This window comes from Zunongwangia sp. HRR-M8 (genome assembly GCF_027594405.1).
Classification (GTDB): domain Bacteria; phylum Bacteroidota; class Bacteroidia; order Flavobacteriales; family Flavobacteriaceae; genus Zunongwangia.
Genome location: NZ_CP115161.1, coordinates 3,680,089 through 3,795,431, shown reverse-complemented (window position 1 = coordinate 3,795,431; position 115,343 = coordinate 3,680,089). Strand labels below are relative to the sequence as shown.

General features: G+C 36.0%; 99 protein-coding genes, 1 tRNA gene and 1 riboswitch (2 of these 101 only partly in view). Of the genes, 46 read left to right on the top strand and 54 right to left on the bottom strand.

Going from position 1 to position 115,343, the window contains the following annotated elements; genetic code table 11:
- Together PBT89_RS16530 and PBT89_RS16525 are read right to left on the bottom strand one after the other, a co-directional pair.
- Positions 1–705: the 5' portion of a LytR/AlgR family response regulator transcription factor gene (locus PBT89_RS16530; RefSeq protein ID WP_270062799.1), read on the bottom strand. The gene continues 12 nt to the left of window position 1, outside the view; the window shows 705 of its 717 coding nt (coding positions 1–705); its start codon is at positions 703–705; its stop codon lies off the left edge, out of view.
- The gene (locus tag PBT89_RS16525; protein WP_270062798.1) at positions 702–1,769 is read right to left on the bottom strand and encodes a sensor histidine kinase; all 1,068 of its coding nucleotides are present in this window, start codon (positions 1,767–1,769) and stop codon (positions 702–704) included. Before PBT89_RS16525 ends, PBT89_RS16530 begins: the two co-directional genes overlap by 4 nt.
- A gap of 232 nt (positions 1,770–2,001) precedes the next feature.
- On the opposite strand from PBT89_RS16525, the gene PBT89_RS16520 reads away from it, so the two are divergent.
- Positions 2,002–3,069 (top strand): serine hydrolase domain-containing protein, encoded by a 1,068-nt coding sequence (locus PBT89_RS16520; RefSeq protein ID WP_270062797.1) that lies wholly within the window; start codon positions 2,002–2,004, stop codon positions 3,067–3,069.
- A gap of 113 nt (positions 3,070–3,182) precedes the next feature.
- On the opposite strand, the gene PBT89_RS16515 is transcribed toward PBT89_RS16520, so the two are convergent.
- Positions 3,183–4,388 carry a site-specific integrase gene (locus PBT89_RS16515; RefSeq protein ID WP_270062796.1) on the bottom strand — a complete coding sequence of 402 codons (1,206 nt, stop codon included), beginning with the start codon at positions 4,386–4,388 and terminating at the stop codon, positions 3,183–3,185.
- A 606-nt stretch (positions 4,389–4,994) separates the two neighbouring features.
- Positions 4,995–5,423 carry a lipocalin family protein gene (locus PBT89_RS16510; protein WP_270062795.1) on the bottom strand — a complete coding sequence of 143 codons (429 nt, stop codon included), beginning with the start codon at positions 5,421–5,423 and terminating at the stop codon, positions 4,995–4,997.
- 440 nt (positions 5,424–5,863) lie between these two features.
- Between PBT89_RS16510 and PBT89_RS16505 the strand changes: the two genes are divergently transcribed.
- The 4 genes from PBT89_RS16505 to PBT89_RS16490 all read left to right on the top strand — a co-directional run bounded on the left by PBT89_RS16505 (position 5,864) and on the right by PBT89_RS16490 (position 11,850).
- Positions 5,864–6,085 carry a hypothetical protein gene (locus tag PBT89_RS16505; RefSeq protein WP_270062794.1) on the top strand — a complete coding sequence of 74 codons (222 nt, stop codon included), beginning with the start codon at positions 5,864–5,866 and terminating at the stop codon, positions 6,083–6,085.
- A gap of 7 nt (positions 6,086–6,092) precedes the next feature.
- On the top strand, positions 6,093–6,530 hold the full coding sequence (locus tag PBT89_RS16500) for a RagB/SusD family nutrient uptake outer membrane protein (RefSeq protein WP_270062793.1): 438 nt from the start codon (positions 6,093–6,095) through the stop codon (positions 6,528–6,530).
- Positions 6,531–7,286: 756 nt separating this feature from the next.
- Entirely contained in the window at positions 7,287–9,230 is a 1,944-nt protein-coding gene (locus PBT89_RS16495) for a glycoside hydrolase family 97 protein (RefSeq protein WP_270062792.1), read from the top strand.
- Between the two features lie 178 nt (positions 9,231–9,408).
- On the top strand, positions 9,409–11,850 hold the full coding sequence (locus tag PBT89_RS16490) for a glycoside hydrolase family 2 TIM barrel-domain containing protein (protein WP_270062791.1): 2,442 nt from the start codon (positions 9,409–9,411) through the stop codon (positions 11,848–11,850).
- A 125-nt stretch (positions 11,851–11,975) separates the two neighbouring features.
- On the opposite strand, the gene PBT89_RS16485 is transcribed toward PBT89_RS16490, so the two are convergent.
- Complete coding sequence (locus PBT89_RS16485) at positions 11,976–12,488, bottom strand: GNAT family N-acetyltransferase (protein WP_270062790.1); 513 nt, start codon at positions 12,486–12,488, stop codon at positions 11,976–11,978.
- Between the two features lie 238 nt (positions 12,489–12,726).
- Here PBT89_RS16485 and PBT89_RS16480 point away from each other — a divergent pair, with 238 nt between their 5' ends.
- Positions 12,727–13,755 carry a glycoside hydrolase family 43 protein gene (locus PBT89_RS16480; protein ID WP_270062789.1) on the top strand — a complete coding sequence of 343 codons (1,029 nt, stop codon included), beginning with the start codon at positions 12,727–12,729 and terminating at the stop codon, positions 13,753–13,755.
- A gap of 346 nt (positions 13,756–14,101) precedes the next feature.
- Here the strand turns inward: PBT89_RS16480 and PBT89_RS16475 are convergent, their stop codons facing one another.
- The 11 genes from PBT89_RS16475 to PBT89_RS16425 all read right to left on the bottom strand — a co-directional run bounded on the left by PBT89_RS16475 (position 14,102) and on the right by PBT89_RS16425 (position 36,264).
- Positions 14,102–14,776: an ABC transporter ATP-binding protein gene (locus tag PBT89_RS16475; RefSeq protein ID WP_270062788.1), complete on the bottom strand. Its 675-nt coding sequence runs from the start codon at positions 14,774–14,776 to the stop codon at positions 14,102–14,104.
- Positions 14,777–14,842: 66 nt separating this feature from the next.
- The gene (locus tag PBT89_RS16470; protein WP_270062787.1) at positions 14,843–17,257 is read right to left on the bottom strand and encodes an ABC transporter permease; all 2,415 of its coding nucleotides are present in this window, start codon (positions 17,255–17,257) and stop codon (positions 14,843–14,845) included.
- Between the two features lie 12 nt (positions 17,258–17,269).
- Complete coding sequence (locus PBT89_RS16465; protein ID WP_270062786.1) at positions 17,270–19,669, bottom strand: ABC transporter permease; 2,400 nt, start codon at positions 19,667–19,669, stop codon at positions 17,270–17,272.
- Positions 19,670–19,694: 25 nt separating this feature from the next.
- On the bottom strand, positions 19,695–22,166 hold the full coding sequence (locus tag PBT89_RS16460) for an ABC transporter permease (RefSeq protein WP_270062785.1): 2,472 nt from the start codon (positions 22,164–22,166) through the stop codon (positions 19,695–19,697).
- Between the two features lie 12 nt (positions 22,167–22,178).
- Positions 22,179–24,551 (bottom strand): FtsX-like permease family protein, encoded by a 2,373-nt coding sequence (locus PBT89_RS16455; protein ID WP_270062784.1) that lies wholly within the window; start codon positions 24,549–24,551, stop codon positions 22,179–22,181.
- Positions 24,552–24,563: 12 nt separating this feature from the next.
- On the bottom strand, positions 24,564–27,014 hold the full coding sequence (locus tag PBT89_RS16450) for an ABC transporter permease (RefSeq protein ID WP_270062783.1): 2,451 nt from the start codon (positions 27,012–27,014) through the stop codon (positions 24,564–24,566).
- Between the two features lie 13 nt (positions 27,015–27,027).
- Positions 27,028–29,442 carry an ABC transporter permease gene (locus tag PBT89_RS16445; RefSeq protein WP_270062782.1) on the bottom strand — a complete coding sequence of 805 codons (2,415 nt, stop codon included), beginning with the start codon at positions 29,440–29,442 and terminating at the stop codon, positions 27,028–27,030.
- A gap of 32 nt (positions 29,443–29,474) precedes the next feature.
- Positions 29,475–31,820, bottom strand: coding sequence for an ABC transporter permease (locus PBT89_RS16440; RefSeq protein WP_270062781.1), 2,346 nt, complete (start codon positions 31,818–31,820; stop codon positions 29,475–29,477).
- 11 nt (positions 31,821–31,831) lie between these two features.
- The gene (locus PBT89_RS16435) at positions 31,832–34,189 is read right to left on the bottom strand and encodes an ABC transporter permease (RefSeq protein ID WP_270062780.1); all 2,358 of its coding nucleotides are present in this window, start codon (positions 34,187–34,189) and stop codon (positions 31,832–31,834) included.
- Positions 34,190–34,264: 75 nt separating this feature from the next.
- Positions 34,265–34,954 (bottom strand): ABC transporter ATP-binding protein, encoded by a 690-nt coding sequence (locus PBT89_RS16430; protein ID WP_270062779.1) that lies wholly within the window; start codon positions 34,952–34,954, stop codon positions 34,265–34,267.
- Between the two features lie 56 nt (positions 34,955–35,010).
- Positions 35,011–36,264: an efflux RND transporter periplasmic adaptor subunit gene (locus PBT89_RS16425; RefSeq protein WP_270062778.1), complete on the bottom strand. Its 1,254-nt coding sequence runs from the start codon at positions 36,262–36,264 to the stop codon at positions 35,011–35,013.
- A 260-nt stretch (positions 36,265–36,524) separates the two neighbouring features.
- On the opposite strand from PBT89_RS16425, the gene PBT89_RS16420 reads away from it, so the two are divergent.
- From PBT89_RS16420 to PBT89_RS16410, 3 genes are all read left to right on the top strand, one after another.
- Positions 36,525–37,871, top strand: coding sequence for a sigma-54-dependent transcriptional regulator (locus tag PBT89_RS16420; RefSeq protein WP_270062777.1), 1,347 nt, complete (start codon positions 36,525–36,527; stop codon positions 37,869–37,871).
- Positions 37,861–39,213 carry a sensor histidine kinase gene (locus tag PBT89_RS16415; protein ID WP_270062776.1) on the top strand — a complete coding sequence of 451 codons (1,353 nt, stop codon included), beginning with the start codon at positions 37,861–37,863 and terminating at the stop codon, positions 39,211–39,213. The genes PBT89_RS16420 and PBT89_RS16415 overlap by 11 nt, the downstream gene beginning before the upstream one ends.
- A 182-nt stretch (positions 39,214–39,395) precedes the next feature.
- Complete coding sequence (locus tag PBT89_RS16410; RefSeq protein ID WP_270059838.1) at positions 39,396–39,647, top strand: hypothetical protein; 252 nt, start codon at positions 39,396–39,398, stop codon at positions 39,645–39,647.
- On the opposite strand, the gene PBT89_RS16405 is transcribed toward PBT89_RS16410, so the two are convergent.
- Complete coding sequence (locus tag PBT89_RS16405) at positions 39,631–40,218, bottom strand: riboflavin synthase (RefSeq protein ID WP_270062775.1); 588 nt, start codon at positions 40,216–40,218, stop codon at positions 39,631–39,633. The genes PBT89_RS16410 and PBT89_RS16405 overlap by 17 nt on opposite strands.
- 60 nt (positions 40,219–40,278) lie before the next feature.
- On the opposite strand from PBT89_RS16405, the gene pdxA reads away from it, so the two are divergent.
- From pdxA to PBT89_RS16355, 10 genes are all read left to right on the top strand, one after another.
- Positions 40,279–41,325 carry a 4-hydroxythreonine-4-phosphate dehydrogenase PdxA gene (pdxA, locus tag PBT89_RS16400; protein WP_270062774.1) on the top strand — a complete coding sequence of 349 codons (1,047 nt, stop codon included), beginning with the start codon at positions 40,279–40,281 and terminating at the stop codon, positions 41,323–41,325.
- Positions 41,326–41,420: 95 nt separating this feature from the next.
- Positions 41,421–41,954 (top strand): YceD family protein, encoded by a 534-nt coding sequence (locus tag PBT89_RS16395; protein ID WP_270062773.1) that lies wholly within the window; start codon positions 41,421–41,423, stop codon positions 41,952–41,954.
- Between the two features lie 13 nt (positions 41,955–41,967).
- Positions 41,968–42,165: a 50S ribosomal protein L32 gene (gene rpmF, locus PBT89_RS16390; RefSeq protein WP_270062772.1), complete on the top strand. Its 198-nt coding sequence runs from the start codon at positions 41,968–41,970 to the stop codon at positions 42,163–42,165.
- A 179-nt stretch (positions 42,166–42,344) separates the two neighbouring features.
- Positions 42,345–43,340 carry a beta-ketoacyl-ACP synthase III gene (locus PBT89_RS16385; protein WP_270059843.1) on the top strand — a complete coding sequence of 332 codons (996 nt, stop codon included), beginning with the start codon at positions 42,345–42,347 and terminating at the stop codon, positions 43,338–43,340.
- Positions 43,341–43,358: 18 nt separating this feature from the next.
- Positions 43,359–43,862, top strand: a complete 504-nt coding sequence (accB, locus tag PBT89_RS16380) for an acetyl-CoA carboxylase biotin carboxyl carrier protein (RefSeq protein ID WP_270059844.1) — start codon at positions 43,359–43,361, stop codon at positions 43,860–43,862.
- Between the two features lie 51 nt (positions 43,863–43,913).
- Positions 43,914–45,263: an acetyl-CoA carboxylase biotin carboxylase subunit gene (accC, locus tag PBT89_RS16375; RefSeq protein WP_270062771.1), complete on the top strand. Its 1,350-nt coding sequence runs from the start codon at positions 43,914–43,916 to the stop codon at positions 45,261–45,263.
- Between the two features lie 161 nt (positions 45,264–45,424).
- Positions 45,425–46,540: an NAD(P)/FAD-dependent oxidoreductase gene (locus PBT89_RS16370; RefSeq protein WP_270062770.1), complete on the top strand. Its 1,116-nt coding sequence runs from the start codon at positions 45,425–45,427 to the stop codon at positions 46,538–46,540.
- A complete protein-coding gene (gene mtgA / locus PBT89_RS16365; RefSeq protein WP_270062769.1) occupies positions 46,537–47,232 on the top strand; it encodes a monofunctional biosynthetic peptidoglycan transglycosylase in 696 nt (231 codons plus the stop codon). Before PBT89_RS16370 ends, mtgA begins: the two co-directional genes overlap by 4 nt.
- 9 nt (positions 47,233–47,241) lie before the next feature.
- Complete coding sequence (locus tag PBT89_RS16360) at positions 47,242–47,691, top strand: transcription elongation factor (protein WP_270062768.1); 450 nt, start codon at positions 47,242–47,244, stop codon at positions 47,689–47,691.
- Between the two features lie 41 nt (positions 47,692–47,732).
- A complete protein-coding gene (locus tag PBT89_RS16355) occupies positions 47,733–48,296 on the top strand; it encodes a porin family protein (RefSeq protein ID WP_270062767.1) in 564 nt (187 codons plus the stop codon).
- Here the strand turns inward: PBT89_RS16355 and PBT89_RS16350 are convergent.
- From PBT89_RS16350 to PBT89_RS16325, 6 genes are all read right to left on the bottom strand, one after another.
- Positions 48,293–49,267, bottom strand: a complete 975-nt coding sequence (locus tag PBT89_RS16350) for an ABC transporter ATP-binding protein (protein WP_270062766.1) — start codon at positions 49,265–49,267, stop codon at positions 48,293–48,295. The two genes, PBT89_RS16355 and PBT89_RS16350, sit on opposite strands and share 4 nt — an antisense overlap.
- Positions 49,268–49,521: 254 nt before the next feature.
- Positions 49,522–51,690 carry a prolyl oligopeptidase family serine peptidase gene (locus PBT89_RS16345; RefSeq protein ID WP_270062765.1) on the bottom strand — a complete coding sequence of 723 codons (2,169 nt, stop codon included), beginning with the start codon at positions 51,688–51,690 and terminating at the stop codon, positions 49,522–49,524.
- 97 nt (positions 51,691–51,787) lie between these two features.
- The gene (locus PBT89_RS16340) at positions 51,788–52,777 is read right to left on the bottom strand and encodes an aspartate-semialdehyde dehydrogenase (protein ID WP_270062764.1); all 990 of its coding nucleotides are present in this window, start codon (positions 52,775–52,777) and stop codon (positions 51,788–51,790) included.
- Positions 52,778–53,017: 240 nt separating this feature from the next.
- Positions 53,018–53,458, bottom strand: coding sequence for a large conductance mechanosensitive channel protein MscL (gene mscL, locus PBT89_RS16335; RefSeq protein ID WP_270062763.1), 441 nt, complete (start codon positions 53,456–53,458; stop codon positions 53,018–53,020).
- A gap of 55 nt (positions 53,459–53,513) precedes the next feature.
- Complete coding sequence (gene alr, locus PBT89_RS16330) at positions 53,514–54,620, bottom strand: alanine racemase (protein ID WP_270062762.1); 1,107 nt, start codon at positions 54,618–54,620, stop codon at positions 53,514–53,516.
- Positions 54,613–55,260 carry a thymidine kinase gene (locus PBT89_RS16325; RefSeq protein ID WP_270059855.1) on the bottom strand — a complete coding sequence of 216 codons (648 nt, stop codon included), beginning with the start codon at positions 55,258–55,260 and terminating at the stop codon, positions 54,613–54,615. The genes alr and PBT89_RS16325 overlap by 8 nt, the downstream gene beginning before the upstream one ends.
- A gap of 103 nt (positions 55,261–55,363) precedes the next feature.
- Here PBT89_RS16325 and PBT89_RS16320 point away from each other — a divergent pair, with 103 nt between their 5' ends.
- Genes PBT89_RS16320 through PBT89_RS16310 form a run of 3 tightly spaced genes read left to right on the top strand, consistent with a single transcriptional unit; the run spans position 55,364 to position 57,627 of the window.
- On the top strand, positions 55,364–56,383 hold the full coding sequence (locus PBT89_RS16320; protein WP_270062761.1) for a hypothetical protein: 1,020 nt from the start codon (positions 55,364–55,366) through the stop codon (positions 56,381–56,383).
- Positions 56,384–56,386: 3 nt separating this feature from the next.
- A complete protein-coding gene (gene rsmI, locus PBT89_RS16315; protein ID WP_270062760.1) occupies positions 56,387–57,058 on the top strand; it encodes a 16S rRNA (cytidine(1402)-2'-O)-methyltransferase in 672 nt (223 codons plus the stop codon).
- The gene (locus PBT89_RS16310) at positions 57,058–57,627 is read left to right on the top strand and encodes a uracil-DNA glycosylase family protein (protein ID WP_270062759.1); all 570 of its coding nucleotides are present in this window, start codon (positions 57,058–57,060) and stop codon (positions 57,625–57,627) included. Before rsmI ends, PBT89_RS16310 begins: the two co-directional genes overlap by 1 nt.
- A gap of 58 nt (positions 57,628–57,685) precedes the next feature.
- Here the strand turns inward: PBT89_RS16310 and PBT89_RS16305 are convergent, their stop codons facing one another.
- The 3 genes from PBT89_RS16305 to ade form a co-directional block, all read right to left on the bottom strand.
- Positions 57,686–58,087: an ankyrin repeat domain-containing protein gene (locus PBT89_RS16305; RefSeq protein WP_270062758.1), complete on the bottom strand. Its 402-nt coding sequence runs from the start codon at positions 58,085–58,087 to the stop codon at positions 57,686–57,688.
- Between the two features lie 217 nt (positions 58,088–58,304).
- Entirely contained in the window at positions 58,305–58,766 is a 462-nt protein-coding gene (locus PBT89_RS16300; RefSeq protein ID WP_270062757.1) for a hypothetical protein, read from the bottom strand.
- A 48-nt stretch (positions 58,767–58,814) separates the two neighbouring features.
- On the bottom strand, positions 58,815–60,437 hold the full coding sequence (gene ade, locus PBT89_RS16295; RefSeq protein ID WP_270062756.1) for an adenine deaminase: 1,623 nt from the start codon (positions 60,435–60,437) through the stop codon (positions 58,815–58,817).
- Between the two features lie 89 nt (positions 60,438–60,526).
- Here ade and PBT89_RS16290 point away from each other — a divergent pair, with 89 nt between their 5' ends.
- The 3 genes from PBT89_RS16290 to PBT89_RS16280 all read left to right on the top strand — a co-directional run bounded on the left by PBT89_RS16290 (position 60,527) and on the right by PBT89_RS16280 (position 63,631).
- On the top strand, positions 60,527–60,874 hold the full coding sequence (locus PBT89_RS16290; protein ID WP_270062755.1) for a HopJ type III effector protein: 348 nt from the start codon (positions 60,527–60,529) through the stop codon (positions 60,872–60,874).
- A 102-nt stretch (positions 60,875–60,976) separates the two neighbouring features.
- The gene (recJ, locus tag PBT89_RS16285; RefSeq protein ID WP_270062754.1) at positions 60,977–62,680 is read left to right on the top strand and encodes a single-stranded-DNA-specific exonuclease RecJ; all 1,704 of its coding nucleotides are present in this window, start codon (positions 60,977–60,979) and stop codon (positions 62,678–62,680) included.
- Positions 62,681–63,268: 588 nt separating this feature from the next.
- Complete coding sequence (locus PBT89_RS16280; RefSeq protein ID WP_270062753.1) at positions 63,269–63,631, top strand: hypothetical protein; 363 nt, start codon at positions 63,269–63,271, stop codon at positions 63,629–63,631.
- 277 nt (positions 63,632–63,908) lie between these two features.
- Here the strand turns inward: PBT89_RS16280 and PBT89_RS16275 are convergent, their stop codons facing one another.
- Positions 63,909–64,676, bottom strand: a complete 768-nt coding sequence (locus PBT89_RS16275; protein ID WP_270062752.1) for a UDP-2,3-diacylglucosamine diphosphatase — start codon at positions 64,674–64,676, stop codon at positions 63,909–63,911.
- Between the two features lie 168 nt (positions 64,677–64,844).
- Positions 64,845–65,294 (bottom strand): 6-pyruvoyl trahydropterin synthase family protein, encoded by a 450-nt coding sequence (locus tag PBT89_RS16270; protein ID WP_270062751.1) that lies wholly within the window; start codon positions 65,292–65,294, stop codon positions 64,845–64,847.
- A 185-nt stretch (positions 65,295–65,479) separates the two neighbouring features.
- A riboswitch (TPP riboswitch) is annotated at positions 65,480–65,575 on the top strand.
- Between the two features lie 97 nt (positions 65,576–65,672).
- Here PBT89_RS16270 and thiS point away from each other — a divergent pair.
- The 7 genes from thiS to PBT89_RS16235 all read left to right on the top strand — a co-directional run bounded on the left by thiS (position 65,673) and on the right by PBT89_RS16235 (position 72,721).
- On the top strand, positions 65,673–65,876 hold the full coding sequence (gene thiS / locus PBT89_RS16265) for a sulfur carrier protein ThiS (protein ID WP_270062750.1): 204 nt from the start codon (positions 65,673–65,675) through the stop codon (positions 65,874–65,876).
- Between the two features lie 52 nt (positions 65,877–65,928).
- Complete coding sequence (gene thiC, locus PBT89_RS16260; RefSeq protein WP_270062749.1) at positions 65,929–67,785, top strand: phosphomethylpyrimidine synthase ThiC; 1,857 nt, start codon at positions 65,929–65,931, stop codon at positions 67,783–67,785.
- Positions 67,786–67,997: 212 nt separating this feature from the next.
- Complete coding sequence (locus PBT89_RS16255) at positions 67,998–68,594, top strand: thiamine phosphate synthase (protein ID WP_270062748.1); 597 nt, start codon at positions 67,998–68,000, stop codon at positions 68,592–68,594.
- Complete coding sequence (locus tag PBT89_RS16250) at positions 68,575–69,237, top strand: thiamine phosphate synthase (protein ID WP_270062747.1); 663 nt, start codon at positions 68,575–68,577, stop codon at positions 69,235–69,237. Before PBT89_RS16255 ends, PBT89_RS16250 begins: the two co-directional genes overlap by 20 nt.
- A 290-nt stretch (positions 69,238–69,527) precedes the next feature.
- Complete coding sequence (locus PBT89_RS16245) at positions 69,528–70,298, top strand: thiazole synthase (RefSeq protein WP_270062746.1); 771 nt, start codon at positions 69,528–69,530, stop codon at positions 70,296–70,298.
- Positions 70,291–71,397 carry a 2-iminoacetate synthase ThiH gene (gene thiH / locus PBT89_RS16240; protein WP_270062745.1) on the top strand — a complete coding sequence of 369 codons (1,107 nt, stop codon included), beginning with the start codon at positions 70,291–70,293 and terminating at the stop codon, positions 71,395–71,397. The genes PBT89_RS16245 and thiH overlap by 8 nt, the downstream gene beginning before the upstream one ends.
- A gap of 685 nt (positions 71,398–72,082) precedes the next feature.
- Positions 72,083–72,721: a 2OG-Fe(II) oxygenase gene (locus PBT89_RS16235; RefSeq protein ID WP_270062744.1), complete on the top strand. Its 639-nt coding sequence runs from the start codon at positions 72,083–72,085 to the stop codon at positions 72,719–72,721.
- 128 nt (positions 72,722–72,849) lie between these two features.
- On the opposite strand, the gene PBT89_RS16230 is transcribed toward PBT89_RS16235, so the two are convergent.
- From PBT89_RS16230 to PBT89_RS16215, 4 genes are all read right to left on the bottom strand, one after another.
- Positions 72,850–72,978, bottom strand: coding sequence for a hypothetical protein (locus tag PBT89_RS16230; protein ID WP_270059874.1), 129 nt, complete (start codon positions 72,976–72,978; stop codon positions 72,850–72,852).
- Complete coding sequence (locus PBT89_RS16225; RefSeq protein WP_270062743.1) at positions 72,978–73,151, bottom strand: hypothetical protein; 174 nt, start codon at positions 73,149–73,151, stop codon at positions 72,978–72,980. The genes PBT89_RS16230 and PBT89_RS16225 overlap by 1 nt, the downstream gene beginning before the upstream one ends.
- A gap of 211 nt (positions 73,152–73,362) precedes the next feature.
- Positions 73,363–73,521: a hypothetical protein gene (locus tag PBT89_RS16220; RefSeq protein ID WP_270059876.1), complete on the bottom strand. Its 159-nt coding sequence runs from the start codon at positions 73,519–73,521 to the stop codon at positions 73,363–73,365.
- 3 nt (positions 73,522–73,524) lie between these two features.
- Complete coding sequence (locus PBT89_RS16215) at positions 73,525–74,292, bottom strand: enoyl-CoA hydratase/isomerase family protein (protein ID WP_270062742.1); 768 nt, start codon at positions 74,290–74,292, stop codon at positions 73,525–73,527.
- A gap of 126 nt (positions 74,293–74,418) precedes the next feature.
- Between PBT89_RS16215 and PBT89_RS16210 the strand changes: the two genes are divergently transcribed.
- The gene (locus tag PBT89_RS16210) at positions 74,419–75,633 is read left to right on the top strand and encodes a GAF domain-containing sensor histidine kinase (protein WP_270062741.1); all 1,215 of its coding nucleotides are present in this window, start codon (positions 74,419–74,421) and stop codon (positions 75,631–75,633) included.
- A 1-nt stretch (position 75,634) separates the two neighbouring features.
- On the opposite strand, the gene PBT89_RS16205 is transcribed toward PBT89_RS16210, so the two are convergent.
- Both PBT89_RS16205 and PBT89_RS16200 read right to left on the bottom strand, forming a co-directional pair.
- Positions 75,635–76,975 carry an MATE family efflux transporter gene (locus PBT89_RS16205; protein WP_270062740.1) on the bottom strand — a complete coding sequence of 447 codons (1,341 nt, stop codon included), beginning with the start codon at positions 76,973–76,975 and terminating at the stop codon, positions 75,635–75,637.
- 24 nt (positions 76,976–76,999) lie between these two features.
- Positions 77,000–77,503 (bottom strand): GNAT family N-acetyltransferase, encoded by a 504-nt coding sequence (locus PBT89_RS16200; protein ID WP_270062739.1) that lies wholly within the window; start codon positions 77,501–77,503, stop codon positions 77,000–77,002.
- 56 nt (positions 77,504–77,559) lie between these two features.
- Here PBT89_RS16200 and PBT89_RS16195 point away from each other — a divergent pair.
- Positions 77,560–77,633, top strand: a tRNA-Ala gene (locus tag PBT89_RS16195).
- Between the two features lie 26 nt (positions 77,634–77,659).
- On the opposite strand, the gene PBT89_RS16190 is transcribed toward PBT89_RS16195, so the two are convergent.
- The 6 genes from PBT89_RS16190 to PBT89_RS16165 form a co-directional block, all read right to left on the bottom strand.
- Complete coding sequence (locus tag PBT89_RS16190; protein WP_270062738.1) at positions 77,660–78,238, bottom strand: DUF4468 domain-containing protein; 579 nt, start codon at positions 78,236–78,238, stop codon at positions 77,660–77,662.
- Positions 78,239–78,343: 105 nt separating this feature from the next.
- Positions 78,344–79,237, bottom strand: a complete 894-nt coding sequence (locus PBT89_RS16185; RefSeq protein ID WP_270062737.1) for an alpha/beta hydrolase family protein — start codon at positions 79,235–79,237, stop codon at positions 78,344–78,346.
- A gap of 5 nt (positions 79,238–79,242) precedes the next feature.
- The gene (locus tag PBT89_RS16180) at positions 79,243–81,984 is read right to left on the bottom strand and encodes a PD-(D/E)XK nuclease family protein (RefSeq protein WP_270062736.1); all 2,742 of its coding nucleotides are present in this window, start codon (positions 81,982–81,984) and stop codon (positions 79,243–79,245) included.
- A 74-nt stretch (positions 81,985–82,058) separates the two neighbouring features.
- Complete coding sequence (locus PBT89_RS16175) at positions 82,059–83,453, bottom strand: OmpA family protein (protein ID WP_270062735.1); 1,395 nt, start codon at positions 83,451–83,453, stop codon at positions 82,059–82,061.
- 177 nt (positions 83,454–83,630) lie between these two features.
- Positions 83,631–84,827, bottom strand: a complete 1,197-nt coding sequence (kbl, locus tag PBT89_RS16170; RefSeq protein WP_270062734.1) for a glycine C-acetyltransferase — start codon at positions 84,825–84,827, stop codon at positions 83,631–83,633.
- Between the two features lie 35 nt (positions 84,828–84,862).
- Positions 84,863–87,985 (bottom strand): UvrD-helicase domain-containing protein, encoded by a 3,123-nt coding sequence (locus PBT89_RS16165; RefSeq protein ID WP_270062733.1) that lies wholly within the window; start codon positions 87,983–87,985, stop codon positions 84,863–84,865.
- A gap of 164 nt (positions 87,986–88,149) precedes the next feature.
- Here PBT89_RS16165 and PBT89_RS16160 point away from each other — a divergent pair, with 164 nt between their 5' ends.
- On the top strand, positions 88,150–88,758 hold the full coding sequence (locus PBT89_RS16160) for a superoxide dismutase (RefSeq protein WP_270059887.1): 609 nt from the start codon (positions 88,150–88,152) through the stop codon (positions 88,756–88,758).
- A 276-nt stretch (positions 88,759–89,034) separates the two neighbouring features.
- Here the strand turns inward: PBT89_RS16160 and PBT89_RS16155 are convergent, their stop codons facing one another.
- The 4 genes from PBT89_RS16155 to purN all read right to left on the bottom strand — a co-directional run bounded on the left by PBT89_RS16155 (position 89,035) and on the right by purN (position 93,080).
- Positions 89,035–90,933, bottom strand: a complete 1,899-nt coding sequence (locus PBT89_RS16155) for an amidophosphoribosyltransferase (protein WP_270062732.1) — start codon at positions 90,931–90,933, stop codon at positions 89,035–89,037.
- A gap of 81 nt (positions 90,934–91,014) precedes the next feature.
- Positions 91,015–91,932, bottom strand: coding sequence for a PfkB family carbohydrate kinase (locus tag PBT89_RS16150; RefSeq protein ID WP_270059889.1), 918 nt, complete (start codon positions 91,930–91,932; stop codon positions 91,015–91,017).
- Between the two features lie 83 nt (positions 91,933–92,015).
- The gene (gene rnhA, locus PBT89_RS16145; protein WP_270062731.1) at positions 92,016–92,477 is read right to left on the bottom strand and encodes a ribonuclease HI; all 462 of its coding nucleotides are present in this window, start codon (positions 92,475–92,477) and stop codon (positions 92,016–92,018) included.
- A 3-nt stretch (positions 92,478–92,480) separates the two neighbouring features.
- Positions 92,481–93,080 (bottom strand): phosphoribosylglycinamide formyltransferase, encoded by a 600-nt coding sequence (purN, locus tag PBT89_RS16140; RefSeq protein WP_270062730.1) that lies wholly within the window; start codon positions 93,078–93,080, stop codon positions 92,481–92,483.
- Positions 93,081–93,227: 147 nt separating this feature from the next.
- On the opposite strand from purN, the gene PBT89_RS16135 reads away from it, so the two are divergent.
- From PBT89_RS16135 to pyk, 5 genes are all read left to right on the top strand, one after another.
- A complete protein-coding gene (locus tag PBT89_RS16135) occupies positions 93,228–93,464 on the top strand; it encodes an acyl carrier protein (protein WP_013069791.1) in 237 nt (78 codons plus the stop codon).
- Positions 93,465–93,480: 16 nt separating this feature from the next.
- Positions 93,481–94,734: a beta-ketoacyl-ACP synthase II gene (fabF, locus tag PBT89_RS16130; protein WP_270059892.1), complete on the top strand. Its 1,254-nt coding sequence runs from the start codon at positions 93,481–93,483 to the stop codon at positions 94,732–94,734.
- A gap of 7 nt (positions 94,735–94,741) precedes the next feature.
- Positions 94,742–95,476, top strand: coding sequence for a ribonuclease III (gene rnc / locus PBT89_RS16125; protein WP_270062729.1), 735 nt, complete (start codon positions 94,742–94,744; stop codon positions 95,474–95,476).
- A 116-nt stretch (positions 95,477–95,592) separates the two neighbouring features.
- Positions 95,593–96,081 (top strand): IPExxxVDY family protein, encoded by a 489-nt coding sequence (locus PBT89_RS16120; protein ID WP_270062728.1) that lies wholly within the window; start codon positions 95,593–95,595, stop codon positions 96,079–96,081.
- Positions 96,081–97,511, top strand: coding sequence for a pyruvate kinase (pyk, locus tag PBT89_RS16115; protein ID WP_270062727.1), 1,431 nt, complete (start codon positions 96,081–96,083; stop codon positions 97,509–97,511). The genes PBT89_RS16120 and pyk overlap by 1 nt, the downstream gene beginning before the upstream one ends.
- A gap of 172 nt (positions 97,512–97,683) precedes the next feature.
- Here pyk and dinB read toward each other — a convergent pair whose 3' ends face one another.
- A complete protein-coding gene (gene dinB / locus PBT89_RS16110) occupies positions 97,684–98,769 on the bottom strand; it encodes a DNA polymerase IV (protein ID WP_270062726.1) in 1,086 nt (361 codons plus the stop codon).
- A gap of 94 nt (positions 98,770–98,863) precedes the next feature.
- Between dinB and PBT89_RS16105 the strand changes: the two genes are divergently transcribed.
- Positions 98,864–99,538, top strand: coding sequence for an NAD-dependent epimerase/dehydratase family protein (locus tag PBT89_RS16105; RefSeq protein ID WP_270062725.1), 675 nt, complete (start codon positions 98,864–98,866; stop codon positions 99,536–99,538).
- Positions 99,525–99,992, top strand: coding sequence for a CYTH domain-containing protein (locus PBT89_RS16100; RefSeq protein WP_270062724.1), 468 nt, complete (start codon positions 99,525–99,527; stop codon positions 99,990–99,992). Before PBT89_RS16105 ends, PBT89_RS16100 begins: the two co-directional genes overlap by 14 nt.
- A 124-nt stretch (positions 99,993–100,116) precedes the next feature.
- On the opposite strand, the gene trxA is transcribed toward PBT89_RS16100, so the two are convergent.
- From trxA to PBT89_RS16060, 8 genes are all read right to left on the bottom strand, one after another.
- The gene (trxA, locus tag PBT89_RS16095; protein WP_270062723.1) at positions 100,117–100,413 is read right to left on the bottom strand and encodes a thioredoxin; all 297 of its coding nucleotides are present in this window, start codon (positions 100,411–100,413) and stop codon (positions 100,117–100,119) included.
- Positions 100,414–100,484: 71 nt separating this feature from the next.
- Complete coding sequence (locus PBT89_RS16090) at positions 100,485–101,597, bottom strand: adenylate/guanylate cyclase domain-containing protein (protein ID WP_270062722.1); 1,113 nt, start codon at positions 101,595–101,597, stop codon at positions 100,485–100,487.
- 174 nt (positions 101,598–101,771) lie between these two features.
- Entirely contained in the window at positions 101,772–103,196 is a 1,425-nt protein-coding gene (locus tag PBT89_RS16085; protein WP_270062721.1) for an efflux transporter outer membrane subunit, read from the bottom strand.
- A 14-nt stretch (positions 103,197–103,210) separates the two neighbouring features.
- Entirely contained in the window at positions 103,211–106,354 is a 3,144-nt protein-coding gene (locus tag PBT89_RS16080) for an efflux RND transporter permease subunit (RefSeq protein ID WP_270062720.1), read from the bottom strand.
- 19 nt (positions 106,355–106,373) lie between these two features.
- Positions 106,374–107,507: an efflux RND transporter periplasmic adaptor subunit gene (locus PBT89_RS16075; protein WP_270062719.1), complete on the bottom strand. Its 1,134-nt coding sequence runs from the start codon at positions 107,505–107,507 to the stop codon at positions 106,374–106,376.
- Positions 107,508–107,534: 27 nt separating this feature from the next.
- The gene (locus tag PBT89_RS16070) at positions 107,535–108,014 is read right to left on the bottom strand and encodes a GbsR/MarR family transcriptional regulator (RefSeq protein ID WP_270062718.1); all 480 of its coding nucleotides are present in this window, start codon (positions 108,012–108,014) and stop codon (positions 107,535–107,537) included.
- A 75-nt stretch (positions 108,015–108,089) separates the two neighbouring features.
- Positions 108,090–108,914 carry a phospholipase A gene (locus tag PBT89_RS16065; protein ID WP_270062717.1) on the bottom strand — a complete coding sequence of 275 codons (825 nt, stop codon included), beginning with the start codon at positions 108,912–108,914 and terminating at the stop codon, positions 108,090–108,092.
- A 159-nt stretch (positions 108,915–109,073) separates the two neighbouring features.
- Positions 109,074–110,150: an isoaspartyl peptidase/L-asparaginase family protein gene (locus PBT89_RS16060; RefSeq protein ID WP_270062716.1), complete on the bottom strand. Its 1,077-nt coding sequence runs from the start codon at positions 110,148–110,150 to the stop codon at positions 109,074–109,076.
- A 283-nt stretch (positions 110,151–110,433) separates the two neighbouring features.
- On the opposite strand from PBT89_RS16060, the gene PBT89_RS16055 reads away from it, so the two are divergent.
- Positions 110,434–110,979, top strand: coding sequence for a 3-hydroxyanthranilate 3,4-dioxygenase (locus PBT89_RS16055; RefSeq protein ID WP_270062715.1), 546 nt, complete (start codon positions 110,434–110,436; stop codon positions 110,977–110,979).
- Between the two features lie 22 nt (positions 110,980–111,001).
- On the top strand, positions 111,002–112,555 hold the full coding sequence (gene amaB / locus PBT89_RS16050; protein ID WP_270062714.1) for an L-piperidine-6-carboxylate dehydrogenase: 1,554 nt from the start codon (positions 111,002–111,004) through the stop codon (positions 112,553–112,555).
- A gap of 66 nt (positions 112,556–112,621) precedes the next feature.
- On the opposite strand, the gene PBT89_RS16045 is transcribed toward amaB, so the two are convergent.
- Positions 112,622–113,410 carry a helix-turn-helix domain-containing protein gene (locus PBT89_RS16045; protein ID WP_270062713.1) on the bottom strand — a complete coding sequence of 263 codons (789 nt, stop codon included), beginning with the start codon at positions 113,408–113,410 and terminating at the stop codon, positions 112,622–112,624.
- A gap of 149 nt (positions 113,411–113,559) precedes the next feature.
- On the opposite strand from PBT89_RS16045, the gene PBT89_RS16040 reads away from it, so the two are divergent.
- Positions 113,560–114,846 carry a TolC family protein gene (locus tag PBT89_RS16040; protein WP_270062712.1) on the top strand — a complete coding sequence of 429 codons (1,287 nt, stop codon included), beginning with the start codon at positions 113,560–113,562 and terminating at the stop codon, positions 114,844–114,846.
- Positions 114,846–115,343, top strand: partial view of an HlyD family secretion protein gene (locus tag PBT89_RS16035; protein WP_270062711.1) — the start only. It continues 564 nt past the right edge of the window; 498 of the gene's 1,062 nt are visible here — the first part of the coding sequence; it begins with the start codon at positions 114,846–114,848; its stop codon lies beyond the right edge, outside the window. Before PBT89_RS16040 ends, PBT89_RS16035 begins: the two co-directional genes overlap by 1 nt.

Genomic DNA, 115,343 nt, shown 5'->3' with positions numbered 1-115,343 from the left:
TCTTTTAAGGTTATCTAAAAGTTTAACTACTTCACTTTTATAACTTACACCAACAGGTATTTCATAGTCCTCAATCACCAGGTTTTTTTTATTGAAAGATATGATGTGTTCTTTATTAATTATGAACGATTTGTGTATCCTGGAAAAAGAACCATTCTTGAGTCTTTTTTCGAATGCCCCAATTTGATATTTAACAGTGTACCTTGTTTTATGTGTTTGAATATTTATATAGTCTTTAAAGCTTTCAACGAATAAAATATCCTTGAGAAAGATTCTACTATTATGACTTCCTGATTTTACAATAATGTATTCCTCATCCAAGGGTTTCCTTTCCAAATCAGTTTGGTTTAAAGGTATACTGGAGAAACGATCTATTGCTTTAATAAATCTTTCGAAGGTAATAGGCTTTAGGAGATAGTCTAATACATCTAGTTCAAAGCTTTCAACCGCATACTCTCTATAGGCCGTCGTTAATATAATTTTTGGAGGATCTTTCAGGCTTCGTATAAAATCCAGTCCGTTTAATTCTGGTAAATTTATATCGAGAAACATCAGATCAATTGTTTCGTTTCTCAAATATTCAAACGCTTCCATACCTGTTCTGCAGGTTCCTTTAATTTTGAACGAATTGAATTTAGACAAATGGTTCTCTATAAGCTTTATTGCCAGAGGTTCATCATCTACAATTAAGCAATTAGTATTCATAAGATGGTATCTATAGTTAGTTTAACGCAATATCGGTCAGTCTTATCTTCAAATTTTATTTCGTGCCTTGACGGGTAACTTAGACCTAGTTGCTTTATCAAATTTCTGTTACCTAATTTTCCCGCGGATTCTTGAATGTCCCTCCCCTTTGAATTTGATATGGTGAAAAATAATTTCTTATCATCGGTTTTAAGCGCAATTTTTATAAAAGTGTTTTTGTTTCCGGTGGTACCGGAATGTTTAAAAGCATTTTCTACTAGGGAAAGTAAAAGTAACGGAGCGATTTGTAAATTATCTGCAATACTCTTTCTGAAATCCAAATCTATATATGGATGCCTTAATCGCTCTAGTTCTATATAGTTTTCAATTAAAGTAACCTCTTTTACCAGTGGGATTCGTTTTTTTTGGCCTTCATAAATAACATAGTCCAGCATTTTAGATAATCTTTCTATGGCATGGGGAGTCTGGTCGGATTTAAGCAATGCTAATGAATAAATGTTATTTAATGTATTGAACAGGAAATGAGGATTAAGTTGCATTTTAAGCATCTTAAGTTCACTTTCTATTTTGGCTTTCTCCATTAATAAAATCTTTTCTTTCTGATTTTTAAAATCCATAAAAAATTTAATAAGCAAGAAAGCAACTACCACCTGATAAATCCTGGATGTGTATTTGAATATTAAATGAGGCAAATCAGTAATTATCTCCATTACCGGTTCCTTGTTTAAAGGAGGAATTCTAACAATGGGTTCGACAAGGTGAACCATTGTAATTCTTAAAAGCACAGACAACGTATATGCACTCCATAAAATTAGAAGTATTCCCCAAACGAATTTTCTTTTTAGAATATATTTTGGGACCACAAAATATGCAATAAAGTATGCAGCTATCATTTGGAATGGAAGAAAAGTAAATGCGTATATTAGAAATCCCCAAAATTTATTCATTAAAAATTCATTTTCCGAGGGTATTTCTATCATAGGAATTAACCCGCTAAGAACCGTGCTGGAAAGAACGCATACCCAAAAAATGAAGTGTCTTTGAAATTGGGATATTTCTGTCAATAGCTGAATTATTTAGTTTAGCTCTAAAGTAAATATTTACCAAACAAAATCGGAGGTCTACGATGAATTCGTAATTATTACCTATGAATTATAGCAAGGGAACGACGAATGCTTTTGGGACCAAAAATTAAATTGTATAGGTTTTAGCAACCACTATTGAAAGGACTAAATAAATTTCATCAATTGTTTTGTGCATTTTTGCTAGGAAATAATTATAAAAACAACAGGAATAATGATACAAAGCCGATCCCGTCCTTGTTATTTAATACTTATACTAAGTATCTGTCTTAGTTTAAATTATCAAGGTTACGCACAAAGTGCAAAACTTACCACTGCCTTAGATTCTTTACTTACCAAGGAACATAAACAAGGTGACTTAAATGGTAGTGTTTTGGTAATTAAGGACGGAGCAACTTTTTTTGAAAAATCTTATGGTTACACTGATGGTACCAAAAATCGAGAATTGTCCGCTAACTATAGGTTTAATCTGGGGTCTATTTTTAAAGAATTTCCGGGAGTAGCCATAATGCAACTGCAGGAAAAAGGGAACCTTAAATTAAATGACCCAGTTTCCAAGTACCTAAAAAATTTACCAGAGTGGGCTAAGGAGGTCACTATTAAAAATTTACTTCAATATACCAGTGGGCTCCCGAATGCCCCGTGGGGAGAACTATTTAAAAATAACTCCCCGGTTGAGGAAAGTCATCTTCTTAAAGAGCTTAATTCAATAGAGAATCTGGAATTTGAACCGGGCACGAATTATCTCTATTCTACTTATAACCCTATCCTTCTTATAAAAATAGTGGAAGCAATTTCAGGGAAAAAGTTTTCGGAGTATGCTCAGAAGCATCTATTCTCACCGGCAACTATGATGCACACTGTTTTCAAACCTGAGTATCCATATAAAGATAGAACAGATATAGCTATTCCTTTTGATTCAGAGTTTCAGGAGGATCAATACCATATAGCCATTAACTTCGTCTTGCTTGTTAGTACACCACGGGATGTTTACAATTGGTTTAACAGCTTGGAAAATTACAAACTCATTAGTAAAAAATCTCTGAAGGTTCTTTCCGAGGAATATCCTGATCTTCCTAAAATAAATACACAATCCCCTCTTGGACATTTGAACTGGAATAGTGGGAATATAGCGGCTCATATTCACCACGGCAATACAAATAATTATGAATGTGTAGTTAAAAGTTTTCCAGAGCAAAAGCTTACGGTTGTGATTCTTACTAATCGAGAAGCAGGCGATATAGATGAGTTAGCTGAAAAAATCTTGAAAAAGATCTTATGAGAATATTGCTAAAAAAGAAAATGCATTTATCAATAAAACTATTTTAAATGAAAAAGAACCACTAAATAGCTTATGGAGGACCTTGTAATTTTATGGCCACTGATTTTTCTTTTTTACTGAAGCAATAATTCACTGGCTTCATCCAGTATGGCAGTATCGAGCTCTTTAAGATAAGCTTTGGTGGTTTTTACATCCTGGTGACCTAGGGATTCACTTATAATATCAGTGCCCGCACCCTTTTGTTTTAAGCAATTGGCGAAGCTATGTCTGGCAACATAACTCGTAAGGGGTTTATCAATACCGGCAAGACTTGCTAATTCCTTTAAATCCTTATTAAACTTACTTAGGGTTTTTCTTTTTCTGTCATTTAATTGAGTGGGGGTGAGGTTCTCTCTTAGGAGTATTGGAAAAACATAGGGTCTTCTTTCTCTGCGGTAATAGTCGAGTATTTCTTTTACCGGTGGCATAATCTTTATAATGAAATTTCCCTTGGTTTTTGCCCTTGTATAATGAATTCTGTCGCCGGAAACATTTTCCCACTTAAGTCTCATCATATCGGCGAAATTCATTCCCCGGGTATAAAAGCTAAAAATAAAATAATTTCTACTGTTGATTAAATAAGGCTTATCGCTCAAATCTAAATTTTGTAGGTTATGAACTTCTTCAATGTTAAGGGCTTTTTTAATTGCTTTACCTTTTAGTTTGGATATTTTATAGTGTTTGAAAGGATAAAGTTTTTGGTCTATGATGCCTCTCTTTATTGCCACGTTGAAAATAGCTCGTATAGCTCTCATTTTAACCCCAATACCTCCTCCGGTTCCGCCTTTATTGCGAAGGTGTACTTCATATTTATCTAAAAAGGTAGGGGTCACTTCGTAAAAATGTAAAGACTTTTGTTTCACGAACCTTTGTACCGAATTTTTAGTGTGGTGATAAATGGCTGCATTGCTCATTCTCCCTGCTTCTTTAAATTCATCAATTTGCTCTTGCCAAAATTGGAATATATTTGAAGCTTCAGGATTTGATTGTATCCTAAACTTTCTTTCAAAATCATTTAGGGTATAGAAATCCTGGTTCATTTCCAATTCACTTATGACTTCTAAAGCACGATCTTCAAATTTTCCTATTAATCGATTTGACTTAAGTTGCTGAGTAAATTTTTTATTAAACCTTCCTAACTTAGAATCCCATTCATTTAAATTAGCTTCGAATGGAGTTCCGAAAAATTTAGATTTACGATCTTTGGTTACCCTTAATAGAACTGGGTATTTTCCGTTTCTTAGTGAAGTTTTGCGGAGGATGGTTTTAATTGAAGCCATAGCTTTATCTTTTAAATTTCCATCGATTTTATGTACAACATATGTACAACAAATTGACAAATAAAGGTAATTTAAAGAAACCAAAATAAAAATTAATTTTCATAAAATATTGATAATCAGTTAAATGAAATCAAATGAAAATTACGAGTAAGCTATTTTCGACTTCTCATAATCAAGGGGTCCCTGGTTCGAGCCCAGGTGGGACCACCAGTAAAATAAAGCCTTACAGAGATGTAAGGCTTTTTTGTTTCTAGTTTTAAGCAACTTTTGGTCTAGTTGGTATAATGAATAAAAATTATACAATAGATTATATAATTAATGCTAAAAAATAATTATGAACATACTTAGGAGCTATAGGATTATAATGTCTTGATTTTTTAGGACCGAGTGGAAAGATGTTTGACCTGCGGTCAGTTTCAGAATCAAAAATATTTTAAGAATACATAAGTAGAATTAAGAATTCTTATGAGTAAGATTTATTTTATAGCTGAGATACTTAGGAATATTGGCAATTTTATGATAGCCTCATGAGCGCTTTCTAGAAATTTTAATCCAGTTTTGATAATATTCATGCTGATAATTCTAAAGCTATATTCGAATATTTAATTAGTTTATAGGTTTAAATTTTAACCTACATCCTTGATCGCAGTCGGAATAAGCAGGAGTGAAAATAATATTAACATCTTCGTAATCCAATTCTTCAACAATAGTAGATGAGGTGCTTGCTATTCCTACCATTCTGTTTGTAGTGCAATCAAAGCCTAAGTATATCTCATCATCTTGAATCGAATAACTTCCTATAGTGCACTGAGGAAACCGTGTAGAAATGAAAGTCCCATCTTCATTAAAAGTATAGCTATAGGTGTTCTCAGCAGGGGTCCATTGGTTATTATCGTTATAAATTTCCACTAACTTCCAAGATCCTACGATTCTATCTACTTCATACATTCCATAATCTTGCGTATCACAGCTTATCGAAGTGAATAAAGAGCAAGCCAGAAAAAACAATACAAGATTTAATTTAATTCTATTCATCGATTATACAAATTAGGTTACAATAAAAAATTATAATAGCATAAAATCCAAGTGAAACTATAGCTCAGCCTGTTATTTGCTGGAAATTTGAGTAGGAAGAATATAAAGCCTAAAATAAAATTTTATGATTTATATAACATAATTCGGGTATTGCAAATACAATTAAACATCTAAATTATAGATAGTTATATTTTTTTATTTTTGAAGATTTAACATTTAAAAGAGTTAGGTTTGAGATATTAAAAGGCAAATAAGATATATTTAGACCCAGAAATAAAATATTTCGAAAAAACATATATTTTCGGAATAGTCATGATCAAATAAAAAAGTATTCATTCTTTAAGCTATGTATTTTCGCACAAGGATAGATTAAGGATAGTATAATTATTGCGTGGAGATATAGAATTGCGCAGCAAATTGGGGGAGGAAATGATGATAATATGAGTTTTCTTCAATGGTTTACGATGCCTATAGAAATTCAGACTTATGGTGGATATACCGTTCCAACAAAACAGTATTACGACTCTTTTGAAGAAGGTGATAACAGAAGATCGGCAACCTTAATCGGGCCTGGAGATGAACATCCAGATCCAGATATCAATATATCAAATTACCCAAATATTCAGGCAAATTATAACGGATTGAACACTTGCGAACTGTAGAAAATCCATGGACTCAAGAAGGAGAAGTGGTTATTATGAAGTGAAGTACTGGAGAAATCCACTTATTTATTCTTTCCAAGGAAATATTTTTAGCGATCAAAATCTAATTTTGCTTCGCTACGGCCAGGTTTTGCTTAGTCTTGCTGAAGCTCATCATCGTGTAGGAAATATAGGTACGGCAGAAGATTACGTCGCACAAGTAAGAGAACGAGCAGGTTTAACGACATTGCCAGATGGTGATATGTTAGATGTCATATTAGAAGAATATAGACACGAATTAGGAGGAGAATTTTCTTTATGGTGGGTGCTAAGAAGATCTGGTGAGCATTTAAATTATATTTCCTATCATTTCGGAATTACAATTCCTTCAGGAAAAGATATTTTACCAATTCCTCAGGAGCAAATGGATGCTAACCCCAATTTAGTACAAAATCCTGACTACTAATTTTAGCTGGTTTTTAACTTTCATGAGTCTCTCCAATCGAGAGACTTTTTTGGTTTTAATTGCGAAAAAAGCTTTTCATTTTCAAGTTTAATCTGGTAAGCGGAAAAAATTATCACTATCCTTCAAATTTTCAGATAATTATATTCAAACAGGTCGTTATTCAAAGGAATTATAAATCCAAATAAAATTTAAATTTTTCGATGAAATCGAAAAAAATATAGACGAAATGACGTGTATAAGATTTTAATTATTTAAATTAGTACCACCAACTAAAACCTTTTAATGACCAATGCTATCTTTTTTACATAAAAATCGTTTTTTCATTATTCTTGTTTTAAGCACAACAGCGGTGTGGTTCACTCTCGATATGATTTATTACAATAATTTACCTTAACGCTATAATTTTTAGATTTTAGCTTAGTTTATTTTTATTCCTAAAATAGCTAATGATTCTTGGCTATTATTACAATGTAATTATCCTATTGTTTTGAGTGGTAGGACCGTTATCTAGCGTCAATTGATCCTCGTCTTCATTCAGAAAATGCCTTATATTTTAAGTAGTATTTTTCTTCTTCACAGTTCTCGAATTATAATTTTTAGGTGCACGTACTATTAAACATTCAGAATAATAGTATTTTTAAAATTCAGTTATTCGTTAAGGTTTTCGCTTTTAAACAAATTGCAATAGGAGCGAATAAAAAACAAATTTTAAATCAACATAAGCTTAAACGTTAGTTATAATCCGAAATTTAAAAAATGAAATTACTAAGAATTCAACCATTTCTTGCCTTACTATTTTTAGGTCATCTAGTTACCGCACAAATTGGTGAAATCAAAAGTCCAGATGGGCAAATCAGTTTAAAATTAAATGAAAACAACGGAAAAATATCTTATGATGTTCGTTACGCAAACGCTCCGTTTTTAGAAGATTCGCCCTTAGGTTTAAAAACATCATTGGGTGATTTTTCTTCCGATCTTAAATATATTTCTTCTGAAATTAATAGCATCGAAGATTCATACGAGCTAAAGAAGGCCAAAGTGAGCCATGTAGATTATAAGGCTAATGAACTAGTGGCAAAATTTGTAAATGAAAACGAGGATAGCCTTTTTGTATATTTTCGAGTTTCTAATCGTGATGTGGCATATTCGTATCAACTAAAATCAAAAGCGGGAAGAAGTAATGTCAAGATTCTTGAAGAAGCCTCTGGTTTTAATTTGCCAGATTATGCAACTAGCTATATTACGCCACAAGCCTTACCAATGACGGGGTGGAGTGAAACTAAACCTTCTTATGAAGAAGAATATACGCTAAGCGAGAAATTAGGTGAGCCATCAAAGTATGGTGTTGGTTATACCTTTCCTGCATTATTCAAATTAGGTGAAAAAGGCTGGATTTTAATTTCTGAAACCGGTGTAGACAGTAGTTATCCCGGTAGTCGATTAAGTGAATCTACAGATGACGGTTTATTCAGTATCAAATTTCCGCAGGAAGGAGAAAATAATAGCATTGGCGATACTTTTGCGGCTATGGCAATGCCCGCTAAAACCCCTTGGAGAACAATCACGCTTGGGAAAACGTTAAAACCAATAGTTGAATCTACGGTAGCTTTCGATTTAGTAAAACAAAAATACGAACCTAGTATCGATTACAAAATGGGGCGTGCTACCTGGAGTTGGATCGTTTGGCAGGATAACAGTATTAATTACGAAGACCAGATTAAATATATCGATCTCGCCGCATCTTTAAATTTTGAATATGTACTGATCGATAACTGGTGGGATAATAATATTGGTTACGAACGAATGGAAGAGCTGGTGAAATATGCACAATCTAAAAATGTAGATGTTTTGCTTTGGTATAATTCTAACGGATATTGGAACGAAGCGCCACAAACTCCACAGGATAAAATGAATACTAGCGCTGCCAGAAAAAAAGAAATGGAGTGGTTACAAAAAATTGGTGTTAAAGGTTTAAAAGTCGATTTCTTTGGCGGGGATAAACAAACCACCATGAAGTTGTACGAAGATATTTTAGCCGAAGCTAACGATTATGGTCTGGGAATTACATTTCATGGATGTACTATCCCAAGAGGATGGGAAAAAATGTATCCAAATTATGTAACTTCAGAGGCAGTTTTAGCTTCAGAGAATTTAATATTTGGTCAGGAAGCTTTAGATAAACATGCCTTAAACTCTACAATCTTACCCTTTACAAGGAATGCTATAGGTGCGATGGACTTTGCTCCGGTATTTCTAAATCAAAGAATGTCCAGAGATCAGGAAAGTGGTACAATAAGAAGTACAACTGATGCTTTCGAATTAGCAACTTCTATATTATACTTTTCACCAATTCAACATTTTGGATTAACACCTAATAATTTAGAGGAGCAGCCCGATTATGTTTTAGATTTTATAAAAGAAGTACCAACAGTTTGGGATGAGACGATTTATATTGGAGGAGAACCAGAAGATTATACTGCTTTAGCTCGTAGAAAAGGTGATCGATGGTATGTTGCGGTAACAAACGCTAAAAAGGAAAATCGAAAAATAGAGCTCAATCTACCAATGTTAGCAGGAAAAGAGATGAAACATCTTTATGATAACAAAGATAAAACAGCAGCTTATAAAGCTTCAAAAGTAAAGAAAAATGGAACTCTAAAAATAGAATTGCAGCCAGAAGGTGGCGCTGTTTTATATTAAAGACAGATTGAAATTATATAAAAAAGCTTCTCGTCTCGAGAAGCTTTTTTTTTGAATAATTTTCAGAAATCATGCTAATACGATTTTGTAAGTTTTTGATGATAAGAAAAGTAGAAGCATTGAAAGATAACTGTAAAATTTACATTAAATTAGAAAACCGTAACTAAAGTTATCATCAATGAAATTGAAAATCGTTAATTTATTAATCTTAGTTTTATTTTTTCAGGCTTCAGCTTATGCGCAGCAACGCCACACAGAAATTCTTCAAAATGACTGGAAATTTATAAAAGGAAATCCTTCTGAAGCCAAAGAAGTGGCAACAAATACTTCAGATTGGAAAACAATAAGCATTCCGCATGATTGGGCGGTTGAAGAAGATTTTATTGAAGATGGTGATGGCAATACCGGGAAACTTCCGTGGAAAGGAGAAGCTTGGTATCGCAGCAGTTTAGATCTTTCAGCAATAAAAAAGGATGATAAAGTTTTCCTGATTTTTGATGGTGTGATGGCCTTCCCGAAAGTGTATGTTAATGGCAAGCTTGCCGGGCAATGGGATTATGGATATAATTCATTTTATATAGATATTTCAGCGTATTTAGATTTTTCAGAAAATGCTAAAAATGTGTTGGCCGTTCATGTAGATACGCGTCAGCATGATAGCAGATGGTATCCCGGGGCGGGAATTTATCGAAAAGTCAGTTTGGTTGCTATGGAACCCATTCATACAAAAATCTGGGGAACGCAGGTTACCACACCAATTATAAAACCAAATTATGCCGATGTTCGAATTTCGAGCCTGGTAAAAAATGAAACTTCCGAAGCAAAAAAAGTTAGCGTTACGCAACGAATTTTAAATCCTGATGGGAATGAGGTCGCTAAAAAAACGGTATCGCATCAGTTAAAAGCCGGCGAAGAAAATTATTTTGAAGTAAATCCGCGTTTAATTGATCCTATGCGATGGGATATCAAACATCCTCATCTTTACAAAACCATTACTGAAGTTAGCATAGATGAAAAAATTATCGATATTTCTGAAACCACTTTTGGGATACGTACCATCAAATTTACAGCAGATGATGGATTTCATTTAAACGGAAGAAGAGTGCAGCTTAAAGGCGTGAATTTACATCACGGTCATGGGCCGCTTGGTGCTGCCTTTTATCCCAGAGCCATGGAACGTCAATTAGAAATTATGAAATCGATGGGTGTAAATGCAATTAGAAGCAGCCATAATACCGCTGCTCCTGAAGTTTTAGAATTGTGCGATAAAATGGGCATTTTGATGTTTAACGAGGTTTTTGATAAATACGATCGAAAAGCCGACATCGTTGATACCACTAATTTTGAAAATTTTGCGGAACGAAATATTCGCAATTTTGTGATGCGCGATCGTAACCATCCGTCCGTATTTATTTGGAGCGTAGGGAACGAGATGCACGATGTACAGGCCAATGCTAATAATGGTTTTCAGCGATTACATACCATGCTGAATTATGTGCGAAAATACGACTATACTCGCCCGGTAACTATGGTGAATGATGTTCAGGATAATGCAGCTTTACGACATTTTGATTTTTACGATGTGCATAGTTGGAATTACGGCAGGCGTTATCAATTGGCTCGCCAAATGGAACCCAATAAATCGGTGATTATTTCAGAATCGGCTTCCACCGTAAGTACACGCGGATTTTACGAATTTCCATTACCCGAAAAGAAAACAGATTTCACCAAATCACTTCAAGTTAGTTCTTACGATTTTCATGCGCCAAGTTGGGCAGAAATTGGCGACGATGATTTTATGTGGCAGCAAGATGAGCCGTATATCGCAGGCGAATTTGTATGGACCGGTTTCGATTATTTGGGGGAACCAACACCGTACACCAATCGAACCGTAAAAGATATGGGAATGAGCGATAAGGAAGCCGCGCGTAGCTCTTACTTCGGAATTGTAGATATGGTTGGGATACCGAAAGATCGATATTATTTATACAAAAGCTATTGGAAGCCCGATGAGAAAACGATTCATATTTTACCACATTGGAACTGGAAAGGAAAAGAAGGCGAGAATGTTCCAGTTTTTGTGTATACCAATGGCGATTGTGCTGAACTATTTATCAACGGAAAATCGCAAGGAAAACAATGTAAATCGCCGGCATCTCAAAATTCAACCGAGCGTTTTCGTTTGATGTGGAAAGACGTGGTTTACGAACCCGGAGAAGTAAAAGTAGTCGCCTATAAACAAGGTGAAAAATTAGGAGAAAAAATACTGAAAACTACTTCAGAAGCGACCAAAATTAAGCTTTCGGCAGATCGAAAAACGATAAAGGCCAATGGAATGGATCTTTCTTATATTTTGGTGGAAGCTTTTGATAAAGACGGGAATCTAGATCCTTTAGCGAAGGAACGTTTAGAAATTGAAGTGAGCGGCGCGGGAGAATTAGCCGGTGCTGGTAATGGCGATCCACAGTCTTTCGAGCCGCTTCAGGATGATAAGGTTGATTTGTTCTACGGAAAAGCAATGATCATTCTAAAATCTGGAATGGAAGCAGGAGATATTAAGCTGAAAGTAAGCAGCGAAAACTTAAAAGGAGAAACGATAAAAATTAAAACTGAAAAATAAGAGAAGGGCATCGATACTTTTTTTTTAAAAGTTGACGTCACCCTGAACTTGATTCAGGGTCTCATCCAGATTATTAAATCTTAAAATTAAAGTCGAAATTCAATAATTTCGGCTATTATTTTATTTTAAAACTCCTTCGAAAAGACCAATCTGGATCCGCGATCTTTAGTGGGAATTTCTTTTACTTCAGTTAATCCTAATTTTTTAATGGCGTTAATAGAAGCATGATTATCTGGACTGGCAGCAGCCAAGATTCGATCTAATTGCAGTTCATTTTCAGCAAAATCGATCCAAAATTTCCCAATTTCAGTAGCAAAACCTTTTCCCCAATAATCTTGATGTAACACAAAGCCAAATTCAAGATCATCTTCATTCCCAAGAAAGTTACAAGGAATTAATCCTGTAAAACCAATAAAGTTTTCAGTGGTTTTGTCTAAAACGCATACAAAACCGATCTGATCTTCATCATTCAGGATAAAATTATTGCTTAAAACATCTAAAAACTCTTTTTTGCTAAGCATTCTTCCTTTAAAGGCCGATTTCATTACGGTTTCGTTCTCGCAAAAGAGTTGATAAAGCGGCATAAATAATTCGGCTTGAAAACTCACAATTTTGAGTCGGTTAGTTTCTAGTTGCATTTTAGAATGTTTGATTTGAAGGTGAAATGTATGGAAAATATTGAGTTTAGAATATAGATAAAGAGTGAATAACCAAAATCCAGAATCGAGATAAAGTAACTTTGATTGTTCTAAATTGCTTTTAATAAATACGGTTGGGCATTCATGAAAATTGAATTTTCAGAAGATATTATTCTTTGAAACATATTGTGCTTACACTATATTTACATATTTCAAAATAAATAATCTCTTCATATTCATGAAAATCTCAAAATATTCCATTAGAAAACTAGCACTATGTAACGCATTTATAAGTATAGCATTTCTATGTTTACAAAATGTTCAGGCACAAAAGTACGGCGGCAATCCGGTGATTGAAGGAATATTTACCGCAGATCCTTGCCCGCTTGTTTATAATGATACGCTTTACCTTTTTACAGGTCGTGATGAGCAAATTGAAGGCCGAGAAGGATTTCTAATGAATGAATGGCAAGTGTTTTCTACCTCAGATATGTACGACTACACAAGTCATGGTTCTTTATTAAGCATCGAAGATTTTGATTGGGCTGCTGGCAATGCTTTCGCAAGTCATGTGGTGGAGCGCGATGGTAAGTTTTGGTGGTATGTATCTCTTACCCATAAAAATATTCGTGTAAATGAAGGTTTTGCTATAGGCGTAGCCGTTGCAGATCATCCTCTTGGTCCTTATAAAGATGCAAAAGGTTCAGCTATTGTTACTGATAAAACGCCCAATGCTATCCCTCTAAACATTGATCCTGCTGTATTTGTAGATGATGATGGACAGACTTATTTATTTTGGGGTTCCTGGGGTGAGGCGCGTGTGGTAAAATTAAAAGATAATATGATTGAGATGGATGGGAAAGTACAAACTCTGGAACTCAAAAATTTCTTTGAAGCTCCTTTTGTGCATAAAAAAGGAGATACTTATTATATGACCTATGCAGGATCGGGATATCCATCAAAAACAGAATACGCCACAAGCAAAAGTATTACCGGTCCTTGGACGTATCAGGGAGTGGTTAATGAACTGCTTCCTATATCTGCAACTAACCATCAGGGAGTTGTAGAATTTCGTGATAACTGGTATTTCGTATATCATAACGCACAATTACCTACAGGCGGCGTATTTAGAAGATCGGTAAGTATCGACAAGCTTGAATATACTGAAGACGGTCTTATAAAAACTGTTGAAAGAACCAAAACCAGCGTTCCGGCTATAGATAAATCTGGCAAAACGATTCAGACTGAAAACTCAAAAAAAGATTAAACAAATAGCAAAACTATAGTTAAAATACGTCTAAACTTAAAAATTTACTTTGATCTATTTTCCGAAATAAAGCGCTCAAGTTCTTTTTGTTACTCAGGAGATCTAAAAATCCCAATAAATGCTTTGCTTACCGGCAACCTCAAGTCGCTGTTAATTGTGAATGCGAAGGCAAGAGGAAGGAATGTCGTTGTATCCTTCAAAAGCAATTCTTTCGGCCTTTAAATAACTTTCTGCTCAAGAACCATTAACAACTGCAACTTTCATATCACGAAGATCATTGGACACCTGAATTTAATGAGCATTTTTAAGTTGGATTTGTGGTATCTTAAATTTAGAGCTGTAATGTCTATTTCCCTCTATTTTCGCTACCATCCAAAAGATGTACAATTCGGTTTGCATAAGCTGCGTTACTTTCAGAATGAGTAGCCTGAATGATGGTCACGCCGTCTTCTTCGTTTAATTGTTTAAAGAGCTGCATAATCTCATTGCTTTGCTTAGAATTGAGGTTTCCGGTTGGTTCGTCTGCAAGAATTAATTTTGGTTTAGAAATTAGCGCTCTTGCGATCCCTACCAATTGCTGTTGCCCACCACTTAATTGGTTAGGAAAAAGATCTTTTTTTCCTACAATATTAAAACGATCCAACATATCGCCAACCAGCGCTTTACGTTCAGATCCTTTTGTTTTTTTGTACAGTAGCGGCGTTTCAATATTTTCGTAAACGGTAAGCTCGTCGATAAGGTGATATTGCTGAAAAACAAAGCCAATGTATTCTTTATATAATTTTGAACGATGTTTTTCTTTCATGTTATGAATGGTCTCTTCCAAAAATTTATACTCACCTTCCTGAAATCCGTCTAACATTCCAATCACGTTCAACAATGTTGATTTCCCAGAACCTGATGGCCCCATAATAGAAATAAATTCGCCTTCTTCAACTTTAAGACTTAAATCGTTTAGCAGGAAAGTTCTTCTTCCGCCGGTGGTTACCCATTTGTAAATGTGGTCTAGTTCTAATAACATGTTTTTATTTTTTTGAAATCTTATATCTTCAACCTCGCAGGTTTTGAAACTTTTGAGGTTTAGGTTTTACTCTGTTCTTAGTGATTTTACCGGATTTTGCAACGCAGCTTTTACCGTTCTAAAACTGATGGTGACTACAGCAATTAAAAGTGATAGTACGCCTGCGGCAATAAAAAACCAGAGGCTTAATTCAATTCTAAACACATAATTTTGTAACCATTTATTAGTGAAATACCAGGCAATAGGTGTTGCGATCACAAAAGCGATTCCTACTAGGATTAAAAAATCTTTGGTTAATAGCAAGGTGATATTGGTGACTCCCGCGCCAACAATTTTTCGAACGCCAATTTCTTTTGTCCGTTGGGTTACTACTAAAATGGACATCGCGAAAAGCCCAATACAACTTAAAATGATAGCGATTATCGATCCACTTGTAATCATACTGGTTAGTCGCTTTTCATTTCTAAAAGTGCGATCTATATTTTCATCCAGAAAAGAAGCCACAAATTCCGCATTAGGTTCTATGTTAGCCCAGGCTTTCTCTATCGCATCATAACTTTGTGAAGCCGTATTTGGAGCAACTTTTAGATAAGCATAATAAAGATCCCAGTTTGGATCTACAGAAATGGTAAGCGGCGCAATTTCTCTATTTAAATCCTGAAAGTTATAATCTTTAAGCACCCCTATAATCTTATAATTTCGGTTGCCTCCAATAGGGATCATTTTATTTAATGGTTCTTCTTCCTGAAGCAATTTTGCCATCGATTCGTTGATAATCAGGCTAAGACTATCTGTGGCAAAACTTCGGTTAAAATCACGGCCTTCTTTCAGTTTAAGGTCTAAGGTTTTTATATAATCATAATCTACAGCTAGTACATTAGTATTAATATTTCTACCTTGATATTCAAATCCCATCTGGCTTTCAAAACGGGAACCTGTGGCATCGATTCCCAAAATATTATCGGCACCACTAATGTTTACGATATTAGGATTGTCCTGAAGTTCATTCCGTAGTAATTTTAAAGATTCACGAGCCGATTTTTTACCGTTTAGCGGAAATGCGATTACCTGTTCTTTATTGAAACCTAAATTTTTATTCTGCATAAAATGTAATTGCTGCCACAACACCAAAGTTCCCGTAACCAAAAGAATGGCAATGCTAAACTGAAAAACCATCAGCACGTTTCGCAATCTATTTTTACCACTCATATCCAGTTTTCCTTTTAGCGACTGAATGGTTTTTAATTTTGAAAGCAACAAGGCTGGATATCCACCGGCGATTAAGGTAATTATTGCCAGGATGAGTAAAAATCCAAGGATCATCGACGGATTTACGATAGTGCTGAATTCAGCCGGAATTCTGAATAGCGACTGAAAAGGATCGGCAATCAAAAGACTTATCAGTAAACCAATAATTGCTGAAGTAAGAAAAATAAACACGCTTTCTGCCCAAAATTGAATAAAAAGCTGACTTTTTGCAGCACCCAGCGTTTTGCGCATTCCAATTTCTTTTAATCGTTTTGTGCTGCGGGCAATGCTCATATTAATAAAATTTACGCTAGCAATTATGATGATAAGCATTCCTATCCCAAAAATCAGGTAAGGGTAACTTCTGGACACTTCAAAAAGATGATTTTTCACTTTTACAAAATGCCAATCGGTAATCGACATTAGCTTTAGTTTTTTAAAGTTCCCTTCGGCATTTGGTTGTGCGCCATCACGCTCGGCGTCTTCGATATCTCCTTTAAAATGAAGATTAGTGAATTTTTGTGCATTTTTTTCAAAATCGTTTACGGCAACACCATTTTCTAATTGGACGTACACATGATGATTTCTATTTCCCCATTCGCTTAAATTTTCCTGATAATCCCGCATGTTTTCGATAGAAACAGCAATATTAAACTTATCATTAGTATTTTCAGGCAGATTTTTTAGCACAGCACTAACTACAAATGGTTTTAATTGACCGCCCATTTGAATATCTAATGTCTTTCCAACAACATCTATTTCTCCAAAGATTTTCTTAGCACTTTCAGCAGTAACTATGACCGAGTTTTGATGTTCTAGCGGATTATTTTTTGTTCCGGAGCGAATAGGAAAAGAGAACATCTTAAAATAATCATTGTCCAAAAAAGCCACATCTAGCAGCAATTCTTTCTCTCCCTTTTTTACCAGATTATAAGCTTCACTATATCGGCTAGTATATTTAACCCCAGGAACTTCTTCTTTAAGGGTAGGTGCCATGGCAAGGGGATGCGCAACCGTTGCTTTTGCACCCTCTGGTTTTTGAGAAACAAAATAGGATATAAATAAACGATCTTTATTTTCATGGAAATTATCAAAAGAAAGTTCGTAAACTGAAGCTATACTGAGCAATATAGCAGCAGCAAAGGCAATGGATAACCCAAGAATATTGAGTCCTGTAAAGGTTTTGTCTTTGATGAGATTTCGCCAGGCGATTTTGATATAGTTTCTAAGCATGATTGATGAGGTTTATTCGGTTCTCAATGATTTTACGGGATTAGCGATTGCGGCTTTAATGGCCTGAAAGCTTACGGTAATAAAGGCTATGAGGGCAGCTGCCAGACCAGCAAGTCCAAAAATCCACCAATGTATAGATGTGCGGTAATTAAAATTTTGTAACCACTCACTCATAATCCAGTATGCAAAAGGAGATGCCATCACAAAGGCAATACCTACCAGTTTTAAAAAGTCTTTGGAAAGTAGTGCAGTAACCCCGGCAACACTTGCGCCTAAAACTTTACGTACACCGATCTCCTTGGTGCGTTGCTCCGCCATGAAAGCCGCAAGTCCAAATAAACCCAAACATGCAATGAATATGGCTAAAACCGAGAAAAGTGTCGCGGTACGAGCCGTACGCTCCTCTGAAGCATACAATTGCGCTACATGCTTGTCTACAAAGGCATAATCAAAAGCAGTGTTGGGTAAATTCTCGTTAAAGGCTTGCTCTAGACCTTTGATCAATTGCTGCAAATTCTGAGTATTGTATCGTATCAACAAGGTGCGTATCCCTTCGGGGGCGTCATTGGCTTTATAATACATATACCCGCCGCTGTCTTCTTTGAGTGAATTGAAGTTGAAATTCGCAACGACGCCTGTGATGATCGCTTCCCCGCCCAGCTCTGTATTTACCGGCTTTCCTATTGCATCTTCAGGAGTTTTATAGTTGAGATAGCTGAGTATGTTTTCGTTGATCAGGGTGTAGATAAGCGAATCTCCCTCGGGAATGTTTTGGGGTAGTTCAGAGCCTGCAAGAAGCTTTAGCTTTAAGGTTTCAACCACATTACCTTCGGTGCGGCAACTGGCAATGGGCATTCCAGTTTGATCAGTACTTAACCGGCGTACAGACCTCCCACTCTCATCAGCTCCAGGTATGGATTGCACAGCGGCAATACCTTCTACATAGGTTTTTTGGTTTAAAACATTTTCTAAATTTCTGATCTGCTGCTTATTTTCTGCAGATTTTACAGAAACCGCCACCACTCCATCAGGATTGTAACCCAGATTTTTATTTTTTATAAAATCCATTTGCTGAATGATTACCGTAACCGCAATAATGAGAATGATAGAAGCCGCAAACTGAAAAACCACAAGTCCTTTTCGCACAAATTCAGAAGCGGTATGCTTTTTCCTAGATTTATTTACCAAAGAAAGCGGCGAAATACCGGTCATTGATAGCGCAGGATAACTGCCCGCAAAGAGTGTCACGATCAGCCAGATTAAACCCAGTCCAATTAAAATGGGTGGAGCCAGCAAATCACCGTAATTCAAGGCGTTTCCCGTAAAACTTTGAAACCATGGTAATATCGTGAATGAAACCGCGTAGGCCAACACCACTGCTATAAAAGCCAGGATTGCTGTTTCTATATAAAACAGAACAAGCATATGCTTTTGAGTCGCGCCCAAAACTTTATTTACTCCAATGCTCTTTCTACGCTTTCCCGAATTTGCAGTGGCAAGATTCATATAATTGATGCAGGCAATTAACAACACCAAAACAGACAGGAATATCAGACTTCTAATAGTCGTGATGCTTCCCAAACGGGCTGCGTAGCCATCGCGTATACCTGCCGAATACAAATGTATTTTAGTAAGCGGTTGCAGATAAAACTGTGTAAAATACTGTCCTTCTTTAGGCACATAGGCATCGATTAATTGGGTAGCCTGAGTTTCAACCTGAGCGACCTGAGCCTGTGGCAGCAGTTGTACGTAGGTCTCATAGCTGGCATTGCTCCAATACACATTAGTCCCCATCCAAGAATCCATAATATGATAGATCATATCACAGTCTATCACACTATTTTCGGGCAGGTCTTTATACACTCCTGAAACCTGAAGTGTATCCCGGTTGTTTACTGATATGAATGCTCCCAAAGCCGATTTTTTGCCAAAAAACCGTTCCTTCGAAGCTTCAGAAATCACAATAGAATTCGGGTTTGTAAAAGCATTTTTAGCTTCACCTTCTATAAATTTGAAGTCAAACATCTCAAACACCGTTGAATCTGCGAGGTAGAGCCTGTCTTCTGTGAAATTCTTAGCCCCTATTTTTAAGGATGCCGTCACCCCAAAATCATCTTTGATAAGGCGGGTCATCTTTTTGACTTGTGGAATATCTTTTACCATCGCCGGTCCCACTGCGTTGGGTAGTTGAGCCCAGGTCTCAAAGTTATATTCTTCAGAAGTCTCCATATTTACCCGGTAAATATCCCGGGCATGCGAATACATTTTATCAAAGCTGAGTTCGCTATTTACAAACGAAAAAAGCACAATACACACGCATAATCCCACTACCAGTCCTATGATATTTAACACCGCAAACAAGCGGTTTGCTTTTAAATTCCGCCAGGCGATTTTGATATAGTTTTTAAGCATAGCTGATTGGATTTTGATTGATGAATTATTCTGTTCTTAGGGATTTTACAGGATTTGCAATGGCCGCTTTGATTGCCTGAAAGCTTAGTGTAAGCAGTGCAATAGTTATGGCTAAAACTCCTGCAACAATAAATGCCCAAATGGGTATAGAAATATGATAGGCGAAATCCTGTAACCAATGATTCATTGCAATCCAGGCAATTGGTACTGAAATTACTAAGGCTAGAAAAACCAATTTCAGAAAGTTTATGGCTAGTAGGCTAACAATACTTCTAATGCTTGCGCCTAAAACTTTACGAACCCCAATTTCTTTTGTTCGCTGTTGTGCCGTAAAAGCAATAAGACCAAATAAGCCAAGACAAGCCACAAAAATAGCAAGTATGGTAAAAATAGTAAACAAAGAGGCTAATCGCTGATCTTCTTGATAGGCATAATTTAGATCGTCATCTAAGAATGAATATTCGAAAGGCGTACTTTTGGAATAATTTTCCCAGAGAAATTTTATTTGGTCTATTAACTGTTTGGGACTTTCTTTAGAGATTTTAGCCGTTATAAAACTAACGCCGGTATCGTAACTTTCAGATTTTTCAGAAAAAAATGCAAATGGCTGAATGGTATTATGTAAAGATTCCAGATTAAAATCTTTTACAATACCTATTACCGTATAATATTCCATTTTACCTCCGGGGTACCGTATTTGTTTGCCAAGTGGGTTTTCCCAACCTATTTGTTTTGCAGCAGTCTCATTAATTATAACTGATAGCGAATCATTTAACTCGTTAGTAAAATCTCTACCGGATTTGAGCTTCAGATCTAATGTTTTTAAAAATTGGTCATCGACTAAATAAGAACTTAAAGAAATGTCGGTAGCCACGTTAGGATCTTCTTCAGTAGCTTTTGGAGCATAAAAATCACCAAAATTACCACGGGTAAGCATTCCACTTGAACTACTCGCAGTTTTGACTCCGCTAAGGGAAATAAGTTCATCTTTAAAGTTGTTCAAACCGGAGCCTAAATTTTCTGCACTGTTAATAACCAAAACCTCATCTTTTTCAAAGCCTAAATCTTTTTGCTGTGTATATCGAAGCTGGCTAAAAACTACCAGCGTGCATATAATTAAGGTTATAGCTACGCTGAATTGTAAGACTACTAATCCGTTTCTAATAAGGCCTGTTTTTGTTGTTTTTAAGTTCTTTCCTTTCAAAGATTCGATTGGATTAAATGATGTAAGAAAAAATGCGGGATAAATGCCAGCTAATAATGCAGTAATAAATAAAACGCTAACTAATAGAAGAATTAAGTTGAGATCGAAAAGTGACTGAAAATTTATATTTTTTCCTGTTAATTCATTAAAAACAGGTAACACTAAGATGGCGGTAATAAATGCCAAGACGGTAGCAATAAGAGTATAACAAAGCACTTCGGTCATAAACTGCTTAATAAGCTGCTTGCGTTGTGAACCAAGAACTTTACGTACTCCAATCTCTTTACTTCTTTTTACAGATTGAACAGTAGAAAGATTCATAAAATTTACACAGGCCAAAATGATGATAAACAAGGCGATAACCCCCAAAATATACAGACTTTTAATGTCATGCTGCGCGGTGATTGAAGAAGTAATCCCCTGTGAATACAAATGTATCTCTGATAAGGCTTGTAAATGTAATTCCCAGTAATTTCCTTTTTCTATAAATGCGTCAAAAGGTTGCCCAATACGATCGAATGCAGGTGCGGCCTGTACTTTTAGCATCTCGGGAAAGCGAGATTCCAGATTATCAATAGTCTTAGGATTTTCGCTGGCTTGCTTTGTAAGTTTAACATAGGTAGCCATATTAAGCCAAACCCAACTCCAATTGAAATAAGCTACTTCATTAAAATTAGAGACTGGTATTAAAATATCGAATTTCACTGATGCTGGATATTCACTTAGATCTTTAAAAACTCCGGTAACTTTTAATGGCTTTTTTTCCTTTCCATAACTTAAGATCTTTCCCATTGGGTTAGTGTCACCAAAATACTTTTCTGCGATTTGCGGAGTGATCACAATACTATTGGGATCAAGTAGGCAGGTTATAGCATTTCCCTGTTGTAAAGGATAATTCAAAACCTCAAGAAAATTAGGATCAACTGCTAAAATCTCAGATTCTTTAAAAGTCTTTGTGGTATTGTTGGTTTTATTTTCAATGATGGTATTATCTGGCTGATATATTCGAGTGGCGCTTTCAATCTCTGGAAATTCGTTAAGCAGAGTTTCTCCTGCTGGTGGCGGTGTATAACCGGCATAAAATGAATTATCTCCCATTTTACCTTTCATATTCACTCTATAGATTCGACTTGCCTCATCAAATCTTTTGTCATAGCTCAGTTCGTGTTTAATATATAGTGCGATAAGGATAACCGATACCAATCCTATTGCTAATCCCAAAATATTCAGGATGCTATTGGTTTTGTATCTTAAAATATTCCGCCAAGCGATTTTGATATAGTTTTTAAGCATGATTGATGAGGTTTATTCAGTTCTCAAACTTTTTACAGGATTTGCAATGGCCGCTTTGATTGCCTGAAAGCTTAGTGTAAGCAGTGCAATAGTTATTGCGATACCTGCAGATAAAATGTAGAGCTCATAAGGTTCAGCAATTTTATAGGCAAAATCTTGAAGCCATTTTGCGGTGATAAACCAAGCTAATGGTACGGCAAAACAAAGTGCTATAGTTATTAGTTTTAAAAAGTTGATTGATAACAAATAGGTAATTTGAGCGATAGAAGCACCAAGAGCTTTGCGAATACCTATCTCCTTTTTGCGTTGCGCAGCCATAAAAAACGAAAGCCCGAACAAGCCTAGACAAGATACTAAAATGGTAATTGCAGCAAAAACATTGAGAATAAGGATGGTGCGTTGCTCGCTTTTATATAGATTTTGATAATCCTGATCTAAGAAGGAATATGTCAAAGCTGAGTCTGGATTAAAATCTTCCCAGACCTTTTCAATTTCTGAAAGTGCCTTAGCGGCGTTTCCCTGAGTTTTGATCAACACTTTAGCTGCCCAGTCATATTCTGCAAAGAGTGCAACCGGAGTAATGCTTTGATGCAATGAAACAAAATTAAAATCTTGCAGTACTCCCTTGATATATCCCGATCTTCCATTAAGATTTGCTGCTTTCCCTACCGCCTCTTCAGGTGAATAGCCTAGGTGATTCACGGCTGTTTCATTTAGCATAAAGGCGTACGTACGTTTTTCAGGAGCAATCTGAACCTGCTTTTTGTCTGTTTCATTAAAATCATTTCCGGCAATTAAACGCATATCCAATGTTTTAATATAATCTTTATCAACAGGAGCAGCGGTTATTGAGATCCCGCTTGGTTGTCCGTCAACCTGAATACTATAGCCCCCTTGCATATCGACCGGCGTATGGGAAGAAGTGGTTACATTTGCCACATTTTTTGATGCCAATAATTCTTTTTTGAACGCCTCAATACTAGCCTGACGCATTGAATTGGCATCTACCACAATAACATTAGCTCTATTGAATCCGGTATCTATCTCTGTTATAAAATGTAATTGCTTTTTAGCCACTAAAGTCCCTATGATAAAAACTACCGAAACAGTAAACTGAAATACAATGAGAAATTTTCGAATACCGCCACCTTTGCCAAGAGCAGAGGTACTGTTTTTTAAAGCCACTACAGGTTTGAATCGGGATAATACCAGTGCCGGCCATCCGCCTGCCAAAAGGGTTACGCTGTAAAACAATACAATAAGCGTTATTACAAAATAAGACCAATCCCAACTTGCAAGACTAATATTTAATCCGGTAAGCTTATTAAATGATGGCATTACAATAAGTGCAGCCAATGTGCCTGTAATGATAGCCAGAATAGTAAGTACAGCCGCTTCAGTTAAAAATTGAGCGATTAAGCTTTTGCGAGGTGCCCCCATTACCTTGCGCACACCTATTTCCTTAAGACGTTCAATAGATTTAGAGGTCATTAAGTTGGTAAAGTTTATAGCTGCAATCGTAAGCAGTAACACAGCGATGGCTCCCAGAATAAATAAATAGGTTTTCAAATTTCCTGAAGCTGCCGCTGAAAGATGATCTTCCTGAAGTGGCACAAAATCAAAATTCATTGTAAAACCTGACTGAAAATCTTCTTTAAACTCTCTCGCAACAAAAGTATTGAGCTTTTGCTCTGCCTGAACGCGTTGTTGCGCATTCTTCAGCAGTAAATAAGAATAGTCGTTTGCTGAATTCCAAATTTCACTTTCGGAGCGCTTGCTGGATTGATAAGACCCCATCAAATCAAACTGAATCGAAGAGTAAGGCAGGTTATCTTTTACGATGCCGGTCACCTCCCATATCTTATCATTAATTACAATAGACTTTCCTAGTGCCGGTTGCTCTTGAAAATATCGGGAAGCAGTAGTTTTCGTAATGATCACCGTATTAGGCCGATCTAATGCTGAAACAGGGTTTCCGCTTACAAAATCAAAACTGAATATATTGAAAATAGAAGCATCGGCAAGTATCATATTATGCTCCGTAAAATGCTTGTTATCAACTTCAACCTCCCGGCGATCATAGTTGTAAATACGCACCGCATCTTCTACCTCAAAAAGTTCGCGCTTTGCTACGGGAGCAACTGCGGTAGGTGTATAACGCGAATGCGTAGCTTCTGCGTCAGAAGCAGACTTGTAGTTGTAGTTTACATAGACTATACGATCTGCTTTTTTGTGAAAACGATCGTAGCGTAATTCATTTAAAATATAGGTTCCTAATAGAAAAAAGCACATAACCCCTACTATTAAACCTATAAGACTTAAAATGCTTGTCAAGGTATTTCTCCAGAGATTCCGCCAGGCGATTTTGATGTAGTTTCTAAGCATGATTGATGAGGTTTATTCAGTTCTTATCGCTTTTACCGGATTTTGTCGCGATGTACTTATTGTTTTAAAACTTATAATTAACAAAGATAAAAGCAGCATAGCTATTCCGCTTGCGGCAAAAACCCACCAGCTTAACGAGGTTCTGTACACAAAATCATTTAACCAAACCGAAGTCCTCCAGTAGGCAATTGGTATGGCTATAATAATAGCCAGGCTTATAAGCTTTAAAAAATCTTTACATAATAATACCTGAAGTTCTAATAAAGAAGCTCCTAATATTTTACGAATCCCAATCTCTTTTACGCGACGCTCTGTGGTATATATTACGAGAGCAAATAAACCTAAAACGCTAATTAAAATGGCCAATCCAGTAGCCCAATTTAAGAGTGTTTGTGTGCGTTGCTGGGATTTGTAAAAATTTGCCACGGTTTCATCCATAAATTGAATTTCGAAATCAGATTCAGGATAAATTGATCCCCAAATTGTTTTTACTTTGGCGATGGTGCGTGATACATCTTCTGTTTTTGGCTGAAATTTAAAATGAATCGTATTAAACTGAGAACGCCAATCCCGGCTTATATCTCCCACAAAAACTCCGGGATTAATGGCAGAAGTGAGCGGTTTTTGATTAAAATCCTGCATAACACCTACAATAGGATATGTATACTCTCCCTGAGTAATTTGTTGTCCTACCGCTTCTGCTGGATGGTTATATCCTAGTTTGTGCAGCATAGTTTCATTAATCACAAATTCTTTAATGGTATCGTTAAGCGGTTTTCTACCCGCAAGAAGTTTTAAATTGTACAGGTCAAAATAATCAGCATCTCCAAAACGCTGTTCTTGTAATATTTCAATAACTTCCCCTTCTTTTTCAAAATCAACAATTGTGGAGTTGAGATATAAAGAAGCCGGAGGAGGCCCGCCTAAGCTAATTTTTGTAAGTTCAGGAATCGCGGCCAATCGTGTTTTAAAAAGTTCTTTTTTGCTCATCGCAGCATCATTCCACGGCAGCTGAAGGTAGGCAATGTCTTCTACGGCAACTCCCATATCTTTGTTCATAAGATAATGTACCTGTTTCCCAACTAAAAGTGTCCCGATGATAAAAATCTGAGCTATTACGAATTGGAATACAGTAAGACCTTTTCTAAAACTAGCATTGGTAACAAAGGCAGCAGAATGATTTTTCAATATTGAAACCGGCTTAAAGCCTGAAAGGACAAAAGCAGGATAGATGCCAGAGAATAGACTTACCACTATTAAAAGTAAAAGCATAAAAACAATAACTATAGGGCTTGTAAAAAGTTGAAAACTTAAGCCGGAAGGAATAAAATTTGAAAAAGCCCGTAATAACCAAAAAGATAAAATGAAAGACAGCAATGATGCTATTATGGTTAGCAAGAACGTTTCTCCTAAAAATTGTAAAATCAACTGTTTCTTTGAACTCCCCAAAGTTTTTCGAATGCCAATTTCTCTAGCTCTTTGAGTGGCTTGGGCTGTTGTTAAATTTATGAAATTGATACATCCAAGCAATAACAAAAAAAGTGCTACGATACCAAGGTTAATCAATACCTTTTTACTTGCCTGAGGTGCACTATAGTCAAATGTGCTGTAACGAGTGTCGAAATGAAGTTCATCTAAAGGTTGTAAGTAAAATCTTGTCCATTCCCCATTCGCCAGATCTTCCTGATCCATTTTAGATTTGCAAAGTTTTTCAACTTGTTTTTGGATATTGGCAGCGCTTGCTGCTGCTTGTCTTTTTATAATTACCTGAGAGTTGGAGTTATAACTATTCCAGTTGGTATTAGTGACAGAGAATTCAGCATCAGCTATTAATTGTAATGCCGTTGGTAATGATATAAATTCTTGAAACACAAAATCAGTGCGCTGCTGGAAATCAGCAACAATCCCTGTTATTTTTGTGGGGATAGAATCATTATAAATGAGCGTTTTTCCAATAATATTTTCTACGGAAATGTTAGGGAAATAATCTTTAGCTCTTTGCTGAGTAAGTACAACTTCATTAGGCATTTGTAACACTGAAGCTTTATTCCCCGCAAGCCATTTATAAGAAATTACATTAAAATAACTGCTATCAGCAAAAATAACATTGTCAGGTTTTTTGAAGACTTTATTCCTGGCATCGGTTTCTACTTTTAAAGGTTCATACCTAAAAAAACTGCTTACACTTTCTAATCCAGAAACGTTTTCTCTTAACGCATCGGCTAGCACTGCGTTAACTCCACCAAAATGCTCTGTTTCTTCCGGACTTATAAATTGAGTGGTGATACGATAAATGCGATCTCCGTCCTTATGAAATTTATCAAAAGTGAAATCATAATACACCATAAGACCAATCACAAATGAAGCACTTAACCCTATGGCAAGACTAATAATATTGATTACTGAAAAGAGTTTATTCTTCCAAATATTCCGCCAGGCGATTTTGATATAGTTTTTAAGCATGATTGATGAAATTTTATTCTGTTCTCAAAGATTTTACCGGGTTTTGTAATGCGGCTTTTATACTTTTAAAACTGATGGTGATTAAAGCAATAGTTAACGTGATGATAGCAGCCAATATAAACTGCCACAGATTTAAATCGATTCTATATGCAAAATCCTGCAACCATTTTTGCATAAAATAATGCCCTAACGGAAAAGCAATTATAAATGCGACGAAAATCAATTTAACAAAATCTTTAGCTAGCATCCCTACTATTTCAGTGACATTAGCTCCTAAAACTTTACGAATGCCTATTTCTTTAAAACGTTGTTCTGTCGAAAAGGTGATTAGGCCGAATAAACCAAGACAGGCGACAAAAATGGTTAGCAAGGTGAAAATGCTAAGAATTGCACCCATTTGTTGTTCTTTGCTATAGGTTTGAGAAAAAGAGTCGTCTAGAAATGTGTATGAAAACGGTTCGTCTATGTTAAAATCAGACCATTTTTTTTCTGCAAAATCTAGGATATTTGTGATGTTTGCATTGTTAGTTTTCATTATTAGCCCTCCATAAGGATTATAGGCTAATACCAAAGGGTCTATTTGATGATGTAAGGATTTAAAATGGAAGTTTTTAATTACACCAATCACTGTAAATTCTTCGTTTTCTGGGTCTGCAGTTCTTTTAAAGGTTTTTCCGATCGGATTTTCTCCCAGATTTAAAATTTTAGCGGCTTCTTCATTGATTATGGCTTTATTAGATTCATTTTTTAATTCCGTAGAAAAATTCCTTCCTTTCAAAAGTTCAAGTCCCAGCGTGGGAATATAATCTTCGTCTACATCGTAAAAGAAAAACTTCCGTAGATATTCATCATTTTTAAAAATACCGCGCATGTGATTATCGGTTTCTCCTGCCGGAACAAACGCCGATTGGCTAACGCTGGTGATTTTTGGGTTTTTTAGCAGTTCTTTTTTATAAGATTTTACTTTAGTGCTTCCCATTTTATATGCGTCACGCAAGATGATAACCTGATCTTTTTGATAACCTAATTTTTTATGCTGAATAAATTGCATCTGATTATAGACCACAATAGTTGCAAGTATAAGTGCAGCTGAAATAACAAATTGAAAAACGACCATTCCGCTTCTTAAATGATTTCGTTTTCCTGAAGCCGAAAACTTATTTTTAATGGCCATTAGTGGTTTAAATGAGGAAAGAATAAATGTTGGATAACTGCCAGAAAAAAGACTCACTAGAATAACGAAGCTTAGCAATAGTAAAATACATTCTAAGTTGAAGAAGTTGAGTAATTTCAGTTCTTTTCCTGCCATCGTATTGAAGTAGGGTAAAGACAAGGCGATTAAACCTATGGCCAGTAAGATGGCAAAAAGTGTTGTTATGAATGATTCGACCAAAAATTGAGTGATTAATTGCTTCTTGGCAGAACCTAAAACTTTTCGAATCCCAACTTCACGACTACGTTTCGTAGCGGTTGCGGTTGCCAGATTCATAAAATTGATGCAGGCAATAAGAAGCATGAAAATGGCGATTGCGCTAAAAATGTACACATATTTTATATCTCCAGAAGGAGAAAGCTCAGTATTTGGTGCAAAATCTGAATATAAATGGATGTCTTTTAATGGTTGTAAAAATAAACCAATATTGTTGTTCTTCTGAAACTCTTCGTAAGAAATACCAATTGCTTTTTGAACCTGATCACCCATATATTTTTTTAAGAGTCCTGGAATTTGTGTTTCGATGCTACTAAGCGGGGTGTTTGGCTGGAGCAATACATAGGTAGCAAAACCGGAAGTAACCCATGAATTAGAAGTATGACTAGGATCGTGATTCATAGGAATAAAGACATCCATTTGCAGATGGGTGTTATGAGGAATATCTTCCAGTAGGGCAGTAACTTCTAAATCCCCTTCAACTTCTGTAAGTTTGATTTTTTTCCCTATAGGGTCTTCGTTGCCAAAATATTTCTTAGCTTCTGAAGAGGTAAGCACTACACTATTTGGCTTTATAAGCGAGGTATTAGCATTTCCTGTTATAAAGTGCAGATTAAAAATATCAAAGAAATTAGGATCAACATAAGCTGCTTTTATGTTTTCAAAAGTGGTATTATTATATCTAATTTCAGGATTATAAATTTTACTAAGACGCGTTGCGTTTTTTACCTGCGGAAAATCTTCTTTAAAGGTTTTGGCTACGGGAGCAGCAACTACAGCTTCCTTCAGTTCTTCACTATTTACATTGCCACGAAGCACCACTCTGGCGATATCATCGGCATTATTATAAAACCGATCGTAACTCAGCTCATCCCAAACATAGATCGCGATTAAAATACAGCTGGCCATTCCGATAGCAAGACCACCGCAATTCAGAAAAAAAGAGGACTTATTCTTAAAAAGATTTCTCCAGGCGATTTTTATGTGATTTTTGATCATGATGTCTTCTAATTTGATTGATGATTGTCTATTTATTCGCTCCTTAAAGATTTTACTGGGTTAGTAATAGCAGCTTTAATAGCCTGAAAGCTTACGGTTATGAGTGCGATTAGAATCACTAATAAACTGGCACCTATAAAATTTTTCCATTCAATATTAATACGATATGAGAAATCCATAAGCCATTGATCCATAGTATACCAACTTATGGGTATAGCTATGAATATAGCAATAACTACTAGGGTAATAAATTCTTTAGAAAGTAGTTGGACAATAATTATAGAGTTTGCGCCCAGTACTTTACGAATACTAATTTCTTTAGCACGATTTTTAGTCATATAGGTGGCTAGTCCAAAAAGACCCAAACATGATATAAATATGCTAAGACCGGCAAAAAGTGAAGAAAGGGTAGCTATTTGCTGCTCATCTTTAAATTTTTGAGCATAATCTTGGTCTACAAAGTGGTATACAAAAGGATATGCAGGATTATAATTATTGAAAACCTGCTCTAAAACTTTTAAGTTTTCGAGAGTACTATTCTGAGGGTTTAACCTTATAACCATGTTATAGTTATGCTCTTGGTTACCGAATATAAGCATAGGCTTCGCCTCGCTATAAGGAGATCCTATAATAAAGTCTTCAAAAACCCCTACAATTTTCAAAGTTTTGTCGTTATCACGTATCAACTGGCCAATAGGATCTTCAAACCCCATTTTTTCTGCTGCAGTGGTGTTTATCATTACAGATGAACTATCTGCGGGAAATTCATTAAGATCGATGTCACGTCCTTCTTTAATTTTAAGCCCCATGGTCTTTGCAAAATTACCACCGGTACGATATAAAGTGAAGTTTATACTCTCCTGTTGCATACCTTCCCATTGAAAGCCGGAACCATTACTGCCATTGAGAGTTACGTCCCAACCTGTTTTGCTAATTGAGGTGACTGCATTTTGCCTAAGCAAATCATTTTTAATCAAATCGTAATTTTTTTTGATATCACCTTCTATGTCAACTTGGATCAAATTATCAATATTATATCCAGTATTCCTGTGCTGTGTGAAGTTAATTTGACGATAAATAATACTGGTAGCAATTACTAAGATAATACCTATAGAGAATTGAAGGATTACTAGCACTTTTCTTGCAGAAAAGGATTTTCTGGATCCACTTAATGATCCTTTTAAATTTTTGATTGGAGGAAAGGAAGATAGAAAAAATGCAGGATAAAGGCCTGCAAATAATCCAGTAAGTAAAACAGTACCTAGTAATCCTAGCCAAAGTAACGGATTGGAGTACTGGATAGTTAAAGAGCTATCGATAATTCTATTAAACAACGGAAGACTTATCATGGCTACAGCTAAAGCAGCCATACCGCCCATGGTTGTAAGAATTAGAGATTCGCACAAAAACCGACTAACTAGTCGATATTTTCCTGCTCCAATAATCTTACGAACGCCCACTTCCCTAGCGCGACTACTGCTTTGAGCAGTACTTAAATTTATAAAATTAATACAGGCTATCCCTAAAATTAGAATACCTATAATAATCATAAGTCTTACTGTATCAATACGGCCCCCTGCCACTTTTCCATTCTCAAACTGCGAGTATAAGTGCAGTTTGCTAACAGGATGAAGAAAAATCTCCCAATTATATTTTTCTGAATTATCGGGTACTAGATTTTTAATTTTATTATTAACATCGTTTATTTCAGTATTAGGCTTTAATTGAACATAAGTATAATAGGTGTTTATACCCCAATTATTCATTACAGTTGGACTTAACTTAAGTGGAATCAAGTAATCGAAATTAAATTCGGTATTTGCCGGTAGGTCTTTTAATACACCAGTAACTTTATAATTATTTTCATTATCGATTTTTATTATCTTGTTTATGGGGTTTTCCTTTCCAAAGAGCTTTTGTGCCATTGTTTTGGTAATGACAATATTATTTGCACCATCCAAAGCATTCTCGGCATTCCCTTGCAGAAGAGGGAAACTAAACATACTTAAAAAAGAATCATCTACTTCGTTTCCAGTAGCTTTAATCGAGATGTCATGAAAACTAAATAAACGTTCGCTGCTCCAGTAAATTCTTGCTGTATTAGCTACCTCAGGGAATTTTTCTTCTAAAGATTTACCTAATGGCCCAGATGTAACATCCCAAACATTAATGTCTCCAACTCCTGCGCTGCGATTGTATACTTTATATAGTGAGTCTAAATTAGTATGAAAACGATCAAAACTTAATTCGTTTTCTACCCAGATACCAATAAGAATGACTGCCGTCATACCAATAGCGAGCCCGAAAAAATTTATAGTTGAAAACACTTTATTCTTCCAAATATTTCGCCAGGCGATTTTTATGTGATTTTTGATCATGACTGATGAATTTATTCGGTTCTTAAGGATTTAACAGGGTTTTGAATTGCAGCTTTGATCGCCTGAAAGCTCACCGTTACCATGGCGATACCAATAGCGGCAATACCCGCAATTACAAATACCCAGGCGTGAATTGATATGCGGTAAGCAAACCCTTGAAGCCAGGTGTACATAATATACCACGCTAGAGGGACAGCGATTAAAATGGCCACAACTACGAGAACCAAAAACTCTTTGGATAGCAAGCGCACGATACCGGCAACGCTAGACCCTAAAACTTTGCGTACCCCTATCTCTTTGCGGCGCTGTTCTGCTGTGTAAGCTGACAGTCCTAAAAGACCCAGACAGGATATTAAAATAGCCAACAAGGCAAAAATTCGAGAGAGATTACCTATCAATTGTTCGCTTTTGAAACGTGCATCAAAAGCATCATCAACAAAGCGGTATTCAAAAGGATACCCGGGGTTATATTCTTTTAATGTTGACTCAATGCTTCTCAAAACCTCGGTTGTAGCGTATTTTGGGTTTGTTTTTAAATACATGTACTGTGCTTCAGGGGGATAATTATAAAACATAACCGGATCACTGGTTCCGTACATGTTGCCGTATAAATAGTCATTAGTCACCCCAATGACGGTATACATATCCCCGTACCGGTCTATAGTCTTGCCCAGTGCACTACCAGTGCCCATCAATTGTGCAAAAGATTCGGTAATAATAACGTGTGAACTGTCATTTACAACTACAGGACTAAAACCACGTCCCTCAATCAATTCGATTCCAGTTGTTTTAAAATACTCATCATTTATGTATCTATAAGAAACAAGTACATCTTCAGTATTGCTCCCTCCCTGCCATCTTAAACCAGAGCCGTTATTCCCAGCAGAAAGTATATTAGAATTTGACAATCCTAAACCAGTAATCATCCCTGTATTTTTAAAACTTTCTGCTATAGCCTTTCGGTTTTTGATCAAATCACCATTTACTGGTATCTCGATCAGGTTGTCTTTATTAAGTCCTAAATCACGATTTTTTACATGTTGCACCTGCTGGTAAACCAGTAACGTACTAATGATAAACACTATAGAAATCACAAACTGGGTAATGACCAGACCTTTGCGAATAAACCCGGCTTCCTTAGACTGGATTCGGTTTCCTTTAAGCACGTCAATAGGTTTAAAAGAAGAGAGGTAGAACGCAGGGTATAAACCTGCAAATATCCCACAGGTTAGGGTTATAGCTAAAAGCGAAAGCAGATGCGATGGTATAGTTAAATCCAAAGCAATTTGTTTGTCTATTAACGCGTTGAATGCCGGAATAATGAAGATCAAAATTAAAATACTTAATAAAACTGCAAATATTGCAATCATCAAGGCTTCCGTTATAAACTGAAAAATTAATTGCTGCTTGTTTGAACCTAAGGTTTTACGCACGCCTACCTCATTTGCCCGCTTCTCGCTACGGGCAGTTGCTAAATTCATAAAATTGATGCAGGCAATAACTAAAATAATAAGCGCTATAAAACTGAACAACCGCACATATTCTACGCGACCACCTACCACTTCACCATCTTTAAAATCTGATCGTAAATGCCAGTTTTTTGCTTCATGTAAAATTGCCTGAGTGTCTTCATCGCCGGTTTTGGCTGGTAAGATGTGTTTGACTTTTTCATTAACGCTTTTGAAGTCAGCATCCGGTGATAACTTTACAAAGGTCTCTGTAAAATTGCTGCCATATTCCTGCGTCCAGGGTTTGTCGTATGTAAAATTCTCAAATGGAACCAACCAGTTAAAACTATAGGTCGTATTTACCGGCAGGTTTTCAACCACACCAGTTATTTTAAAATTGTCCTGTTGATTAACCCGGATTACTTTTCCTAAAATATTGGTTGGATTTTCAAAAAGAATTTGCGCTACCTGTTTTGTAATTACAATACTTTCTTTCATCTTGAAAGCATCAGTAGCATTGCCCTCTATAAATTTTAAGTTAAACAGATCAAATATATCTGGATCTGCATAAGAACCGGAACTGCTTATTGAAGAAGAGTTTACGGTAAACAGGAAATCTCTATTTCGCAATCTTGCAGCTTTGGTAATTTCTGGAATTTCAGTTTTTAAAGCTGCGGCTAAAGGTCCCGGAGTTGCCTGAAAAAAGGTACGTTTCTGTCCTTCATAGACCTGATTGGTAGGTACGCTGTAAACCAGTTCCTGATCTGTGACAATGGTGTCAAAACTCATTTCATCTTCTACCCAAAGTAGGATCAAACTGGCACAGGTGATCCCTAAAGCTAGACCAAAAATATTGAGTGCGCTATATCCCTTTTTCTTCCAAATATTCCGCCAGGCGATTTTGATGTAGTTTTTAAGCATGATGAATTGGTTTTAGGCTTGATAACTTCCTAAGTTGGTATTGGTTTTTAATTGATGAATGACCCCTTAAAATAGCTAATGTCGATATTCAGCCAGTATATTTTCGGTTACTTTTTGCCCGTCTAACATTCTTATGATTCGATGACTGTATTTGGCATCGTGCTCGCTGTGCGTAACCATGATGATGGTGGTTCCGGCAGCGTTTAGTTCGGTTAACAGATCCATAACTTCGTTTCCGTTGCTACTATCCAGGTTTCCCGTAGGCTCATCTGCAAGAATAAGTTTAGGATTATTTACTACCGCACGGGCAACGGCCACACGCTGTTGTTGCCCACCCGATAATTGCTGCGGAAAATGCTTTCTACGATGCATAATTTGCATTTTCTCTAACACTTCGTGTATTCGCTCTTTACGCTCGGCCGGTTTTACACCAGTATAGATTAATGGAAGTTCTACATTTTCGAAAACACTAAGCTCGTCGATAAGGTTAAAGCTTTGGAATACAAAACCAATGTTATGTTTTCTAAGGTTCGCTCTTTTTCGCTCGTTAAATCCGGCAACTTCGATCCCATTAAAAATATAACTTCCACCATCAGGGTCGTCTAAAAGCCCCAAAATATTAAGCAATGTTGATTTTCCGCAACCCGATGGCCCCATAACCGAGACGAATTCTCCTTCTTTTACTTCAAAGGAAAGTTTGTTGATGGCGATGGTCTGAACTTCGTCTGTACGGTAAAACTTTTCGAGATCTGTTATTTTTATCATGATGAATTTTTTGTCTGTATTGTTCCTGAAAATAATTATACTTAAAATTATAGAATTTAGTCTTTTAGTACTAGCTCTTGAATATCTTCATAATTGCTATAGCTTGAAGTAATTACCCGGTCGCCAGGTTCTAATCCAGAAAGTACCTCGTAATATTCGGTATTTTGGCTACCCAATTGAATATCGGTTTTGTAGGCAATGCTACCGTCTTCACTTACTTTAAAAATCCAGTTTCCGCCAGTTTCCTGAAAAAATCCTCCCTTCGGAATTAGCACAGCTTCTTTTTCTTGGCTTAAAGCTACTCTAATTTGTAATGTTTGCCCTCTTCTTATTTTTTCTGGAGCCTCTTCCAAAAAGGTCATATCTACCTGAAATCTTCCGTTAGCCACCTGTGTATAAACTTTTTTGATTTCCAGCGTATATTTTTTTCCGTCGAAATTAAAAGTTCCCTGCTGCCCGGCGTAAATTCGTGATATGTAATGTTCATCGACGTCTACACGAACTTTATAACCGCTAATCACGTCGATTTGTCCCAGGCGCTCCCCTTTAGATTTAGACTGTCCAATTTCAGCATCTAAAGAAGTCAGTTGCCCATCAACAGGAGCTCTCACTACAAGATCCTCAACTTTTTTCCGCATTAATTCTAAAGCTTTTCGGGTTTTTTCGTAAGATTCTCTCGCCTGTACATTTTCTTGTTTAGAAGAAATAGAGTCTTGTTGCAGCACTCTTTCGGTTAGGGCTAAACGGTCTTTTTGGTAATTGTAGTTGTTTTTGGTTTCCAAGTATTCCTGTTCTGCTACCACACCTTTTTCGAAAAGTTTTTTATTCAGTTTATATTTTCTCTCGGTTTCTTTAAGGCTGCTTTTTACTTCAGTAAGTTGGTTAAGTTTATTGATGGTGTTTTCTCTGGATGCATTTTGTGTACGTTGCATTTGGGTTAGGAGGTTGTATACCTGAGTTTCCTGATTTACCAAACTCAATTCCAGATCGGTATTCGATAATCGAAGAATTGGTTCACCTTTTTTCATTATTGCGCCGTCTTCAACAAATTTTTCTTCTACACGACCACCTTCTAAAGCATCCAGGTAAATTGTGGTAATAGGCATCACCACTCCGTTTACCGGTATGTTCTCCTGAAAGATATCTTTTTTAACGGTATTGATGCTGATGCGCTCTTTTTCAACATTAAGTCGGGTGCTACCGCTTGAGGAGAGTAAGACAAAAACAATTAGCCCAATCAAAAGTATAACGCCAATGATCATGGCAATTCTTTTAAGAGTAAATCGTTTCTTTTCTATTGGTATATCCATTTTGGTTAATATTGTCTAATTTGATATTGGTTGTTATTTAAACCCTTTTAGCTGAAATTTAAATTCACTTTGTTTTAATTTAAGTTATAATGATGCCAAAAATATAAAGTGCTAAAAATCAAATTTTTGAAATTTTATTCAGGATAAAAAGTGTTCGGTTTTAAGACACTAAGTGTTCGAAAACAAAACAGAAATGTGAGATGTTAAATTTCTGAAGTCATTTTTATTTATAGGTAGCAGAAAGTCGTAATATTGTAAGTATGCAACTGAAGAATGCGAACATACTGGTTATAGACGATGATCCCGATGTATTAACTGCATTGCGCATCATGCTGAAATCTTTGGCAAATAAAGTAGTTACCGAAAAGAATCCGAATAATATTACTTCACTTTTAGAGCAAGAAAAATTTGATTTGGTAATTCTTGATATGAACTTCAACGGAGTCGTTAATACCGGTAACGAAGGGATTTTTTGGCTTAATAAAATCAAACAAATCGATAAAAAGGTAGATGTTATCCTAATTACCGCTTATGCCGATATCGATTTGGCGATTCGATCGCTAAAAAAAGGAGCTTCAGATTTTTTGGTGAAACCCTGGAAGAATCAAAAAATGATCGATGCTTTAAAAGACCTAGTTGAAAAAAAGTCGTTAAAACCACAAATATCGAGACCTACTGCCGCCGGAAATAAAATTATTGGTGAAAGTGAAAAAATGCAGCTGGTTTTTGAGAAGCTCAAAAAAGTAGCACCTACAGATGCCAATGTTTTGATTTTGGGTGAAAACGGCACAGGTAAAGATTTAGTGGCACGGGCTGTACATGATCAATCCCTTCGGAAAAATAAGCCTTTCGTAAAAGTAGATGTTGGAGCATTAACCGAAAGTTTATTTGAAAGTGAACTTTTTGGTTATAAAAAAGGCGCCTTTACCGATGCGCGGGAAGATCGAAAAGGCCGATTTGAAGCGGCCAATGGCGGTACACTTTTTCTTGATGAAATAGGAAATATTAGTTTACGCCAACAGGCAAGATTGCTTACCGTGTTACAAAACCGAACGATTACGCCCTTAGGTTCCAACGAAAATATTCCAATCGATATTCGATTAATTTGTGCTACAAATTTAGAATTGAGTGATCTGGCTGATGAAAATACATTCAGAAAAGATCTAATTTATCGTATCAATACTGTAGATTTTATGGTGCCGCCACTTCGCGATCGCGGTACCGATATTACATTGCTAAGCCGATATTTTACAGATCTATATGCTGAAAAATATTTTAAAGGACCGTTTTTATTTGATAAAGAATTTTTTAGTAAGCTGAAATCACATACTTTTCCCGGGAACGTTCGGGAACTTCAGTATGTTATAGAAAGGTCGGTAATAATGGCCGATGGTGATACTCTTACTGCGGAAGATCTGGTATTTTCTGGATTAGAAAAATCGACACCCACTTCAAGCGGAATTCAGGAAACAAATCTCGAAACCGTAGAGAAGCAAACCATACTGAAGGTGATCGAAAAAAACAAAGGAAATATCTCTAAATCGGCTAAAGAATTAGGGATTACACGGGCAGCTTTGTATCGCAGACTTAATAAATATGACTTATAAAAAATACAGTTTAGGCGTTTTGCTAAGACTGCTGATTTTAACAGGGTCTTTAACTGCCGTTGCTTTTGGGATAAGTCTGCACCAAATAGCATTGATCATTGTAGGAGCAATCTTGGCTTTGGTGGTATTTTATAACCTGTATAAATTTATCACCCGTCGTTTTATAGCGATGGACGATTTTTTTGAATCGGTTAAATACAACGATTTTTCCAGACGTTTTGTAAGCAAAGGAGCACCTGAAGATTTGTCTCGACTTCATGAGGGTTTCAATTTGATAAATGATAAAATTCGGGAGATTAATTCCAATAAGGAAGCACAGTATCTTTATCTTCAGAAAATATTAGAAATGGTGGATGTTGGCATCATTTCTTATAATCAAAAAACAGGCGATGTGCTTTGGGCGAACGAGGCGATAAAGAAAACCTTGAGTATCCCTTCCTTCAAAAACATAAAATTTCTTAAAAGCCGAAAACCGGAATTATTCGAGACTATTTTTGAAATGAGCCATCTTACCGGAAGTTCTATAAGTATTAATGTAAATGGTGAAAAGATAAAAGTATTGGTTTCTGAAACGGTTTTTTATGAAAACGAACATTCATTTAAGATCATTTTACTTCAAAATATTGATGAAACCCTTAATCAAAATGAATCGGAAGCCTGGAAAAAGTTACTGAGTGTGATGACGCATGAAATCATGAATTCTATCGCACCAATTTCTTCGCTGGCCGATACTTTGCAATATCAGGTCACTGAAAACCTGAAGAATCCTGAAGAAAATACTTTAGATATTTCAGATTTAAATGAAGCGATAGGAAGTATTAAAAAGCGAAGCGAAGGATTGATGAAATTCGCTAAAACCTATCGTAGTTTAAATAAAGTCACGCATATAAACCGAAATAATGTATTTGTAGAAGATCTTTTTGCTTCGATAGAGCGGTTAATGCGACCATCATTGGCTTCTAAGAATATCGATTTATATTTTGAACTTTCCAATCTACAACTACAAGTAAAGATTGATAGTTATCTTATCGAGCAGGTGCTTATTAATCTGATCGTGAATGCGAGAGATGCTTTACAGCAAATTGAAAATGCAGAAATTTATGTAACCGCAAAAGCAACTACAGATGGTTACACCGTTATTAAAGTTATTGATAATGGAAATGGTATTCCGCAGGAAATCCAAGAAACGATATTTGTTCCTTTCTTCACAACCAAAAAAAATGGTAGCGGAATCGGTTTAAGCTTATGTAAGCAAATTATGATGTTGCATAAGGGGAAAATTCAGATTCACAGTGCGCAAAATAAAGGCACGGTAATTGGACTTTATTTTCAGAACAAATAAATAGCAGCTTGTTTAAATCTTACTTATTGAGAAAACTAAATCGTTGTATTGGAATTTGAGCGACTTATTAGGGTGATTCAACGAAAAAAAAGGTTAGAAGCCTTTGGATTAAGTAGTTTTGTGTCCTGAAATAAAACCTTTGTTAGTTGTTTTGCGTAAATTTAATTAGGTACTATAAATATATGAAGAATAGAATTACTATATTTTTTTTATTTATGAATTCAATGTTATTCGCTCAAGCGGAAGTTGATGATTGTACTACTTGTCCTCCTAATTATGTATGTTATGAGGGCTCATGCATTCCTAACTCAGGAGGCCCGCCACCACCAGGATTGGACGCTCCTATAGACAAAGAAATTCCGTTTACGCTTTTTGCAGGATTGGTATTCGGTGCGATGTATGTTTATAAAACAAAGTCTAAGAGAGTTCAGTAATCCTTTTAACATACTTACCAATAACATCAAACTCTAGATTGATAATAGAGCTTTCTTTAAGATGTTTAAAAGTCGTATTCTCATAAGTATAAGGGATAATTGCTACAGAGAAAGAATTTCTTTTAGAATTAACCACCGTAAGACTTACTCCGTTTACGGTAATTGAACCTTTTTCAATAGTAATATTATTCAATTTTGGATCGTATTCAAAAGTAAATTGCCAGCTTCCATCGATCTCTAGAATTTCAATACATTTCGCTGTTTGGTCTACATGGCCCTGTACGATATGGCCGTCTAAACGATCGCCAAGCTTCATTCCTCTTTCTAAATTCACAAAATCATTTTCAGCTAATGAACTTAGATTGGTTTTGTTTAGCGTTTCCTGAATAGCGGTAACAGTATAGCTATAATCTTTTATTGAAACTACCGTAAGGCAAACGCCGTTGTGAGCGACACTTTGGTCAATCTTTAGATCAGGAGTCATTTTTGCTTCAATTTCAATATGTAGATTTGATCCTTCTTTTGCCAGATTCTTTATTTTTCCTACCTCTTCTATTATCCCAGTAAACATGTATTCTATAATATTGGTTACATTTGTTATGTAAAAGTAAAATATATATTTGAAGGAAGTATGAAACATCCTAAAAAGATAAAACTAGGAATTAGTATAGGTGATTTGAATGGTATTGGAAGTGAGATTGTACTTAAAACATTCGATGATTCAAGAATGTTAGAATTTTGTACTCCCGTCATATTTGCCTCTACCAAAATTATTTCATTTTTAAAGAAAAAGTATAAACTCGGAATCAACTTTCAGGGTATTGATAATGCGGAAGAAGTTATCGATGGTAAAATTAACATCGTAAATGTGTGGAAAGAAAGCGTAACTATAAATTTTGGAGAAGAAGATTTAAAAGTTGGGGAATATGCTTTTAAATCTCTGGAAGCTGCGACTGAAGCTTTAAAGAACGATAAAATTGACGCTCTTGTAACTGCGCCAATTAATAAACACACCATCCAGTCAGAAAAATTTAATTTTCCAGGACATACTGATTATTTGGCGAAAGAACTACAAGGAGAAAGTCTTATGCTTATGATTACGGACGATTTAAAAGTTGGTCTACTTACCGATCATGTGGCATTAAAGGATATTGCTGAAGTAATTACTCCGGAATTAATTAAAAAGAAAATTAGAATTATTCAGCAAACTTTAAAACAGGATTTTAGAATTCGGAAGCCAAAAATAGCTGTTTTAGGGATTAATCCACATAGCGGAGATAATGGGGTGATTGGTAAAGAAGATGAAGAAGTTTTAAAACCTACACTTAATGAGTTTCGAGAAAAAGGGGAGTTGGTTTACGGGCCATTTTCAGCCGACAGCTTTTTTGGCTCTAAAAATTATAAAAATTTTGATGCCGTAATAGCTTCATATCACGATCAGGGATTAATTCCATTTAAAACACTTTCTTTTGGACGCGGTGTAAATTTCACTGCAGGGCTAAGTAAAGTAAGAACTTCACCAGATCATGGAACAGCCTTCGAAATTGCTGGAACAAACTCAGCCAATATAAGCTCGTTTAAGGAAGCTGTATTTAAGGCAATTGAGATTTCTAGCTGTAGAAATGAGTATATAGAATTAACTGAAAATCCATTAAAAAGGCAGAGTAAAAAGATATAAACAAAAAATTGTTTATAAAAAGCTTTTAGTTTATTTTATTTTTTATCTTTGCAGCCGCCTTTGTAAAAGGGCGAAAACTCAAAACTGAGGACGACATGAGGAAAATGAAAGCCTATACGATCCCTTTTGTGGGGTTAAAGCTTGGAAAGCACCAGTTTGAGTACAAGATTGACAATGAGTTCTTTGAACATTTAGAGTACGAAGAGTTTAATAATGCCGATGTTAAAGTCGACTTATTATTCGAAAAGAAAACCACAATGATGGAGCTTACTTTTGAAGCTTCAGGAACAGTAAATGTAAATTGTGACATTACAAACGAGCCTTACGACCAGCCAATAGACAGTAGTTTATTTTTGGTAATTAAATTTGGCGAAGAGTTTAATGATGACAATGAGGATTTGCTAATCATACCACATGGTGAGTTTGAAGTAAACGTACAGCAATATATTTATGAACTAATTGTTCTTGCAGTTCCTGCAAAAAAGATTCATCCTGGAGTAGAAGACGGGAGCTTAAAATCTGACGTGTTGGATAAACTGGAAGAGTTAAGCTTGGGCAGCAAAGAAAAGAAAGATGGGGACGATATTGATCCCCGATGGGATAAATTAAAAAATTTACTAAACGATTAAATAATAGTAAGCCATGGCACATCCAAAGAGAAAGATATCTAAAACCAGAAGGGATAAAAGAAGAACTCATTACAAAGCGACAGCACCAAAGATCGCTACAGATCCTACGACTGGTGAGGCACATTTATATCACAGAGCGCACTGGCACGAAGGTAAATTATACTACCGTGGCCAGGTGTTAATTGATAACACTGAAGAAGTAGAAGCTTAATTTTGATTAGGGCTTCAAAGAAATATATAGAAACTCTCACAACGTGGGAGTTTTTTGTTTTTAGTTGATTAAGTCCCAAAAAGACCTTAATTTGCACCCCTGTTTACAGAAATTTTAGTACATTTCTCTAATTGTTTGTACACTAACCAGCTGCAAACAAGGTGTATAAATTCAATTCTATGAATAAAATCACAGCAGCCATAACAGCTGTAGGTGGCTATGTGCCAGAAGATGTGTTGACCAACAAAATGTTGGAGGAGATGGTAGAAACCAATGACGAATGGATTACTACCAGAACTGGAATTAAGGAAAGAAGAATTTTAAAAGACCCCAATAAAGGAACTTCATATTTAGGGATTCAGGCAGCTAAAGACCTTATCAATAAATCTGGTTTAAACCCTGAAGAAATCGATATGGTAATATTGGCTTCTGCAACACCAGATATGCCGGTGGCTGCAACAGGAGTTCATGTAGCTTCAGAAATTGGCGCCGTTAATGCATTTTCCTACGATTTACAGGCAGCCTGTTCAGGCTTTTTATATGCAATGTCTACAGGTGCGGCCTATATAGAATCTGGCCGTTACAAAAAAGTATTGGTTATAGGAGCAGATAAAATGTCTTCTATTATTGATTATACAGACAGGACAACCTGCATTATATTTGGTGATGGAGCCGGAGCTGTATTAATGGAGCCAAACGAAGATGGTTATGGTCTTCAAGATGAAATTTTAAGAAGTGATTCAATTGGTAGAAATTCTCTCAGAATAGAGGCTGGCGGTTCTTTATTACCTCCCTCTGAAGAGACTATCGCTAAAAAGCTACACTACGTAAAACAAGACGGTAAAACGGTATTTAAATATGCTGTTTCTAACATGGCCGGTGTAAGCGCTCAGATTATGGAGCGTAATAATTTGACTAATGAAGATGTTGATTGGCTTATTGCCCATCAGGCCAATAAAAGAATAATTGGCGCTACTGCAAGTAGAATGGGAGTTGTAGATGAAAAAGTACTAATGAATATCGAAAGATATGGTAATACAACTTCTGCTACACTACCTTTGTTGCTTAGTGATTACGAAAAGAAATTTAAAAAAGGAGATAATCTAATATTTGCATCATTTGGAGGTGGTTTCACATGGGGAGCTACGTATCTAAAATGGGCTTATAATTCTTAAAATAACACCCTTATTATTATGGATTTAAAAGAAATTCAGAATTTAATAAAGTTTGTTGCCAAGTCTGGTGCCAGTGAGGTAAAGCTGGAGACCGGTGATGTGAAAATCACGATTAGAACAGGCTCAGACGAAAAAGAAACTACTGTTGTGCAACAAGTGCCAATGGGTGGCCAAGTACAACCACAAATGCCGGTACAACAACAAGCACCTGCACCTGCGGCACCGCAAGAAACGGCAGCGCCTAAAGAGGAAGCAAAACCTGCTGAAGATGATAATGCTAAATATATTACCGTAAAATCTCCTATCATAGGAACTTTTTACCGTAAGCCTTCACCAGATAAGCCTGTATTTGCAGAAGTAGGTGATACTATAAAAGAAGGTGATGTACTTTGTGTGATAGAGGCAATGAAACTTTTCAATGAAATTGAAAGTGAAGTTTCTGGTAAAATCGTAAAAGTATTGGTAGACGATTCGTCTCCGGTAGAGTTCGATCAGCCTTTATTCTTAGTAGATCCTTCTTAATTCTTGCCAATTTTTGTACAGGATTTTTTCCTGTAAATAAAAACCACAGGTATGTTTAAAAAAATATTAATTGCCAATAGGGGAGAAATCGCAATGCGTATTATCCGTACTTGTAAAGAGATGGGGATAAAAACGGTAGCGGTTTATTCTACTGCAGATGCAGAAAGTCTTCACGTCCGTTTTGCAGATGAAGCGGTATGTATAGGACCTCCTCAAAGTAATTTATCTTATTTAAAGATTGCGAATATTATATCGGCAGCAGAAATAACTAATGCTGATGCTATTCACCCGGGATACGGATTCCTTTCAGAGAATGCTAAGTTTTCTAAGATTTGTGAAGAACACGATATTAAATTTATTGGTGCTTCCGCAGAGATGATTAGCAAAATGGGCGATAAAGCTACTGCTAAAGCTACAATGAAAGCTGCAGGAGTTCCTTGCGTTCCGGGGTCTGAAGGGATCTTAAAAGATTACGACGAATGTCTAAAATTAGCTAAAGAAATAGGTTTTCCTGTAATGCTTAAAGCTACTGCCGGCGGTGGTGGTAAAGGAATGCGCGCTGTTTGGAAGGAAGAAAATCTTCAGGCAGCCTGGGATTCTGCACGTCAGGAAGCAGGAGCTGCTTTCGGAAATGACGGTATGTATATGGAGAAACTTATCGAAGAGCCTCGACATATCGAAATTCAAGTAATTGGTGATCAAACCGGTAAGGCCTGTCACCTTTCAGAAAGAGACTGTTCTGTACAACGTCGTCACCAAAAATTAACCGAGGAAACTCCATCTCCTTTTATGACGCCAAAGTTGCGTAAGCAAATGGGAGAAGCAGCAGTAAAAGCAGCAGAATTCATTAAATATGAAGGTGCTGGAACGGTAGAATTTTTAGTGGATAAACACCGTAAGTTCTATTTTATGGAGATGAATACTCGTATTCAGGTAGAGCATCCAATTACAGAGCAGGTGATCGATTACGACCTAATTCGTGAACAAATTTTAGTTGCAGCAGGAATTCCGATTTCAGGGAAGAACTACGAGCCGCAATTACATTCTATCGAATGTCGTATCAATGCTGAAGATCCCTACAATGGTTTTAGACCATCACCAGGAAAGATCGAGACATTGCATACTCCGGGCGGGCACGGGATTCGTATCGATACCCATGTGTACAGTGGATACATTATTCCGCCACATTACGATTCTATGATCGCTAAATTAATTACTACCGCACAAACGCGTGAGGAGGCAATTAATAAAATGAAACGAGCATTAGATGAATTCGTGATCGAAGGAATTAAAACTACTATTCCTTTCCATCGTCAGTTGATGGACGATCCAAGATATGTAGCTGGTAATTATACCACTGCATTTATGGACGATTTTAAAATGAATCCAGCAGAAGACTAATCAATATCGATTTTCAATAAAATGAAGCCTCGTTTTTACGAGGCTTTTTTTTGCTCTTAATTCAATATTTTTCTTAATCGATTAAGAAAATTCATTCCATTTTCTTTAAATACAGCTGAAATTATAAAACTTTCCGTAATTTGAGTTTGTAAATTTTTAGTATGAATTTTTCGTATTGGGAGCAAAAAAGCTGGCTGTCTGATCTCGATTTTGTAATCGTAGGAAGTGGGATAACGGGACTAAATTGTGCACTTCAGCTTCATAAAGATTATCCGGGTTCTAATATTTTAATTCTTGAAAAAGGTTTGTTGCCTGAAGGGGCAAGCACAAAAAATGCTGGTTTTGTCTGTTTTGGCAGTCTTTCTGAAATCTTAGAAGATCTTAAAATGCTACCCGAAGAAGACGTTGTCGCTTTAATCCAGAAACGATTGAATGGATTAAAATTACTTCGGAAGAATTTTGGTGATGATGAAATCGGCTTTAAAAATCACGGTGGGTACGAGGTTTTTCTGGAAAAAGACAAAAATCTTTTTGAAGAATGCGTGGCTGAAATTACCAATATTAATCGATTACTCTATGAAGTTTTTGAAAGCAATTGTTTTTCGCTTTCTGATAATAAATTCAATTTCAAAAATACTACTGAAAAACTCATTTTTAGTCCATTTGAATCACAGATCGATACCGGGAAAATGATGACACAATTATTACGAAAAGTTTATAAAAAAGGTATCCGAATTTTGAATAATATTGCCGTCCAAAATTTTGAAGATTTAGGTAACAAAGTGGTCGTAAAAACATCAAATTTCGAATTGGAGTGTAGAAAGCTATTTATTGCCACGAATGGCTTTGCTTCCAAATTTGGAATTAGCCAAGTTAAGCCGGCAAGAGCACAGGTATTGGTGACAAAACCTATAGAAAACCTTCAAATTAAAGGAACATTTCATTTAGATAAAGGCTTCTATTATTTCAGAAATATCAATAATAGAATTCTCTTTGGTGGCGGAAGAAACTTAGATAAAAAAGGTGAGGAAACCATCCAATTTGGGCAAACCGAGATCATTCAGCAGAAATTAGAAGAACTGCTTAAAACAAGTATTTTGCCCAATCAGAAGGTCGAGATAGACCAACGATGGAGCGGGATTATGGGAGTGGGAATTAATAAGAAACCCGAAATTGGTCACTTATCAGATAACGTTTTTTATGGTGTAAAATTAGGAGGAATGGGTATTTCAATTGGAAGTTTAGTAGGAAAAGAACTGGCAAAAGTTAGCGAATGATAAAAAAAATATTTCGATTTATAGCAAAACTTATAGGGTGGTTCTTTCTAATCACTTTTTTACTGGTGCTTATTTTTAAATGGTTGCCGGTACCGTTTACACCGCTTATGGCAATCAGATATTTCGAGCATCCAGATGAAGAAATAAAACATGATTGGGTCCCAATTGAAGATATTTCAAAAAACCTGCAACTCGCAGTAATTTGCAGCGAAGATCAAAATTTCGAAAATCATAGTGGTTTTGATATCGAGGCTATTCGAAAAGCTATAGAGAATAACAAAAAAGGAAAGCGTGTTCGTGGTGCCAGTACCATCTCACAACAAACTGCGAAAAATGCCTTTTTATGGCCTGGTAGAAATTATGTACGTAAAGGACTGGAGGCTTATTTTACCTTCTTGATAGAACTGTTATGGAGCAAAGAGCGTATCCTGGAAGTTTATTTGAATAGCATTGAGATGGGCAAGAGTGTTTACGGAGCACAGGAAGCAGCCCAATCCTGGTTTAAAAAGGATGCTATAAATTTAAGTCCTGCTGAAGCTGCCGCCATTGCCGCTATTTTGCCTAATCCGCGTGAATATCGTGCTAATCCCGCAAGTAGCTATATAAGCGGTAGAAAGAACTGGATCTCGCAACAAATGAAATATTACGGAGAGTTTGATTTAAATAAAACAAAAGAAATAAAGAAAAAATAGATTTAGATTTTGACGACAAAAGACCATTTGTATACCATGTGTAATGAGTATGTTGAATCTCGAATTCAGCGTATTAACAAGTCACTGAAAGATCTTGAAGAAGATATGGAAAGTGAAGGGAAAAACAGTGCCGGCGATAAATATGAAACCGGGCGCGAAATGATGAGTGAAGAATGGAATAAATTATCGAACCAGCTCAAAGAATTTAAACAACAAAGAGATACGCTAAAATTGGCTAAAAACAGGGAGGCTTCTAAAAGAATTCAATTAGGTTGCTTGGTAAAAACCTCCGCATCAAATTACTTTATTAGTATTCCCGTAGGAAAAATGGAACTTGATAAACACACCTTTTATGGCGTTGGTGCGAACTCACCTGTGGCAAGACTATTAATGGGAAAGACGGAAGGTGAGGAATTTGAATTTAACGGAATTAAAAATAAAATTTTTACAGTGGATTAAAAAAAAGATTATATTAGTGCGCTATTTATCAATCAATTACAATGAAAAATCAATGTGCGCTAATCATCTTTTTGATGTGCTGTTTTTCTGGCTTTTCACAAGTTTCCTTTGGTGTAAAAGCTGGTGTAAATTTTACTAAAATTACTTTGGAAGATCGTCCAAATGACTTTCGTTTTAGTGATGATGACGGGACGGGCTTTCATTTTGGAGCTTTTGCTGGTCTGGATTTAAATTCTTCTTTTGGATTACAAGCCGAAGCTTTGTATTCCAGGGAAGGGGTAAAAGATCAATACGCAGATTATATAAATATTCCTGTGTTTTTAAAATGGTATCCTGTGGCTCCGGTTCATCTTGGTGTTGGTCCTCAAATAGGATTTCTTGCAAATACTGAATTAAATAAAGATCAATACGAAAATGTTCTCTTTGGGGCTTTAATTAATTTAGGTGTAGATATTGCCGATTTTACAGTTAGCGTAAGATATGTAATAGGTCTTTCTAATGTTTTGGATCGAGAATTTCAGTTAGGTACTCCACCCAATATAAATTCGTCTAAAATTGAAGGAAAAGAAAATAATTTTCAGTTAAGCTTAGGCTATAAGTTTTAATTATTTTTTCGCTTTTCTATTAGTGGTTTAGAAATCACAAAATACACGGGAGCTCCGCTAGGGATAGCCGAGCGATGTTCAGCAAAAACGATAGTGCCATTTAAATTTGCTTCAATTAGATAATTACTGCCTTTAAAATAGGATGCAATAACTTGTGCTTTAATTGGAGATTTTCGACTAACTTTTAGTTCTTCAGGATAAAGGATGATTTTTTTTGTTGAAGTCTCATTCTGAACAATATCTTTCAGCATCACCTCATTAACATCGCCAAACAAGGAGGCAACATATTTGTTTGGCGGATTGTTATATAAATCTTCCGGACTCGCTTTTGCATAAATCTTATGATCTTTTAAAACCATCGTAGTGTCTGCAAAAGCCAGGGCATCGGTAATATCATGAGTGGCAATTATGCAGGTAATATTCTGCTCTTTTAAATACTTAAAAACTTTACGGCGAAGATTATTTTTTCTGAAATGATCGATATGGCTAAAAGGCTCATCTAGCAAAACCATTTCTGGTTCTTTGGCGAGAGCTCTAGCAAGGGCTACACGTTGCTGCTGGCCGCCACTAAGGAGTTTGGTTTTTTTATGGGCCATATCTCCCATTTCTACCACTTCCAGTAATTCCTGAATCCGCTTTTTCTTCTTTACCGGATACATATTACTTAAGTATTTCCCTACGTTATCAGCAACACTTAGCGGAAGCATTAGATCGAAATCCTGAGCCAGATATTTTATAAAATCTTCACCGGGCACCAAATTAAACTTAGGGCCAAGCAACTCTTCTTCTCCCCAAAATATCTTTCCATCGGTGTGCAATAATCCATAGATTAGCTGAAGCAAAGTACTTTTACCGCAGCCACTTTCGCCAATAATCGAGATATTTTCACCACGCTTTGCGGTTAAATTGATATGGTCCAAAACCTGTTCTCCATTCTCGTAAGCAAAGGATACGTTTTCTAACTTCAGCATAATTAGTGTCGTTTTAGGAAGGTTGAAGATACCCAAATTTGCAAGTTTTGGAAATAAAAAACCGCCAGATTTCATCGAATTTGAAAACCTGGCGGGAAATGTGTTTTTCAGAATTTTATTTAATTTGTATGAGAACAATGGACATTTCTGCCATTCCGAACTCAATCCGGAATCTCATATTGAATTTTAAAAGCATTTATGATGAAATCCTAAATTAGAGTTCAAGATGACGTGCTTTATTATCATTCAATAATCTAATCCTGCAATTCTGTATTTTCACTTGGTAGTTTTTCAAAACCCATATTGTATAAAGTAAAACCAAAAATATCGGCATATTCTTCGATGATCATACTGGTTGGTTTCCCGGCACCGTGACCAGCTTTGGTTTCAATTCTAATAAGAACAGGTGCATCTCCGGCTTGTTTTTCTTGTAATTCTGCTGCGAATTTAAAAGAATGCGCAGGTACCACACGATCATCATGATCTCCTGTTGTAACCAGGGTTGCTGGATATTCAACACCTTCTTTTACATTATGAACTGGCGAATAATCGTAAATGTACTCAAACATTTCTTTACTATCTTCAGAAGTTCCATAGTCATACGCCCAACCGGCTCCTGCGGTAAAGGTATGGTATCGTAACATATCCATCACGCCAACAGCAGGCAATGCTACCTTCATAAGATCCGGGCGCTGCGTCATTGTTGCCCCAACCAATAAACCTCCGTTAGAACCACCTCTAATCGCTAAATAATCTTTTGAAGTGTATTTGTTTTCAATTAGATATTCTGCAGCAGCGATAAAGTCGTCAAATACATTTTGCTTTTGCATTTTAGTCCCGGCATCATGCCAGGCACGACCGTACTCGCCACCGCCACGTAGGTTTGGAACAGCATATACTCCGCCTTGCTCTAACCAAACTGCATTTGCTGTACTAAAAGAAGGCGTTAAACTAATATTGAATCCGCCGTAACCGTATAAGATCGTTGGGTTTTTACCATCAAGTTCCACTCCTTTTTTAGCGGTGATGATCATAGGAATTTTTGTGCCGTCTTTAGATTTATAGAAAACCTGGCGACTTTCGTAGTCATCTGGATTAAAATTTATGTTTGGTTTATTGTAAACCTCTGAAGTTCCTTCTTCGATATCATATTTGTAAATAGTACCGGGAGTCACATAATTTGTAAACGAATAGTATAAAGTATCGGCATCTTTTTTAGCGCCAAAACCACCAGCAGAACCTAATCCCGGTAATTCTATTTCACGAACCAGTTTTCCGTCGTAATCGTATTGTTTTACTTGCGAAACAGCATCTACCATATATTCAGTAAAAAAATAACCACCACCGGTAGATGGGCTAAGTACATTTTTGGTTTCAGGAATAAAATCTTTCCAGTTTTCTGGAGTTGGATTTGCTGCATCTACAGTTACGATTCGTTGATTTGGTGCATCAAGATTGGTAACGATATAAAGTTTGCTGCCTTCGTTTTCGATCACATAAGTATCGGTGTCTTCGTTGTCGATAATCGTCTTTAATTCAGGATTCTTTTTCGATAGATCCATCATAAAAAGTTTACCTCCAGATGTCGAATTTCGGGCAGATATAAATAAATATTTATTGTCTTCACTCACACTACCGCCAACGTAACGATGTTTTTGATCTGGTGTTCCGCCAAAGATCATTTGATCTTCAGATTGTGGCGTCCCAATTTTGTGATAGAATAAACGATGTTGATCTGTTTTTGCTGAAAGCTCACTCCCTTTAGGCTTTTCGTAGCTTGAATAATAGAAACCTTCATTGCCTTTCCAGGAAATACCACTGAATTTGATGTCTTTTAAAGTATCTTCAGCTACTTCTTTTGTTTCAGCGTCCAGTACGATCACTTTTCTCCAATCGCTTCCTCCTTCAGAAATACTATAAGCTGCCATTTTTCCGTTTTCAGAAAAACTTAATCCGCTTAAAGAAGTGGTTCCATCTTCACTAAATTTATTAGGATCAAGAAAAACTTCTGGTTCATCATTCTCATTTTTACGACGGTAGATTACGTATTGATTTTGTAAACCATCGTTCTTAGAGAAATAGGTGTAATCTCCCTCTTTATGAGGGGCGCCGATTTTCTCATAATTCCATATTTCAGAAAGGCGTTTTTTTAAGTCCTCTTTAAATGGAATCTTATCTAAATATCCAAAAGTGACTTTGTTTTCAGCTTTAACCCATTCTTCGGTTTCAGTACTGCGATCGTCTTCTAACCAGCGATAAGGATCTTTAACTTTGGTGCCAAAATAATCGGTTACGGTATCTACTTTTTTGGTTTCGGGATAGTTTAAATTCAAAGCAGTGTCTTTTTCTTTTTTTGTTTCTTCGGAATCTTTACAGGAAGCCAGCGCGGCAAGTGTAAAAACTCCAATTACTATTTTTTTCATATGCGTGAGGTTTTGTGGAAAGCTTAAATTTATAAATAAAAAACGAGGTTGCTGAAAACAACAACCTCGTAAATATAATTTGAAAGGGAAAATAGACTTAAACCAGCTTGTTTTCCATTAAATATTCAGCGATTTGAACAGCATTGGTAGCAGCTCCTTTTCTTAGGTTATCTGCAACTACCCAAAGATTTAAAGAATTTGGTTGTGAATAATCACGACGAATTCTACCTACAAATACATCATTTTTACCTTCAGCATAAATTGGCATTGGGTAGGTGTTGGTATCTGGATTATCCTGAACAGTAACGCCAGGGAAATCATTTAAAAGTCTGCGAACATCGGCTTCGGTAAAATCATTTTCGAATTCAAGATTTACAGACTCACTATGCCCGCCAACAACAGGGATACGAATAGCTGTAGCGGTTAATGATACAGAATCATCTCCTAAGATCTTTTTCGTCTCATTGGTCAGTTTCATTTCTTCTTTGGTGTATCCATTATCCTGAAAAACATCACAATGTGGTAAGGCATTACGGTGAATTGGATAAGGATAGGCCATTTCTCCTTCTTTGTTTTCGTATTCGTTTTCTAACTGCTGTACTGCTTTAACTCCTGTACCTGTGATCGACTGATATGTAGAAACTACCGCACGTTTAATAGTATATTTGTCATGCAGTGGTTTTAAAGCCATTAATAACTGAATTGTTGAACAGTTAGGATTGGCAATAATTTTATCTTCTTTTGTTAATTCTGAAGCGTTAATTTCTGGAATAACCAGCTTTTTAGAAGGATCCATTCTCCATGCCGAAGAATTATCGATAACAGTCGTACCGTTTTCAGCAAATTTTGGAGCCCATTCTAAAGAAGTTCCTCCACCGGCAGAAAAAATAGCGATTTCTGGTTTGGCAGCAACAGCATCAGCAAGGCCGATAATAGTATATTCTTTATCCTTATAAGTTACTTTCTTTCCAACCGATTTTTCTGATGCAACCGGTAATAATTCGGTTATAGGAAAATCTCTTTCGGCTAGTACTTTTAACATAACCTGCCCTACCATTCCGGTAGCGCCAACAACTGCTACTTTCATTATTTATTAATTTTATCTGTGTTAACAGATGGTTTTATGAATTTTAAATTTAATCTTTTACAAATGTATCATACCTGTTAGGATCTATCGATCATATAAGTTAGTTTTTTGAGATAAAATTATCTTTTTAAACGTATTTCTGATTTTTGTTAAAAAAAAGACCCCTCTAAAAAGAGGGGTTTTATTATACATATTTGCTATTTAAAAAGTGCAGTATAGCGGTGCACGTATTGTTAAATGCTAATTAATAGCATCGCCATTTTGCTTTTTCAATTCGTCCCTTATTTGGGCTAAAAGTTCTTCCTGTGTTGGCCCTTTTGGAGCTGCAACAGGTTTTGGATCTTCTTTTTTCTTTGTCTTTTCGTATGCTCTTAAGAACAAAAATATAAATAATGCGACAATTAGAAAATTGATAATTGCCTGAATTAGATTGCCATAAGTAATTACAGCTGCTTTAGCCTCTCTGGCAGCATCTAAATTAGCATAGGTTTGGCCATCTAAAGCAACAAACTTTCTGGTAAAATCTGTACCGCCTGTAAGCACGCCAATAATTGGAGTAATAACATCTTTAACCACAGAGTCTACAATGGTTTTAAAGGCAGCACCAATTACAACGGCTGTAGCAAGGGCCACAATGTCGCCCTTCATTATAAATTTCTTAAAGTCGGAATATAAACTCATGCAATAGGAATTGAATATTTACATAGTACGATATTACTGAAAAAAAATATAAAATCTAATCTATTATAAGTCTTTTAACTCTCTGGGAGATAGCGGTTACAAGTTCGTAAGAGATGGTTCCTGCTCTATTTGCAAATTTTTCAGCGCTTCTTTCTTTTCCGAAGAAAATTACCTCGTCTCCCTCTTTACAGTCGATATCGGTAACATCAACCATCAGCATATCCATGCAAACATTACCAATAATGGGTGCTTCTTCGCCATTAATTAGCACAGCAGTTTTCTGCTTCCCGTAAATCCTGCTAATACCGTCGGCATGGCCAAGTGGCAACGTGGCAGTAATCGTATCTCGATTAGCGATAAACCCTCTATTATAGCCAACACTTTCACCTTTTTTGATATGATGAATTTGTGAAATAATAGTTTTAAGTGTAGCGACTGGTTTTAGATGAGAATCATGCTCGCTAGAATTTCCGTAACCATAAAGCCCAATTCCGCTTCTAACCATATCGAAACTTGCTTCGGGATAATTTAAAATTCCCGAAGTATTGCACATATGCCTTAAAATCTTATGATTAAAAGCCGCAATTATTTTTTCTGAAGTAGCTATAAAATTCACAATTTGAGATTGCGAAAAATCTTTTAAAGCCATATCCTCACTAGCCGCAAGATGAGAATACATGCCTACCAATTTTATTGCTGAAGTATTCTGGAAGATCGAAATTACTTCTTCAATATCATCAGGATCAAAACCAAGCCGATTCAGTCCTGTATTTATATTGATATGAACCGGGTAATTTTCAAGTTTTAATTGTTCAGCTTTTTTAATAAACTCTTTTAAAATATATAAACTGTATAGACTGGGAGTAAGACAATGGTCTATTAATGCTTGAAAACTGTGCGTTTGTGGATGAAGCACTAAAACTGGTTTTTCAATCCCACCGCTTCTAATGGTTTCTCCTTCTTTGGTATACGCTACCGCAAAATGGTCTATGCCAATTTTCTCTAATCTTTTAGCAATGGCAACAGAATCGCTTCCGTAGGCAAAAGCTTTTACTACACCAAGCATTTTTACACCCGGGGTAATCTTAGATCTTAAATAATGATAATTATGTTCTAAAGAATTTAGATCGATTTCAAGAACAGTTTCCTGAGCTTTAGGCATTTTTTTCTTTTAAATTAGGCTTAATTTCTTCAGCTTCCTTCACTTCAAGCTTTCTAATTTTTTCATTCTTCATTGCTCGGTAATACGCAGCTCTACTTAATGGCTCATATTCTTCGGTTTCACCAAGAAAAACCAAATCATCGCTAATCGCTTTTCTAAAGCTATATTGTGCTAAATTTCCGGTACGCGTACAAACCGCATGAACTTTAGTAACATACTCTGCGGTGGCCATAAGATTGGGCATTGGGCCAAAAGGATTTCCTTTAAAATCCATATCGAGACCTGCCACAACCACACGAATTCCGCGATTTGCAAGATCGTTACAAACCGTGACGATCTCGTTATCAAAAAACTGAGCTTCGTCTATTCCAACCACATCACAACCATCGGCAAGTAGTCTTATGTTAGAAGCAGATGGGACAGGTGTAGATCTAATTTCGTTAGCATCGTGAGAAACAACCATTTCTTCGTCGTATCGAGTGTCGATAGCCGGTTTAAAGATTTCTACTTTTTGTTTTGCAAATTGGGCTCGCTTAAGGCGACGGATTAGCTCCTCAGTCTTTCCAGAGAACATGCTACCGCAAATTACCTCTATCCAGCCAAATTGCTCTTCGTGATTTACTGTATTTTCGAGAAACATTTTGTAATTTTCAGATCGAAATGGGAAACAACCTCTTTATATATAAAGGTGGAACAAATTTATTAAAAATCCAACCCCGTAAGTAGGGCTAATCACTAAAGTTATGAAGAAGAAAATAGAAGCTGAATTGAAAACGCTGGCACAAAACATACTTGATGGAGATGCAGAAAAGCATGTAGATCAGCTGAAGCAAGAGGCTAAAGTTCTTTATGAAAAACTTACAATATTACAATTTACATTTTCTAATTTGGAGGAAGATCAACCTAAAGAACAGCAAGCGGCTATAGCAGCAGTGAGTTATGCTGATGATACTTTTGCACCCTCTAAACCGCAACCTTCAAGAACACAATCCCAAACCACAAATAAAGAAGGGAAATATTATGTGCCAGACGGGACAGAGTTTAATGATAGCGACGCTATAACTGAACCTGCTACGGAAAAAATAAAGGATATCGTGGCGCAAATGCCACCAGAAACTGAAGGTCTTGATCTTTTGATGCAGGCGCTTAACGACGATTGGTCTAAAATAAAACCAGAACTAGAGGAAAATCCAGATAAAGATTGGCCTTCATCTGAAAAAACTACAGAGCCAGAAGCGGAAACTGAAGAACAAAAAACTCCAGTAGCGCCAGAAATTCCTGAAGAGCATTTTGCTGAACCTCCTATATTCGAGCCGAAGGAAGAAGAAGCTCCAAAACCGAAGGAAGAAGAAACTGCAAGACCAGAGCAAGAAACACCACAATTATTTGATGAGGTTGAACCTAAAGAACCAGAATCCAATTCAAATGATTTTAGACAAATAGGAGTAGATTATGATAATCTTCCAGATTTTGAACCGCTGAATAATAAACAAGGCGCAAATCGTCCAAAATCGGTAAACGATCGCTTAAAAAGTGGTATTAGTATTGGTCTTAATGATCGTTTAGCTTATATCAAGCATCTTTTTAATGGTGATGCCGCAGATTATAATCGAGTGTTATCCCAGTTAAATACTTTTAGCGATTTTACCGAAGCCTATAAGTTTATCCAAATGGTGGTAAAGCCAGACTATAACGACTGGGAAGGGAAAGAACAGTACGAAGATCGATTTGTACAGGTGATCGCAAATAAATTTCAACAATAATTTATGGGAAAACTTTTTTTGGTTCCCACTCCAATAGGTAATCTTGAAGATATCACTTTTAGAGCAATAAAAGTTTTAAAAGAAGCCGACTTGATTTTAGCTGAGGACACACGCAATAGCGGTAAATTACTAAAGCATTTTGAAATTTCTACCCAAATGATAAGTCATCATATGCATAATGAGCATAAGACGGTTGAAGGATTAGTAGAAAGAATAAAAGCTGGTGAAACTTTTGCGTTAATAAGCGATGCAGGCACCCCGGCAATTTCAGATCCTGGGTTTTTATTAACACGAGCCTGCGTCGAAGCAGGGGTAGAGGTAGATTGTCTTCCTGGGGCTACGGCCTTTGTGCCGGCATTAGTAAACAGTGGTTTGCCCAATGATAAGTTTATATTCGAAGGATTTTTACCGGTTAAAAAAGGGCGACAAACACGATTAAAAATTTTGTCAGAAGAAAGCCGAACGATGATCTTCTACGAATCTCCGCACAAATTAATTAAAACGCTAACTCATTTTTCCGAATACTTTGGCGGTGATCGGCAGGTTTCAGTTTCAAGAGAAATTACGAAACTTCACGAAGAAACTATTAGAGGTACTGCGGAAGAGGTTTTGAAACATTATACTGAAAAACCACCAAAAGGCGAAATTGTAATTATCGTAGCCGGCAAAAAATAATGCAGGATTTATTGAAGGAAATACGCGATTGTGAAGTTTGTAAAGAACATTTACCATTAGGCCCGCGCCCAATTATTGAAGGTGTTAAAGATTCTAAGATCATATTAATTAGTCAGGCACCGGGTAGAATCGTACATGAAACAGGAATTGCCTGGAATGATCAAAGCGGTAAAAAGTTGCGGGAATGGTTGGATGTAGATGAAAAAACATTCTACAATCCATCTAATTTTGCCGTTTTACCAATGGGCTTTTGTTATCCCGGTAAAGCTAAAACCGGTGATTTGCCACCAAGAAAAGAATGTGCCCCTCTTTGGCATAATCAGGTATTTGATAAGTTGAAAAATGTAAAGCTTAAAATTCTAATAGGTTCTTATGCAAGCAAATACTATTTGCCAAAATCTGAGCGTAAAAATCTAACCCAAAAAGTTTCTAATTTCGAAGAATTTTTACCGGACTATTTACCTTTGCCTCATCCTTCACCCGTCAATCGATTCTGGCGAATGAAGAATCCTTGGTTTGAGGAGAGTATGATTCCTGAAATTCAAAAGATCATAAAGGAGATTTTATAAAAAAAGTGCTATTCTTTTTTTTAGAATAGCACTTTAGGCATAATTCAGAATGGAATAATTATTTCTCTAATTCTTCCAGTACTTTCATGGATTCTTTGGCATTAGAAAGTTTAGCAAGTTCTTTCGCAGTCTTATTTTCTTTTTCAGATTTAGCTTTAAGATCGGCTCCTTTTTCAATTAAAAGTGATAAAATTTCAGCTTTGTTGTATCGAGCGGCGTACATCGCAGGAGTTCTTCCTAAAGACTTTTGGTTAATGTCTTCTCCCAGTTCGATAAGTTGTGAAACCATTTCGTAATTTCCGGCAACAATAGCTTTACAAAATGAACTTAATTCAGTTGCGGCCAGATTTTCAATAGAAAATTTTGCTGGATCTTTTGGATCGTTGTCGATTGCAGCTGCATTAGCAAATCCAAAATTAAGTACTAAAGCTAAAGCGAAGGTAAACATTGATTTTTTCATGATGAATGATTTAATGATTGATAAATGATTGTTTACCTAAAAGACGCGCGAAAATCTGAATTGTTACAGATTAAAAATAGAAAGTTGGAATTTTAAGAATATTTTAATATTTCAGGCTGAAATTGAGAATTTAAAAATTTCCTTCAACAGTAATGCTATATGCTCTTTACAATATAAAAGTGAGGGATTTTTTAGAATGGATTTTTAAAATAAAAATTTATAAAAGAATTTCGATGCTTTTAGCCCCCTTGTTAGAACTCGCATCGAAAACAACTTGGTTATTGAGCCATATTTTTATAATAACTGCTCCATTCTTTGTATTGAATTCAGAAGTAATTAACGATTCCTCACCATTAATGATGAGTTTAGTTTCGGATCGATTATTTTGATCAATTTCATTATTTGCCGCAATCATTAGAAAATCTTGTTTTTCTGATAATGATACAATGTTGTAATTATCTGATGCTTTCCATTCTCCATCTATTTCGTAAAATAGCGCAATATTTTCTATGGTTACAGCTTCTGTCTCTATTAGATTTTCTCCATCTTGATTTTTAGGAACAATATTAATTTCCAAATCATAATTTGCGCAACAAATAATATCATCTTCATTATTGTCTTTACAAGATGTAAATAATAGAAAAGCAGAGGTTAATAAAAAAAAGAATAGTTTTTTCACAATCTTGTTTTTTTATCTAGATGCTTAGACTATCAATTAGTTGCGTAATTATTTTAGGGTATTTACAAACTCAAATTTCTTTCCACTAAATAAACCTTTGTCTGATAATTTAAGATCTGGGATTACGAGTAAAGCCATAAACGATAAGGTCATAAAAGGAGCTTTTAAGGTGCTGCCTAAATCTTTAGCCATTTTGTCTATTTCTTCATATAATTTCCCTGTTTCCCAACCATCTTTATCGCTTATGATTCCTGCTATGGGTAAAGGAAGTGATTTTTGATTTTCACCATCAACGGCGCAAATTCCGCCTTTGTTTTTGATAATGATGTTTATAGCTTTACAAATTTCTTCATCGGTAGTTCCAACGGCGATAATATTATGCGAATCGTGCCCAACTGAGCTGGCAATCGCTCCTTTTTTTAGTCCGAAATTTTTTATAAAGGCTACAGCAGGTGCTTTGTTTTCGTAGCGGTTAACTACAGAAATTTTTAAAATATCATTTTCGATATTCGACGAAAGTGAACCGTTTTTCAAAACTGCTTTTGCTTCGATTTCGTTAGAAATTAGTTCACCATCCAAGGCTTCAATTACTCGAACATTTTCTGTATTGGCTTTCAGCACAAAATCTTCAATGGACTTTTCAGAAATATTAAAATTATTCGGTGTTTTAAATTGAATAGATGGAATATGAGATTTGCCATTTTCAGCAACGACTTCACCGTCGATATAAGTTTTCAAAACCTTAAAATCGGTAAGGTTTTCTACCAAAATAAAATCGGCCGTATCACCTTCTTTCAGCAAACCAACATTTAAATTATAATGTTTTGCCGGATTTATGCAGGCAGCTTGCAATACTTTAAAAACATCGATTCCTTTGGTGACCGCACGCTGGCAAAGCTGATTGATATGCCCTAAGATAAGATCGTCCGGGTGCTTATCATCAGAGCAAAACATCATATTTTCATAATGCTCGGGCAATAGGTCGATAAGCGCTTCAAAATTTTTAGCAGCGCTTCCTTCACGCACCAAAATTTTCATTCCTAAAGCAAGTTTTTCTTCAGCCTCTTCGTACGTAAAACACTCGTGATCGGTAGTAATGCCTGCTTTTGCGTATGTTGAGGCCTCTTTTCCACGAAGTCCGGGAGCATGGCCATCTACAGGTTTTTTAAAATGTTGCGCCCATTTTATTTTTTCAAATACTTCAGGATCGTTATAAAGGACTCCGGGATAATTCATCATTTCAGCCAGATAAAAAATATCAGGAGATTGCATCAATTCTTTAATTGCTTCTGAATCAATAACCGCTCCGGCCGTTTCAAAAGTGGTAGCCGGAACACAACTTGGAGCTCCAAAATGAAATTTTAAAGGTACTTTTTTACCATTCTCTATCATAAAATTTACGCCTTCAATCCCTAGAACATTGGCAATTTCATGAGGATCTGAGACCGTAGCTACTGTACCATGGATAGTTGCAACTCGGGCGAATTCAGACGGCACTAACATCGAGCTTTCAATATGGATGTGCGCATCGATAAATCCCGGCATAATGAACTGCTTTTCGTTATGCTTGGATTCTTTAATTTCGACGATCTTTTTATTTTCTATGATAACTTCCGCAGGGAAAATTCGGCGGTTTTCGATATCAACAAGTTGGCCTTTAACGCTCTTCATTTTAAAAAATTTGAGAGTCGAAAAGTAACAAATTAAATTGTGAACTTTTATTTTAGTAATCAATTAAACAAGAGACTAAAAATCGAAATATGACGCTACAGCAATATCTAAAACAAGTAAAATCGAATCCTAAAACTGCAGATTTTGATCAAACTATGGCCTTAATTGATGAATATTATCAATTTTCTCCCGCTTCTTTTAAAAATGGTGAGGTTTATAATGAAGCTGGAAGCAATAACGGAAGTTGTAAAATTTTTGCTTTAGGATTATTGGAAGACTTAAATGAAGAAACCACTTTAGCCCTTTTTGGAAAGCATTATTTTGAAGATGTACTGAAACATCCTGAGGGCGAGGGACATCAAAACATTCGTAATTTTATGAAGAGCGGTTGGAGTGGAATCGCCTTTAATACCGAAGCGCTACAGCCTAAAAAGTAAGATCTTTTCGTATTTTTGAAGCGAAATAGAAGATTTTATGTTTCTATTTTTGACTCATGAAACCTTCATGAGGAAACCGAATTTTGTGAATAGATAATGCTGATGAATACGCGCTGGACCATAAAACCAAATCCTAATCCTGAAACTGTAAACACCTTGATGCAATCCCTTGGTGTCGACAAACCTATTGCCCGATTGTTAGCACAACGTGGTATTTCAAGTTTCGAGGAAGCTAAGAAGTTCTTTCGTCCCAGTCTTGCCGATCTGCACGATCCTTATTTAATGAAGGATATGGATAAAGCAGTGGCTAGGATAGAACAAGCTTTAGCTGAAGGTGAAAATATCATGGTTTATGGCGATTATGATGTCGATGGTACTACCAGTGTCGCTTTAATGTCTTCCTATCTAAAAACATTATATCCTAATGTAGCCACGTATATTCCTGATCGGTATAACGAAGGTTACGGAGTTTCTTTTCAGGGAATCGATTTTGCGTCCGATAATGATATCAGTTTGATTATCGCTTTGGATTGCGGAATAAAAGCCATCGATAAAGTGGCTTACGCTAAAGAGAAAGGAATTGATTTTGTGATTTGCGATCACCACCGCCCGGGAGCAGAAATTCCTAAGGCGATTGCTGTGCTCGATCCAAAACGAGAAGACTGCGATTATCCTTATAAAGAGCTTTGCGGTTGCGGTGTAGGTTTTAAATTGATCCAGGCAATGGCTGCAAAACGTGGCGATAACATACAGGCATTATTGCCGTATCTGGATTTGGTAGCCACCGCTATTGGGGCCGATATTGTACCTATTACCGGCGAAAATCGAATTTTAGCGTATCATGGTTTGCATGTCATTAATGTAGCGCCAAGAGCTGGCTTTAAAGCGATTTTGAGTCAGATTAAAAAAGAAGTGATCACTATAACCGATGTTGTTTTTGTGGTCGCACCCAGGATTAATGCAGCCGGAAGAATGAAACATGGTTTACATGCGGTAGAGTTGCTTACAGAAGAAAATGAAACGCAGGCACAACATTTTGCTTCGGAAATAGAATCGCACAATTCTACCCGAAAAGATACCGATAAAGCGATTACAGCAGAAGCTTTAGATCAAATTGAAGAGTTAAAAGAGCAGGAGTGTTTGAGCACAGTAGTGTACGCAGAAAACTGGCATAAAGGTGTGATTGGGATTGTAGCAAGCCGATTAACCGAAACCTATTATCGTCCCACCTTAGTCTTTACAAAAAGTGGCGATAAGCTGGCGGCGTCAGCCCGATCGGTAAAAGGATTTGATGTTTATAATGCTTTGGAAGCTTGCCAAGATCATATTGAACAATTTGGGGGACATATGTATGCTGCGGGTTTAACCATTAAGGAAGAAGAATACGATAACTTTAAAAGAAAGTTTGAAGAAGTAGTTTCTGAAACTATTGATAGAAAATTACTGACTCCTGAGATCTCTATTGATGCTGAAATAGAATTAGATGAAATCACGCCTAAATTTTGGCGAATCCTGAAGCAATTTGCCCCTTTTGGTCCCGGTAACATGTCTCCGGTTTTTATGTCCAGAAATTTAACCGATTCTGGTTTTGGGAAATGTGTTGGCAGTGAAGAAGCACATTTAAAATGCCGAGTATCACAAGTGGATAATAAATCTTCGTTTAATGTCATCGGTTTTAATCTCGGTAAAAAAATTGATTGTATTCAAAATAAAAAACCGTTTAGTGCGGTGTATTCTGTAGATGAAAATGAATGGAACGGTAATGTTTCTTTGCAATTGAAGTTGAAGGATATTAAGGAGAACTAGGTTTTAGATCGTTTTGCTGTTAGATCTTAGAATCTAGAGTAGAGAAAACAGATTCAAGGATTTATTTTGAATTTTGAATTGGATTCGGGAGAGAAAAAATCATGAGTCAAGAATCATAACAATTCAATTTTAATTATTTTGAAATTAAATGCCGAATTGTGAACCTGCGCTACCGTCATGCTGAACTTGCTTCAGCATCACATCATCATACTAAAAACTAATCTAAAATTAGCCGACTTAGAGCTCAACTCAAATTCCTCATTTTTCAATTGAAATTTTTCAACCGAAACCAGGAATGATTGATCCTGGATTTCCCTTACCAAAATTGCAAATACGAATTACAAAGTTAGAATCCGAAAGTTCTGCTTCCTAATTTTACAGTATACAGTATACAGTATACAGTATATTGTAAATCGTATACTGTGAATTTTTTTGCTGGATTTTGAATGAATTTGACGCTAACGGAAAACATTAAACGCTAAACAGTAAACTAACGACTAAATACTTTCTCAACAGCAAACAAAACCCGAAGCTATTTAGACTGAATTTAAATAAAATTTTTATCTTTGAGATAAACCTGCTAGAAATATGGAGGACGTCGATATTATTTACCACAACAATACCGGGATTTCTTTTAAGTGGAAAAGCGGAATTGCTAATTCTAATGAAAAGCGAGTTCAACTCGTATTTAAGGATATGGGATTTTATCTTTCTCCTGAAGAAGTGAATATGTTCTCAAAAAATATTCGAATGGCAAAAAATAGCGCAGGCAACTGTTCTCATTGTCCTCATTCTGAATTATGCGAACGAAATATTTTACTGAAATCTCCACTTCAAAAAATGGATTTTGTGGTTAATGCTTTTGAACTTAATGAAATCTGCGATTTGGTTGAAGGCACTATTTTTAAAATGGAACTTCATAATTACGTAGAGTTTGTCTCGAAAAATTAGCAGTTAGAACTGAGATATGAGATTTTAGAATATAGGCTGAAGAAAATAGATTCAAGAATTTATTTTGAATTATGAACCTGCATTACCGTCATGCTGAACTTGTTTCAGCATCTGATGGTTATAGTTGAGATATAAGATTTTAGACCGCTTTGCTGTTTTTAGAATAAGACTATAGAAAATAAACGTTTTTATACTGAATTTCAAATAAGAGCCAAGATTCTATGATTTTAGACTCTATTTTTCTGCTGAATTAATAATTAACGCTTTTTTCTGTAAACTACGAAGCGTTAACGGGATGCTTTTTTAAATACAATTCATCTCCATCAAAAGCTGCATAGGTGTAGAAATTAATCCAATCGCCGGTGTTAATGTATTTCGAGTTTTCTTTCAGTTTAATTTCCATAGGTAAATGGCGATGGCCAAAAAGAAAATAATCGTAATGCTTAGTTTCGAGTTTTCGCTTGCAATATTGCACCAACCATTCGTTATCTTCTCCTAAGAATTTAGCATCATCGTCTCCAGAAATCAGTTTGTTTTTTACTGAAAAATATTGCGCTAAAGGCACGCCAATATCAGGATGTAACCATCGGTAAAGCCATTTTGAAAACGGATTGGTAAACACTTTTTTCATGCGTTTATAGCCATAATCTCCAGGCCCCAGCCCATCACCATGACCAATTAAGAAGGTTTTTTGGTTGAATTCAAACTCCTGTGGTTTTCGAAAAGTTGGAATGTTAAGTTCTTCTTCAAAATAATCTTCCATCCATAAATCATGGTTTCCAACGAAAAAATAAATCGGAATTCCGCTATCTTTAATTTCAGCGAGTTTCCCTAAAACCCTAACAAAGCCTTTTGGTACGGCATGCTTATATTCAAACCAAAAATCGAATAGATCGCCCAGTAAAAAAATAGCCGCTGCATCTTCTTTAATTTCATCCAGCCATTTAACGAATATCGCCTCGCGTACTTTGCTGGCTTCTTTGGTAGGAGCACCTAAATGATTATCGCTAGAGAAGTAAACCTTTTTTCCGGTAGGTAGTTGCATACGATGAAATATAAATCAAATATACTTATTTCTACAAAGATGTTTTGCGTTAGGGATAGTAGCGGCATCCTTTTTTATTTGCCAGTTAGCACCTGTAAATGTTGAGAACATAATTACAAAGCAAATAAAAAAGATAAAGCGAATAGCCCGACCCGCTAGGGGAACGCCCTAATTATCGCTGGCATACCACTCGGCGAAACTAGTTTCAGTCTCCTGAAGTTTTAGCGAATGTAGTTTGATGTGACCTGGTAAGTGTTTGTTTATTTTTTGAGAAAAATCGATCACCATATTTTCACTGGTGGGTTGATATTCTACTAAAATCACGTGATGTCCACGATCTTTTAATTCTTTCGCGAGTTCTATATGAGGCGTATTTTTGTTGAAAACGGTGGCATGATCAAATTGGTCTACAATTTCAGACTTTACGATTTTTTTTAAGTCGCCAAAATCGATTACCATACCGTACTTCACATTATCAGTATCGCTAATTGGTTCTCCAATAACGGTTACACTAAGTTTGTAACTATGGCCATGGACGTTGCGACACTTACCATCGTAGCCGTAAAGTGCGTGTCCTGTTTCAAAAGAAAATTGTTTGGTAATCCTGATTTTTGCCATACCGAAATTTTAAGTCTGCCGTATATAATTTGGATTTCCCTAAAATTTTAAAGCTGAAATTATGAAAAATTGCTTCGGAAACTTTTCGGGAAATTTAAGTGCAAAGGTATTAAAAGTGTATTCAAAATAGAATAATAAGCCTTTAGCATTTTTTTAATTCGGATTATTTCATTTAACTTTGAGAAAGTAAACTTTAGGGGTGCTGATTCAATTCGGCTGAGAAAAACCCTTTGAACCTGATACAGATTAGCATCTGCGAAGGGAAAAGTTAGAAAATTTTGAATTGATTTTATCCAAATTAAGGGGTAAGTTCTATTTCATATTACTTTTCTTCAAAGACCATCCTCTTTGGTTTACGGCTATTAAAATCGAAACGATATGATAACTGTAAACGTCAACAACCAAAACCATTCTTTTAAAGAACCTGTAAAGCTTCAGGAGTTATTGGAGCAATTGAATATTCAGGCTTCAGGAATTGCTATTGCCATTAACAACGAAATTATTTCTAAACCACAGTGGGAACACACACTAGTGGAAGAAGGCAGTAACGTATTGGTGATTCGTGCTACGCAAGGCGGTTGATCGTTTTATTTTCAGTAATCAAATTTTAAACATCAATCTAAACCTTTTTAGTATGAAACCTAACCAATTACCGAGGGAAGAAGCCATCAGCAGAACGCCTTTTCCAAATTCAGAAAAAATTTATGTAAAAGGCCAACTTCACGAAAATGTGAAGGTGCCTATGCGTAAAATTATGCTTGATGATACCGTCGATAAATTTAACGGAACAAAAACGTCAAACGAACCGGTCTTGGTGTACGATACCAGTGGTCCTTTTACCGATCCAAATGTAGAAATTGATGTGCGCCAAGGTTTACAACCCATTCGCCAACAATGGATTTCAGGAAGAGAAGATGTAGAGCAATTATCTGGACTTTCCTCAGAATATGGACGGCAGCGTGAAGAGAACGAAAAGTTAGATGAACTTCGGTTTAAACGAATTCGAAAACCTTTAAAAGCGAAACCGGGGCAAAATGTAACCCAAATGCATTACGCGCGTAAAGGCATTATTACGCCAGAAATGGAGTTTATTGCTATTCGGGAAAATCAGAAGCTTCAGGAAATCAATCAGATTACCGAGCAACATCCGGGCGAAAGTTTTGGGGCGAGTATTCCTAAAGTAATTACTCCTGAATTTGTTAGAGATGAGGTTGCCAAAGGACGCGCAATTATACCAAGTAATATTAATCATCCGGAAAGTGAACCAATGATTGTTGGGCGTAATTTCCTGGTTAAAATCAATGCCAATATTGGGAATTCTGCGGTAAGTTCTTCTATTGAAGAAGAAGTAGAAAAAGCAGTTTGGGCTTGCCGTTGGGGCGCCGATACCATAATGGATCTTTCTACCGGAAAAAATATTCACGAAACCCGAGAATGGATTCTTCGGAATTCTCCGGTACCCATTGGGACGGTTCCTATTTATCAGGCCTTAGAAAAAGTAAACGGAAAAGCTGAAAATTTAACTTGGGAAATTTTTAGAGATACTTTAATTGAACAAGCCGAACAGGGCGTTGATTATTTTACCATTCACGCCGGGGTTCGTTTAAAATATATTCCGCATACCGCAAAACGAGTAACGGGAATTGTTTCTCGTGGCGGTTCCATTATGGCGAAATGGTGTTTAGCACATCATCAGGAAAGCTTTTTATACACGCATTTTGAAGAGATTTGCGAAATTATGAAAGCTTATGATGTAGCATTTTCTCTTGGCGATGGCTTGCGTCCGGGTAGTATTGCCGATGCGAATGATTATGCGCAGTTTGCCGAATTGGAAACACTTGGCGAACTAACCAAAATCGCCTGGAAGCACGATGTACAATGCTTTATTGAAGGTCCCGGACATATCCCAATGCATATGATTAAGGAAAATATGGATAAGCAATTGGCCGAATGTGGCGAAGCGCCTTTTTACACGCTTGGCCCGTTAACCACCGATATTGCGCCGGGTTACGACCATATTACGAGCGGAATTGGAGCGGCAATGATTGGCTGGTACGGTTGTGCAATGTTATGCTATGTAACGCCAAAAGAACATTTGGGTTTACCGAATAAAGAAGATGTAAAAGAAGGTGTAATTACTTACAAGATCGCAGCCCACGCGGCAGATTTAGCAAAAGGGCATCCGGGAGCACAACATCGGGACGATGCGATGAGTAAAGCGAGATTCGAGTTTCGTTGGGAAGATCAGTTTAATTTGGCGCTAGATCCAGATACGGCACGAGCGTATCACGATGAAACTTTACCTTCAGACAATGCGAAAGTGGCTCATTTTTGCTCGATGTGCGGACCTAATTTCTGCTCGATGAAAATCACTCAGGATGTACGGAATTATGCCAAAGAAAACGGAATGGATACCGAGGAAGCCATCATCAAAGGAATGGAAGAAAAGTCAGAAGAGTTTAAGAAAAAAGGAAGCGAAGTGTATTTATAATTTCTGAATAATGCTGATCGTAATTTCTGCAGAAAATTCGTAAAGCGGAATGCTGAAATGGTTAATGATTTTAAAATATGGGCGCCACCCTGAACTTGATTCAGGGTCGCATCCTAATTCAGTATTTAAATGTGGGAGATTCCGGATCGAGTCGGGAATGATGGCACTAATTTTAATTACAATTTGAGAATGTCAAAATATAATTTGAAATAATGCTAATCGTAATTTCTGCGGAAAAATGTATTGAAAATGAAGAATTTCAACTGAAATCGATACTCGATGCAGGTTTAGAAATTCTTCATATTCGTAAACCCAAGGTTTCTTTTGAAGTATTAAAAAGCTGGTTAGAAAAATTTGAAGCTGAATACCGCTGCAAAATGGTGCTACATCAGCATCACGAATTGGCACGAGAATTTGGGCTGAAAGGCATTCATCTTCCGGAATATTTCAGAACAAATCTGAAGGAAAATGTAGATGACTATATCACTTCTTTTCAGCAAGAAAAATTTAAGGTAAGCACTTCGGTGCATCAAAAAGAAATGCTTTCAGAAATATCGAATTTCGATTACTGTTTTTTGAGCCCTGTTTTTAATTCGATTTCCAAAACCGGGTATTCGGGAAAAAAGTTTCAGGTAAACGACCTTCAACAGCAAGTGATTGCACTAGGCGGAATTGATTCAGAAAAAATTTCAGCAATTCGTAAAATGGGTTTTAGTGGCGCGGCAGTGCTTGGCGCGGTTTGGCAACAAGAAAATCCAATAAAAAGTTTTATTAAAATCAAGCAACACTATGAATCAGTTTTTAAATAAACCGGTGAATTTGCAAAAAGAAATTTCTGCACTGCATTATATCTCTCAAGGAGAAAATGCTAAAGTTCATTTAGAAAATATAGAACGCGTGTTACAAGCCGGTGGCAATTGGATTCAGCTACGACTGAAAGAAACTTCAGCAAAAGAAGTGCTAGAAACCGCAATTTCAGCTCGTGAAATATGCTCAGCTTATCAAGCAAAACTGATTATAAATGATCACGTAGAAATTGCAAAAACCTGTAATGCCGACGGCGTTCATTTAGGACAAGAAGATACCAATGTTTTAGAAGCACGCCAGATTTTAGGAGAGGAAAAGATTATTGGCGGTACCGCAAATACGCTGCGGCATTGTTTGGATCATCTGCAAAACGGAGTCGATTATATTGGTCTGGGACCGCTAAGGTTTACGTCGACTAAAAAGAAACTGAGCCCCATTCTTGGATTTTCAGGTTATCAGGAATTGATAGAGAAATATTCGCAGCAGAAAAATACGGTTCCCATAATTGCCATTGGCGGAATTACACTAAACGACATTGAAGAACTCCGAGAAATTGGATTAAGTGGAGTCGCGGTTTCCGGTTTATTGACGCATTCGGAACATCCGGAAAAAGAAATTCAGCAGATCTTAGACAAGAGAAAATAGAAGAGAGACAAGAGACAATTTGATAATGTGGTAATGTGTTGATTTGAGAATGAATAGAATCAGGACTCATTTATTTTGAATGCTAAATGTTGAATTCTAAATGATTAAGATTCCGGCCTACCGAAAATTGTTCGTGAAATTTCAACCTGCATTATTTCGCACGTCATGTTGAACTTGATTCAGCATCTCACACATTTTCTAGGAATGGGATTGCTGAGCAAGTCCGGAATGACGAACCATAACCCGCTTAAATTTAAAAAAGCTAATGGCTAACAAATAAAAAATACAAAATGGAAAAACTAAAAATAGCAGATAAAAACTTCGATTCTCGTTTATTTACGGGAACTGGGAAATTCAGTAATTCAAAGCTAATGCGGGAAGCGGTTTTAGCTTCCGAAAGTGAATTGGTAACCGTTGCGCTCAAAAGAGTTGAAGCGGGCAATACTGAAGATGATATGATTACCAGTCTATCGCACGAAAAACTAAGTTTATTGCCCAATACATCAGGTGTTCGCGATGCCAAAGAAGCGGTTTTTGCGGCACAAATGGCACGTGAAGCTTTAGAAACCAATTGGGTAAAAGTTGAAATTCATCCCGATCCTAAATATTTATTGCCAGATGCGGTAGAGACTTTAAAAGCTTGTGAAGAATTGGTGAAACTGGGTTTTGTGGTGATGCCTTATATTCACGCCGATCCGGTGTTGTGTAAGCGTTTAGAAGATGTTGGCGCTCAATGTGTGATGCCTTTAGGTGCGCCTATCGGAACCAACAAGGGCTTAAAAACTTTCGATTTTCTAGAAATCATCATCGAACAAAGTAATGTTCCGGTAATTATAGATGCAGGGATTGGAGCGCCATCGCACGCGGCTTTTGCGATGGAAATGGGAGCAGATGCAGTACTGGTAAACACGGCAATCGCGGTTTCTAAAAATCCTGTACAAATGGCAAAAGCATTTAAAATGGCGGTAGAATCTGGGCGAATGGCTTACGAAGCAAAACTTGCCGAAACAGGCAAAATTGCAGAAGCGAGTAGTCCGCTAACACAATTTTTATATGAGTAGTTTTAAAACCCTTTTAGCACAATATAATTGGGATGAGGTATTGGAAAGTATTCAACAAAAAAATGCACAAGATGTAGAACGTGCGTTGAGTACAATAAAACCTGATCTTGAAGATTTTAAAGCCTTAATTTCTCCGGCAGCAAAACCGTATTTAGAGCAAATGGCAGCGAAAAGCAGGCTGATTACTAAAAAGCGTTTTGGCAATACCATGCAAATGTATGCACCAATGTATTTAAGTAACGAATGTCAGAATATTTGTACCTATTGCGGTTTTAGCTTAACCAATAAAATTCCTCGCAGAACCTTAACCGATGCTGAAATTTTAAAAGAAGCCGAATTTCTAAAAAATAAAGGCTATCAGCATATTTTATTAGTGACGGGCGAAGCCAATAAAACTGTAGGAATCGATTACCTAAGTAATGCCGTTCGGTTATTGAAACCACATTTTGCGAATATTTCTATGGAAGTGCAACCACTAGATCAGGATGAATATGAGCGATTGGTGAGCGATGGTTTGTACGCTACATTGGTGTATCAGGAAACGTATCACCGCGAAACTTATAAAATTCATCATCCCAAAGGCAAAAAATCCAATTTCGATTATCGTTTAGCAACTGCAGACCGTTTGGGGAAAGCCGGTATTCATAAAATAGGAATCGGTGCCTTATTTGGTTTAGAAGATTGGCGAGCCGATAGTTTTTTTACCGCGCTTCATCTTAAATACCTTCAGAAAACCTATTGGAAAACGAAATATTCCATCTCATTTCCCAGATTGCGGCCGTTTAGCGGTGGTTTAGAACCTAAAGTTGAAATGACCGATCCTGACTTATTGCAGGTGATTTGCGCCTATCGAATTTTAGATGAAGAAGTAGAATTATCGATTTCTACGCGAGAGCAAGAGAAATTCCGCGACCATATAGCGCATTTAGGAATTACCTCGATGAGTGCCGAATCAAAAACCAATCCCGGTGGTTATGTAGTCGAACCACAATCCTTGGAGCAGTTTGAAATTTCAGATGAGCGCAGTACCGAAGTGATAGCCGAAATGCTACTAAAAAACGGGATAGAACCCGTTTGGAAAGATTGGGGAAAGTTTTGAAAGGTTAGAATTGAAAAGAAAGATATGAGAACTTAGATTTGAGAATTTGGAGTGGAGATTGGAATGAATTCAGCATTCGGCGCTTCTGTATTCTTAAATATCTAAAATTAATTTATATCTGTAATAGTTAATAAATGAGTTTTATTTCACCGTATTGGTTAAATTGTTTTAAATTAGTTGTTTAACAGTTTTTTCTCGACCTTTCGATTCGAATACTTTAATAGTATGCTGAATTTGGTCGCGTTAAGAAGATTAAATAGAGGTAATATGGAGAATCAATCAAAAGTTAGTTCGAGTTTTAAAAATAATCTGATGCTAGGATTCTTCATTTTCCTAATTGTATTGTTAGCTTTTAATCTGATATTTAAAGATATTCTTGGGAGTAATTTTACCGTGATCATATTTACTCCGCTGATTTATTTTAGTTTATATTTTATTTTTAAAGCTTTAAGTAAGCTGAAATAGATAATCAACAAGTCTTTCTTTTTAAAGTATATTTCAACTTAAGTATGCTTATACTTATACCTTTAGCAATAAGCTCGAAGCTTTTTTGCATTCCACATCTTGTTTCCTGATTCTTTGATCTATTTTCTGAAATCTAATAGCGAAGCGGTCTGGCATCTAAATTTTTAATTTTTGTATTCAAAAATAGCTTAATTTTAACCGGTTTTTTATTTTTTCAAAATTGACAGAAGAACTTTTTGAGCAGCTAGATTTCAAGTTAAATCAGCAGTACGAGACAATAATTGATGATTTGCTGGAAAAGCAATATTGTATAGTGGACGATTTTTTTGAAAATGAAGAAATTAGCCGCTTAAGAGGAGCTTTAATATCCCAATATCAGGAAGATCAGTTCAAAAAATCGGCTATTGGAAATCGCACCAACGAGCTTGTTGAAAAAGCCATTCGTGGTGATTTTATCTTATGGATGAACGAAGCTGAGGCTGGCGAAACCGAAAAGATTTTCTTCAATAAAATCAATAATCTTGTCGATTACCTAAATAGGACTTGTTTTATGGGGATTTTGCACAAAGAATTTCATTATGCGGTGTACCCAAAAGGCACGTTTTACAAGCGACATTTAGATACATTTCAAAACGATTCTCGTCGTAAATTGTCGATTGTAAGCTATTTAAACGATGATAGCTGGGAAAATACAAACGGTGGCGAGCTGGTGATTTATAAGGAAGACGGTAACGAGGAAGTTATTTACCCATTGCCGGGCAGAGTGGTGATTTTCGAGAGTCAGATTTTAGAGCACGAAGTAAAAGAAGTCAAAAACTCTGAGCGCTTAAGCATTACCGGTTGGTTAAAAACAAGATAATTTTTTGACCAATTTCAGGTTATTGGGCGTTGCCTGCGGCCGGGCTTTTCGTTTCAATCTTTTGCTCGCACACTTGCAAAAGGATTTTCACTGCAATCCCTAACGCAACACCAGTCTTTAGCGAGAACTTATTTTTTAAACTTTTTGTAAAAAACTAAAATCACAAGAATTATGGCTAATATCATCCAAAAGCCATAACCGCTAAGAAAACTCAAAATCTCAAAAGTTTCCTCGTTTTCAGGTAAAGTACTCTGCATTATTTTCTTCCTTTTTTACGACGGTAATAATCAAAAATTACTAGGGCAGTGATCACAACAAAAATGAGTAGAAACCAAAAGTTTTCACTTAAAAAATCCGAAAGTTCAAAGCCATATTCCTGAGTTTCGGATGCAGGTTTATCTTTAGGTAATTCTGGTTGTTGAAACAGCATTTTTCATTTTTAAATAAATGTAGAGAAATGCAATTTTCGAATAGCCAATAAAATGGTAAAGTTCGCTTTCTTTTTTCGACTTTTAAATAAATTTCAAAAAAGGAAATAAATATTGGTGCAAAAATATTTTGGAGTTCATTTGCCAAAAAGTGCTATTACTTAAAAACCCAATACTTCGTCTTTTTTATAAAAAAATCGTTACTAACTATTTTCAAAATTTCTTTAGCTTTTTCTTTTTTAAAATACGGTAAACTGAAAATGCTACTATTGCGAATAATAAAAATGGCAAAACCATTGCTACAAATTGGCCTATGTAATACCCAAACAATTCGGCTTTGTTACCTAAGGCATCAAGTGGTAAAACTTTCATATGTTATTTTTTAAATTTAGAGAGTGCGTTTCTGGTAAAGTCAGATAACACCAATTCTCCACTAATAGCCGCATTTTCTATTAAAATGGTCGACCAGTTCTCTGTACCTTTCCACAAAAGCTTTTTCATTTCGAGTAGGGCTTGGGGATTGTAAGATGCTAATTTTTCAGCAAATAGCTCAATTTCTTTATCTAAATCTTTTATGTTTTCAAAAACCCTAGCATAAAGACCTTTATCTTTTGCCCAATATGCCGTTTTCCATTCGTGTGCCGCGAGACTGAGTTCAGCGAGTCCGTCTACACCTATTTTTCGCTCTATGGCCGGTGCAATTACAAATGGTCCTATACCAATACTTAATTCTGAAAGTTTAATAGACGCCGCTTCTGTAGCCATTGCATAATCGCAGGCAGCGATTAATCCAACGCCACCACCTACTGTTTTCCCCTGAATACGACCAATAATTAATTTTTTACAGCTACGCATGGCATTTAAGACCTTCGCAAAACCCGAGAAAAAAACTTTTCCCTGTTCTGTATTTTCAACCGCCATTAACTCGTCAAAAGAAGCGCCGGCACAAAAAGCTTTTTCTCCTTCAGATTTTAGTACAATCACCTTAACTTTAGTATCTTCAGAAAAATTTGAAATCGCTTTTTCTAAACGTTCTAAAAGTATGCCGGGAAAACTGTTGCTTGCCGGATGCCCAAATTCTATAGTACCTATGCCGTTTTCAACTTTCGAAAATAGGCTTCCATCTTCTCGCGTGGTTGTCATATATTAAGTTTTTTCAAAACTAAAGATTCTTAAAATATTTATAAGTGAACACTTCGTTAATAAAAGAGTTCCCATATTTGCAAATGCATTAATCAATTTTGAACATCCTGACCTCGCAATTAATTTATGAATGAAGAACTAGCACTGAATTTCAAGAAAGATATAGAAGATGTAAATGAGATTCCCGGAATCCACTCATTATTAAATGTAATTAGCAGCACTTCTAAAATGAGGTTTGTTGCTGTTGCGAGAGTTACCGAAAATCGCTGGATTACTGCAGTTTCTAAAGATGATATCGAATTTGGTTTGCGACCGGGCGATGAGCTGGATGTTGGTTCTACAATTTGTAATGAAATTAGGGAACATCACATTCCTGTAATAATCAACGATGTAGATAATAATTTTATATTTAAGGATCATCACACACCAAAACAATACGGTTTTAAAAGCTATATTTCTTATCCCATATTTCTCAGAGATGGATCTTTCTTTGGTACTCTGTGTGCCATAGATCCCAATCCGGCAAATTTGAATAACGACCAAATAAAAGGAATGTTTGAGCAGTATGTCGAGTTAATTTCTTTTCATTTAGAATCGGTTCAAAAATTACAAAATGCGAATAAGCAATTACAAAAACAGCAAGAAATAGCCGAATTACGAGAAACCTTTATTGCAATTTTAGGACATGATCTTAGAAATCCTGTTGGGACTGCTCGAATTTGTGCCGATATGTTGTTAAGTGCCAATCTTCCTGAAGCTTCGAAAAAACAGGCAGAAATTATTAAATCGACCTCTTACAGGATGCAGAGTCTAATTGATAATCTCTTAGATTTTGCGAAAGGGAATTTAGGAGATGGTATTAATTTAAACCGATCTAATAATAACACTAAGCTTGAAAAGGAAATTCGTGAAGTAGTCGAAGAATTTAGAGCGCTGAATAAAGAAAATAAGATTACTACCGCAATATCAATTACCGAAACGGTTAATTGTGATAGCAGCCGGGTTTCCCAGTTATTATCAAACTTACTAAGCAACGCCACTAAACACGGAACTTTAGAAGAGCCTATCGAGGTGATTGTGTCTAATACTGAAAATGAATTTAGTTTATCGGTGATCAATCAGGGGAAAACAATTCCTGAAGACTATCGAGGGGATTTATTCAAGCCATTTTTTAAAAGCAAGGCTCAAAGTAACGAAAATGGACTTGGCTTAGGACTTTACATCGCTTCAGAAATTGCCAAAGCACACGATGGTTCTTTGACTATGACGTCTGAGAATGGAGAAACTTCTTTTACCTTCAAAATGCCATTAACGCAGAGTGTTGAAAGTAAAATTGCCTAGTTTAAACTTCTTTATTCAAGTATTTTCTTCGGAATTTAATAACCAGTCCTACACTTCGTATCAACATCCAGACTAAAAATGCGATCCAAATAGCGTATAATTTCAGCCCGAAGTAATCTGAAATTAACAGCGCAGGCGTAAAACCTAAAAAGGTGGCAACTAATAAAAGATTCCGTAGATAAACAGCTTCGCCCAGGCCTTTAAAAATTCCGTCGAACATAAAAGCGATTGCGTTTATTGGCTGCATTAATAGAACGATCCAAAAGGCAGAGGCAAAGAGCGCCAAAACAACTTCATCTTTGTTGAATAAAAATCCAATTTGATTATAAAAGATTCCACATAAGACCATTAAGATAAGCGCGATCAAAACGGCATATTTTGAAATCCTTTTGCTAAGTTCCCAAAGGTTTTTGTAATCTTTTGCGCCTAATAATTTACCGCCAATTGCATTACCGGCATTTGCATAGCCATCGATAAAAAAGCTAAAAAAGAGCCAGATATTCATTAAAATACTTTGGGCGGCGATATAGCTTTCTCCATAATCGGTAGCGTAAGCATTAGCTAGCATTATAGCTATATTTAGCGAAAGCGTGCGTAAGAAAAGATTGCCGGCCATCACTAAAAGTGATTTAAATTCAGGATTTATATTAAAGCTCAGTTTTAAATGAAACGGAGTTTTACGAAAGAAAAACCATAAGGCTATAATCAACATTGTAGCTTGGGCGGCTAAGCTGGCATAAGCAGCGCCTTCTAAATGCATAGCAGGAATATAGCCATCGATACCGTAAACCAGTAAGTAATCGAGCGCAATGTTTACCAGCGCACCACTAAGACTGCACTTCATGGCCCAAGAAGTGTTCTGCAAACCCCTAAAGACACCAAAAATGGTAAAGGTTAACAGTGTTAAGGGAAAACCAATTGCTCTAATCTGATAGTATCTGATCGAATAATCCAAAATTAAACCTTCAGCATTATAAGCGCTAAATATTAGTCGCGCCAGTGGAGCTGTAATTCCGTAGATTAAAAGACTAAGAAGAAGATTAAAAACGATCGTTTGTGGAACCAAAGTTTTAACCGCATGCAATCGATTAGCGCCTAAATGTTGAGAAACCTTTGCTGAAATAGCAGTTTTTGTTTGTGCCAATATCCAGATTACTGCAGATAAAAATGAACCTACGATCCCCGCGGCAGCCAAAGCTTCAACCGAGTTATCTTTTACATTTCCAATTACAGCAATATCCGTAAGAGAAATTAGGGGTTCAGCAATTCCTGCAATAATCGCAGGGATGGCTATCCTATTAATGTTTTTAAAACTTACTGCTGAGGTATCTAATTTGGCCATATTGGCAAAGATAGACGGGTTTTTTTAAAGAACTAGTTCGTAGCAATGAAATGGATGTTCACTTTGCATCGGGAAGAAAATATCGCCTAAACGGTGATAACCTCGAGATTCGTAGAATCGCTGGTTTCTTTTATTCTGGCTAAAAGTGTCCAAACGCACTGAATCGTAATTGTGATCTCTTGCAAATTCTTCAGCAAAATCCATTAGAATTTTACCGTTACCTAGTCCCCAAAAAGAAGGATCGGTGGCAAGACGATGAATGTAAAGGTTATTTTTATTCTTGGTAAGCCAATTAATTGGGATGTACTCATCATCCATATTAGGTGTTAAAACAATGATACCCATAAGTTCATTTTCCTCATTTAAAAATTTAAATAATTCTTCTTTCTGAATATCGCTTGCAAGTTTTTCTGCTGTAGGATAGTTCTCGTTCCATTGGTTAATTCCTTTTGCAATCATTGCCTGGGCGCAACGCTCTGTAAGTTGTTTGATTTCAGCTAAATCTTTAGGTAGGGCAGTTTGTATCATTAATCTTAAAAAACTTTTTTATATGGATAAAATTTATAAATTTGCTGGCATCCAACGGGGGATTAGCTCAGCTGGCTAGAGCGTTTGGCTGGCAGCCAAAAGGTCATCGGTTCGACTCCGATATTCTCCACAAAAACCTCGCAACTGCGGGGTTTTTTATTTTATGGTCTTTTTCATTCTTTCTACTACTCCAGAAATATATGTTTTTACAGAAGCGAGCATGTTTTCATGATTTTGTAATCCACGTTCATAAATGCTTTTAATTTTCTTTTCATCATCTAGAATGGCCTGATTTTTAGCTTTAGCATTTCCACTTAGTCGATTTACTGTTTCCTGCATTTCTTTTTTAAAAGATCCAAAATCTGGAAAATCAATATTAACTGGTGTTTGGGTTGGACCAATATCAATATGACTTAACTGAACAGTACACTCTTCATCCTTGAAACTGCTTAAAATTCCGAAGTAAATATCCATTTTGGTGGTAATATCGCCTTGTTTGACGTTCACTTTAGAAGTAATATCTGCAATCATTTCATCTTCTGTATTTTTAGAAGCTTTTATGTTGGATTGCTTAAATTCAGCTAAAAGCCATTCGTGTAGCTTTTCTTTGATTTGTTCTTGAGATTTCCCCTGGGTAGTTATCGTTTCTTCGTAATAAAGGTTTCCTTCTTCATTAAACTGAGCATTGGCCGCTGTGCTTAGGCAAATTAGTAGGGCTATAACAAATCGTTTCATTATTGTAATTTTTTTCAAAGATAGTTTCAAAAGGAAAAGAAAAAAAGAAACCTCCTGCAATCATAAAGAAAGAGGAGGTTTATTGTGATTTTCTATAAAAATGCGTTAATCATCAGAGTCACCATATTCATCAACCAGCGCTTGAACTTCTGCCTCTAAAAATGGAAAAGTTCTGTCTAAAAGATATTGAAGTTTCTCTGGTAGTTCATCTTTTTCCCAGGGATGTGTAGCTTCAAAAACATGATTAGCGTTTTCTACAAGTAATAGCTTAGAGATTGGGCTCCACTCGAATAATTCTCCTGAAGAAGAAATGGAAACCGTAGTGTCATTACTTCCATGAGCAATCATATGCGGAACATCTAGCTTTTGCGTTGCGTTCTTAACGTTTAGGCGTTCTTTATTTTCTTTATAATTCTTGTAGAATTGGTAGTGGTGTGGCAATTGTTGTTTTGTTCTAGAGTTAACAATATATTGTACACCTTTCTTTTCCCATTTTTCCAATTCTTCTCCTTTTGGAAATTTTGCGCCCAAATCTGTTGGTGCTGCAAAAGTTACCAGTCTCGTGATACGTTTTTCGTTTGCAGCCTTAATGATGGCAATAGCACCACCTCTAGAATGCCCAATAAGATTAATATGGCTAACATCTATCTGAACGGCCTGAGGAAAATCTGGCAACAGGATCCAATCGATTACAGATTGCAGATCGTCTAATTCTATCATGTAGTTGTTGTCTCCAAAAGCCTCTATATTCAAAAATTCGGTTGGATTTTCTGGAGTTGTGCCATTGTGTGAAAAATTAAATTTCACGAAAAAATAACCTTTTTCTGCAAAGGTTTCTGCCATTTTATCCCAGGCACCCCAATCTTTAAATCCTTTATAACCGTGGCAAAAAATCACTACGGGTTTTGGTTTTTGGTCGTCTTGATAAAACACATCACAAAGTATCGGTTTGTCGTGTTTTCCTTCAATCTGGATATTTTTCTTTTTCGTAACTTCCATAAATTCTAAATTTCTTTTTCGGTGAAAGGAATCGCCGGATTGCAAATTTCAGTAATTAATTTTTTTAATTGGTCTTGATACGCTGTGAAAGTGTCTTCGCTTATAGAGAAATCTTTAGAACCTCCTCTAGGCTTCTCTCGCTTGGCAAATTTTAGCAGACCGCCTTTCAGGTTTTTAAAAGAAATAATCCCACCTTCTAAAGGAAGCGAAATATTTTCTTCGTTTTTCATCATGGTAGCATAGGCAAGTACCTGAAAACTCTTGCTGTACTTATCGTAATCTGTAGTGATGTTTTCCCAATCTACAATTTCTATTTTACTTTGATCGACCTTTCCAGTTTTATAGTCAATAATTCTGGTGATACCGTTACAATTTTCTACGCGATCCACTTTTCCTTTAATATAAACCGGAAAATTAAGTTCAGGAACAGCGATTTTGGTTTTTAGATTTTTTTCAATTTTAACGATTTTTATCTCTTCTCCGTTTTTTAAACGATTGCTTTCGAGATCAAAGAAGTTTGATAAATAGCGCTTTGCAATTTCAAAAATCAAGTAATTTTTTCCCTTTAAAATAGGCGATTTTGTGTAAGTTTTCTGGAACTGAGTGGCTACTTCTTTCCCAATTCGTTTTCTAAAATCAAGAATATGAGCTTCAGTTAAAACTTGTCCTTCCAAAGGTTGGTAGAATTCCTCTAAACTGTCATGAATTACGGTACCTAAGGTGTTGTAGGCAACGGTTTCTTCAACCTCTTCTTCCTCTTTAACCCCAAGCACATATTGATAATAAAAATCAAGCGGATTACGTATATAACTAGTTAAAGCTGAAGGCGAAAATCCATAATTAGCGAGACTTTTTAATTTCTCGATCATGGCGGGAGTTTTTTCGATTACCTTCAGTTCGTTATTCACTTTTGGAACTTTTGGCGAAACCGTATTAATCTTCAGCTCATGTTTTGGTTGTTTTTCGATTTCCAGCTGCGTTAAGAATCTACTTTTTTCTCCGGAATTTAATCCGCCACTTTCGGTATTATAGAGCAAGGTGACTTTTTTAGCTCGCTGCAAAAGTCGGTAAAAGTGATAGGTGTACACTGCATCTTTCTCGCGATATGTAGGCAGATTATAAGATTTTTTAAGATCGTAAGGAATAAAAGAATTATTCGATTTTCCTGAAGGTAAAGTCCCTTCATTAACCGAAGTGATAATTACGTTTTCAAAATCGAGTGCACGAGACTCTAGCATTCCCATAAGCTGCAACCCTTTAAAAGGTCGTCCTTGGAAATCCAAACTTTGCGTGCTCATTATTTCATTATAAAAATTGCGTAAGGCCGTTAAACTATTTATATGCGGATACGTATTATTTAAGGTCTGAAGCTGATTAAAAAGTTTATGAAAATGATATAAAAACTCTAATTGTAGTTTACTTGTTTGCTCCTCTTTTAGAATGTTTTTAATGCTGAAAACAATATTTTGAAAATTTTCGATAGCAATTTTGGCTGAATTTTTCCAGTCATTAAAACACCATCCGATAAACTCTTTAAGATCCTCGGGAAAATTGTCCTGAATATCTTCCAATTTCAAATAGACCGTATTTTCTTTATTTATCTTTTGAATAAATTTAGAAGCATAGGGTTTTAATATTTGATGCAAAGAAGGATGATTTAAAATCGCGATCACATTTCGATAATAATAGCTGGAACCCGATTTTGTATGAAGATCGAATAAAGAATTGAATAGCGAAGTTACGGGAGCATTTTTAAGCGGAAATCCCATGGTGATATTCAAATCTTTTACATTGGGCGGTAAACTATTTAAAATAGGCAACAACAAACTTTCATCACCCAGAACAATGGCGGTTTTCTCTAATTCAGCTTCGCTTTTATCGGCTAGTAATTCAGCTAAATATTTCGCTTGTCCTACATTTTTGGGAATCCCGGTGATTGATATATCTTTTTCTTTGTTGTATTCTTCGATGCCAGGATTTAGCGGGTTGTCTTGATAAAATGGCCAATCTTTTAAATATTCACGGATAAACAGAGAAGCTTCGTGATGATAATCTTTCAGGAAAACATTATCAATATCCCAATAAACTGTAGCCAGTTGTTTTTCTAATAATTCTTGAAAAATAATCTGCTCTGCAGAGTTAAGCGCATTAAATCCTAAGAATACATAATTGTGATTAGCATTTTCTGAAGTGTATTCTGGTATTTTAGTTGCTGCGGCTCGATAAATTAAGCCTTGATAGCCTTGCTCTTTGGCGACTAGATTTTCTTTTAAAACTTGATAATATTGAGGTAACTGCGCCCAAAACTTCAGGTAGTTCTCAATTAGTTCAGTTCGGTTTTGTTTAGACCAGTGATTAATATCCTGAATATCGGCCAGGTAATCAAAAAACTTTTCAGCATCAATCAAATAGCGATCGATCTCATTAAAATCATGAATCAGGCTTTGTGCCCAGGCGAGAAAGGTTTCAAAATTTTCCAATTCTTCCTTAGAAGTAAGTTTTTGATATACCTCATAAAACTCAAATAATGTAGTGGTATTATCTATAGATTTTAAACCGGAAACTTCTTCAGCAAACTCTTCAATGCTATAAATTTTTGGTGCGAAAATACTTTCCGAAGAAAGCAAACTTAACTCGTTTAGAAGAAAAGCACCAGCTCTTTTACTGGGTAGCACAAAGATAATATCTGAAATTGGAGTTTCTTCTTTTAGAAGCTTTTCTAAGACCTGACGGATAAATGATTTCATACTATAAAAATAAAAAACGCGCTGAGGTTTCAGCGCGTTTTTGTAAAATTTATAAAGTGACTAACACTGTTAGATTACTTCATTTCTTTGTCTTCATCTAGAGAAATAACTACTCTTCTGTTTTCCTGTCTTCCGGCAGCAGTATTATTAGTAGCAATTGGTCTTGATTCACCGTAACCTTCAGAAGTTAATCTGTTTGCAGGGATACCAGCTCCAATTAAATATTCTCTTACAGAAGCAGCTCTTTCCTTAGAAAGTTTTAGGTTGTAATCGTCGTTACCTACGCTATCTGTGTGACCTTCAATATGGAATACAGTATTGTCGTATTCTTTCATGATATCTGCGATAGAGTTTAAAGCTTCTTCAGATTCACTTCTAACTGTTGCTTTATTGAAATCGAATAAAACAGTATTTGAGTATTCGTTAAGTTCTTTTACAACTTCAGCAGTTGGTTCTGGACAACCATTGTTTGCAACAGTACCAGCAACATCTGGACATTCGTCGTCTTTATCTGGAACACCATCACCATCAGAATCTGGACATCCGTTAAATTCGATTAGACCTGGAGTTTCTGGACATTCGTCATCTTTATCTGGAACGCCGTCACCATCAGAATCTGGACATCCGTTAAATTCAACCATCCCTGGAGTTTCTGGACATTCGTCATCTTTATCTGGAACGCCATCACCATCAGTATCAGGACATCCGTTAAATTCAGCTAGACCTGGAGTGTTTGGACATTCATCATCTTTGTCTGGGATACCATCACCGTCAGAATCTGGACATCCGTTAAATTCAGGAAGACCTGGAGTTTCTGGACATTCGTCGTCTTTATCATAGATTCCGTCACCATCAGTATCAGTTCCACCAAACATAAATTTGATACCTGCACTGTGTTGGAAATGTTGTCCCATTTCAGGCTCAAAAGAGTGCTTATATTTAGATTCTACAAATAATGCAAGATTATCGGTAAACCAGAAGTTAATCCCTAAGCTACCGTTTAAAGTAGGAGCATCAAGATTTTCCATATCTTCACCATCTTGATCACCAATCCAGGTGTAACCACCACCAACACCAACTACAGGATCAAACCATCCGTCGTTAAGCATTGCTCTTAGAGAGTAATTAATAGACCCATCTACAGAGTAGTAAGATAAATCGTCTACAGAACGATCACCAAATTTATCAATTTGGTTAATTGTACCGTCAATTTCTGCAACTAATCCAGCACCAATATATCTACCAACGGTAAGTTGGGATACAGATGGAAGAATGTTCCAGTGATCACCAGTATTAAAGTATTCGTCGAACATACCGTTACTAAGTGGAGCTCCATTACCAGTAGGGTAAAAATCCACAGCGTTAGTACCAATGCTTACCGCCCAAGGGTTGTTTTCATCCTGCGCCGTTGCAGAACTAATCCCAAGAACGACCATCGATAGCACGATTAATTTGGAAAGATGTTTCATATCAATAGTTTAGTTTTAAGTGTTATAAATGCAAAATTAGGTGGTGGGTGTTCACCACCAAAGTTTGCTGTAATAAAGTTTTCTTAATAATACTATCGATTTGGTGGCATATTTCGAATCAAACCCCTGTTTTTTATAGGTTCTTTAAGAATCTATTTGGTAAATCACAAAACTTAGTTAATCTATAACACCTAGCTCTCTACCAATTTTGGTGAAAGCGGTGATGGCTTTATCCAAGTGTTCTTTTTGATGTGCTGCCGATAATTGTATTCTAATTCTTGCTTTTTCCTTTGGAACAACCGGATAAAAGAAACCAATCACATAAATACCTTCTTCCAAAAGTTTATCTGCCATTTCCTGAGATAACTTTGCATCATAAAGCATTACCGGTACGATTGCCGCATCTCCATCTATAATATCGAAACCTGCATCTTTAATCCCTTGTTTAAAGTATTTCGTATTTTCTTTAAGTTTAGTTCTTAAGCTATCATCCTTTTCTAGCATTTCAAAAACCTTTAATGAAGCACCAACGATAGATGGCGCTAAGGAATTTGAGAATAAGTATGGACGCGAGCGTTGTCTTAAGATCTCGATAATCTCTTTTTTAGCGGTGGTATAACCTCCCATTGCTCCACCAAGAGCTTTACCTAACGTGCCGGTAATAATATCTACGCGCCCAAGGACTCCTTTTTCTTCTAAAGTTCCGATACCTTTTTCTCCAATAAATCCGGTCGCGTGGCACTCGTCGATCATTACCAAGGCATCATATTTATCTGCTAGATCGCAAATGTCATCTAATGGCGCTACAAGCCCGTCCATAGAAAATACACCATCGGTTACGATAAGTTTGAAACGCGCGCCATTTTCGTCTGCTGCTTTAAGTTGCGCTTCAAGATCTGCCATATCCCCATTTTGGTAGCGATAACGCGCTGCTTTACAAAGACGAACGCCATCGATAATCGAAGCGTGATTCAGCGAATCTGAGATGATCGCATCTTCTTTGGTTAAAAGTGGTTCAAAAATTCCGCCGTTAGCATCAAAACAGGCAGCGTATAAAATGGTATCCTCAGTTCCGTAGAAATCTGCGATTTTTTGCTCTAATTCTTTATGTATATCCTGAGTTCCGCAAATAAAACGAACACTAGACATTCCAAATCCATGAGAATCCATCGTGTCTTTAGCGGCCTGGATAACTTCTGGATGCGAAGAAAGGCCTAAGTAATTATTGGCGCAAAAGTTTATCACTTCCTGCCCCGTATTTATTTTTATAACAGCGTCTTGCGGAGTCGTAATGATACGCTCTCTTTTAAACAATCCATTGTCTTTAATATCTTCTATTTCGTTTTGAAGGTGTTCTTTAATAGATCCGTACATAGTTAATTCGTTTTTTTGCAAAATTAGTATCTCTGCTACACAAACCTAAGAGAAATCGCTTTGTTTGTATAAACTAGTATTTTCTTGTCGATTTGATATCCCATTTTTATAAGAGTATCCCCGTAGCTGGTAATTTGTTGTTCGTGCTTTGCATCAAAAGCACCGGTTTTATAATCGATGATAGTTACGATGTTATTTTTAAAATTTAATCGATCTGGTCGTAAGCGCTGTCCGATTTCAGTAAGAATATCTCTTTCGTTATAATTTATTGACTCTTCAGAAAAATATTCTTTAAGATCTGGATGGGTTACAATGCGCTTCAGTAAATCATTAATTTTTTCAGAAACCTTTTCAGTAATAATTCCATTAGCGATCGCATTATTAATAACCGGTTCTACATCTTTTTCCGTATTAATATCGGTTAGAAGATCATGGATTATTTCTCCTTTTTCTATAGCTTCTTGTTGCTTGGTGTCCCACAAACTTCCGGAACGCGTTACAATATTTACCGCATGGTTTTGTGTTGCTGAAGAATAAAAATGCTGTAAAGTAATTCCTGAATTTTTCTTTTCTTCGGAAGTTGGAGCTTCAATCTCACCAAACTCATAATTAGTTTGCTCGTCGTCCCAAACGCCATTTCGTTTTAAATAGCCAATAAGTAATCCTGAAGTTTTCGAAGGATTTTCATTGCCGCTTCTATCCAAATCCAATTTCGATAAAATGTAAAGCTGTTTTACCGGCCTGGTACAGGCAACGTATAAAACATTTAAGGTGTCCAATTCATTCTGAAAAAGTAGCTGTGTAAATAAAGCTTCCGGTATTTCACCCCAATTTTCCATTTTTGAAGACGCATTTATATAGCTTGCCGGGATATCGCCCAAACTTCCATCGTGCGGAACCCAAAGCGAATCTTTACGCGTGTCTTTAAAATCTGAATTCGCAAAAGGATAGATCACAATAGGAAATTCCAGTCCTTTTGCTTTATGAATGGTCATGATTGTGACCGCATTCTCCTGCTGCGGCGCTATGATACTTAGCTTTTCATGTTCCTGATCCCAAATTTCTAAGAACCCCTGAATACCTTCAGTATCTTTTTGGGTGGTTTCATACACAAAATCAAGAAAAAACTGAATGTAGGCATTCGAATCTTTAACCAATCCAAAACTTCTTATTATAAATTCGCAACTTTCGTAAACCGAATATTCATTTAAGAAATCCAGGTTAAAATCTAAATTATATTGCTGCAACCAGTTAAAAAAGTCGTTTCCGTTTTCTTTTATTTTTTCTGAAATTACAGAATGTGGATCTTCAAGCTGCAATAAATACTCCTGTATATAACCGAAAATCGATAATTTGAGTTCATTATTTTCCGGTGTGATCGAGAATTTTAAAAGATCACATATAAAATGAACTTCTGGAGAGCGCGAAATCAGTAAAGTTTCTGAAGAAACCACATCGATCTCTTTTTCATTTAAAGCTGAAGCAATTGCAACACCTTCTTTTTTTCTTCGGGTAAGGATACAAATATCAGATCGTTTAAAACCTTTAGCATCAAGATTATTAATAATATCGATCACTTTTTCAGGATAAACTTCCTGTTCTTCCTCACTGTTTTCAGCTTCAATAAAACCGATATTCACGTAACCTAATCCCGATTTTTTTGGATTCTGGGCGCTTTGTTTAAATAATTTGCTGTATTCGGGATGCCCAAGAAAATCGGCTGCATAACCAAAAAACTTATTGTTGAAATTTACAATTTCAGCCGAGCTTCGATAATTATCGGGTAAATTATACACCTGTTTTTCAATCTGAAAGGGATTCCCCTCATTACTCAGATCAATAAACTGTTCGGCTTTACCGCCACGCCAGCGATAGATCGATTGTTTGGCATCGCCCACCAGCATTAAACTTGAAGTTTCCTCTGGCAACGATTCCATTGAAAGCTTGTTATCGATAAGCGGAATCAAATTTTCCCACTGCATTTGCGAGGTATCCTGAAACTCATCGATAAAATAATTTTGATAGCGCTCGCCCAAACGCTCGTAGATAAACGGCGCCGGCTGGTCTTTAACCTGGGCGCTAATCATTGGATTAAATTCTGAAATTAGTAGAATTTGGCGCTCTTCTTTTATTTCTTGAATTTCTCGATTTAAGGCGTTTAATAATGAAAGTTGGGTAAGGCGTTTTCCGATTTCAGTATAAAATTCTAAAGAAAAATACAGATTTTTGCTTTGTAAAAACAGATCTGAAATTTGCGGTTGAATCGCATCTCCAAGCGACATTTTCCCTTTTTTTAAAGGTAAAATACCTTCGTTTTCTAGTTTTTCTACCCATTTTGCGCTAAAATTAGGAATTCCGTTTTCCTTAAGTTTTAGAAAGTGTTTTGGTAGATATTGCCCACTAAAATCTGTAGGATCGATTCCGTGATCTTCGATTAGCTGAAAAAATTGATCTACTTTTTGCTCAATTTCAACTTGATTTGTTTTAAGCTGTTGTTTTAATTTTTTTCTGAAAGCTTCAAAATCTTCCAGCGTTTTAGGCTGAAGTTTTTCTAAATAAAACTGATTATTTTCGTTTACCAGTAATTTTGCAATATCAAGTAAATCACGACCAATATCCCAGCTTTTATCCTCATCGGCTTTGCTTAGGGAAAAATCTACCAAAACTTTAGTGAGCTTTTCGTCATTTCCGGTACGATTTATTAAGCGATCTACAGCTTCGTTTAATATTTTTTCGGTATCCAGTTCAACTTCAAAATTTACAGGTAATCCCAGATCTTTTGCAAAAGTGCGTAGCACACGATGGGTAAACCCATCGATCGTAGAAACTTCAAAAGCAGCATAATTGTGAATGATATTCTTTAAAATTCCAACCGATTTTTGCTGAATTACTTCCGTAGAATTATTGGTTTCCTGCGCGACTGCTTCCAAAAGGGCTTGAGAGTTGGCGGGAACCGGGTTTTTTGTAAATGCATAAAGACTTTCTACAATCCTGGTTTTCATCTCTGCAACCGCTTTATTGGTAAAGGTGATTGCGAGGATGTTTTTGTAAGTGTCGGTTTTTTCAGATTTGAAGAGTAGACTTAAATAAGATTTAACCAGAGTAAAGGTTTTTCCCGATCCTGCAGAAGCATTGTATATTGTAAAATTATTGGCCAATTTTTATTTAATAAAGAATGAATTAGTGATTAAAGGTAAGGTAAAATTGATTTTATAAATGCCTAAGCTTTTAAGTATATTATAACACTTAAATATTTTCATTACACATGTTAATACTTAAATTTGAGTAGAATTTAATACTAATCACTAAAAAAAATAAAACTATGGCATTTGCGTTACCAGAGCTTAAATATGCATTCGATGCGTTAGAGCCACATATAGATGCAAAAACAATGGAAATTCACCATGATAAACATCATAGTGGATATACCACAAAACTAAATAAAGCAATTGACGGAACTGATCTTGATGGAAAAACTATCGAGAACATTCTTAAAAATCTTGATTTATCTAACACAGCTGTTAGAAACAATGGTGGTGGTTATTATAATCATAACCTTTTTTGGGAAATCATGTCTCCAGATGGAGGAGGAAAGCCAGAGGGAGATCTAGCAACTGCTATTGATAGTGCATTCGGATCTTTTGAAGCTTTTAAAGAAGAATTTTCTAATGCTGCTGCAGGACAATTTGGTTCTGGATGGGCATGGTTATGTGTTCATGATGGTGGAAAGTTAGAAGTTTGCTCTACTCCAAATCAGGATAATCCACTAATGCCTGAAGTAGGATGCGGCGGAACACCAATATTAGGATTGGATGTTTGGGAACATGCATATTACCTAAACTATCAAAATAAACGTCCAGCTTATATAGATGCTTTCTTTGAAGTAATCGACTGGAAAGAAGTAGCAAGTCGCTACGCTAAAGGAAAATAATTAAGTAATTAATTGTTAAAGTTCGAAAGAGGCTGTTCGTAAGAATGGCCTTTTTTGTGTCTTATTCTGAATAAGAGACTCCAGTGTTCTTTCTATAATGAAGGATTTTCAAAAGGCAATAAAATAAAAAAGGTGGATTTACATCCACCTTTTTTGCCCCAAATCTACCATGAACTTAACCTACTTAAATTTTATGGCAGGTCTAATATAGATAATATGGGTATTGGTCTAAAATCTTTTAGATGAAAGACTTATATAATGGTTGAAATACACTATTTAGTATGCTCTGTCTTTATTTCCTTCAAAAAAGTTTATAAAAGCTCTGTTAACCACTCTATTACCTCCCGGTGTAGGATAGTCTCCTGTGAAATACCAATCACCCAGATTTTTAGGACATGCTTTATGTAAATTATCTACAGATTGGTAAATAACTTTTACATTAGCTTTTACTGTTGGCTCACTTAAAAGCTCAGATATTTTTTCTGAAATCTGCTCGTCGGTAAATGAATCGTAAATTTCTTTTACAAAGTTTTGTACCTCTTTGTCTTCTAAGTCAACTTGTTTTATACACTTATTATAAACTTCTTCAACAAGTTGGTAATTGTCGTTCTCTTTTAGTAATTCTAGTGCCGCTCTAAAGGCAACTAAATCCTCAAGGCGTGCCATATCAATCCCGTAGCAATCTGGGTATCGAATTTGCGGTGCAGAAGAAACAACTACAATTTGTTTAGGATTTAGGCGATCCATCATTTTTATGATACTTTTCTTTAATGTAGTACCACGCACAATGCTATCGTCGATAATCACTAAATTATCCTCTGGTTTTACAACGCCGTAGGTAACATCATATACGTGAGCTACAAGATCATCACGGCTGCTATCTTCAGTAATAAAGGTTCTTAGCTTTACATCTTTAATAGCAATTTTTTCGGTTCTTAGGCGATACTCAAGAATTTGCTGAAGTCGCTCGTCTGTTAAGGTTTCCTTTTCTTCTAAGATCGCTTCATTTTTCTGGCGATTCAATTCGTCCTGTGCAGCTTCAACCATTCCATAGAAAGAAGTTTCTGCGGTATTCGGTATAAAAGAGAAAACGGTATTAATGGTGTCGTAGTTAATAGCCTTAAGAACTTCAGGCATTAATAATCTACCAAGCATTTTACGTTCTTTATAGATTTCAGCATCACTACCTCTAGAGAAATAAATACGCTCAAAAGAACATGCTTTTCTTTCTAAAGGTTCTATGATTTTTTTGATAGAAACCTCTCCGTTTTTCTTGGTAATAATCGCATGGCCAGGATCAAGTTCTTTAATATCTTCAAAATTTAAATTGAAGACGGTTTGAATTACTGGTCGTTCTGAAGCGACTACTACAACTTCGTCATCTTTATAATAATAACAAGGTCTAATTCCCGATGGATCACGCAACACAAAAGAATCACCATGGCCCATTAAACCGGCAATAGCGTAACCGCCATCCCAATCTTTAGAAGATTTTTTAAGTATTTTGGCTACATTTAATTGTTCAGCAATATGAGGAGATGCTTCTTGCTTGGTAAATCCTTCTTTCTTTAATTTTTTATAAAGTTTGCGCACTTCTGAATCTAAAAAGTGGCCAATCTTTTCCATGATCGTAACGGTGTCTGCCTTTTCTTTTGGATGCTGCCCCAGTTTAATGAGGTTGTTGAATAACTGATTAACATTGGTCATGTTAAAGTTACCAGCCACAATAAGATTACGATGCATCCAATTGTTTTGTCTTAGAAAAGGATGTACACTTTCGATACTATTTTTTCCAAATGTGCCATATCGAACATGCCCTAAAAATAACTCGCCCAGATAAGGAATCTTTCTTTTCTGAAGCGCAACATCATCGGCATATTCAGGATGTTGTTGCATTTCATCATTAATACGCTGATTTATTTGCTCAAAAATATCCTGTATTGGCTGCGATTGGTTAGAGCGAACTCTGCTTATATAACGTTCCCCAGGCTGTACATTAAGTTTAATACTGGCAAAACCGGCACCATCCTGCCCACGATTATGCTGCTTTTCCATTAAAAGATACATCTTATTTACACCGTAAAAAGCAGTACCGTATTTTTCTTTATAATATTCTAGTGGTTTTAACAGCCTAACCTGTGCAATTCCACATTCGTGTTTAATCGCGTCACTCATAATTGTATTGTTGCTCTGTGTGGGGTTTGTTTATGCCTTAGTAACAAAAAAAGCCCTGAAATTACAGGGCGTATGTTTATTTTAATTTATTTTAAACTGTGTGAGTTTTTTAAATTCTTCTAATCGTTTATCGATTTCTTCGGGCGAAAGTTCTTTCATACGTTCGGTTCCAAATTTCTCTACGCAGAACGAAGCTAAATTAGAGCCATAAATAATTGCATTTTTAAGATTTTCAAAAGAAATATCTTCAGAATGTGCAAGATAACCTATAAAGCCACCCGCAAAGGTGTCTCCGGCTCCGGTAGGGTCAAAAACTTCTTCTAAAGGTAAGGCAGGGGCAAAAAACACATTTTCTTTATGGAAAAGTAAAGCGCCATGCTCTCCTTTTTTAATTACTACATATTTTGGGCCCATTTTTTCAATCACTCTTGCAGCTTTAATCAAAGAGAATTCACCAGAAAGTTGTCTGGCCTCTTCATCATTAATGGTGATAACATCAACTTTAGCGATTACTTGCTTAAGTTCTTCTAAAGCATTGTCCATCCAAAAGTTCATGGTGTCTAGAACTACTAATTTTGGGTTGGTAACTTGTTCTAAAACGCTAAGTTGTACTAAAGGATGTAGGTTTCCTAACATTATATATTCCGCATCCTTATAATTTTCAGGAACTACCGGATTAAAATCGGCCAGTACATTAAGCTGTGTATCTAAAGTGTCACGAGTATTTAAGTCGTTATGATATCTTCCACTCCAAAAGAAAGTCTTACCTTCTTTAATAACCTCAATCCCTTCAATATTGATATTTTTTGAAGAAAGAAGGTCTAGGTATTTTTCAGGAAAATCACCACCAACAACAGATACAATTGCACTGTCTACATTAAAGTTTGAAGCCGAAAGGCCAATGTAAGTCCCTGCACCGCCAAGAATTTTATCTGTTTTTCCAAAAGGAGTTTCGATAGCATCAAAGGCTACAGTTCCTACAATAACTAGTTTGCTCATAATTGCATTCAAAAATTATGCTGCAAATATACAGTTTGTTTTTCAAGCTGTAAACCAAAAGTTAATTTAGAAGGTTTACAAATTTAATTTTTAAAACCAATATCCTCTGGAAGGCTTTTTTGTTTGGATGCTGTAACTGCCAAAGCATCACATCTTTCGTTTTGTGGGTGGTTGTTGTGACCTTTAATCCAGGTGAATGAAACTTGATGCTTTCTATATTCTTTTAAGAATTCCTGCCACAAGTCTGCATTCTTACGATCTTTAAAATTTTTCTTCTCCCATCCAAACACCCATTTTTTTTCAACAGCATCTGCAACATACTTAGAATCGGTAAATACTCTGATATTTAAATTTGGTTTTTTAAGCTTCTGTAGTGCGTGGATAACAGCTAAAAGTTCCATTCTATTATTAGTAGTATGTCTGTATCCCTGTGCAAATTCTTTTTTGTAGGGCTTCCCTACCCATTCCATCACTATGCCATAACCGCCCGGTCCTGGATTGCCACGGGCTGCTCCATCAGTATAAATATGAACTTGTTCTTGCAACTTTTAAGATTCTTTAAGTAGAATTTTTTCGATTACTAACGGAAAATGATGATGCTCTAACTCATGAATTTTAGACGCAAGACTTTCTGGAGAATCATTTTCTTCAATAATTGTTTTAGCCTGAAAGATATGCTCACCCTTGTCGTAATCTTCATTTACAAAATGAATGGTAATGCCGCTTTCTTTCTCTTTATTGTTTAGGATAGCCTGATGAACGCGCATGCCGTACATTCCTTTTCCTCCGTAATTAGGTAGTAATGCAGGATGGATGTTAATTATACGATTTGGGAAATTTTCGATAATATTTGTAGGTACCATCCATAAAAATCCTGCTAATACGATAAGATCTGGATTTATATCTGTTAGTACATGAAGAACTTCATTAGAATGGTAAAGTGCATCTCGATCAAAATACAATGCTTTTATATCATGATTGTATGCACGCCGTAGTACTTTTGCATTTCTTTTGTTAGAAAAAACTGCTGCTACATTTATTTTTGAAGAATTTTCAAAATGGCGTATAATATTTTCGGTATTCGTTCCTGAACCCGAAGCAAATATCACTATTTTTTTTGTGTTGTTATTTTGTGGTTGGTCGCTCAAAATAAGGCTGTTAACAATTATTAGGATATAAAGTTAATCTCTTTCATCGAAAAATATGTAAATTCACCTCACATTTTTAAAGTAAAAATCGGTTTTAAAATAAAGTTTTTTATTTTTGCCACCTAATCAAAATTAAAATAAAATATTATGTCTGACATTGCATCAAGAGTAAAAGCGATTATCGTTGACAAATTGGGTGTTGATGAGAACGAGGTTGTTAATGAAGCAAGCTTCACAAACGACTTAGGTGCTGATTCATTAGATACTGTGGAATTAATCATGGAATTCGAAAAAGAATTCGATATTCAGATTCCAGACGATCAAGCTGAAAATATCGCGACAGTTGGTCAAGCAATTTCTTATATTGAAGACGCGAAAAAATAAAAATTAAAAGAACCATATGGAGTTAAAGCGAGTTGTAATAACGGGCTTGGGTGCCCTTACCCCAATCGGTAACAATATTAGCGAATATTGGGACGGCTTGGTTAATGGTAAAAGTGGTAGTGGCGCTATTACGCATTTCGACCCCGAAAAGTTCAAAACAAAATTCGCTTGTGAACTCAAAAATTTTAACCCGTTAGATCACTTCGATCGAAAAGAAGCGAGAAAACTGGATAAATTTACCCAATATGCCATGGTAGCTTCAGATGAAGCTATTGCAGACTCTGGTATAGATCTTAATACGGTAGATAAATATCGTGTTGGTGTTATCTGGGGTGCTGGAATTGGTGGATTGGAAACCTTCCAAAACGAAGTTTTAAATTTCGCGGCGGGAGATGGTACTCCAAGATTTAATCCCTTCTTTATTCCTAAGATGATTGCTGATATTGCCCCTGGTAATATCTCTATCAAACATGGGTTTATGGGCGCTAATTACACTACGGTGTCGGCTTGTGCCTCATCAGCCAATGCAATGATTGATGCATTGAATAACATAAGATTGGGATATAGTGATGTAATTGTTTCAGGAGGCTCAGAGGCTGCAGTAACAATTGCAGGTATGGGAGGTTTTAATGCCATGCATGCGCTTTCTACCAGAAATGAAAGTCCCGCGACAGCTTCAAGACCTTTTGATGCTACTCGTGATGGTTTTGTTCTAGGTGAAGGTGCCGGTGCGCTTATATTAGAAGAATATGAGCATGCAAAAGCAAGAGGCGCTAAAATTTATGCTGAAGTAATTGGCGGTGGTCTATCTTCAGACGCTTATCACATGACGGCACCACATCCAGAAGGAAATGGTGTTGTAAGAGTGATGGAGAACTGTTTGCATAATGCAGGTATAAAACCTGAAGACATCGATGCTATTAATACTCATGGTACATCAACACCTTTAGGTGATGTAGCCGAGTTGAAAGCTATTACTAAAGTTTTTGGAGATCACGCGAAGAATATAAATATTAATTCAACAAAATCGATGACAGGTCACCTTTTAGGTGCCGCTGGAGCGATAGAAGGAATAGCAAGTATACTGGCTATGCAGCATGGTATTGTGCCACCAACTATCAATCACGAGAATGTTGATGAAAATATAGATCCTTCGTTAAACCTAACTTTAAATAAACCTCAAAAACGAGATTTAAACATCGTGATGAGTAATACATTTGGTTTTGGTGGGCATAATGCCTGTGTAGCTTTTAAAAAATTAAACGAGTAGCGCTTTAATGAGTGTTATTCGAAACATACTAAATTCCCGTTCTTCTTCAAAGGGCGGGAATTTTTTTGATTCCCTCCATAAGTTACTTGGCTTTAGGCCAAAAAATCTTTCTTTCTATGAAAGAGCTTTTACACATCGTTCTTTAAACATTAAAGATAAAGAGGGTAACGCTATAAACTACGAGCGATTAGAATTCTTAGGCGATGCTATGCTTGGTTCTGTAATTGCCTCCCATCTTTTTAAAGAAGTTCCAGACGGAGATGAAGGTTACCTCACTAAAATGCGTTCTAAAATTGTAAGTAGGAAGCATTTAAATGAATTAGGAAAAGATATGAATTTAATTAAATTCGTTAAATCTAACATTCCTAATGATCAATTTGGGGTAAATATTCATGGTAATATTTTTGAAGCCTTGATAGGTGCTATATATCTTGACAGAGGGTATAAGTATTGTAATAAATTTATTTACTATCGGGTAATAGAACCTTACGTGGATATCGAGACTTTAGAAGGTCGCGTAATAAGCTACAAAAGCTTATTGATAGAATGGTGCCAAAAGAAAAAAAAGGAATTTAATTATCAAGTCTACGAGGATACCGGCAATGATGAGCTTAAACATTTTGCTGTAAAATTATGGATAGATAAAAAAGTAATAGCAAAGGCTAGAGCTACCTCTAAAAAGAAAGCGGAAGAAAAAGCTTCCAAGCGCGCTTATTATGCACTTCAAAATAAAATCAATTAATTTTTGTCAAATTCGTTGAAACTACAACGTTTTCGTTAAAATTTGTGAAAATTATTCAATTTTAACCTTTAATTTTGTCATCGATATTTTATCTTTATCGATAAAGTGAGATAAGCATGCATGCACATCGAATGATGCTTGAAGAGATTGAAGAAGAGGACTTTAAATTAATAGCGATTTATGCTAATTTAGAGCCTTATAAAATGGCTTTTTTGCTGAATCGATATTTAAATTTGAAATTGATGAGAAGTCGGTTTGATGTAGACTTCAATCATAAAGATGTTCAGGCAATGTATGCTTTATTTACATACAAAGACCTTAGCAGTTATAGAGATTATAGCCTGGTGAGTAATAAATTTAAAGGAGAATCCAGAAAAATTTTGAATGCCGGATCTCTGTTTTTAGAAGAAGAAGTAAGACCCTTAGAGGTTAATCTTATTCTTCAGTATAAGAAAGTTGATTTTTTTTTGAAGATAGAAGAAAATATAGAAGATCAACAGGTTCATCAACTGGTGAACCAGATAGGACGTATTCCGCAGGTACAGGCTGCCTATAAGATCCATGTGGATCAGTTAAAATCCAAACAAAATCTAATTTTTGAATAATGCCAACAAATAAGAAGACTAAAATAGTTGCTACTTTAGGGCCAGCAACTAGCTCAAAACAAACTTTAAACGATATGCTCCAAGCTGGAGTAAATGTGTTTAGAATTAATTTTTCACACGCCGATTACAGTGATGTAAAAGATCGTGTGCAAATGATTAGAGAGCTAAATGAAGAGAAAGGGTACAATGCTGCAATTCTTGCAGATTTACAAGGTCCGAAATTACGAGTTGGAAAAATGGAAGAAGGTGTCGTGGTGTCACCTGGAGACGAAATTGTTTTTGCTACCGGAGAGCGATTTGAAGGTTCTAAAGAACGTGTTTTCATGAATTATGCTGCCTTTCCTAGAGATGTGAACGAAGGGGAGCGAGTTCTTTTAGATGATGGTAAATTAATATTCGAAGTTGTAAACACGAATAAAGAAAACGAAGTTAAAGCAAAAGTAATTCAGGGTGGTCCCTTAAAATCTAATAAGGGCGTTAATCTTCCTAATACAAATATTTCTTTACCGGCGCTTACCGAGAAAGACGTGGAGGATGCAAAATTTGCATGTAGCTTAAAGGTAGACTGGATTGCACTTTCTTTCGTTAGACATGAGAAAGATATTATTGAACTTCAGGATTTAATAAAAGAGCATACGGAATATAAAATACCGATTATTGCTAAGATTGAAAAGCCAGAAGGTGTTGAGAATATAGAAAAAATTGCGGCTTATTGTGATGGGTTAATGGTAGCTCGAGGTGATTTAGGAGTTGAAATTCCTGCGCAAGAAGTTCCATTAATTCAGAAAAAATTAGTTCTTGTAGCTAAAAAAGCCCGTATACCGGTGATCATCGCAACCCAAATGATGGAAACCATGATTACCAGTTTAACACCAACTAGAGCAGAAGTTAATGATGTAGCAAATTCTGTTATGGATGGAGCTGATGCAGTTATGTTAAGTGGAGAAACCTCAGTAGGGCAATATCCAGTTCAGGTTATCGAAAAAATGGCTTCAATTTTAAGGAGTGTAGAGAATTCGCCGTTAATTAAAGTTCCGCATGAGCCGCCACATGTTCGCACAAAAAGATATATAACTAAATCTATTTGTTATCATGCAGCACATATGGCTAACGAAATTAAGGCTAAAGCAATTTGTACGCTAACTAATAGTGGTTATACGGCCTTCCAAATTTCAGCTTGGCGTCCAGAAAGCCATATTCTTGTATTTACTTCTAATAGAACTATCCTTAATCGTCTTAGTTTACTATGGGGAGTTCAGGCGTTTTATTACGACAAATACAGTACAACAGATGAAACTATAGATGACATCAACAGTATCGCAAAATCAGATGGTTTTGTAGAACAGGGAGATTTTACGATCAACCTGGCTGCTATGCCAATTACCTCTAAAGGAATGGTAAATACGCTTAGAGTTTCTGAAATAGAATAATCTTAGATTCAATTTTATATAAAAAAAGCTCCGATTTTTCGGAGCTTTTTTTATTGGTATCGCCAAAGGGGTTTATATCCCCAAGGCTTGCCTTTAAATGGTAAATTTGTTGCTAACAAATGGGTTGTTTGCTTGCAAATAGATAGTTTACTAGCTTTTTTGCTGATTCTATTTAAAAATCGAACTTCAACTGAACAATTATTTCTTTCTGTTCTTCTTCCTTTTTAGAGGGTTTATCTGTATTTAAATTAGAAAGTGAAATCCCCAAGAGCCGCACAGAATCTTTCATCTTTTCCTGGTACAAAAGCTCTTTAGCGAGCTCTAAAATGAGGTCTTTACTTGAAATAAAATAAGAGATTGTTTTACTACGTGTTTGTAAACTAAAATCACTGTATTTTATTTTAAGTGTCACAGTCTTTCCGGCAACTTTACTTTTTTTCAATCTCTTTTCAATCTCCTCAGCAATACTATTCAGCTTTTCCAGCATAAATATTTCTGAAGATATATTTTCGCTAAATGTGCGCTCTGCACCAAGTGATTTTCGCATTCTATTAGGTTTAACTTCGCTTAGATGAATACCACGTACAACATTATAATAATAGGAACCGTGTTTGCCAAAATGTTCTGCAAGATATTCCTCAGATTTCGATTTTAGATCTTTTCCGGTAAATATTCCAAGTCTGTACATCTTTTCAGCAGTCACTTTTCCAACACCATGAAACTTTCTTATTTCCAGTGCTTCTAAAAATGTCTCAACTTCTTCAGGATTTACAGTTTTTTGCCCATTAGGCTTATTAAAATCACTTGCTACTTTTGCAATAAACTTGTTAATTGAAATTCCTGCCGAAGCATTTAATCCCGTTTTTTCCTTGATTTTAGCCCGAATCTCTTTGGCAATCATGGTGGCGCTGGGATTTCCTTTTTTATTGCTTGTTACATCAAGATACGCTTCATCTAATGATAATGGTTCTACAAGATCTGTATATTCAAAAAAGATACTTCTAATTTGCTGCGAAAGCTCACGATAACGATCAAATCTGGTTTTAACGAAGATGAGCTCTGGGCAGTTTCTTTTAGCAATAACACTACTCATTGCACTTTTTACGCCATATTTTCTAGCCTCGTAACTAGCAGCACTCACAACACCACGTTGTGAACTCCCGCCAACGGCGATGGGTTTCCCTCTTAATTCGGGATTGTCCAGCTGTTCTACAGAAGCGTAAAACGCATCCATGTCGATATGAATAATCTTGCGCATTTTCACTATACTGCAAATTTAATGCTAAAACCATCCATCCTAAAAGCACAGTTGCTTTAATTGCTTATATTTAGTTGTATATTAATCTTAGAGTATGCAAAAGACAGCAATTGTATTGGGCGCTACTGGTTTAACAGGCGGAAATTTGGTAGAAGAACTTCTTAAGAATAACACGTATTCCAAGATAAAGTTATTTTCCAGAAGTAGTTTAGGAAGAAAAGATGCGAAGCTTGAAGAGCATCTGGTCGATCTATTTAAATTAGAAGATTATAAGGACAATTTTATAGCCGATCATGTCTTTTGCTGTATCGGTACCACTAAATCCAAAACGCCCGATAAAGAAACCTACAAAAAAATAGATCATGGGATTCCTGTCACTGCAGCAAAACTATCAGCCAAAAATAATGCAGAATGTTTTATCGTAATCTCTGCTATGGGAGCCGATGCGAATAGTAAAATCTTTTATAATCAAACAAAAGGTAAAATGGAGCAGGATGTCATGGTAAAAAATGTTCCCAATATTTATATTATCAGACCTGCATTAATTGTTGGTGATCGAACAGAAAAGCGTTTTTTTGAAAAACTTGCCACGCATGCTTTTAAAATTTTTAATTTTATGCTTGTAGGGAAATTAAAAAAATATCGATCTGTAAAATCGATTCATATTGCAAAAACGATGATCGAAGTTGCTAATTATGGATATCCAGATTCGATAATTAAATCGAATAAAATAAGCGAACTCGCAACAACATACGATGGTAGAAATTGAGCGTAAATTTTTAGTGAATTCTGAAGATTTTAAAAAAGCGGCATATAACAAAAGCCGAATACAACAAGGTTTTTTAAATACAAATCCCGAGCGTACAGTAAGAATTAGAATAAGAGATGAAGAAGCCTATATTACAGTAAAAGGGAAGAATAATGAAGCGGGATTAACTCGTTTTGAATGGGAAAAGCAAATCGATAAGAATGAAGCTGAAGAATTACTGAAACTTTGTGAACCCGGAATGATCGATAAAACTCGGTTTTTAGTAAAATCTGATGCTCATACTTTTGAAGTAGATGAATTTTACGGCGAAAATGAAGGTTTAATTGTTGCTGAAGTAGAACTTTTAAGTGAAAAAGAGATTTTTAAAAAACCAGATTGGTTGGGTGACGAAGTAACTGGGCAAGCCAAATATTACAATTCTCAACTAATTAAAAATCCTTATAAAAACTGGTAGTTTAGAATCAATATTAGGCGTTTTTATTCTTTTTTTCTGTAGAAAAATTCGAAAATATGAAGTCTAATTTTTCTAAAATAGGAGTTTTCTCTATTGAAGATTTAGGATTATAGATGCAATAAAATCAAGCTTTAGATTTAATAATATCAATAATCTCTTGTTTTTGTAAAACACCAGATTGTCTCCAAAGTTGCCCGCCATTTTTAAAAAGCATCATTGTGGGAACACCTTTCACCTGATATTTGGCGGCAAGTTGTTGATTTTTATCAACATCAATTTTGATGATTTTGATGTCTTCTCCCAATTCTGTTTTCACCTCTTTTAATATTGGGCCAAGCGTTTTGCAAGGACCACACCAATCTGCATAAAAGTCAATTAAAACAGGTTTTTCATCGGCGATGATGTCTCCAAAGGTGCTCATTAATTATTGGTTTTAGGTAAATTTAGCAAATTCAAGATCATTGGAAAATTCAAAATTGTTAAGTTTTTGCCTTATTTTTCAGTAATAGAGAAAACATCTACACTCATTTTTCTTCCTTCCAGTTTTTGCGGTCCTAGAGGCTTTACTTCAAACTCCTTAGAAATTTTTGAGTTCTCGTTTACTTTACCAGAAATCAAAATTAATTTATCATAGGTTTTGCATAGGCCTTCAATTCTGGCAGCCACATTTAAAGTGTCACCGTGATAAGCAATTTCACGTTTTATGTCTCCAACTTCTACAGCTGTAACCAATCCTTGGTGAGCTCCTGCTTTAAACACGGGAACATGATTGTATGATTTAAGATAATGTTCTTTTTTCTGCTGAAATCGATTGTGGACGGCAAAGAAAAATCTTATTGCTTCAGTAGAATCAAACCATTTTAATGGCCAACCTATTACAACTTCATCTCCAACATATTGATAGATTTGCGCGTTATGCTTTTTTACCATTTGATTGATGTCCATAAAGCTTTCCTGGATAAATGCGCTGTATTGTACATGTCCTAGCTTTTCTGCTAATTGTGTTGAATCTTTTAAGTCCAGAAACATAAAAAGTCGATTCTCCTCGGTTGGATAACGGAACTTTCCCAATAAAAATGGTAAAATTAGGCCAGGACCAAATTTGTTCGTCATCTGGTTGATAAAACTTAGAACCAAAGTCATAAACAACGTATAACTTAGAATGATAATATTGTAGAATTTCCAATTCATTCTAATAATATTTTCAGTGTATTCGTTTAAGAATGAATCATCGGCATATTCTACAACCACGTATCTTATAAAAGATATAATAAAGGTTAGCACAGAAAAATAAAGAATACCACCCGCCAGAATATTAAATCCTAAAGATCGATTTCTGAAGATATAATTTTTTAGAAAATGGTCAATAAATCCAAGAGCAACACCTAAAAATGCACCTAATCCTAAAAATAGAGTCAACACACCTGTAATTGAAATATTGGTTGATTTGCCAATAGCCTGTAGAACAGATAACGCGGTAAGATGAATTATTAGAAACAACAGCCCATAAGCTAAAATCCAGAAAATAATTTGTTTAAGGATTTTGCTTAAAAATGGATGTTGATTAGAAAAACTATAAAAATTTATAGCGTAAAATTTCCCCATAAACTTTGTTATTTATATTCGAAGAATTTGTGATGATTGATGAAAAAAATCGGATAAGCAAAAGTATAACTTTTTAATGCACTGTCTTTATTTCTGAAAAAAATAAATATTATAAAACAGCCCCGATTCTTTGAAAAAAACGGGGCTATTTCCAACAATTAACAAAAATTCAAATTATTGCCATCCACCACCTAATGCTTCGTATAAATTAACTAAAGAATTTAGTTGCGTATATCTAGCATTAATAAGGTCTAATCTAGAATTCAGCGTATTTTCTCTTGCAGTTAATACTTCAAGGTAATTCGCTAATCCATTATTAAGCAATTGCTCAGAATAATCTGTTGCAGTGCTGTAGGCGTCAAATTCTTTTTCTTTAACCTCTATTTTTTCACTCGCAGCCTCGTAATTATAAAGCGCATCAGATACTTCCTGGCTTGCAGTAAGAATCGCCTGTCTAAAATTTAAACGTGCTTGCTCTTGTTGAGCTTCTGCAACTTCGTGCTGCGTTCTTATTTGGCGACCGTTAAAAATAGGTTGTGTTAAGCCCCCAATTATATTTGCAAACAGTGAGTTGGTATCAAATAAATCTCCTGCATCCAAACTTTGCAATCCACCAGTAGCTGTGATCGTTAATGACGGATAGAAATTTGCTCGGGCTACATTAGTAAGTTCAAATGCATTCCAAAGATTATACTCAGCCTGGATCACATCTGGGCGATTTCTTAGTAGCTGAGTTGGAACACCGATTTTTAATTCAGTCGTTATTTTCTGATCAGATAATTCCGTTCTCTCTATTTCCATAGGGGCTTTACCCAGTAGGATAGACATGCTATTTTCCATCAATCGCATATCATTTTTAAGATCTATTAAGATCGCCTGTGCCGTATATACTTGAGCTTCTGTTTGCTTTACGGCAGCGGCAGTAACGTTTCCAGCCTCTTTTAACGCTTTGTTGGTTTCAAGGCTATTTTTACGGTTTTCTATCGTTTGCTTGGTTACTTTAATCTGCTCGTCTAAAGAAAGCAAATTATAATAAGTTGTCGCAATACTAGAAATAAGTTGCGTTTTTACTGCCTGATGAGCAGCAACGCTTTGAAGGTAACTGGCTTCGTAAGCTCTTTTGTTGCTTCTAATTTTACCCCAGATATCAGCTTCCCAAGAGAGGTTTCCAGAAATCTCATATTGATCTATATGATCTCCTATAGATCCACTGGGAACGTTCCCTAATTGTAACCCCATCTGGCTATTTTTAGAAAAATAGTTTCTCGTAAAAGTAGCGTTACCATTTAATGTAGGGAAATAACCTGCTTTTCCTTGTTTAAGGTATGCTTCTGAAGCAAGAATTTGCTGTAAAGCTACCCTAATATCGATATTATTCTCCAATCCTTCTTCAATGTATTGTTGTAAAACAGGATCGGTGAATAAATCTCTCCAAGAGACATCTGCCATAGTAATACTATCCTGTGGCAGATTATCTGTTCTGAAGTTTTCTTCTTTAACAACTTCTGGTCTTTCGTATTCTTTAGCTACAAAACAAGATTGCAGACTACATAAAAGTATTGGGAATACCAGAAATTTAAAACTGATGTATTTTTTCATCTTTAAATTTATTTCTAAGATTCTGTTTGTTCTACGGCTTCAGGCTTCTTTCCTATTTTTTCCTGCAACCATTGGAAAAGGATAAATAGAATAGGGATTACGAAAACTCCTAAGATCGTTCCTATAAGTAATCCTCCAACAGCTCCTGTTCCTATAGATCGGTTTCCTTCTGCTCCTACACCAGAGGCTAATACCAACGGCATTAATCCTAAAATAAAGGCGAAGGATGTCATAAGAATAGGTCTCAAACGGGCTTTTGCACCATCAATCCCGGCATCTACAATAGACTCTCCGTTTCTTCTACGTTGGATTGCGAATTCTACAATTAGAATTGCATTCTTCGCCAACAGTCCAACCAGCATGATCAAAGCAATCTGGAAGTAAATATTATTTTCCAGTCCCATAAGCTTAGTACTTATATATGCTCCAAAAATACCTAGCGGTAAAGAAAGAATTACAGAAAATGGAAGTAAATAACTTTCGTATTGTGCCGCTAAAAGGAAATAAACGAATACCACACAAAGAATAAAGATTAGGATTGTTTGGCTACCAGCGCTAACTTCTTCTCTTGTAAGCCCAGAATAAGCTGTGGTATAATTAGAGCCTAACTTGCTTATCTCTTCGTTTACAATATCAATACCATCACCAGAACTAAACCCTGGATTCATAGCTACCGTTAACTTAGTAGAGTTAAAAAGGTTGAACCTTGTTACAGATTGAGGGCCATAAACTCTCTCTAAACTCACATATTCACTAAGCGGAGACATTTCTCCTGAACTTGTACGAACAAACATTTGGTTAAGGTCATCTTTATCTGCTCTGGCATTAGGATAAGCCTGCATATAAACGCGATATTGTTTACCAAATCTAGAGAAATCTGCTGCATAAATTCCTCCAATATATCCCTGCATTGTTGCGAAAATATCACTTATGGTCACTCCCGTTTGCTTAGCGAGTGGGATATTAATATCCATTTGATATTGAGGATAATTGGTGTTGAAAGCCGTTTGTGCATATTGCACCTCTGGATGCGACATGATGTTTTGCATGAATTCCTGGTTGGCCTTATCCAGATCCTTAAAACTACCACTAGAACGATCTAGCAAGTTCACTTCAACACCAGAGGACGAACTAAATCCTGGAATACTAGGAGGAGAGAAAAATATGATATTGGCATCTGGTATGGTAGCAGCTGTGCCAAATAGTTTTCCTGTAATGGCTTCAACAGATAATGAGTCTTCACCACGTTCACTCCAATTGTCAAGTTTTATAAATCCTAAAGCATAGTTACTACCCTGGCCGTTCAATAAACTAAATCCATCTACCATATTTAATCCCTGAACACCTGGTATATTTTTTACTTTATTGTAAAGCTCTTCAGTAACTGCATGAGTTTTATCTAAAGAAGAACCGGCTGGTAATTCTACGTTGGCAAATACAATCCCTCTATCTTCATTAGGAACAAATCCAGTAGGTGTAGTTGTAGCTGTCCACCAAATTCCAACTCCTGATAATATCAAAATTAAAACCGTAATCCATTTATTTTTATAAAGGAATTGTAAGGATTTACCATAGCGATTAATAGTAGCGTTAAAGCCTCTATTGAAGGCTGCATAGAATCGCTGTAAGTAGTTCTTTTTCTTATTTTCATCCTCATGCTCATTATGTGGTTTTAAGAATAAAGCACACAACGCGGGACTAAGTGTTAATGCATTTACTGCAGAAATCGCAATGGCTACAATCAAAGTAATACCAAATTGCTCATAAAATACACCTGTTGGTCCTGTAATAAAAGTTACGGGTATAAATACAGCGGCCATTACTAGGGTAATAGAAATAATTGCACCTGAAATTTCCTCCATGGCATTTATAGTAGCGCCTTTTGCAGTTTTTGCACCTTCATCTAATTTGGCGTGGACGGCTTCTACAACCACAATTGCATCATCTACCACAATACCAATCGCTAGTACTAAGGCAAATAGCGTTAGTAAGTTTATGGAGTATCCAAAAAGATTCAGGAAGAAAAATGTACCTATAATCGAAACCGGTACTGCAATAGCAGGGATAAGTGTAGATCTGAAATCCTGTAGAAAAATAAATACTACAATAAATACTAATATAAATGCTTCAACAAGTGTATGTACTACTTTTTCGATAGAAGCATTTAAGAATTCATTGGTATCATAAGGGATAAAAACTTCGATTCCTTCAGGAAAATCTTTTTTTAACTCTTCTAAACGAGATTTAATACTTTCGATGATTTCCTGAGCATTTGAACCTTTGGTTTGATAAACAGCCATACTAACACTAGGATTACCTAACGTATTAGAGCTTACCTGGTAAGATTGTGCATCTAATTGAATATCTGCAACATCTTTAAGTCTAAGAAATTCTCCGTTTCCAAGCGCTTTGATGATAATATCTTCGTACTGCCCTTCTTCTTTATAACGGCCGGGATATTTTATGGTGTAAGAAAAGGTTTCTCCACTATTTTGTCCTAAAGTACCAGCAGCAGCTTCTAAACTCTGTTCGTTTAAGGCTGAAATTACATCTGATGGAACAAGATCATAAGCTGTTAATCGTTCTGGTTTTAGCCAAATTCGCATGGCGTAATCCTGGCGAGAAAATACATTAACATCACCAACACCAGAGACCCTTTTAAATTCAGGAACAACATTAATATTTAGATAATTATTTAAAAATGTTGCGTCGTAATTAGGGTTAGTGGTATAAAAAGACATAAACATCAGCGAACTTGTCTGCTGTTTTTGTGTAGTTACACCAGCTTGTGTTACCTCTTGTGGTAATAATGGATTGGCAAGGGCAACCCTGTTTTGTACGTTTACCGCATCGATATCGGGATCTGTATCCTGTTCAAAATAAACAGTAATTTCAGCAGTACCGTTATTGGTCGCACTAGAAGTAATGTAGGTCATTCCTTCTACCCCGTTTATCTGCTCTTCAATAGGAATAATTACACTTTCCAGAATAGTTTCTGCACTGGCACCTGTATAGGTAGCAGATACTTTTACCGTTGGAGGTGCAATATCAGGGTATTGCTCTATTGGTAAATTGCTAAGTCCCAGAACTCCCAAAATAACAATGATAATAGATATCACTGTAGAGAGGACGGGCCTTTCTATAAATGTTTTAAGCATTATTTTTGTTATCTAAGGATTATTGAAATAATTGATCTACCGGCTTTGCGATGCTATCAAATGGCACTTCTTGCGGTTTTACAGTGGCACCAGGTCTAAGTTTTCCAGCGCCTTTTGCTACTATTTTATCGCCTTCTTTTAATCCAGAAGAGATCACATATAAATTACCAACATTCGCTTTGGTCTTTATTCTTATAGCATCCACTTTGTTGCTATCGGCAACTTTATAAGCCATAATGCTTCCTTGTTGCTCGAAAGTTGAGTTTTGTGGAACTACCGGAACTTCTTTATATGTTACGGGTATCTTAATAGTACCGCTGTTACCGTTGGTGATAAGCTGATTTGGATTATCGAAGATCGCTCTAAAGCTAACCGTACCGGTATTTTGATTAACCTGTCCTGTTACTGTTTGGATTTTTCCTTTTTCTTCGTAGGTCTCACCATTAGTTAGCACAAGACTAATTTCAGGAAAATTATTTACTTTTTCCTGGCGGTTTTCTCCTTCTGTAGATTGTATGAAATCTAAGTAATCAGACTCGTTCATAGAAAAGTAAGCATATACTTTTTCAATATCAGAAACCGTAGTTAAAGGTGTAGAATCTGATGGGCCTACTAAGGTTCCCTGTCTTAATCTTATCGAACCTACATAGCCATCAACAGGACTTTTTACGGTAGCGTAGCCAATATTAGCGGTAATACCTTCGTATTTACTTTTAGCCTGTTCTAGATTGGCTTTGGCAGTTTCCAACTGAACTTCACTTACGATTTCTTTTTCAACTAGAGGTTTAATTTTATCAACTTCTACCTGGGCAGCGTTAACGCTAGCTTTTGCAGCATTAGCATCTTGTGTTAGTGATTGAGTTTCTAACTTAAAAAGGGGTTGTCCTTTTTTAACACGTTCACCTTCATCCACTAATACTTCCTGAATATATCCCTGCACTTTTGCACGTACATCACTGTTTACAATACCTTCAATTCTGGTAGGGTAAGAGTTATATCCTGTTAGTGTTTTTGTGGGAATAGTAATTACAGGATAAGGCATTGCCTGTTGTTTTTGGCCTTGCGCCTGTTGCTGGTTTGATTTGTCTTCTCCGCAAGATACGAGCATGAGAACTCCGGCGACAAAACCTATATAAGCTTTAATTTTTCTCATTTTTTTTATAATTAGGGGTAAAGATTATTAGCTTTTTATTTTCGACATTTTTTGTATAACATCCTCAATATTCAATTTTTGAGACTCTAGATATTCTCTAAAGAGCAATGCTGTTTGTCCATTTGTTTGAAATTTTTGATTGTTATTTTTTATATTGAAGTTTATAATCTTGTCCATCAATTTAATCTCTTCAGAAATGTTTAGATGATATTCTTCGAGGGTGTTTTTTAAGTAGAATGTGCTCGCTCTAAAATATCGTTTCCTATCTCCAGATTTCGTGAAATATTCTATTTTCTTTAGTTGTAAAAGATGGTTGAGATGCGTAGAAACTGAACTTTTGCTCGCGCTTGTGATCTCTAAAATTTCATCGAAAGTATGCCCGTCTTTTGGCGAGAGAATCATTATAGCATAGATTCTTGCCGCTAATGGAGCTAATTGATGAATCTGCTCGAAGTGCACACCTATCTCTTCAATCAACTGGCTTTTTTCCTCTGAACAACAACTCATATTTAAAAAATTTGAGATGCAAAGGTATGATTGGTTCGGAAACTACCGAACTAATTAAACTTAAAAAAAAGTTAATTATTTGTTACTGCGCAGAAAGTCAAGCTCGTTGCTCTTTAAGAGAAAGCCTATCCGAATAACACTGCGATATTGATCGTATTCGATAAGATTTTCATCGTAGCCCGTAAACCATTCTAAGACTAAAAACTGATTTACGCTATTAAAAGGATTGTATAAAATACGTGGTCGTGCAGCTCCTTTCCAATCCCAGGATAATCCTTTTTGAATCATTAATTGTGCATAAAGCTTGTTTGGGATAAACTCGTAATCAAAATTTAACTGGCCGTATCCTGAATAATCCATCAAATCTGGATTGCCTTCTTTGTACGAAAAAGGAATCCACCCTTTTACCCCGGCGATTAGTTTATCATTAATAGCCAGATTGAAATCTAAGGATACAAAATTCCAGCTACGAGAGTAAATACTATCACGCCCGTTAGATTCATGTTCTAAAGCCAAAGTTCCAAGAGAATTTACTTTACCGCTTTTATCATAAAAGTATTTAGAATAAGCAATTCCCGGGTTAAAGTTTATCTCTTCAAAAGGGCTGGAAAATTCGTAAACATTCCAAAATGCTTTTTGTGTGTATTTTATATATAAATAAGAATCCTGCGGCACTTTTTTTCTGAAAATTAGCTGCTTAAAACTTATTTGATATTTAGCATCTGCAGTTTGTTTACTTATACCAGTATGCGTGGGAATTCCTGTAATAAAATAATTGTCTTTATGGATGGTAAAAGAAGGCAATGTAGCAAGACTGTCTTTCAAGGTTTCCTTGGTAAGACCTTGAGCATTGAGAGTATTCAGAAAACAAAAAAACAGCAGAGAAAAGAAGATCTTCATTAATTAATAGGCTTTTTATATAAATTCATTTTAGAGAAAGCGCTTAGTCGTTCAATTAAAAATTTAATAACTGAAAATTTTTAGTATTTCTACAAAAACCTTCAAAATATTGAAAAATAGAAAGTTATAATTATAAAGAAGTACGGTACTTTTTTATAATTATTCTCCGTAAATACCTAGATTTAATTCTCCTTTTTTATTCATGCTGGCGCGATACATGCCGGCGGTATTAAATTCCATCGCAACATTTCCATCGTTATCTATGGCTATGATTCCGCCATCACCGCCCATTTTAGGTATTTTTTTCTGAATAACTTCTGCTGCCGCTTCTTGTAAACTCAAGCCTTTATATTCCATTATAGCTGAAATATCATAAGCTACAACACCACGAATAAAAAACTCTCCCCAGCCGGTAGAAGATACTGCACAGGTGGCATTATTTGCATAAGTTCCTGCACCAATTATGGGAGAATCGCCAATTCTATTCCACTTTTTATTGGTCATTCCGCCGGTCGAAGTTCCCGCCGCAAGATTTCCGTTTTTATCTAAAGCCGCACAACCCACAGTTCCAAATTTGGAATCTTTTATAAAACTGTCGTAGTTCGCCACTGTTTTATTTCCTGCCTTTTTAGCTTCTCGCTCTTTTAAACGTCGTAAACTTTTAAAGCGGTTTTCTGTATAAAAGTAGCTAGGATCAACAATTTCTATTCCGCGTTGCTCTGCGAATTCTTCGGCGCCTTTTCCTGCCAGTAATACATGTTCTGAATTTTCCATGACTTCGTACGCCAAATTTATCGGATTTTTTACATTCGTAACACCCGCAATCGCACCGGCATTTAAAGTTTCACCGTCCATGATCGATGCGTCGAGCTGGTTGGTTTCGTCATTGGCAAAAACCGCTCCTTTGGCCGAGTTAAATAATGGCGAATCTTCCATTACATTTATCGTGCGTTGTACCGCCTCGATCGCGGTGCCGCCATTAGCTAAAATTTTGTGACCAGTTTTTATGGCTTCTTCTAATTTTGCTTTGTACGCATTTTCTAAAGAATCGGTCATATTTTCTTTAAGGATCGTCCCGGCCCCACCGTGAATTACAATCCCAAAATTAGGAATGCTGTCTTTTATTTTTTCTGATATTTTTTCTTCGGAAGTAGAAGTTGCTGAGGTTTCATTTTCTGAAGTTTCTCCACAGGAAATAAAGGCGAAAATGCTAAAAAAAAAAAGTAGTTTTTTCATGGAATATTAGGTTTTGCATGGCCTGAAGTTATATAAATTAATTGAAATGTTTAAACCCGCGTTAGTGATAGGAGTGAAAAGCCCGTAAAGCGCCTTTTTTGGCGGTGCGGACTTGCAACGGATAGCACGGTAGGCAAAAAGCAGCGCGTTTTGCCTAAACGCCCAAAAGCTTAAAAACCTGCTCTCTCTTTGAGTGGGATATATCTATTAAATTGACAGATATTTATTGAATCTTGATTTTCTTTTGCTCATATTATGTAATTTTAGGTTCAAAATTTAGAATATGGCTGTAGCTAAACCTTTTAACCTTAATAAGTGGATCGAAGAAAACAGAGATACTTTAAAACCACCTGTTGGAAATCGAAATTTGTATAGAGATGCGGGAGATTTTATTGTGATGATCGTTGCCGGGCCTAATGCTAGAAAGGATTATCATTATAATGAAACTGAAGAATTATTCTATCAATTAGAGGGGAATATCCAGGTAAATATTCAGGAAGATGGACAGAAGAGAACGATGGAGTTAGGACCTGGCGATATGTATCTAAACCCTGGTAAGATTCCGCATTCACCGGTTAGAGAAGAAGGTTCTTTGGGATTGGTTGTAGAACGCAAAAGAGCGCATTTAGAAGGTAAGGACGGATTGCTTTGGCATTGTGATAATTGCAATCACAAATTGTATGAAGTGTACTTCCCTTTAGAAGATATCGAAGTAGATTTTTTAAAACATTTTAAACATTTTTACGAGAGCAAAGAGTTGAGAACCTGTGATAATTGCGGTGAAGTAATGCCGGTAGATCCACGCTTTATTGCTAAAGAAGACGAATAAATTATTTACACAGAAAAGGAAAATGAGTAAAATCGCAAAAGATTTTGGAATAGATAAAGCCTTAGAAGAATTAGGGCTGCAAGAAATAAATAATGGAACTTCTACCGGAAAAGATTTCTTTTCTAACGGAGAAATCATCGAATCCTACTCACCGGTAGATGGTGCTTTAATAGGAGAAGTAAAAGCCACTACCGCAGATGACTACGAAAAAGTAATTACTACTGCTACAAAAGGTTTCAAAGAATGGCGAACCATGCCGGCACCACAGCGAGGCGAAATTGTAAGAAAATTTAATGACGAATTACGGCGCTTAAAAGAGCCACTAGGGAAACTCGTTTCTTATGAAATGGGGAAATCTTACCAAGAAGGTTTAGGGGAAGTTCAGGAAATGATCGATATCTGCGATTTTGCCGTAGGTCTTTCTCGTCAGTTACACGGATTAACAATGCATTCAGAACGCCGTGGTCACCGTATGTATGAGCAATATCATCCATTAGGAGTGGTGGGAATTATCTCTGCTTTTAACTTTCCGGTGGCGGTTTGGTCTTGGAATACGGCTTTAGCTTGGGTTTGTGGCGATGCTTGTATCTGGAAAGGTTCAGAAAAAACACCATTAACTTCTGTAGCTTGTCAAAATATTGCCGCGCGTGTATTTTCTGAAAATGGAGTGCCAGAAGGAATTTCTTGTTTAATTACAGGAGATTATACCGTAGGAGAAATGATGACGAAAGATGAACGTATTCCGTTAATCTCAGCAACCGGTTCTACCCGAATGGGGAAAACTGTAGCCAAAGAAGTAGCCGGTCGTTTAGGAAAATCTTTGTTAGAATTAGGCGGTAATAACGCTATTATTGTTACTCCAGATGCGAATATTAAAAACACCGTGATCGGTGCTGTTTTTGGAGCCGTAGGAACTTGCGGACAACGTTGTACTTCTACGCGTCGTTTAATTGTTCACGAAGATATTTACGATAAAGTAAAAAATGCGGTGGTTGATGCTTACAAGCAAATTAAAATTGGTAATCCATTAGATGAAAACAATCACGTAGGACCGTTAATCGATAAAGATGCCGTTAAGAATTACCAAAATGCCTTAGAAAAAGTAGTGGATGAAGGCGGAAAAGTTTTAGTTGAGGGAGGCGTTTTAGATGGTGAAGGTTATGAAAGCGGTTGTTATGTAAAACCTGCCATTGCTGAAGCTGAGAATCATTTTGAAATCGTGCAACACGAAACATTTGCTCCGGTATTATACATTATGAAGTATAAGGGAGATGTGAGCAATGCATTGGATTTACAAAACGGCGTTCGCCAGGGATTATCTTCAGCAATTATGACCAATAATTTACGAGAAGCAGAGCGTTTCTTATCTGTTGAAGGTTCAGATTGTGGAATTGCCAATGTAAATATCGGAACTTCCGGTGCTGAAATTGGTGGTGCTTTTGGAGGTGAAAAAGAAACCGGTGGCGGGCGTGAAAGTGGTTCTGACGCTTGGAAAGTTTATATGCGTAGACAAACCAATACCATCAATTACACAACTGAATTACCGTTAGCACAGGGAATTAAGTTTGATTTATAGCAGCTAGATCTGAGATTTTAGATAAAACCTCACAAGTTTTCAAAACTTGTGAGGTTTTTTATTTTTCTAAACATTCTGTTTTCTAAACTCATTTGGAGAACGATGAATTAATTGCTGAAAAGCATAACTAAAGGCTGAAATACTGTTGTAACCGCAGCTATAAGCAATTTCAGTAATAGAAAATTCGGTTTGTAAAAGCAACTCCATACTTTTTATAATTCGAGTAAGTTTTACATACTGTAAAAAAGAAGTCTCCATATTTTTTTGAAATAAACGAGAAAGTGTACGCGGACTTTGTCCAAATTCTTCAGCAATTTTATCTACATATAAATCCTGGTCGATGTTAAGATGTATGTATTTTAAAATCGGTCGTAAAACTTTATTTTCTGTAGTAGGTAATACGATCGGTAAGGGATTTTCAGCCACATTTAGTACAATGTTTTTCATCGCGATTAAAAACTCAAATTCTGCACTATCTTTTTTAGTGATATCACCTCGCCAATTGGCGGTATAATAAATCATTTCCATTAGAAGATTAGTTACAGGAAAAATGCCGCCGTGTTCTTGCAAATGATGATCCTGAGGAATAATCCATTTCGGAAAAAAAATATTCCGGATCATTTTTACTGAAGTCCGCGAAGTTACATTATGCTCCCTTCCTGCCGGAATCCAAATAAAATGCCTTGCGGGAAAAAAATAAGATTTGTTTCTCGTATTTAAAAAAGCCACACCTCCTTCAACATAACTGAACTGATGTTTTTGGTGACTATGCATCGGCAAGCTTTCTTCAATTTTAGTGTGATATACAAAGAAACTTTCGCTATCACGTTTTACTTTTTCTAAAAATGGATGCATATAGACTAATTTATATTGGCTGAAATTATAAAATATTTGTCTGTTTTTTGAAAATAAGCCTTAATAATTCAGCTGAAATTTGCAAAATGAAATTTAAGATGACACATAAGATTTCAGCTTGCCTGCTATTTTGCTTTTTCTCTCTAAGTATGAGTAAAATAGCAAGTGCGCAGGTTTTGAAAGACAGCATTCCTTTAAGTTTAGAAGAAGCTTGGAGCCGAGCCAATACCTATAGCAAAGAAATTCGGCTTAGTGGTTTTGATACCGAAATTGGAAAAGAGAAGATTATCGATGCTAAACGCCAGCGTCTACCAGAGTTTGGCGTAGAAGGGAGTTACGGGCAACTTTCTAATATTCCTGTTTTTACAGACGGAATTTCTAACGATGCAGATTTTATTCATTTAGAAGATCACACCACTTATAGTGCCGGAGTAGAAGCCTACTTCAATTTATATAATGGGAATAAAACGAATCTTCAAATTGAAGAAGCAGAGACAAAGCAAGAATTACTTACTTATTTAGAAGAAGAAACTGTTGCTGCGATTCATTACAAAGTAGCTGAAGCCTATTTGCAAATGCAACGATCTATGTCGTTTAATCAATTAATACTTCAAAATATAAATCGAAATAAAAAGCGTCTAGACCAGATTACCAAATTGTATGAAAACGGCGTGGTTTTAAAAAGTGACCTATTGCGCGCAAAACTTCAGCTTTCGCAGCAGCATACCAATTTGTTGGAAATGAAGAATCAAGTTGAACTTGCCACGCAATCTTTAAATATTTTGGTAGGTTTTGAAGATGAACAGCCTATAAAACCCACTGATAGTATTTGGGTGAATGTTTTGAAAGCTGAACAAACGTATCGGGATTATAAAAATGAAGCGTTAGACATTTCTCCCCGAAATAAGATTGCAAAGCAACAGATTAAAATTAAAGAACTTCAGGAAGAAGAACTGAAAGCAGATAAGCTTCCTAAAATTGGGCTGTTTGGAGATTATACGTATTCTTATCCTCAAATAAAATTATATCCTTATGAAACTGCTCCATATTTGTTAGGAATCGCAGGCGTGAAATTATCTTACAATATTTCTGCATTATACCACGACAAGCATAAAGAGAAAGCAGCAAAGATTGCGGTAGAACGTCAAAAATTAGAAAAGGGGCGTACCGAAGATAACTTAAGAAAAGGTGTAAAAGCAGCTTATAAACATTTGCAGGAAGATCTAGAGAAAGTTGAAATTTCTAAAATGAATATCGAACAGGCGCAGGAAAGCTACCGCATTGTCAATCAGACTTACTTTAATCAACTTTCATTACTCACCGATCTTTTGGAAGCCGATACGCAATTATTACAGGCAAAATTTGAATTTGTGAACAATCAAATTTCAGCAAGATTACATTATTACCAATTACTTAAAATAACAGGCGAATTATAATGAGTGAGCAAGTTAAGAAATACGAAAAATTAGATAATACGGTGGTAAAAATAACTTACGGCGTAGCCTTAATTATCTTGTTAATTTTGGTCGTTTGGGGCACACTTACTTTAGTGAACTTTTGGCGTTATGAAGAAACTAACGATGCTCAGGTTAAAGAGTATATCAATCCTATTTTAAGTAGAGCTAGTGGTTACGTTCAGGAAATAAGATATAAAGATCATCAACAAGTTACTAAAGGAGATACACTGGTTATCTTAGATAAAGATGAAGCGAACGTAAGTTTGCAAGAAGCAAAAGCCGCATTGGCATCTGCTAAAGCACAATTAGAAGTTTTAGAAAGCAACGTTTCTACGGCAACGAGTAGTGCCAGTGTAAATCAAGCCAAAATTAGCGCTGCCAAAGCAAAATTATGGCAACAGCAGCAAGAATTTAATAGATATAACAAGTTGTTGGAAGGTGAAGCCGTAACGCAGCAACAGTTTGAAGATGTGAAA

Excerpts from the sequence above, each read along its gene's own strand:
- PBT89_RS16485 (WP_270062790.1), bottom strand. The coding sequence starts at position 12,488 with ATGCAACTAGAAACTAACCGACTCAAAATTGTGAGTTTTCAAGCCGAA.
- rsmI (WP_270062760.1), top strand. The coding sequence starts at position 56,387 with ATGGGAAAACTTTTTTTGGTTCCCACTCCAATAGGTAATCTTGAAGAT.
- pdxA (WP_270062774.1), top strand. The coding sequence starts at position 40,279 with ATGAAACATCCTAAAAAGATAAAACTAGGAATTAGTATAGGTGATTTG.
- PBT89_RS16405 (WP_270062775.1), bottom strand. The coding sequence starts at position 40,218 with ATGTTTACTGGGATAATAGAAGAGGTAGGAAAAATAAAGAATCTGGCA.
- PBT89_RS16470 (WP_270062787.1), bottom strand. The coding sequence starts at position 17,257 with ATGCTTAGAAACTATATCAAAATCGCCTGGCGAAATCTCATCAAAGAC.
- PBT89_RS16205 (WP_270062740.1), bottom strand. The coding sequence starts at position 76,975 with ATGGCCAAATTAGATACCTCAGCAGTAAGTTTTAAAAACATTAATAGG.
- thiH (WP_270062745.1), top strand. The coding sequence starts at position 70,291 with ATGAGTAGTTTTAAAACCCTTTTAGCACAATATAATTGGGATGAGGTA.
- PBT89_RS16210 (WP_270062741.1), top strand. The coding sequence starts at position 74,419 with ATGAATGAAGAACTAGCACTGAATTTCAAGAAAGATATAGAAGATGTA.
- PBT89_RS16060 (WP_270062716.1), bottom strand. The coding sequence starts at position 110,150 with ATGAAAAAACTACTTTTTTTTTTTAGCATTTTCGCCTTTATTTCCTGT.
- PBT89_RS16190 (WP_270062738.1), bottom strand. The coding sequence starts at position 78,238 with ATGAAACGATTTGTTATAGCCCTACTAATTTGCCTAAGCACAGCGGCC.
- PBT89_RS16480 (WP_270062789.1), top strand. The coding sequence starts at position 12,727 with ATGAAAATCTCAAAATATTCCATTAGAAAACTAGCACTATGTAACGCA.
- PBT89_RS16155 (WP_270062732.1), bottom strand. The coding sequence starts at position 90,933 with ATGAGTGACGCGATTAAACACGAATGTGGAATTGCACAGGTTAGGCTG.
- PBT89_RS16515 (WP_270062796.1), bottom strand. The coding sequence starts at position 4,388 with ATGGCTTCAATTAAAACCATCCTCCGCAAAACTTCACTAAGAAACGGA.
- PBT89_RS16040 (WP_270062712.1), top strand. The coding sequence starts at position 113,560 with ATGAGTAAAATAGCAAGTGCGCAGGTTTTGAAAGACAGCATTCCTTTA.
- PBT89_RS16230 (WP_270059874.1), bottom strand. The coding sequence starts at position 72,978 with ATGCAGAGTACTTTACCTGAAAACGAGGAAACTTTTGAGATTTTGAGT.
- PBT89_RS16460 (WP_270062785.1), bottom strand. The coding sequence starts at position 22,166 with ATGCTTAAAAACTATATCAAAATCGCTTGGCGGAATATTTTAAGATAC.
- alr (WP_270062762.1), bottom strand. The coding sequence starts at position 54,620 with ATGCCTAAAGCTCAGGAAACTGTTCTTGAAATCGATCTAAATTCTTTA.
- recJ (WP_270062754.1), top strand. The coding sequence starts at position 60,977 with ATGAATACGCGCTGGACCATAAAACCAAATCCTAATCCTGAAACTGTA.
- trxA (WP_270062723.1), bottom strand. The coding sequence starts at position 100,413 with ATGAGCACCTTTGGAGACATCATCGCCGATGAAAAACCTGTTTTAATT.
- rnc (WP_270062729.1), top strand. The coding sequence starts at position 94,742 with ATGAGTGTTATTCGAAACATACTAAATTCCCGTTCTTCTTCAAAGGGC.
- PBT89_RS16350 (WP_270062766.1), bottom strand. The coding sequence starts at position 49,267 with ATGCTGAAGTTAGAAAACGTATCCTTTGCTTACGAGAATGGAGAACAG.
- PBT89_RS16395 (WP_270062773.1), top strand. The coding sequence starts at position 41,421 with ATGAGGAAAATGAAAGCCTATACGATCCCTTTTGTGGGGTTAAAGCTT.
- mtgA (WP_270062769.1), top strand. The coding sequence starts at position 46,537 with ATGATAAAAAAAATATTTCGATTTATAGCAAAACTTATAGGGTGGTTC.
- PBT89_RS16455 (WP_270062784.1), bottom strand. The coding sequence starts at position 24,551 with ATGCTTAGAAACTACATCAAAATCGCCTGGCGGAATCTCTGGAGAAAT.
- PBT89_RS16425 (WP_270062778.1), bottom strand. The coding sequence starts at position 36,264 with ATGGATATACCAATAGAAAAGAAACGATTTACTCTTAAAAGAATTGCC.
- mscL (WP_270062763.1), bottom strand. The coding sequence starts at position 53,458 with ATGAGTTTATATTCCGACTTTAAGAAATTTATAATGAAGGGCGACATT.
- PBT89_RS16215 (WP_270062742.1), bottom strand. The coding sequence starts at position 74,292 with ATGACAACCACGCGAGAAGATGGAAGCCTATTTTCGAAAGTTGAAAAC.
- PBT89_RS16520 (WP_270062797.1), top strand. The coding sequence starts at position 2,002 with ATGATACAAAGCCGATCCCGTCCTTGTTATTTAATACTTATACTAAGT.
- PBT89_RS16310 (WP_270062759.1), top strand. The coding sequence starts at position 57,058 with ATGCAGGATTTATTGAAGGAAATACGCGATTGTGAAGTTTGTAAAGAA.
- PBT89_RS16045 (WP_270062713.1), bottom strand. The coding sequence starts at position 113,410 with ATGCATCCATTTTTAGAAAAAGTAAAACGTGATAGCGAAAGTTTCTTT.
- PBT89_RS16075 (WP_270062719.1), bottom strand. The coding sequence starts at position 107,507 with ATGAGAAAAATTAAAGCTTATATAGGTTTTGTCGCCGGAGTTCTCATG.
- PBT89_RS16180 (WP_270062736.1), bottom strand. The coding sequence starts at position 81,984 with ATGAAATCATTTATCCGTCAGGTCTTAGAAAAGCTTCTAAAAGAAGAA.
- PBT89_RS16355 (WP_270062767.1), top strand. The coding sequence starts at position 47,733 with ATGAAAAATCAATGTGCGCTAATCATCTTTTTGATGTGCTGTTTTTCT.
- PBT89_RS16120 (WP_270062728.1), top strand. The coding sequence starts at position 95,593 with ATGCATGCACATCGAATGATGCTTGAAGAGATTGAAGAAGAGGACTTT.
- PBT89_RS16070 (WP_270062718.1), bottom strand. The coding sequence starts at position 108,014 with ATGAGTTGTTGTTCAGAGGAAAAAAGCCAGTTGATTGAAGAGATAGGT.
- PBT89_RS16055 (WP_270062715.1), top strand. The coding sequence starts at position 110,434 with ATGGCTGTAGCTAAACCTTTTAACCTTAATAAGTGGATCGAAGAAAAC.
- PBT89_RS16255 (WP_270062748.1), top strand. The coding sequence starts at position 67,998 with ATGCTAATCGTAATTTCTGCGGAAAAATGTATTGAAAATGAAGAATTT.
- PBT89_RS16270 (WP_270062751.1), bottom strand. The coding sequence starts at position 65,294 with ATGGCAAAAATCAGGATTACCAAACAATTTTCTTTTGAAACAGGACAC.
- PBT89_RS16410 (WP_270059838.1), top strand. The coding sequence starts at position 39,396 with ATGAAGAATAGAATTACTATATTTTTTTTATTTATGAATTCAATGTTA.
- PBT89_RS16080 (WP_270062720.1), bottom strand. The coding sequence starts at position 106,354 with ATGCTTAAAACATTTATAGAAAGGCCCGTCCTCTCTACAGTGATATCT.
- dinB (WP_270062726.1), bottom strand. The coding sequence starts at position 98,769 with ATGCGCAAGATTATTCATATCGACATGGATGCGTTTTACGCTTCTGTA.
- PBT89_RS16200 (WP_270062739.1), bottom strand. The coding sequence starts at position 77,503 with ATGATACAAACTGCCCTACCTAAAGATTTAGCTGAAATCAAACAACTT.
- PBT89_RS16345 (WP_270062765.1), bottom strand. The coding sequence starts at position 51,690 with ATGAAAAAAATAGTAATTGGAGTTTTTACACTTGCCGCGCTGGCTTCC.
- PBT89_RS16100 (WP_270062724.1), top strand. The coding sequence starts at position 99,525 with ATGGTAGAAATTGAGCGTAAATTTTTAGTGAATTCTGAAGATTTTAAA.
- PBT89_RS16370 (WP_270062770.1), top strand. The coding sequence starts at position 45,425 with ATGAATTTTTCGTATTGGGAGCAAAAAAGCTGGCTGTCTGATCTCGAT.
- PBT89_RS16135 (WP_013069791.1), top strand. The coding sequence starts at position 93,228 with ATGTCTGACATTGCATCAAGAGTAAAAGCGATTATCGTTGACAAATTG.
- PBT89_RS16150 (WP_270059889.1), bottom strand. The coding sequence starts at position 91,932 with ATGAGCAAACTAGTTATTGTAGGAACTGTAGCCTTTGATGCTATCGAA.
- PBT89_RS16225 (WP_270062743.1), bottom strand. The coding sequence starts at position 73,151 with ATGCTGTTTCAACAACCAGAATTACCTAAAGATAAACCTGCATCCGAA.
- PBT89_RS16325 (WP_270059855.1), bottom strand. The coding sequence starts at position 55,260 with ATGTTTCTCGAAAATACAGTAAATCACGAAGAGCAATTTGGCTGGATA.
- PBT89_RS16245 (WP_270062746.1), top strand. The coding sequence starts at position 69,528 with ATGGAAAAACTAAAAATAGCAGATAAAAACTTCGATTCTCGTTTATTT.
- PBT89_RS16505 (WP_270062794.1), top strand. The coding sequence starts at position 5,864 with ATGAGTTTTCTTCAATGGTTTACGATGCCTATAGAAATTCAGACTTAT.
- PBT89_RS16085 (WP_270062721.1), bottom strand. The coding sequence starts at position 103,196 with ATGAAAAAATACATCAGTTTTAAATTTCTGGTATTCCCAATACTTTTA.
- PBT89_RS16275 (WP_270062752.1), bottom strand. The coding sequence starts at position 64,676 with ATGCAACTACCTACCGGAAAAAAGGTTTACTTCTCTAGCGATAATCAT.
- pyk (WP_270062727.1), top strand. The coding sequence starts at position 96,081 with ATGCCAACAAATAAGAAGACTAAAATAGTTGCTACTTTAGGGCCAGCA.
- PBT89_RS16175 (WP_270062735.1), bottom strand. The coding sequence starts at position 83,453 with ATGAAACATCTTTCCAAATTAATCGTGCTATCGATGGTCGTTCTTGGG.
- kbl (WP_270062734.1), bottom strand. The coding sequence starts at position 84,827 with ATGTACGGATCTATTAAAGAACACCTTCAAAACGAAATAGAAGATATT.
- PBT89_RS16490 (WP_270062791.1), top strand. The coding sequence starts at position 9,409 with ATGAAATTGAAAATCGTTAATTTATTAATCTTAGTTTTATTTTTTCAG.
- PBT89_RS16440 (WP_270062781.1), bottom strand. The coding sequence starts at position 31,820 with ATGATCAAAAATCACATAAAAATCGCCTGGCGAAATATTTGGAAGAAT.
- PBT89_RS16510 (WP_270062795.1), bottom strand. The coding sequence starts at position 5,423 with ATGAATAGAATTAAATTAAATCTTGTATTGTTTTTTCTGGCTTGCTCT.
- rpmF (WP_270062772.1), top strand. The coding sequence starts at position 41,968 with ATGGCACATCCAAAGAGAAAGATATCTAAAACCAGAAGGGATAAAAGA.
- PBT89_RS16105 (WP_270062725.1), top strand. The coding sequence starts at position 98,864 with ATGCAAAAGACAGCAATTGTATTGGGCGCTACTGGTTTAACAGGCGGA.
- PBT89_RS16430 (WP_270062779.1), bottom strand. The coding sequence starts at position 34,954 with ATGATAAAAATAACAGATCTCGAAAAGTTTTACCGTACAGACGAAGTT.
- PBT89_RS16475 (WP_270062788.1), bottom strand. The coding sequence starts at position 14,776 with ATGTTATTAGAACTAGACCACATTTACAAATGGGTAACCACCGGCGGA.
- ade (WP_270062756.1), bottom strand. The coding sequence starts at position 60,437 with ATGAAGAGCGTTAAAGGCCAACTTGTTGATATCGAAAACCGCCGAATT.
- PBT89_RS16500 (WP_270062793.1), top strand. The coding sequence starts at position 6,093 with ATGGACTCAAGAAGGAGAAGTGGTTATTATGAAGTGAAGTACTGGAGA.
- PBT89_RS16290 (WP_270062755.1), top strand. The coding sequence starts at position 60,527 with ATGACGCTACAGCAATATCTAAAACAAGTAAAATCGAATCCTAAAACT.
- PBT89_RS16450 (WP_270062783.1), bottom strand. The coding sequence starts at position 27,014 with ATGCTTAAAAACTATATCAAAATCGCCTGGCGGAATATTTGGAAGAAT.
- accB (WP_270059844.1), top strand. The coding sequence starts at position 43,359 with ATGGATTTAAAAGAAATTCAGAATTTAATAAAGTTTGTTGCCAAGTCT.
- PBT89_RS16340 (WP_270062764.1), bottom strand. The coding sequence starts at position 52,777 with ATGAAAGTAGCAGTTGTTGGCGCTACCGGAATGGTAGGGCAGGTTATG.
- accC (WP_270062771.1), top strand. The coding sequence starts at position 43,914 with ATGTTTAAAAAAATATTAATTGCCAATAGGGGAGAAATCGCAATGCGT.
- amaB (WP_270062714.1), top strand. The coding sequence starts at position 111,002 with ATGAGTAAAATCGCAAAAGATTTTGGAATAGATAAAGCCTTAGAAGAA.
- PBT89_RS16185 (WP_270062737.1), bottom strand. The coding sequence starts at position 79,237 with ATGGAAGTTACGAAAAAGAAAAATATCCAGATTGAAGGAAAACACGAC.
- thiS (WP_270062750.1), top strand. The coding sequence starts at position 65,673 with ATGATAACTGTAAACGTCAACAACCAAAACCATTCTTTTAAAGAACCT.
- PBT89_RS16445 (WP_270062782.1), bottom strand. The coding sequence starts at position 29,442 with ATGATCAAAAATCACATAAAAATCGCCTGGAGAAATCTTTTTAAGAAT.
- thiC (WP_270062749.1), top strand. The coding sequence starts at position 65,929 with ATGAAACCTAACCAATTACCGAGGGAAGAAGCCATCAGCAGAACGCCT.
- PBT89_RS16280 (WP_270062753.1), top strand. The coding sequence starts at position 63,269 with ATGGAGGACGTCGATATTATTTACCACAACAATACCGGGATTTCTTTT.
- fabF (WP_270059892.1), top strand. The coding sequence starts at position 93,481 with ATGGAGTTAAAGCGAGTTGTAATAACGGGCTTGGGTGCCCTTACCCCA.
- PBT89_RS16435 (WP_270062780.1), bottom strand. The coding sequence starts at position 34,189 with ATGCTTAAAAACTACATCAAAATCGCCTGGCGGAATATTTGGAAGAAA.
- PBT89_RS16420 (WP_270062777.1), top strand. The coding sequence starts at position 36,525 with ATGCAACTGAAGAATGCGAACATACTGGTTATAGACGATGATCCCGAT.
- PBT89_RS16090 (WP_270062722.1), bottom strand. The coding sequence starts at position 101,597 with ATGGGGAAATTTTACGCTATAAATTTTTATAGTTTTTCTAATCAACAT.
- PBT89_RS16320 (WP_270062761.1), top strand. The coding sequence starts at position 55,364 with ATGAAGAAGAAAATAGAAGCTGAATTGAAAACGCTGGCACAAAACATA.
- PBT89_RS16495 (WP_270062792.1), top strand. The coding sequence starts at position 7,287 with ATGAAATTACTAAGAATTCAACCATTTCTTGCCTTACTATTTTTAGGT.
- PBT89_RS16220 (WP_270059876.1), bottom strand. The coding sequence starts at position 73,521 with ATGAAAGTTTTACCACTTGATGCCTTAGGTAACAAAGCCGAATTGTTT.
- PBT89_RS16250 (WP_270062747.1), top strand. The coding sequence starts at position 68,575 with ATGAATCAGTTTTTAAATAAACCGGTGAATTTGCAAAAAGAAATTTCT.
- PBT89_RS16160 (WP_270059887.1), top strand. The coding sequence starts at position 88,150 with ATGGCATTTGCGTTACCAGAGCTTAAATATGCATTCGATGCGTTAGAG.
- PBT89_RS16465 (WP_270062786.1), bottom strand. The coding sequence starts at position 19,669 with ATGCTTAAAAACTATATCAAAATCGCCTGGCGGAATTTAAAAGCAAAC.
- PBT89_RS16305 (WP_270062758.1), bottom strand. The coding sequence starts at position 58,087 with ATGAAAAAATCAATGTTTACCTTCGCTTTAGCTTTAGTACTTAATTTT.
- PBT89_RS16065 (WP_270062717.1), bottom strand. The coding sequence starts at position 108,914 with ATGAAGATCTTCTTTTCTCTGCTGTTTTTTTGTTTTCTGAATACTCTC.
- PBT89_RS16415 (WP_270062776.1), top strand. The coding sequence starts at position 37,861 with ATGACTTATAAAAAATACAGTTTAGGCGTTTTGCTAAGACTGCTGATT.
- PBT89_RS16385 (WP_270059843.1), top strand. The coding sequence starts at position 42,345 with ATGAATAAAATCACAGCAGCCATAACAGCTGTAGGTGGCTATGTGCCA.